Source organism: Allobosea sp. 10N428, from assembly GCF_056394545.1.
On the sequence record NZ_JBFTIC010000004.1, the window covers coordinates 395,814 to 503,281 of the forward strand.

General features: G+C 65.9%; 99 protein-coding genes, 2 pseudogenes and 1 riboswitch (1 of these 102 only partly in view). Of the genes and pseudogenes, 46 read left to right on the forward strand and 55 right to left on the reverse strand.

Annotated elements, in window-relative coordinates; all coding sequences use genetic code 11:
- The 7 genes from AC1DDA_RS15875 to dapA form a co-directional block, all read right to left on the reverse strand.
- Positions 1-147, reverse strand: the start of a protein-coding gene (locus tag AC1DDA_RS15875) for a hypothetical protein (protein WP_476796469.1). 822 nt of this gene lie to the left of the window's left edge; 147 of the gene's 969 nt are visible here — the first part of the coding sequence; the start codon lies at positions 145-147; its stop codon lies off the left edge, out of view.
- Entirely contained in the window at positions 144-1,421 is a 1,278-nt protein-coding gene (locus AC1DDA_RS15880) for an NAD(P)/FAD-dependent oxidoreductase (RefSeq protein ID WP_476796470.1), read from the reverse strand. Before AC1DDA_RS15880 ends, AC1DDA_RS15875 begins: the two co-directional genes overlap by 4 nt.
- 9 nt (positions 1,422-1,430) lie before the next feature.
- Entirely contained in the window at positions 1,431-2,192 is a 762-nt protein-coding gene (locus AC1DDA_RS15885) for an amino acid ABC transporter ATP-binding protein (protein WP_441509784.1), read from the reverse strand.
- A 10-nt stretch (positions 2,193-2,202) separates the two neighbouring features.
- On the reverse strand, positions 2,203-2,868 hold the full coding sequence (locus tag AC1DDA_RS15890; RefSeq protein ID WP_441509785.1) for an amino acid ABC transporter permease: 666 nt from the start codon (positions 2,866-2,868) through the stop codon (positions 2,203-2,205).
- 97 nt (positions 2,869-2,965) lie between these two features.
- Positions 2,966-3,814, reverse strand: coding sequence for a transporter substrate-binding domain-containing protein (locus AC1DDA_RS15895; RefSeq protein ID WP_441509786.1), 849 nt, complete (start codon positions 3,812-3,814; stop codon positions 2,966-2,968).
- A 126-nt stretch (positions 3,815-3,940) separates the two neighbouring features.
- Positions 3,941-5,368, reverse strand: a complete 1,428-nt coding sequence (locus tag AC1DDA_RS15900; protein WP_476796471.1) for an FAD-binding oxidoreductase — start codon at positions 5,366-5,368, stop codon at positions 3,941-3,943.
- Positions 5,369-5,382: 14 nt separating this feature from the next.
- Entirely contained in the window at positions 5,383-6,282 is a 900-nt protein-coding gene (gene dapA, locus AC1DDA_RS15905) for a 4-hydroxy-tetrahydrodipicolinate synthase (protein WP_441509788.1), read from the reverse strand.
- A gap of 245 nt (positions 6,283-6,527) precedes the next feature.
- Between dapA and AC1DDA_RS15910 the strand changes: the two genes are divergently transcribed.
- From AC1DDA_RS15910 to AC1DDA_RS15935, 6 genes are all read left to right on the forward strand, one after another.
- Positions 6,528-7,169, forward strand: a complete 642-nt coding sequence (locus tag AC1DDA_RS15910) for a helix-turn-helix domain-containing protein (protein ID WP_476796472.1) — start codon at positions 6,528-6,530, stop codon at positions 7,167-7,169.
- Between the two features lie 228 nt (positions 7,170-7,397).
- Positions 7,398-8,273, forward strand: a complete 876-nt coding sequence (locus tag AC1DDA_RS15915) for an undecaprenyl-diphosphate phosphatase (protein ID WP_476796473.1) — start codon at positions 7,398-7,400, stop codon at positions 8,271-8,273.
- A 534-nt stretch (positions 8,274-8,807) separates the two neighbouring features.
- Positions 8,808-9,287 carry a TRAP transporter small permease subunit gene (locus AC1DDA_RS15920; RefSeq protein WP_476796474.1) on the forward strand — a complete coding sequence of 160 codons (480 nt, stop codon included), beginning with the start codon at positions 8,808-8,810 and terminating at the stop codon, positions 9,285-9,287.
- Positions 9,284-10,705, forward strand: a complete 1,422-nt coding sequence (locus AC1DDA_RS15925; protein WP_476796475.1) for a TRAP transporter large permease subunit — start codon at positions 9,284-9,286, stop codon at positions 10,703-10,705. The genes AC1DDA_RS15920 and AC1DDA_RS15925 overlap by 4 nt, the downstream gene beginning before the upstream one ends.
- 274 nt (positions 10,706-10,979) lie before the next feature.
- Positions 10,980-11,651 carry a response regulator gene (locus AC1DDA_RS15930; protein ID WP_476796476.1) on the forward strand — a complete coding sequence of 224 codons (672 nt, stop codon included), beginning with the start codon at positions 10,980-10,982 and terminating at the stop codon, positions 11,649-11,651.
- Positions 11,644-13,041 carry a sensor histidine kinase gene (locus AC1DDA_RS15935; RefSeq protein WP_476796477.1) on the forward strand — a complete coding sequence of 466 codons (1,398 nt, stop codon included), beginning with the start codon at positions 11,644-11,646 and terminating at the stop codon, positions 13,039-13,041. Before AC1DDA_RS15930 ends, AC1DDA_RS15935 begins: the two co-directional genes overlap by 8 nt.
- A gap of 3 nt (positions 13,042-13,044) precedes the next feature.
- Here AC1DDA_RS15935 and AC1DDA_RS15940 read toward each other — a convergent pair whose 3' ends face one another.
- From AC1DDA_RS15940 to AC1DDA_RS16005, 14 genes are all read right to left on the reverse strand, one after another.
- Positions 13,045-13,920: an ABC transporter permease gene (locus AC1DDA_RS15940; protein ID WP_441509795.1), complete on the reverse strand. Its 876-nt coding sequence runs from the start codon at positions 13,918-13,920 to the stop codon at positions 13,045-13,047.
- Positions 13,921-13,930: 10 nt separating this feature from the next.
- Positions 13,931-14,755 carry an ABC transporter ATP-binding protein gene (locus AC1DDA_RS15945; protein ID WP_476780842.1) on the reverse strand — a complete coding sequence of 275 codons (825 nt, stop codon included), beginning with the start codon at positions 14,753-14,755 and terminating at the stop codon, positions 13,931-13,933.
- A gap of 101 nt (positions 14,756-14,856) precedes the next feature.
- Positions 14,857-15,852, reverse strand: a complete 996-nt coding sequence (locus tag AC1DDA_RS15950; RefSeq protein WP_441509797.1) for an ABC transporter substrate-binding protein — start codon at positions 15,850-15,852, stop codon at positions 14,857-14,859.
- A gap of 302 nt (positions 15,853-16,154) precedes the next feature.
- Positions 16,155-16,658, reverse strand: a complete 504-nt coding sequence (locus tag AC1DDA_RS15955; RefSeq protein WP_476796478.1) for a DsrE family protein — start codon at positions 16,656-16,658, stop codon at positions 16,155-16,157.
- Positions 16,659-16,686: 28 nt separating this feature from the next.
- Complete coding sequence (locus tag AC1DDA_RS15960; RefSeq protein ID WP_476796479.1) at positions 16,687-17,301, reverse strand: hypothetical protein; 615 nt, start codon at positions 17,299-17,301, stop codon at positions 16,687-16,689.
- Positions 17,302-17,309: 8 nt separating this feature from the next.
- Complete coding sequence (locus AC1DDA_RS15965) at positions 17,310-18,350, reverse strand: TAXI family TRAP transporter solute-binding subunit (RefSeq protein WP_476796480.1); 1,041 nt, start codon at positions 18,348-18,350, stop codon at positions 17,310-17,312.
- A gap of 66 nt (positions 18,351-18,416) precedes the next feature.
- Positions 18,417-20,060 carry a hypothetical protein gene (locus tag AC1DDA_RS15970; protein ID WP_476796481.1) on the reverse strand — a complete coding sequence of 548 codons (1,644 nt, stop codon included), beginning with the start codon at positions 20,058-20,060 and terminating at the stop codon, positions 18,417-18,419.
- Positions 20,061-20,245: 185 nt separating this feature from the next.
- Positions 20,246-21,301 carry an amidohydrolase family protein gene (locus tag AC1DDA_RS15975; protein ID WP_476796482.1) on the reverse strand — a complete coding sequence of 352 codons (1,056 nt, stop codon included), beginning with the start codon at positions 21,299-21,301 and terminating at the stop codon, positions 20,246-20,248.
- 61 nt (positions 21,302-21,362) lie between these two features.
- On the reverse strand, positions 21,363-22,682 hold the full coding sequence (locus tag AC1DDA_RS15980) for an MFS transporter (protein WP_476796483.1): 1,320 nt from the start codon (positions 22,680-22,682) through the stop codon (positions 21,363-21,365).
- 39 nt (positions 22,683-22,721) lie between these two features.
- Complete coding sequence (locus AC1DDA_RS15985; RefSeq protein ID WP_476796484.1) at positions 22,722-24,095, reverse strand: amidohydrolase family protein; 1,374 nt, start codon at positions 24,093-24,095, stop codon at positions 22,722-22,724.
- Positions 24,096-24,138: 43 nt separating this feature from the next.
- The gene (locus tag AC1DDA_RS15990; protein ID WP_476796485.1) at positions 24,139-24,657 is read right to left on the reverse strand and encodes a nuclear transport factor 2 family protein; all 519 of its coding nucleotides are present in this window, start codon (positions 24,655-24,657) and stop codon (positions 24,139-24,141) included.
- Positions 24,658-24,846: 189 nt separating this feature from the next.
- The gene (locus tag AC1DDA_RS15995) at positions 24,847-25,230 is read right to left on the reverse strand and encodes a RidA family protein (protein WP_476796486.1); all 384 of its coding nucleotides are present in this window, start codon (positions 25,228-25,230) and stop codon (positions 24,847-24,849) included.
- 508 nt (positions 25,231-25,738) lie between these two features.
- Positions 25,739-26,644, reverse strand: coding sequence for a LysR family transcriptional regulator (locus tag AC1DDA_RS16000; RefSeq protein ID WP_476796487.1), 906 nt, complete (start codon positions 26,642-26,644; stop codon positions 25,739-25,741).
- A gap of 282 nt (positions 26,645-26,926) precedes the next feature.
- On the reverse strand, positions 26,927-27,817 hold the full coding sequence (locus tag AC1DDA_RS16005) for a tetratricopeptide repeat protein (RefSeq protein WP_476796488.1): 891 nt from the start codon (positions 27,815-27,817) through the stop codon (positions 26,927-26,929).
- Between the two features lie 126 nt (positions 27,818-27,943).
- Here AC1DDA_RS16005 and AC1DDA_RS16010 point away from each other — a divergent pair, with 126 nt between their 5' ends.
- The 3 genes from AC1DDA_RS16010 to AC1DDA_RS16020 all read left to right on the forward strand — a co-directional run bounded on the left by AC1DDA_RS16010 (position 27,944) and on the right by AC1DDA_RS16020 (position 30,759).
- Positions 27,944-29,326, forward strand: coding sequence for a leucyl aminopeptidase family protein (locus tag AC1DDA_RS16010; protein WP_476796489.1), 1,383 nt, complete (start codon positions 27,944-27,946; stop codon positions 29,324-29,326).
- Positions 29,327-29,406: 80 nt separating this feature from the next.
- A complete protein-coding gene (locus AC1DDA_RS16015; RefSeq protein WP_441509810.1) occupies positions 29,407-29,760 on the forward strand; it encodes a MarR family winged helix-turn-helix transcriptional regulator in 354 nt (117 codons plus the stop codon).
- A gap of 144 nt (positions 29,761-29,904) precedes the next feature.
- Entirely contained in the window at positions 29,905-30,759 is an 855-nt protein-coding gene (locus AC1DDA_RS16020) for a C40 family peptidase (RefSeq protein ID WP_476796490.1), read from the forward strand.
- A gap of 9 nt (positions 30,760-30,768) precedes the next feature.
- Here AC1DDA_RS16020 and mutS read toward each other — a convergent pair whose 3' ends face one another.
- Positions 30,769-33,492, reverse strand: a complete 2,724-nt coding sequence (gene mutS / locus AC1DDA_RS16025) for a DNA mismatch repair protein MutS (RefSeq protein ID WP_476796491.1) — start codon at positions 33,490-33,492, stop codon at positions 30,769-30,771.
- Between the two features lie 103 nt (positions 33,493-33,595).
- On the opposite strand from mutS, the gene AC1DDA_RS16030 reads away from it, so the two are divergent.
- Entirely contained in the window at positions 33,596-35,422 is a 1,827-nt protein-coding gene (locus AC1DDA_RS16030; protein WP_476796492.1) for a methyl-accepting chemotaxis protein, read from the forward strand.
- 129 nt (positions 35,423-35,551) lie between these two features.
- A complete protein-coding gene (locus AC1DDA_RS16035; protein WP_476796493.1) occupies positions 35,552-37,837 on the forward strand; it encodes an NADP-dependent malic enzyme in 2,286 nt (761 codons plus the stop codon).
- Between the two features lie 34 nt (positions 37,838-37,871).
- Here AC1DDA_RS16035 and AC1DDA_RS16040 read toward each other — a convergent pair whose 3' ends face one another.
- Positions 37,872-38,174, reverse strand: coding sequence for a plasmid stabilization protein (locus AC1DDA_RS16040; protein WP_476796494.1), 303 nt, complete (start codon positions 38,172-38,174; stop codon positions 37,872-37,874).
- A 324-nt stretch (positions 38,175-38,498) separates the two neighbouring features.
- Here AC1DDA_RS16040 and AC1DDA_RS16045 point away from each other — a divergent pair, with 324 nt between their 5' ends.
- Positions 38,499-39,446, forward strand: a complete 948-nt coding sequence (locus AC1DDA_RS16045) for a lysylphosphatidylglycerol synthase domain-containing protein (RefSeq protein WP_441509816.1) — start codon at positions 38,499-38,501, stop codon at positions 39,444-39,446.
- A 9-nt stretch (positions 39,447-39,455) separates the two neighbouring features.
- Here AC1DDA_RS16045 and AC1DDA_RS16050 read toward each other — a convergent pair whose 3' ends face one another.
- Positions 39,456-40,208: a hypothetical protein gene (locus AC1DDA_RS16050; protein WP_476796495.1), complete on the reverse strand. Its 753-nt coding sequence runs from the start codon at positions 40,206-40,208 to the stop codon at positions 39,456-39,458.
- Between the two features lie 116 nt (positions 40,209-40,324).
- On the opposite strand from AC1DDA_RS16050, the gene AC1DDA_RS16055 reads away from it, so the two are divergent.
- Positions 40,325-40,960 carry a glutathione S-transferase family protein gene (locus AC1DDA_RS16055; protein WP_476796496.1) on the forward strand — a complete coding sequence of 212 codons (636 nt, stop codon included), beginning with the start codon at positions 40,325-40,327 and terminating at the stop codon, positions 40,958-40,960.
- Positions 40,961-41,101: 141 nt separating this feature from the next.
- Positions 41,102-42,340, forward strand: coding sequence for a multidrug effflux MFS transporter (locus AC1DDA_RS16060; RefSeq protein ID WP_441509819.1), 1,239 nt, complete (start codon positions 41,102-41,104; stop codon positions 42,338-42,340).
- A 134-nt stretch (positions 42,341-42,474) separates the two neighbouring features.
- On the opposite strand, the gene AC1DDA_RS16065 is transcribed toward AC1DDA_RS16060, so the two are convergent.
- A complete protein-coding gene (locus AC1DDA_RS16065) occupies positions 42,475-42,684 on the reverse strand; it encodes a cold-shock protein (RefSeq protein ID WP_149131593.1) in 210 nt (69 codons plus the stop codon).
- A gap of 281 nt (positions 42,685-42,965) precedes the next feature.
- On the opposite strand from AC1DDA_RS16065, the gene AC1DDA_RS16070 reads away from it, so the two are divergent.
- Together AC1DDA_RS16070 and AC1DDA_RS16075 are read left to right on the forward strand one after the other, a co-directional pair.
- On the forward strand, positions 42,966-43,652 hold the full coding sequence (locus tag AC1DDA_RS16070; protein ID WP_476796497.1) for a fumarylacetoacetate hydrolase family protein: 687 nt from the start codon (positions 42,966-42,968) through the stop codon (positions 43,650-43,652).
- A gap of 126 nt (positions 43,653-43,778) precedes the next feature.
- A complete protein-coding gene (locus tag AC1DDA_RS16075; protein WP_476796498.1) occupies positions 43,779-44,708 on the forward strand; it encodes a dihydrodipicolinate synthase family protein in 930 nt (309 codons plus the stop codon).
- A 103-nt stretch (positions 44,709-44,811) separates the two neighbouring features.
- Here AC1DDA_RS16075 and AC1DDA_RS16080 read toward each other — a convergent pair whose 3' ends face one another.
- Both AC1DDA_RS16080 and AC1DDA_RS16085 read right to left on the reverse strand, forming a co-directional pair.
- Positions 44,812-45,291 (reverse strand): copper chaperone PCu(A)C, encoded by a 480-nt coding sequence (locus tag AC1DDA_RS16080; RefSeq protein WP_476796499.1) that lies wholly within the window; start codon positions 45,289-45,291, stop codon positions 44,812-44,814.
- Positions 45,292-45,387: 96 nt separating this feature from the next.
- The gene (locus tag AC1DDA_RS16085) at positions 45,388-45,810 is read right to left on the reverse strand and encodes a hypothetical protein (RefSeq protein WP_476796500.1); all 423 of its coding nucleotides are present in this window, start codon (positions 45,808-45,810) and stop codon (positions 45,388-45,390) included.
- Positions 45,811-46,181: 371 nt separating this feature from the next.
- Here AC1DDA_RS16085 and AC1DDA_RS16090 point away from each other — a divergent pair, with 371 nt between their 5' ends.
- From AC1DDA_RS16090 to AC1DDA_RS16110, 5 genes are read left to right on the forward strand one after another with little or no spacing between them, the layout of a single operon-like run.
- Positions 46,182-46,430 (forward strand): hypothetical protein, encoded by a 249-nt coding sequence (locus AC1DDA_RS16090; protein WP_476796501.1) that lies wholly within the window; start codon positions 46,182-46,184, stop codon positions 46,428-46,430.
- A gap of 7 nt (positions 46,431-46,437) precedes the next feature.
- On the forward strand, positions 46,438-46,611 hold the full coding sequence (locus AC1DDA_RS16095; RefSeq protein WP_476796502.1) for a hypothetical protein: 174 nt from the start codon (positions 46,438-46,440) through the stop codon (positions 46,609-46,611).
- A 7-nt stretch (positions 46,612-46,618) separates the two neighbouring features.
- Positions 46,619-47,725, forward strand: coding sequence for a methionine ABC transporter ATP-binding protein (locus AC1DDA_RS16100; RefSeq protein WP_476796503.1), 1,107 nt, complete (start codon positions 46,619-46,621; stop codon positions 47,723-47,725).
- Positions 47,715-48,380, forward strand: a complete 666-nt coding sequence (locus tag AC1DDA_RS16105) for a methionine ABC transporter permease (protein WP_441509826.1) — start codon at positions 47,715-47,717, stop codon at positions 48,378-48,380. Before AC1DDA_RS16100 ends, AC1DDA_RS16105 begins: the two co-directional genes overlap by 11 nt.
- A 38-nt stretch (positions 48,381-48,418) precedes the next feature.
- The gene (locus tag AC1DDA_RS16110; protein ID WP_476796504.1) at positions 48,419-49,219 is read left to right on the forward strand and encodes a MetQ/NlpA family ABC transporter substrate-binding protein; all 801 of its coding nucleotides are present in this window, start codon (positions 48,419-48,421) and stop codon (positions 49,217-49,219) included.
- A gap of 184 nt (positions 49,220-49,403) precedes the next feature.
- Here AC1DDA_RS16110 and AC1DDA_RS16115 read toward each other — a convergent pair whose 3' ends face one another.
- Positions 49,404-51,605, reverse strand: coding sequence for an esterase-like activity of phytase family protein (locus tag AC1DDA_RS16115; protein ID WP_476796505.1), 2,202 nt, complete (start codon positions 51,603-51,605; stop codon positions 49,404-49,406).
- Positions 51,606-51,673: 68 nt separating this feature from the next.
- Positions 51,674-52,099 carry a hypothetical protein gene (locus AC1DDA_RS16120; RefSeq protein ID WP_441509829.1) on the reverse strand — a complete coding sequence of 142 codons (426 nt, stop codon included), beginning with the start codon at positions 52,097-52,099 and terminating at the stop codon, positions 51,674-51,676.
- Positions 52,100-52,228: 129 nt separating this feature from the next.
- Between AC1DDA_RS16120 and AC1DDA_RS16125 the strand changes: the two genes are divergently transcribed.
- Together AC1DDA_RS16125 and AC1DDA_RS16130 are read left to right on the forward strand one after the other, a co-directional pair.
- Positions 52,229-53,050, forward strand: coding sequence for a helix-turn-helix domain-containing protein (locus tag AC1DDA_RS16125; RefSeq protein ID WP_476796506.1), 822 nt, complete (start codon positions 52,229-52,231; stop codon positions 53,048-53,050).
- 81 nt (positions 53,051-53,131) lie between these two features.
- A complete protein-coding gene (locus AC1DDA_RS16130; RefSeq protein ID WP_441509831.1) occupies positions 53,132-53,323 on the forward strand; it encodes a CsbD family protein in 192 nt (63 codons plus the stop codon).
- Positions 53,324-53,388: 65 nt separating this feature from the next.
- Here the strand turns inward: AC1DDA_RS16130 and dnaJ are convergent, their stop codons facing one another.
- Positions 53,389-54,519 (reverse strand): molecular chaperone DnaJ, encoded by a 1,131-nt coding sequence (dnaJ, locus tag AC1DDA_RS16135; protein WP_441509832.1) that lies wholly within the window; start codon positions 54,517-54,519, stop codon positions 53,389-53,391.
- Between the two features lie 155 nt (positions 54,520-54,674).
- A complete protein-coding gene (dnaK, locus tag AC1DDA_RS16140; protein WP_476796507.1) occupies positions 54,675-56,594 on the reverse strand; it encodes a molecular chaperone DnaK in 1,920 nt (639 codons plus the stop codon).
- A 370-nt stretch (positions 56,595-56,964) separates the two neighbouring features.
- Between dnaK and AC1DDA_RS16145 the strand changes: the two genes are divergently transcribed.
- Positions 56,965-57,795 (forward strand): hypothetical protein, encoded by an 831-nt coding sequence (locus AC1DDA_RS16145; protein WP_476796508.1) that lies wholly within the window; start codon positions 56,965-56,967, stop codon positions 57,793-57,795.
- A 176-nt stretch (positions 57,796-57,971) separates the two neighbouring features.
- Positions 57,972-59,063 (forward strand): linear amide C-N hydrolase, encoded by a 1,092-nt coding sequence (locus tag AC1DDA_RS16150; protein ID WP_441509835.1) that lies wholly within the window; start codon positions 57,972-57,974, stop codon positions 59,061-59,063.
- Between the two features lie 105 nt (positions 59,064-59,168).
- Here the strand turns inward: AC1DDA_RS16150 and AC1DDA_RS16155 are convergent, their stop codons facing one another.
- The 10 genes from AC1DDA_RS16155 to AC1DDA_RS16200 form a co-directional block, all read right to left on the reverse strand.
- Positions 59,169-60,173: a SphA family protein gene (locus AC1DDA_RS16155; RefSeq protein ID WP_476796509.1), complete on the reverse strand. Its 1,005-nt coding sequence runs from the start codon at positions 60,171-60,173 to the stop codon at positions 59,169-59,171.
- Between the two features lie 88 nt (positions 60,174-60,261).
- Positions 60,262-61,020, reverse strand: a complete 759-nt coding sequence (locus tag AC1DDA_RS16160) for a hydroxyethylthiazole kinase (protein WP_476796510.1) — start codon at positions 61,018-61,020, stop codon at positions 60,262-60,264.
- A gap of 5 nt (positions 61,021-61,025) precedes the next feature.
- Positions 61,026-62,903 (reverse strand): phosphomethylpyrimidine synthase ThiC, encoded by a 1,878-nt coding sequence (thiC, locus tag AC1DDA_RS16165; RefSeq protein ID WP_476796511.1) that lies wholly within the window; start codon positions 62,901-62,903, stop codon positions 61,026-61,028.
- 78 nt (positions 62,904-62,981) lie between these two features.
- A riboswitch (TPP riboswitch) is annotated at positions 62,982-63,086 on the reverse strand.
- A gap of 71 nt (positions 63,087-63,157) precedes the next feature.
- Positions 63,158-63,355, reverse strand: a complete 198-nt coding sequence (locus AC1DDA_RS16170; protein ID WP_476796512.1) for a hypothetical protein — start codon at positions 63,353-63,355, stop codon at positions 63,158-63,160.
- A 442-nt stretch (positions 63,356-63,797) separates the two neighbouring features.
- Positions 63,798-64,883 carry an OmpA family protein gene (locus AC1DDA_RS16175; RefSeq protein ID WP_476796513.1) on the reverse strand — a complete coding sequence of 362 codons (1,086 nt, stop codon included), beginning with the start codon at positions 64,881-64,883 and terminating at the stop codon, positions 63,798-63,800.
- 1,200 nt (positions 64,884-66,083) lie between these two features.
- Positions 66,084-66,992: a polysaccharide deacetylase family protein gene (locus AC1DDA_RS16180; protein WP_441509841.1), complete on the reverse strand. Its 909-nt coding sequence runs from the start codon at positions 66,990-66,992 to the stop codon at positions 66,084-66,086.
- A gap of 11 nt (positions 66,993-67,003) precedes the next feature.
- Positions 67,004-68,716 (reverse strand): dipeptide ABC transporter ATP-binding protein, encoded by a 1,713-nt coding sequence (locus AC1DDA_RS16185; RefSeq protein WP_476796514.1) that lies wholly within the window; start codon positions 68,714-68,716, stop codon positions 67,004-67,006.
- Positions 68,717-68,846: 130 nt separating this feature from the next.
- Positions 68,847-69,725: an ABC transporter permease gene (locus tag AC1DDA_RS16190; RefSeq protein WP_476796515.1), complete on the reverse strand. Its 879-nt coding sequence runs from the start codon at positions 69,723-69,725 to the stop codon at positions 68,847-68,849.
- Positions 69,722-70,696, reverse strand: coding sequence for an ABC transporter permease (locus AC1DDA_RS16195; RefSeq protein WP_476796516.1), 975 nt, complete (start codon positions 70,694-70,696; stop codon positions 69,722-69,724). Before AC1DDA_RS16195 ends, AC1DDA_RS16190 begins: the two co-directional genes overlap by 4 nt.
- A gap of 22 nt (positions 70,697-70,718) precedes the next feature.
- A complete protein-coding gene (locus tag AC1DDA_RS16200; protein ID WP_476796517.1) occupies positions 70,719-71,420 on the reverse strand; it encodes a creatininase family protein in 702 nt (233 codons plus the stop codon).
- A 128-nt stretch (positions 71,421-71,548) separates the two neighbouring features.
- On the opposite strand from AC1DDA_RS16200, the gene AC1DDA_RS16205 reads away from it, so the two are divergent.
- The 5 genes from AC1DDA_RS16205 to AC1DDA_RS16225 all read left to right on the forward strand — a co-directional run bounded on the left by AC1DDA_RS16205 (position 71,549) and on the right by AC1DDA_RS16225 (position 76,502).
- The gene (locus AC1DDA_RS16205; RefSeq protein WP_441509846.1) at positions 71,549-72,103 is read left to right on the forward strand and encodes a MarR family winged helix-turn-helix transcriptional regulator; all 555 of its coding nucleotides are present in this window, start codon (positions 71,549-71,551) and stop codon (positions 72,101-72,103) included.
- Positions 72,100-73,692: an ABC transporter substrate-binding protein gene (locus AC1DDA_RS16210; RefSeq protein WP_476796518.1), complete on the forward strand. Its 1,593-nt coding sequence runs from the start codon at positions 72,100-72,102 to the stop codon at positions 73,690-73,692. Before AC1DDA_RS16205 ends, AC1DDA_RS16210 begins: the two co-directional genes overlap by 4 nt.
- A gap of 86 nt (positions 73,693-73,778) precedes the next feature.
- Positions 73,779-74,726: an isoaspartyl peptidase/L-asparaginase family protein gene (locus AC1DDA_RS16215; RefSeq protein ID WP_476796519.1), complete on the forward strand. Its 948-nt coding sequence runs from the start codon at positions 73,779-73,781 to the stop codon at positions 74,724-74,726.
- Between the two features lie 10 nt (positions 74,727-74,736).
- The gene (locus tag AC1DDA_RS16220; RefSeq protein ID WP_476796520.1) at positions 74,737-75,774 is read left to right on the forward strand and encodes a ketopantoate reductase family protein; all 1,038 of its coding nucleotides are present in this window, start codon (positions 74,737-74,739) and stop codon (positions 75,772-75,774) included.
- Complete coding sequence (locus AC1DDA_RS16225) at positions 75,747-76,502, forward strand: SDR family NAD(P)-dependent oxidoreductase (RefSeq protein ID WP_476796521.1); 756 nt, start codon at positions 75,747-75,749, stop codon at positions 76,500-76,502. Before AC1DDA_RS16220 ends, AC1DDA_RS16225 begins: the two co-directional genes overlap by 28 nt.
- A 115-nt stretch (positions 76,503-76,617) precedes the next feature.
- Here the strand turns inward: AC1DDA_RS16225 and AC1DDA_RS16230 are convergent, their stop codons facing one another.
- The 4 genes from AC1DDA_RS16230 to AC1DDA_RS16245 are packed head-to-tail and all read right to left on the reverse strand — an operon-like array spanning position 76,618 to position 78,554.
- Positions 76,618-77,052 carry a VOC family protein gene (locus AC1DDA_RS16230; protein WP_476796522.1) on the reverse strand — a complete coding sequence of 145 codons (435 nt, stop codon included), beginning with the start codon at positions 77,050-77,052 and terminating at the stop codon, positions 76,618-76,620.
- A gap of 29 nt (positions 77,053-77,081) precedes the next feature.
- Positions 77,082-77,564, reverse strand: coding sequence for a DUF1579 domain-containing protein (locus AC1DDA_RS16235; RefSeq protein ID WP_476796523.1), 483 nt, complete (start codon positions 77,562-77,564; stop codon positions 77,082-77,084).
- Positions 77,565-77,620: 56 nt separating this feature from the next.
- On the reverse strand, positions 77,621-78,166 hold the full coding sequence (locus AC1DDA_RS16240) for an SRPBCC family protein (protein ID WP_476796524.1): 546 nt from the start codon (positions 78,164-78,166) through the stop codon (positions 77,621-77,623).
- 40 nt (positions 78,167-78,206) lie between these two features.
- Entirely contained in the window at positions 78,207-78,554 is a 348-nt protein-coding gene (locus tag AC1DDA_RS16245; RefSeq protein ID WP_441510114.1) for an ArsR/SmtB family transcription factor, read from the reverse strand.
- Between the two features lie 225 nt (positions 78,555-78,779).
- Here AC1DDA_RS16245 and AC1DDA_RS16250 point away from each other — a divergent pair, with 225 nt between their 5' ends.
- Positions 78,780-80,234: an AMP nucleosidase gene (locus tag AC1DDA_RS16250; protein WP_441509854.1), complete on the forward strand. Its 1,455-nt coding sequence runs from the start codon at positions 78,780-78,782 to the stop codon at positions 80,232-80,234.
- Positions 80,235-80,361: 127 nt separating this feature from the next.
- Here the strand turns inward: AC1DDA_RS16250 and ubiB are convergent, their stop codons facing one another.
- Both ubiB and ubiE read right to left on the reverse strand, forming a co-directional pair.
- Positions 80,362-81,918, reverse strand: a complete 1,557-nt coding sequence (gene ubiB, locus AC1DDA_RS16255; RefSeq protein WP_441509855.1) for a 2-polyprenylphenol 6-hydroxylase — start codon at positions 81,916-81,918, stop codon at positions 80,362-80,364.
- Positions 81,919-82,048: 130 nt separating this feature from the next.
- Positions 82,049-82,810, reverse strand: a complete 762-nt coding sequence (ubiE, locus tag AC1DDA_RS16260; RefSeq protein ID WP_476796525.1) for a bifunctional demethylmenaquinone methyltransferase/2-methoxy-6-polyprenyl-1,4-benzoquinol methylase UbiE — start codon at positions 82,808-82,810, stop codon at positions 82,049-82,051.
- A gap of 114 nt (positions 82,811-82,924) precedes the next feature.
- Here ubiE and mutM point away from each other — a divergent pair, with 114 nt between their 5' ends.
- From mutM to AC1DDA_RS16325, 13 genes and pseudogenes are all read left to right on the forward strand, one after another.
- Positions 82,925-83,815: a bifunctional DNA-formamidopyrimidine glycosylase/DNA-(apurinic or apyrimidinic site) lyase gene (mutM, locus tag AC1DDA_RS16265; protein ID WP_476796526.1), complete on the forward strand. Its 891-nt coding sequence runs from the start codon at positions 82,925-82,927 to the stop codon at positions 83,813-83,815.
- A 206-nt stretch (positions 83,816-84,021) separates the two neighbouring features.
- Positions 84,022-84,795, forward strand: a complete 774-nt coding sequence (locus AC1DDA_RS16270) for an enoyl-CoA hydratase (protein WP_476796527.1) — start codon at positions 84,022-84,024, stop codon at positions 84,793-84,795.
- 135 nt (positions 84,796-84,930) lie between these two features.
- Positions 84,931-85,932 (forward strand): threo-3-hydroxy-L-aspartate ammonia-lyase, encoded by a 1,002-nt coding sequence (locus tag AC1DDA_RS16275; RefSeq protein WP_476780030.1) that lies wholly within the window; start codon positions 84,931-84,933, stop codon positions 85,930-85,932.
- Between the two features lie 179 nt (positions 85,933-86,111).
- Complete coding sequence (gene rpsT, locus AC1DDA_RS16280) at positions 86,112-86,378, forward strand: 30S ribosomal protein S20 (RefSeq protein WP_149131629.1); 267 nt, start codon at positions 86,112-86,114, stop codon at positions 86,376-86,378.
- A gap of 780 nt (positions 86,379-87,158) precedes the next feature.
- Positions 87,159-88,682 carry a chromosomal replication initiator protein DnaA gene (gene dnaA, locus AC1DDA_RS16285; RefSeq protein ID WP_476796528.1) on the forward strand — a complete coding sequence of 508 codons (1,524 nt, stop codon included), beginning with the start codon at positions 87,159-87,161 and terminating at the stop codon, positions 88,680-88,682.
- Positions 88,683-88,937: 255 nt separating this feature from the next.
- A complete protein-coding gene (dnaN, locus tag AC1DDA_RS16290) occupies positions 88,938-90,053 on the forward strand; it encodes a DNA polymerase III subunit beta (RefSeq protein ID WP_441509861.1) in 1,116 nt (371 codons plus the stop codon).
- Between the two features lie 11 nt (positions 90,054-90,064).
- On the forward strand, positions 90,065-91,192 hold the full coding sequence (recF, locus tag AC1DDA_RS16295) for a DNA replication/repair protein RecF (RefSeq protein WP_476796529.1): 1,128 nt from the start codon (positions 90,065-90,067) through the stop codon (positions 91,190-91,192).
- 74 nt (positions 91,193-91,266) lie between these two features.
- Positions 91,267-91,881, forward strand: a complete 615-nt coding sequence (locus AC1DDA_RS16300) for a LysE family translocator (RefSeq protein ID WP_441509863.1) — start codon at positions 91,267-91,269, stop codon at positions 91,879-91,881.
- A gap of 6 nt (positions 91,882-91,887) precedes the next feature.
- On the forward strand, positions 91,888-92,241 hold the full coding sequence (locus tag AC1DDA_RS16305) for a hypothetical protein (protein WP_476796530.1): 354 nt from the start codon (positions 91,888-91,890) through the stop codon (positions 92,239-92,241).
- Positions 92,242-92,291: 50 nt separating this feature from the next.
- Entirely contained in the window at positions 92,292-94,130 is a 1,839-nt protein-coding gene (gene recQ / locus AC1DDA_RS16310; RefSeq protein ID WP_476796531.1) for a DNA helicase RecQ, read from the forward strand.
- Between the two features lie 272 nt (positions 94,131-94,402).
- Positions 94,403-96,841 (forward strand): DNA topoisomerase (ATP-hydrolyzing) subunit B, encoded by a 2,439-nt coding sequence (gene gyrB, locus AC1DDA_RS16315; protein WP_441509866.1) that lies wholly within the window; start codon positions 94,403-94,405, stop codon positions 96,839-96,841.
- 463 nt (positions 96,842-97,304) lie between these two features.
- Positions 97,305-97,610 (forward strand): annotated as a pseudogene (locus AC1DDA_RS16320) (TniQ family protein); the annotation flags it as partial.
- Between the two features lie 447 nt (positions 97,611-98,057).
- Positions 98,058-99,116, forward strand: a complete 1,059-nt coding sequence (locus AC1DDA_RS16325) for a hypothetical protein (protein WP_476796547.1) — start codon at positions 98,058-98,060, stop codon at positions 99,114-99,116.
- A gap of 682 nt (positions 99,117-99,798) precedes the next feature.
- On the opposite strand, the gene AC1DDA_RS16330 is transcribed toward AC1DDA_RS16325, so the two are convergent.
- From AC1DDA_RS16330 to AC1DDA_RS16345, 4 genes are all read right to left on the reverse strand, one after another.
- Positions 99,799-100,569, reverse strand: coding sequence for an SDR family oxidoreductase (locus AC1DDA_RS16330; protein ID WP_061971282.1), 771 nt, complete (start codon positions 100,567-100,569; stop codon positions 99,799-99,801).
- A gap of 179 nt (positions 100,570-100,748) precedes the next feature.
- A complete protein-coding gene (locus AC1DDA_RS16335; protein ID WP_061971550.1) occupies positions 100,749-101,402 on the reverse strand; it encodes an HD domain-containing protein in 654 nt (217 codons plus the stop codon).
- Positions 101,403-101,555: 153 nt separating this feature from the next.
- The gene (locus AC1DDA_RS16340; protein ID WP_476796544.1) at positions 101,556-102,386 is read right to left on the reverse strand and encodes an alpha/beta fold hydrolase; all 831 of its coding nucleotides are present in this window, start codon (positions 102,384-102,386) and stop codon (positions 101,556-101,558) included.
- A 494-nt stretch (positions 102,387-102,880) separates the two neighbouring features.
- Positions 102,881-103,768, reverse strand: coding sequence for a LysR family transcriptional regulator (locus AC1DDA_RS16345; RefSeq protein ID WP_476796532.1), 888 nt, complete (start codon positions 103,766-103,768; stop codon positions 102,881-102,883).
- Between the two features lie 74 nt (positions 103,769-103,842).
- Here AC1DDA_RS16345 and AC1DDA_RS16350 point away from each other — a divergent pair, with 74 nt between their 5' ends.
- Entirely contained in the window at positions 103,843-104,592 is a 750-nt protein-coding gene (locus tag AC1DDA_RS16350) for an SDR family NAD(P)-dependent oxidoreductase (RefSeq protein WP_476796545.1), read from the forward strand.
- A 72-nt stretch (positions 104,593-104,664) separates the two neighbouring features.
- Here the strand turns inward: AC1DDA_RS16350 and AC1DDA_RS16355 are convergent, their stop codons facing one another.
- The 4 genes and pseudogenes from AC1DDA_RS16355 to AC1DDA_RS16370 all read right to left on the reverse strand — a co-directional run.
- Positions 104,665-105,366, reverse strand: coding sequence for a response regulator transcription factor (locus AC1DDA_RS16355; protein ID WP_061971278.1), 702 nt, complete (start codon positions 105,364-105,366; stop codon positions 104,665-104,667).
- On the reverse strand, positions 105,356-105,745 hold the full coding sequence (locus AC1DDA_RS16360; RefSeq protein WP_156407212.1) for a response regulator: 390 nt from the start codon (positions 105,743-105,745) through the stop codon (positions 105,356-105,358). Before AC1DDA_RS16360 ends, AC1DDA_RS16355 begins: the two co-directional genes overlap by 11 nt.
- A 2-nt stretch (positions 105,746-105,747) precedes the next feature.
- Complete coding sequence (locus AC1DDA_RS16365) at positions 105,748-106,389, reverse strand: response regulator transcription factor (protein ID WP_476796533.1); 642 nt, start codon at positions 106,387-106,389, stop codon at positions 105,748-105,750.
- Positions 106,379-107,422: pseudogene (locus AC1DDA_RS16370) on the reverse strand (ATP-binding protein); the annotation flags it as partial. The gene AC1DDA_RS16365 and the pseudogene AC1DDA_RS16370, both read right to left, overlap by 11 nt.
- Between AC1DDA_RS16370 and AC1DDA_RS16375 the strand changes: the two are divergent.
- Positions 107,385-107,468: transposase (locus tag AC1DDA_RS16375; protein ID WP_476796546.1), on the forward strand; the 84-nt coding region annotated here is incomplete at its 3' end. The pseudogene AC1DDA_RS16370 and the gene AC1DDA_RS16375 overlap by 38 nt on opposite strands.

A 107,468-nucleotide genomic window follows, 5' to 3' on the forward strand; every position in this document is an offset into this window, starting at 1 on the left:
GAGCCCCAGCGCGCTCTTGGGCAGGCTGCGGTTGAGGCCGGCTGCATGGTCGCGAAAGGCCCGGAGCACGGCCTCGCGCGCTTCGCCGGGGGCGACGGCGAGGCTCTTCACATCGTTACGCGAAAGATAGAGCAGGCGCGCGCTCATCGGACGAATCTCCGGGCGGAATAGGGAGCGGGATCGAAGGGCGGCTCGCGGCCGTCGATCAGCGCGGCGACGAGCTTGCCGGTCGCCGGCGCCTGGGTGAGCCCGGTATGGGCATGGCCGAATGCGTGCAGGATATCGGGCGAGCGAGACGCGAAGCCGATACAGGGCAGGCCATCGGGCGTGGAGGGGCGATTGCCCATCCAGCGATCGATTGCGGGGGTCCCGAATCGATCGGCCTGTCCGGGAAACATCTTGCGGGCAAAGCCGAGCAGGATCTCGGCGCGGCGCCAGTCCGGTTCGGCGGCAGGATCGGCGAGTTCGACCTGCCCGGCGAGCCGCAGCCCCTGTGGCGTCGAGACGACGCCCATCTGGCCATCCGACGGCATCAGCCCGGCGCCCAGCTCGACGCCCGGCTCGGGGATGACGATGTGATAGCCACGTTCGGAGATCAGCGGCACGCGGTCTCCGGCGAGCTGGGCCAGGCCGGCAGAGCCGATGCCCGCTGCAAGGACGGCGCGCTGGCAGGCGACCGGCCCTTGGTCGGTCATGACGGCGCGCAGCTTGCCGTCGTCGAGAACGAAGCTGGCCGCGCGCGCCCCGATGCGCTGCGCTCCGCGCGCCTCCAGGAGCCGGGCAAGGGCGGCGCAATAAGCGCCGGGATCGGCGATCTGGCCGGCATCGTCGAGCCGCGCGCCGAAACGGTAACGCGGCGACAGCTCGGGCTGCAGGCGGCGCAATTCGGCTTCCTCGACCTCGCTGAAGCGCACGCCCAATTCCTGCCGCATCGTCCAGATCCGGCTCTCGGCAGCGAAGGCCGCCCGATCCGGATAGACATAGACCAGGCCTTGCTGCCGGATCAGGTGCCCCATTCCGGCCTCGGCGGCATAGGTCCGATGATCCGCCACCGTGTCCTTGCAGAGCGGGTAGCGCCGGCGCGCGATCGTCGCGATGCGATCCCAGTCCCGGCCAGCCGCGATGAAGCGGGCGAGCCAGCCCGCATGCCGCGGCAAGTCCCGCCATCGCACGGTGAACGGTCCGGTCGGGTCGAGCAGGAAGCCGGGTACCTTGCGCCACAGTCCGGGCAGGGAAATCGGCGCGATCGCGCCGGGGTTGATCCAGGTCGCATTGCCGTAGGAGGCTGCCTGCCGGCCGCCGGGATCGCCTGGTTCGATGAGGATCACATGATGACCGGCGCGCTGGATTTCCAGCGCCGCGCACAAGCCCACGATTCCGGCGCCGATCACGGCGACGGTCAGGGGCGCATCCTTCGCCATCTGCCCGCCTCAGCCGCGATTGTGGAAATGGCTGAGGAAGATCCGCGTTGCTTCGTGCTGAGGCTGCTCGATGACATCGCGTGCCGGGCCTTCCTCGACGATCACGCCATCGCGCATGAAGACGACCTTGTCGGCGACCTCGCGAGCAAAACCCATTTCATGGGTCACGATGATCATCGTCATGCCCTCGGCGGCGAGATCGCGCATCACGCCGAGGACCTCACCCACGAGCTCGGGGTCGAGCGCCGAGGTCGCCTCGTCGAAGAGCATGACCTCGGGCTCCATGGCGAGGGCGCGAGCGATGGCGACGCGCTGCTTCTGGCCGCCGGAAAGCTTGTTGGGGAAGACGTCGACCTTGTCGCTCAGGCCGACCTTGGCCAGGAGCTTGCGGGCCAGTTCCTCGGCCTGCGGCTTCCGCATCGCCTTCACGGAGACCGGACCTTCCATGACGTTCTGGACGACCGTCATGTGCGGAAACAGGTTGAAGTGCTGGAAGACCATGCCCGTATTCGAGCGGAAGCGGGCCTGCTCGCGGGTGCCGGGCAGCTTCGAGCCGTCGCCGAAGGCGAAGCTGTCGTCGCCGATGCGGATCCGGCCGCCCTCGGGCATGACCAGCAGGTTGAGGCAGCGCAGCAGCGTCGACTTGCCGGAACCGGAGGGGCCGATCAACGCGACGACCTGCGCTTCCTCAACCCTGAGGTTGATGTCGCGCAGCACTGTGAGCGAGCCGAAGCTCTTGCGCAGGCCGGAGACCTCGATCTTATAGCTCATCGCTGCGCCCTCAATTGCTCTGGGCAAGCCGCTTCTCGGCTTGCTTGACGATCGCGGTCAGCGGCAGCAGCACGATCACATAGATCGCAGCGACCACGGTGTAGACCTCGAGCGCGCGGTAGGTGTCCATCGCCGCCACCTGGCCCTGATAGAGCAGGTCCGGGACAGCGAGGACCGAGACGAGCGAGGTGTTCTTGAACTGGATGATCGACTGGTTCATGAGCGGCGGGATCATCCGCTTGATCGCCTGCGGCAACACGATGCGGCGCATCACGCGCGCCGGCGTCATGCCCAAAGCCAGCCCCGCCTCGCTTTGACCGGGATCGATCGAGACGATCCCGCCGCGAATGACCTCCGCGTAGAAGGAGCCGCCATACAGCGTCAGCGTCACAATCGCGGCGGTGATCGCGTCCAGCTTGATCCCGGTCAGGATCGGCAGCGCGTAGTAGAACCACAGCAACAGCACGAGCAGCGGCGTCAGCCGGAACATTTCGATATAGGCCCAGGACAGCCATCGTAGCGCCGGGGAGCGCGAGAGCTGGGCGATGCCGGCGACCAAACCCACGATCAGGCCGAGGATCACGACCGCGATCGTGATCCCGATCGTGACGCCGGTTCCGGTGAGGAAGATCCAGCGGTAACTCCAGACGATGTCGAAGTTCCAAGTATAGGACATGCCAACCCTGCCCGCGCCCAGCGCGGCCTCGCGGACCGAAGCCGTTCACAAGAATGGATGGGCTTCCCGCGGGCGAGCGCGGGAAGCCGAGGAAGCGTTAGAGGGTGATCCCCGCGGGGATGTCCTCGGGCTTGACGCCGACCTGGTCCAGGCTCTCGACGACGGCACTGCGGACGAGGCCGAGGCCGCGCGCATAGCCGACCCAAGTGTTGACGAAGAAGAGCCAGGTCTTGTCCGCCTCGCGGCGCACCGCCGCATTCGATGTCGATCCGAAGAACGGCTGGGGCACGACCACCTTGCCGAGGCTGGGGTCCGCCTTCACGGCACGCACGCCGCCCATCCAGAAGATGCACTGCGCATCGACGCGGCCGCTGCGCAGCGCCAGCATCGCCTCGTTGATGGTCTTGAAGCGCGTGATCTGGGCCTTGGGGCACAGGAGCGTAGCGATCTGGTCATGCGCCGAGCCGACGTCGACCGAAATCTTGACCTCCGGCTTGTTCAGATCGGCCCAGCTCTTCGGCTCGAAGCCCGGCTTGGCGATGACGACCAGCGCGCTGTCATAGACGCCGTTCGAGAAATCGACGACCATGGCGCGCTTCGGCGTCGGATTGAGACCGAACATGATGTCGATCTTGTCGGCCTGCAGATCGAGCACCGCGTTGCCCCAGGTCGTCTCGACCAGCTCGAGCTCGACGTCCATATCCTTGGCCAGCGCCGAGCCGATCGCATAGAAGTGGCCGCTCCATTTGCCCGAGGCGGGGTCCTTGGTGAACCAGGGGGCGCTCGAGGTCACAGCGCCCAGCCGCATCTTCTTGTTGGCGATGATGCGGTCGAATGTGTTCTGCCCGGCAGCCTGTGCGCGTGCTCCGTTGGAAGCCAGCGTCAGCGCGCCGGCAGCAACCGCGCCAGCGCCGATAAGGCCTGCCAGATCCCTGCGTGTCGTCATTTTTCTCTCTCCCGGCGTTGTGAGGCGAACCCCGTTCTGTCTGGTGAGGCAGGCTCCCGCTTCCCCTGCGGGCTTTCCGTGATCTTCCGCCCCTCACCGGAGGCGGCAGCGGATTTTTCCGTCGTTTCAAACCGCTTTCGGCGCCAGCAAAACACCCGGATTCATCAGGTTCTGCGGGTCGAACAGCGTCTTGACCTTGTTCATCAGCTCGTAGCGCAGCGGATCGGCGAGACGTTCCAGCTCCTCCGTCAGCTTGCGGCCGACACCGTGTTCGGCGCTGAAGGTGCCGCCGAAACGCGCCGCGACGTCATGGATCGCCCGCTCGACCTCCAGCGCGAAGGCCTCCGCATCAGGCAGCGCCGCCCAGAATGCGTGCGTGAACATCAGGATGTAGTGCACGTTGCCGTCGCCGAGATGGCAGACCACCTCGCTGTAAGCTTCCGGAAACAGCTTCGCCGCGACCTCGTCGGCCGCCGCGATGAAGGGCGCGACATCCGAGGAGCGCACGGCGACGTCATGCGTGATGCTCATGCCCTCCTTCTTGTTCGCTTCGGAGACGGAGTGGCGGATGTGCCAGAAATCGGCGGCCTGTTGCTCGGACGTCGCAACCACCGCATCGAGCACCTCGCCCATCTCCAGCGCCGCACCGAGGACCTCTTCGAGGATCGTCGACAGTGCCGCCGTCGCGTCTTCGCTGCCGAGCTCGATGAGCACCGACCAAGCCGGAATCTCCGCGAAGGGGAACCGCGCTCGCTCCGCATGCTTACGCACCAGTTCGAATTGCGAGGCCGAGACTAGCTCGAAGGCCTGGATGTACGAGCCGGCGCGATCCTGCAGGGAGGCGAGCAAGGCGACTGCAGCAGCTGGATCTGGAGCAGCGACCCAGGCATGGGCGGTGTTCGGGGTCTGCGGATGCAGCCGCAGCGCCGCGCCGGTGATGATGCCGAGCGAGCCTTCCGCGCCGATGAAGAGATGGCGCAGCATGTAGCCGGTATTGTCCTTGCGCAGCGCCGCGAGGTCCGCGAGCACGCGCCCGTCCGGCAGCACCACTTCCAGCCCCGCGACGAGATCGCGCATCGGGCCGTAGCGGACAACGCCGGTGCCGCCGGCATTGGTCGAGATCAGCCCGCCGATCTGGGCGCTTCCCTCGCTGCCGAGATGCAGCGGGAACTGTCGCCCCGCCTCGGCGGCGGTGGCGTGCAGGTCGCCGAGGACGACACCGGCATCGACCGTGGCGATGCCGGTCGCCCGGTCGATGGCGCGGATGCGATTCAGACGGCGCAGCGAGAGCACGATACCCGGCTTGTCGCTGCGGTCGCTTTCCGGCACGGCCCCGAAGCACAGCCCGGTATTGCCGCCGACCGGGAAGACCGGTTGCCCCTCGGCCGCGCAGAGCGCGACCACGGCGGAGACTTCCTTGGTCGAAGCCGGCTGGACGATGGCGAGCGCGCGGCCGCGACGGCGCTGGCGCCAGTCGGTGAGCCAGGGCTCCATCTCCGCCGGATCGGTGATCAGCCCCTTGTCGCCAACGATGCCACGAAGCGTCTCGATCACGACACCGTCTCCGCTCAGGCGAGGCTGACGGCTTTGGCCCGCTCGGCGGCCAGCTTGAGCTTCGCCAGCGTGTCCGGGCTCGGCCCCAGCAGCGGCAGGCGGACCCCGCCGACCGGCCGGCCGGCGAGCGCCATATATTCCTTCAGGGGCCCCGGGTTCGTTTCGACATAGATGGCGTCGACCACCGGGTCGATCTTGTCCTGAAGCTTGAGCGCTTCCTTCAGCTTGCCCTGACGGGCGAGTTCGAAGATCTCGATCCAGATTCGCGGATAGATCGTCGCCGAAGCGAGCACGCCGCCGCGCGCGCCGAGCGCGACATGGGTGGCGAAAAGCGGCTCCTCCCCCGAGAGGATCGCGATCTTGTCGCCCGCGAGCTTCATCGTGCGGATGAAGTCCGGCATGTCGTAGGACGAATACTTCATGCCGATGATCGAACCATCCTCGGCCATGGCCTGCACGGTCTCGGCGAAGGCGGCGACCGTGGTGCGGCGCGGGATCTGGTAGAGCATCACCGGCAGATCCAGCGCATCGCGATAGCGGGCGAACCAGGCGCGCATGCCCTCCTGGGTGCCGGGCGCGTAATAGGGTGTCACCGTCATCACCGCCGAGGCGCCGACCTTGGCGAAGTCGCGGCCCGCCTCCAGCGCATCCTCATAGCCGGTCGCGAGCACGCCGGGGATCACCGGCTTGCCGTCCGCGGCGTCGACGCAGGCAGCGACGATGTCCCGGCGTTCGGCACGCGAGAAGACCGGATATTCGCCCGTCCCGCCGATCGGCACGATGCCGGCGGCGCCGGCGTCGAGCTGGAAGCGCACCAGCGCCTGGAGCCCCTTGATATCGACCGCCCCATCGGCGGCGAGCGGCGTGACGATCGCGGTGTACAGACCGCCGAGGGAGTCGTGCGTAAGCGTCATCTAAGCATCCCCGCAGTGATGCTGCCGGTTCCCCGCGTGTCGGCCCCTCGCCAACCGCGCTCAGTTTCTTGCCGGCGCATCGTTGGGAATGGAGCCTCTTTCAGGGGCGGGAAAGTGTCAACACAAAAATACATAAATGTCGGATACGACAATTATTGGATCATGCGGGACGCGATTCTCTTTCCCTCCTCGCAACCAGAGATTATGACAGGACGATCCCCATCAGGGGGGCGAGGAGAATCGGGATGCCGGAAATCTCGGCGGCGGAACGCGGGGATATCGAACCGCCTGAGGCTTGGCAGGCCGGCGACGAGTCGCGCGGTGGCGTCGATATCGGTGTCCGGCTGCTCAAGCTGCGCAAAAGCCGGGGGCTGACGCTTCAGGACGTCAGCGCGATGACGGGAGTTTCCGCCTCGGCCTTCTCCAAGATCGAACGCAACGAGCTATCGCCGACGATCTCGACGATGCAACGCATCGCTCACGGGCTCGATGTCGAGCTGGTGACGCTGCTGTCGAGCGGTCAGGACAACGGCACGGTGAGCTTCGCCGGACGCCGCGCCATCAGCCGGGCCGGCAGCGGGAGCAAGCATACGACCGGCACGTGCAACAACGTCCTGCTCTGCGCCGATCTCAAGAACAAGCGCGCCACGCCGATACTGACGACAGTGACGGCGCGTTCTCCGGATGAATATCCTGCCTGGGCGAAGTCCGAAGCGGAGATCTTCGTAATGGTGCTGGAAGGCACGCTCGTCGTGCACAGCCGACTCTACGAGCCGCTTGAGCTGAACAAGGGCGATTCTGTGTATTACGACGCCACGACGGAACACACCTGGACGTCAAAAGGGGCCGCCAACGCCGTGGTGCTGTGGGTTCTCGTCGATCTTTGAGGGTAGCGCCCGAGGCGCGGCTTGCCCCGTAGATTAGGAGAATCTGCAAAATTTGGAGCGAGGACAAGACTCGCCGAGATCGACGTCCGGTCTCTCAGGATTGGGCAAGCGTACCGTCAGAAGCATTAAGGGGCCGATCGCGGGCACATTCGGCATCTCGAGCCAGTCGTCCGTTCGTGGAACGGATCGTGCTTAGCGCATGGCGTTTTTCGCACGAGACCCATCACGATGGCCGCCGCCGCTTGTTCCGCCGGACTCGACACCGGATTCGCTGCCCTCGACTTCGGGCAGGTCGCCGTGCTCGGGCTGGTCCAGGGTGTCAGTGAGTTGTTGCCGATCTCCTCGACGGCCCATATGCGGGTCGTGCCGGCCCTGCTCGGCTGGCCCGATCCCGGCTCCGCCTTCTCGGCGCTCATGCAGCTGGCCGCACTGGCGGCCGTGATCAGCTATTTCAGGCGCGATGTCGGCAGCATCGCCGTCGGGGGGCTCGCGGCGCTCAGGACCCGCAAGTTCGACACGGGCCCGGGCCGGCTGGCGCTCGGCATCGTGGTCGCGACGGTCCCGATCGTCCTGGCTGGTGTCGCGCTCGCGCCCATGCTCAACCGCTGCGGCTCGCCTTTGCGTTCGCTGGAAGTGATCGGCGCGACATCGCTGGTGATGGCATTGCTACTGGCGGCGACGGAATGGTTCGCTAGCCACCGCCGCTCGGTGGAGCAGGCGCGCTGGCCGGATTTCCTGCTGGTCGGTTTGGCCCAGGTCGGAGCCCTGATCCCGGGCGTTTCTCGATCCGGCTCGACCCTCACGGCGGCGCTGGCTCTCGGCTTCAAGCGCAACGAGGCTGCGCGGTTGTCATTCCTGCTCGGCCTGCCCGCCATCGGCCTTGCCGGGCTCAAGGAAGCCTGGGAGATCGCCAAGGTCGGCATAGACGCCCATGCCGTAGCATTGCTGGCGGTCGGCCTGATCGCGGGCTCGCTGGCTTCCTTCGCCGCGATCTGGGGCTTGATGCGGTATCTGGAGCGGATGTCGAGCTGGGTCTTCGTGATCTATCGGGCCGGCATGGGCATCTTCCTGCTGTGGGCCGTCGCGACCGGATTGTTCGCCTAGATCCTGCCGCGTGAGGCAAAACGCAATCCGCAGGAGCGTCCGGATGAAGCACTTGCTTGGGAGAGGCGGGCAGCGGTTCGCGATGCTTGCGCTTTTTCTGATGTATGCGCCGGCTCTGGCCGCGCTAGCTGGCCCGGCGGCTGGCTGGCGCTTCTGCTATGCAGGCTCGGAGCAAGACCGTCATTTCTACGTTTCGCAGCCCTTTCCGACGACCGAACCTTTGGAAACTCTTGAGCGGAAATGGGTCGTCTGGTTGGGTCGGCAGGCGYTGCGATACGATACGACCGGATGTCCGCGCGGAGCCGATCCTTCCGAGGTCGAGGCCTCCGTCAAATCCGCCATTCGCTACAATGCCAGGCAAGGCCGCAGTGCGGTCGAACTCGACTGGAAGCCCGCTCCCTGAGCGCCAGGCCGTCAGCTGGCTCGTCCCGGCCTGCGAAAAGGCCGCTCGACGCGCCAGTTGCGACAGCCCTGCGCCGCAGGCCTACCGACATGACGGAAAATATTTGAAAGATGCCCTTCCGGAGCGAATCCATGCAAGTCATCGTTGACGGGCTCGATCGGGGCCTGGGTGCGATTTGTCTGGCAGCCCGATGGCTCGCCTTGCCGCTCGTCCTTCTGCTGTTCCTGCAATGGCCATTGCGCGATCTTTTCAAAGGTTGGTCGCGTGAAGCCAACGATCTCGGACAATGCGTGTTCGCCCTCTATGTCGCGGTATCGCTGACGGCAGCCACACGCTCCGGTGCCCACCTGGCGAGCGATGCTCTGGCGCATCGGCACGGGGAGAGGCTGCGGCGGGCGCTGGAGATCGGGCTCATCGTGCTTGGGCTTCTGCCCTGGTCCCTGTTCCTGCTGATCGTCGGGTGGCCGGCTTTGCTGGCCAGCCTTCGGGTCCTCGAATCGTTCCCGGATACCGGCAATCCCGGCTATTTCCTCATTCGCGCCTCGGGCTTCATTCTGGCTGCGCTCGTCTTCGCGTCCGGCTTGCTCGGTTTGCTGCGGAGGCGCGCGTGAGCCAGTGGGTCGGCCTTGCCATGCTCGGCGGCGTCGCGCTGGGCGCGATCGCGACCGGGTTGCCTGTCTGGGGTGTTCTGATTTGCCTCGCGGCGGCAGGTGCCGCCGTGTCGGCCGTGCTCGATGCTTCCAGCGTCGCGCTCTTTGCGGCGCTGCCGAGCCGTCTCGTCGGCCTGCTGGAATCCGATCTGCTGCAGGCGTTGCCGCTGTTCGTCTTCATGGGAGCGCTGCTGAACCGCTTGCCGCTCGCTCGAATTCTGTTCCGTGCGGCGCTGCGCCCCTTCGGTGGCGCACGCGGAGCGACGCTGGCGCTCGGCGCCATTCTGGGACCGATGAACGGTTCCGTCAGCGCCAATGCGATTGCCCTGACACGAGCGATCGATCCGGCACTGGCCGAACATCAGGTCCCGCCCGCCGAGAGCGTCGCATTGTTGACGGTTGCCAGCACGCTCGGCGTGCTGGTTCCGCCTTCGCTCGTCCTGATCTTGCTCGGCGATGCGATGATGACAGCTCATACGATCGCGCTCAATGCGACCGGGCGGGTAGATCGCATCGTCAACACTCAGGACGTTTTCCGCGGCGCCATGTTGCCGGCCGGGTTGTTTCTCGCGGCCTGTCTCGCCCTGACGTTTCTGCGCCGGGAACCCGGCCGGCGCCTGCCGGTGCCGACGCTGGGGGAGACTGCTCTCGCGCTCCTCACCGTCGGCTTCATCGGCGGCCTGCTCGTCGGCGTCGCGCTCGGCTATTTCTACGCGGTCGAAGCCGCGGCGATGGGCGCGGTCGGCCTGCTGGTCGCGGGAGTGTTGAGCCGTCAGCTGGATCTTGTGCGGCTCAAGGCGGTCCTCGACGACACGCTGGCGATGACCGGTGCATTGATGGCGCTGCTGGTTGCGGCGACGACTTTCACGCTCGTCTTTCGCGTGCTCGGAAGCGACCGGCTCGTCGCTGGCTGGATGGAGGCGGTGCCAGGCGGCCCTCTGGGAATTCTGGGGGCGGGTCTCGGCCTGATCTTCCTGGCGGCCTTCGTTCTCGATGCCTTCGAGATCATCTTCGTGCTGATTCCGATCCTGCTGCCGCCGATCTTGATGCGGGTCGAGGATGCGCAATGGGTCGCGGTCCTGACCCTGCTCATACTCCAGACGAGCTTCTTGCTTCCGCCTCTCGGCTATGCGCTGACGATGACCCGGGCGGCCTCGACCCGGCGTGCGCCGTTGCGGGCCGCTATGGCGTCGCTCGCTCCCTTCATCCTGGTGCAGCTATGCGTGACGGCGGCGGTCGTTTGCTGGCCGAACCTGGCGCATTTGGGGAGGACGCCTGAGCGGGCCGTTGCGGCTCCTTCCGAAGCCGACGCCACACGCCGCCTGCGCGAGATTGCGCCTCCCGCCGACCTGCTGGAGATCGGGCCGCCAAAATTTTGAAATAGAGATTGCTGTGCTGCTCCGTTTATGGAGGCGCCTGCTCCGCGCGATTGAACTGCTATGCGGCGGCGGGACGGCCGTGATCGATACGGCACTCGCTCGGTCTGAGACGAGGTCCGCTTCAGATCCTGTCTTCAGATCACCTCCCTTGGCGGCGGAAGGACCGCTGCCGTTCGGATCCCTTGCCATCGCGGCGACAATCGCGTTCCTTGAGGCATCTGACCGGCAACGGTAGGCGTCAGTCCGACGCACAGCGAAAGAGTTTGCCGAGCACGTGCGCATCCTGTTGGTCGAGGACAATCGTGAGCTTGCGGACTGGCTCTCGCGCCTGCTCCAGAAAAGCCGCTACGTCGTCGACTGCGTCCATGACGGGCTCGACGCCGATGCGGCTCTCGCGACGCACAGCTACGATCTCATTATCCTCGACATCGGCCTGCCGAACATGACCGGGCTTGAGCTGCTGCGGCGCTTCCGTCAGCGGCGCGGATTGGCGCCGGTGATCATCCTGACGGCCAACGATGCCGTATCGAGCCGGGTCGCAGGGCTCGATGCCGGCGCCGACGATTATCTCGTCAAGCCCTTCGAGCCGGATGAGCTGGAGGCACGGATTCGAGCCCAGCTCCGCAGGCGTCAGAATAGCCGCACCGCACATGTCAGCTTCGGGCCCCTGGTCCTGGAAACGGATGCGCGCCGCTTCATGCTCGGTGGTGCTCCCCTCGACCTGACGGCGCGCGAGTACAGCGTGCTTGAAGCGCTGGTTCTAGCGGGTGGTCGCATCGTCCCCAAGGCGAGCCTGATCGATACCGTTTTCGGCCTCGACGATGATGCGACCGACAATGCGCTCGAAATCTATGTTCACCGCGTTCGCAAGAAGCTCGGCGGCGGAGGGGTCTCGATCGGCACCTTGCGCGGCCTGGGCTACGCCCTGAGGCTGAAAGGTGAGTAGGAGCCTGCGCGCCGAGCTTCTGGCTTGGCTGCTGCTGCCATTGGCCGCCATCGTCGCCTTCAACGGCTGGACCCTGCGCCGGGACGCGACGCGGACGGCAGATCTGATCACCGATCGAACCCTGCTCGCTTCGGCGCGCGTCATCGCGGAGCAGGTCAAGGAGAGCGATGGGCGGGTCGAGTCGCTGATCCCGCCCTCGGCGCTGGAAATGTTCGCCTCGCCCGACCGCGAAAAGGTGATCTACCGGGTGCTATCGCCGTCCGGGGAACTCATTGCGGGTTTTCCTGATGTGGTGGAGCCGCCAGCGCCGCCCCAAGGGTTGGAGCCCGCCTATTACGAGGGCCAATTCCGCACAGAGCCCGTGCGCGCGGTCGCCCTGGCTCAACCCGTGATCTCGAAGGTGGAAGGCGGCAACGCGCTCGTCATCGTCGCGACGACCCTGCATGGCCGTGACCGGCTGGTGAACGAGATCTGGCAGAGCTCGCTGCGAGACCAGCTCGTGCTGGTCGGCATCGCCGCTCTGCTGGCCTTGCTGGGGTTGCGGCGCGGCCTGGCGCCCTTGCTCCGGCTGCGCGACGAACTGCGCAATCGCGACCCGGAATCGTTGACAGCGCTGGACCGCAATCGCGTGCAAGGCGAGCTCAGGCCGGTCATCGATGCGCTCAACCACGCTCTCGAACGCGTGCGCGTCTACATCCTTCTCCAAAGGCGCTTCGTGGCCGATGCTTCACACCAATTGCGCACGCCGCTGGCCGTTCTGAAAACGCAGGTTGCGATGGCGCGCCGCGACGACGATCCGCAGTTGCGGCACGAGGCGCTCTCAGCCATCGAGCGCGGCGTCGACAACATGGGCCGGGTCGTGAACCAGCTCCTGACCCTGGCGCGGGCGGAACCGGGCGGCGCGGCGCTGCGGAAGGAACGGCTCGATTTCGGCGCAATCGCGCGCGACGTGCTCGTAGGCCTTGGAGCCATTGCCTTCGATAAGGACATCGACCTTTCCTTCGAGGCTCCCGATGCCGCCCTGCCCATCAACGGCCACGTCACCTTGCTGCGCGAGCTAGTGACCAACCTCGTCGACAACGCCCTGCGTCACATCCCTGAAGGGGGCAGCGTCGCCGTGAGGCTGGCATCGTCAAACGCCGCGATTCTGCTCGTCGTCGAGGATAACGGCCCGGGTATTCCAGAGGCCGATCGCGAGCGGGTTTTCGAGCGGTTTCACCGCCTTGCACCCTCGACGGTCGAGGGAACCGGGCTTGGGCTCGCGATCGTGAAGGAGATCGTTGCGGCCCATGACGGCACGATCGCGCTCATGGAAACGCAGCCCCCGCCGGGGCTGCGTGTCGAAGTCAGGCTACCGATGGCCGAGGACCAGCCATCACCTTCGGTTTGAGCCTCACTGCTGATCCTGCAGCGGCTTCGGGCGCCAGGTCGCGAGCCGGCCCTCGACCCAGGTCATCAGATACTCGGCTACGAGCGCCACGATCATGATCACCACGATCGCCGCATACATGCCGGCGGAGTCGAAGGTGCCCTTGGCGATGTTGATGAGCAGGCCGATGCCGTGGCGCGAGCCGACGAATTCGCCGACGATCGCGCCGATGATGGCGAAGCCGAAGCTCACATGCAGCGAGGCGAAGATCCAGCTCATCGCCGAGGGAATCACCACCGAGCGGGTAAGCTGCCAGCCGCGGGCGCCGAGGATCTGGGCGTTGGCCATCAGGTTCCGGTCGGCCTCGCGCACGCCCTGGAAGGCGTTGGCGAAGACGACGAAAAAGACCATGACGAAGGCGAGCGCCACTTTCGAGCCGATGCCCAGCCCGAAGATCATGATGAAGATCGGCGCCAGCACCACGCGCGGGATCGAGTTGAACACCTTGATGTAGATCGAGAAGATGTCCGCCAGCATCTGGTTGCGGCCAAGCGCGATGCCGACGACGATGCCCGCGACGGAGCCGAAGACGAAGCCCAACGTCGCCTCTTCCATCGTCACATAGAGGTGCAGCCAGAGGGAGCCTTCCGAAGTGCCCTCGATCGTCCATTCGACGAGCCTGCTCCAGATCGCGCTGGGGCTCGAAAAGAAGAACTCGTCGATGATGCCGGTTCGGGCCCCGAGCTCCCAGCCGCCGAGGATGGCGAGCAGGATGGCCCAGCGCCAGAACAGCACCTTGTGACGGCGATGGCGGGCAGCCTTGGCCGCGGCGGCCTCGATTTCGGCGTCGGACGTTCCGGGGCGAAAGCCGGTAGAAGTGGTGAGAACTGCGTCGGTCATGGCGCCCTCCTCAGGCTGCGCGGGCTTCGTCGCGGGCAGCGCCGCGCTCGACTTCGGCGCGAAGATCGTCCCAGATCCGGCGGGACAGCGCGATGAAATCGTCCTGGTAGCGGATCTCGCTCACAATGCGCGGCCGCGGCAGCTCGACGGGGTAGATCGCCTTCACCGTGCCGGGACCGGAGGTCAGCACATAGACCTTGTCGGCGAGCGCGATGGCCTCCTCGAGGTCGTGGGTGACGAAGATCACCGAGGCCTTGGCCTCCGACCAGAGGTTGAGCAACACCTCGTGCATGACCACGCGCGTCTGCACGTCGAGCGCCGAAAACGGCTCGTCCATCAGCAGCACTTGCGGTTCGTTGATGAAGGTCTGCGCCAACGAGACGCGCTTCCTCATGCCGCCGGAGAGCTGGTGCGGATACTTGGTCTCATGGCCGCTCAGATGCACGCGGGCGAGCCACTCACGCGCCTTGGCGTAGGCTTCGTCGCGCGGCTTGCCGCGGAAAAGCGGGCCGGCGACGACATTGTCGATGACGCTGCGCCAGGGAAACAGCGCGTCCGTCTGGAAGGCGAAGCCGATACGCGGGTCGATATCGGTGACCGGCTGGCCGAACAGCCGGACTTCGCCGCTCGATGGCCGCGCGAGGCCGGTGACCAGGTTGAGCGTCGTGGATTTGCCGCAGCCCGTGGGGCCAACGACGGCGACGAATTCGCCGCGCGCCACGCTCATGTTGAAGTCCCGGATCGCGGTCATCGACTTGCCATCCGGCGTGATGAAGCGGCGCGAGACGTTGATGAGCTCGATGACCGGGCTATTGGCCGTGTCGGTTGCAGGCATGAGGCCTCCTTCGCCGCGAGGCGGCGTCGCTCGATTGCGATCGATCAGAGGGGGCGGCGGAGATGCGGCCGGCCTGTTCCGGCCGCCCTCCGCGCCGAAGCTTACTTGGCAGCCTTCACGAACTCGGTCGTATAGGTCTTCGACAGGTCGATCTGCTTGCCCTTGATGTTCTTCGAGAAGCCGGAAAGCACTGCGAGAACGGTCTCGGGGCCGCCCTGCGGCATCACGCCGTCAGCGGTAAACATCGCCTTGCCGTCGGCGAGCGCCTTCACATAGCCGTCCTTGTCACCGACATAATAGTCCTTCGGCATCTTGTCGGCGATATCCGCGGCGCTGTGGGTGTTGATGTATTTCAGCGTCTTGACGAAGGCGTTCGCCAGCTTCTGGACGATCGGCTTGTTTTTCTCCACCCAGGCGGTCGGCATGTAGAGCGAAGCGGCAGGATAGGTGCCGCCGAGCGCCGCCTTGGTTTGCTCGATCGTGCGCATGTCCACGAGAATGCGCGCCTCACCAGTCTTCAGCAGGCGCGAGATCGTGGGCTCGGTGGTCATGCCAGCCTGGATCTTGTCCTGCTGCATGGCGGCGATGAAGGTGGCGCCCGCGCCGACCGGCAACGAGGTGAAGTCGCTGAGCTGCACGCCGGACTTAACCATCAGATATTGGGTCAGGAAATTGGTCGAGGAGCCGAGGCCGGTGACGCCGAGGGTCTTGCCCTTGAGGTCGGCCATCGACTTGACGTCGGGGTATTTCGACGAAACCAGCTCGACCTCGCCCGGGGCCTGGCTGAACTGGACCACCGACTGAACGAACTTGCCCTTGGCCTGCAGATCGACGCAGTGATCGTAGAAGCCGACGACCCCCTGGACCACGCCGGCGAGCATTTCGTTCTCGGCATCGACACCGGCGGCTTCATTGAGAAGCTCGACATCGAGACCTTCATCCTTGAAGTAGCCCAGGCTCTCGGCAAGCTTCGCGGGCAGGTAGATCTGCTTCTCGTAGCCACCGACCATGATGGTGACCTTGTCGGCGGCGAAAGCCGAGGTGGCGGCGAAGAGCGAGACGATGGCGATAGAACGAATGGCAGCGCGCATGCGCATGGCGAGGCTCCTTGTCTGGTTTCCTACCCGGTTCGCCCCACTTTATGAGGAGGCTTGTCGCCGGGTTATCGGCCAGTAGCCCGCCAACCTTTCGCCAACCTTTCGACCGAGGGTTCAGCGTTCGCTCCAGAGCATGGCTGTCGAATCTCTCCGCTTCCCTCCATTCGGAACACGCCGGCCTAATCCTCCTCGATATCGGCTTCGCCACCGACTCGCTTGGAAATTCGCAGATCTCATCCATCGGATCGACCGCATCGCGACACGAAACAACGCAAATCTACGATCGATTTCAATGACGGATGTCACGGCCTGACATAGGTCCAGCCTCGCTCCTGCAACTCCATCACGCGCACCACGCCAGATTTTACCAGCGACGCCTCGGGCACGAGAGCAATTTCCTTGTTCTCAGCCTTGGCCATATTCTCCTGCGTATTGCCGCAGGCCTTGAAGGAAATTGCCGGGGTGCTCGCCGCGATCGCCTTGATCCGTGCCTTGACCGGGGAGGTGTCATCGCGAAGCATGTGCAAGCCTGGGCCGAAAGTGACAATCTCGATTTCTACCGGCTCTCCAAGATCCTTGTAGTATTGCGCAACATTCGTCGCGTTGTTGAGCGCCAGGTTCATCGTTGCAGGCTCGTTGGAGTTGACCTGCAGGATAAGGCGGTGCGTTTTTGTTTCCGACGCGTTTCGCTTTGATGCCTGCGCAGTGGCCTGCTTCCTTTCCTGCGCCACTGACGGCGGCATGGCGATCAGGAGCGCAGTGACGCCGGCCAGTGCAGCCCGCGCGATTTTCACATAGCCAGTCATCACTGCTTCTCCCTTGTCGGTTCGAGGATTATCGACTGTTTGGCCTGGCAACGACGTTCGGCCACTTGCACGCTGCGGCGACCTTGGCTCGCACGACCTTCAGCCCGGCCAGCGCAAACTGCCCCTCATAGGTGCCGGCTCGGGCCACGAGGCGGATATTGAGGCCGCCTTCGTCGGGCAAGGAATACAACAGATGCACGACATCGGCCCTGAATGCGGTGCCGGAACCGAATGACGAAGCCCCGGCTGCGACCTGCAATGGCTGAGCGCCGTTGATGCGGTAGATGATGATGCCGTCAGCGCTGCCGCCGGCCACGGCCGGCCCTGAAACCGCCAATTCGGTTCGGCCGCCACGGCAATAGATGGACAGCCGCGTCAACGCGCCTTCTGATCCGCCGCTCGCAAGCGTCGTCGCGGTGACGATGGGAGCATAGTCGATCGGCGAGGTGGTCTCGCTGACGATCCAGTTGTCTTCGCCAGGCGCCGGGCGATCGGTCGGCGCGATGCTACGCGACAGCTTGTCGAGGCACTCCAGCCGCGCAGCGGGCTCCAGCACGGCGCAAGCGCGAAGATGCGCCACCGGATCGACCGCATCCTGCGCCAGCGCGGCTCCGCAAGCGATCTCGAAGACGATGGACAGCATGGCCGCCTTCATCGCAGAGCCCGCGGTGCTCGCGTTTGGCGGTCCAACCACTCCTGGGCGGCCGGAAAGCGGTCGAGGCCCGGGACGGTCGCGGCCAGGTTGATCGACTTCCATTTCGCGTCGAAGCCGGGACCCTGAAGCCTGTCGATGCGGGAGAACAGCACATCCACAAAACGGGCTACGCGCTGATAGCGGTTCGTTTGCGCCGCCCAGTTGAACGCGACGAGCGCGGTCGGCACCGCAATCGTCTGTACGCGCTCTCCCGGCTTGATCAGCCCCGGATACTCGCCCGCCTCCAGCACGGCCGGAAGATAGTAATCCTCGAACTTGCTGTCGTATTTGACCGGAAGGAACTTGAAGCCGGGTTCGAAGCGCCCGCGCACGAATGCGTCGACCGGCTTCGAGGTGATGAAAACGACCCCGGCCATCTCACCTTTGCGCATCTGCTCGAGCGCCACCTGATGAGGGATGAACGTCTTGTCGACGTTGATGCCGAGCCGGCTGAAGATCAGCGGCCCCGAATAGGCGGCAGCGGTGCCCTGCGTGTTGAAGTTCACCTTCTTCCCGGCGAGATCCTCCAGGCTCTGGATCTCCGGCCGAACGAAGATATGCAGCTCCGACGGGAAGAGGTTGAGGACATAGGTGATCCGACGCCGGATCTGGGGCAGCTGCGCCTTGTATTCGTCCAGAGCGTCGGAATTGATGATGGCCGTATCGACGCCGCGCAGGTAGAGCAACGAGTTCAGGTTCTCGGTGGCGCCCCGCGTAACGATCGGCAGGAGAAGCAAATTCGGCCCGTCATCGACGACGCGCGCCATCTCCGCCGCGAGACGAAGGGGCGCTCCTTCAATCAAACCGCCGGCAAGACCGACGGTCCAGGCGTTCATCTTGTCCTGTTCCGTCGCCTGCGCCGGGATGCGACGCGACGAGGGAGTGGCCTGGGCCTCGACCTTGGCTGTCTGCGCGAACAAATCAGCCGGCTGAAGCCCCGGCATGAGCGCTATCAAGGCAGTCAGCAGGAGCAGGCTTCGTCTGGCAAACCTCGTCATCCTCGAACTCCCTCGCGAGCGCACTAATCGGACGATGAACCGAAGACGCATGGCCTGGCAGGCGCATCATCGGCTCAAAGTCTCGAACCTCTCCTTCGCCTCCCGAATGCCGCCCGCATGCGCCTTCGCGTAGAGCTCGCGCGCCCTCGCCACCTCGCCCTGCGTTCCAAACGTTTTCCAGGTCGAGAGAACGTTGGGGTCGTATGTCTCGGCCAGCATGAAGACCGCGCGCGGACTGCCCATCTCCGCAGCACGCTCAAGCACGATCCGCGCTGCTCCGATGTCGCCTTGGCCGAGCAGCGCGGCAGCGCGCGCAATCATCCTCGCCGCCTCGCTGCCGCCCGGCACGTCCGGGGCAGCGGGCGACGCGATGGCCGTGCCGGTGGCAGATGCGACCTGCCGGGCAACGGGACTGCCTGTCGTCGTTTCCGGCTGAATGCGCGCGGCAGCCGCGCTTCGCGCGGCATCAAGATCAGCGGCCCCGGCTGCCGCCTTGTCGCGCTCCTGGCTGAGCGCCTGTTGAAGCGCCGCCACGTCTTTCTCATAGGCTCGCCTGCGGAGTTCCGTCTGTTCGCCGATCAGCCGGAACTGCACGGCCAGCTTTTGGTTCACCTGCTGCGCCGTTGCCAGCTCGCTCGCCATGGCGCCATTCTTGGCTCGCTCTTCGTCGAGCGCCTGACGGAGCTGCGCCGTGTTAGCCGTCAGTTCCTGCCGCGCAGCCGCCGCATCCGCGAGGGCAGCAGCCATTTGCTGGCGTTGCTGTTCGAGTGATTGCGCGGCGTTGGCGGTGTCCGCTTGCTTGAGCGGCGCCGTGTCGGGGTCGGCTTGGTGCGATTGCGCCGTCTGCGCCTCGATCTCACGCCGCGCCATCGCCAGCTCGCTCGCCAATGCGGCGCTGTGGGCGCGCTCCTCGTCGAGGGCCCGGAGGTGCTGCGCGGTGCTTGCGAGCAACTCCTGCCGCGCAGCCGCCGCGTGGTCCGCCAGGATCGCGGCCCGCTCGCGCTCCTGCTTCAGCACCTGCTCGGCCGCCGGCCCCGCTTGCAACTGCGCTTCCAAGCGCTCGATGGTACGCCGAGCTCGATCCAGCTCCTGCGCCAGGGCCGCCTCTCGCGCCAGACCTTCCGGCGGGTTCCGGCCCGTTGGTTGCTGCTCATCCGGCCCGGGCGCCGCCGCAGCTCGTTGCTCCCGCATAGTCGGCGTCTCCGACGCGGGCGGGCCGGGCTGCCTGTCGACGGTTCGGAGGACTTCAGGGACGGCGGTCTTCGAGTCCCTGCTCGGCAAGCCCGCATCCTGAGCGACCACGCCATCGCCCGCAGGCGGCTCGGCAGCGACTTGCTTTACACAGCACAGCAGCAGCGTCGCCGCAGCGATGACAGTGACGACGGGCGTAAAGAAGCCTCGCCACATCCGCTTTACGGCAGGATCAGCGGCAACCGATCCTGCGCCGTGTGGCTGGAAATGAGCTCCGCGGGCAACCGGATGCCTATGCGTCCGCGTGAGCCCGATAGGGCCGTCGTCCTTCCCGTCGGCCCAATCGCCCGCTTCCGGCGACCTGCCGCCGACGTCGCAAACAGCACTTGCATCGTCCTCGATGACGACGCACTGCCCGTCTTTCGGTGCGGTCTCGATCCCGTGGCGCATGTAAAGGACGCCTGCATTGACGGCGTTATCGAACCATAACTTCTCCGCTTTGCCTGAGAAAAAGCCCAAATCTCCTCATGGCAAGTATCCGGCACAGTATCGCGAATTGCCACGCCACGCCACACCGACTTCGCGGCCTGTCGACGTCTTGCAAGGGCCTAACCCTATGAAACGGCTCCGGCAGCGACTGATGGGGCGGATGACCGCGTGGATATCTTCCCGCCAGAGGGACTGCCGGTGCCGGATGGCGATCATCATGCCCTTTTGAGCAGCCGAAGCGCATTCTCGCGCTCGATCTGCGTGAGGTCGGCAGGGGACAGTAGGCTGATCTTCTGGAGCCCGTCGGCGACGACCTTGCCGGAGAGATAGGGAAAGTCGCTGCCGAAGAAGAGCTGCTGGCTCGGCACGAGCTGGAGAAGCGCCGCGACCGAAATCGGGTTCGCCATCGACACGACGTCGTAGTTGAGGCGCTTCAGCTCATAGAGCATGCCCTTCGGCAATTTCTCCGGCAGTCCCGGCGTGAAGAACATCGCCGCGTTCAGGCGCCCGGCCAGGAAGGGCAGCGTTCCCCCGCCTTGCGCGAAGATGAAGTTGATGTCCGGGCAGCGTGTCAGCGTTCCGCTGAACAGCAGGCTGGTGATGCAGCGCGTCGTGTCCGTCGGGAACTCGATCAGCGCCGAGGATACGCCTTCCTGCAGATTGCTGCAGCAATCCGGCGCCAGCGGATGGACGAAGACCGTCGCCTTGCGCCGGTTCAACTCGTCGAAGACCGGCGCGAAGGCAGGGTCTCCCGGCCAGCGCGTGCCATAGCTCGTCAGGATGCCGATGCCGTCGAGCTTCAGCACGTCGAGCGCATATGCGATGGCTTTCAGGCTGCCCTCGACATCCGGCAGCGGGATCGGCGCGAACATGCCGAAGCGGCCCGGATATTTCTGGATCATCTCCGCCCCGTAGTCTACGCAGGCCCTGGCGAGCCGCCGGCCCTGCTCGACATCCCCGAAGAAGATGCCCGGCGCCGCCACCGAGACGATCGCCTGGTCGACCCGGCTGCGCTCCATCTCGTCGAGCGAGCGCTGAGGCGTCCAGCCGATCATGGTCTCGGTCGGCAAGCCCTGAGCCTGGGCGATGATCCGCTCGCGCACCTCATCGAGGTATTTTGGCGGGAAGATGTGGTGATGAGTATCGATCCGGAAGCGGCCTTCCGGCTGCACCTGCGCGAGTCCGGTGCCCGCTGTCGCCGTCGCCGCGAATGCTGCGACGCTTCCGAGCAGCATGGCACGGCGGGACATGGTTTCGTCAGAGGTGGTCATTTCGGAATTCCCCTTTTTGGTATTGTTGTCGTTGCCGGTCGAAACCGGCGCCTGCTCATGGTCAGGCAGGAGCGCCGTTGGGCTCGCCCAGCCCCTCATGCTGCCGCGGGGTGTGGGCCTTGCCGGGCAGGCAGCAGACGCCGATGAGCCCGATCAGCCCGACGAGGATGACGTAATAGGCCGCTGCCGCCTTGTCGCCGGACGTGGCGACGGCGTAGCTCACCATCAGCGGCGCGGCCCCGCCGAAGATGCTGTTGGAGACGTTGAAGTTGAAACCCAGGATCGAGGCCCGGATGCGCGGCTCGAACAGCGCGGCGTTCATGACGATTCCCAGCCCGACGATCACGCTGCCGGGAATCGCCAGCGCCACCTGCAGGGCCACAAGTCCCCAGAGCGTCGGCGCCTGGATGATCCAGGCATAAAGCGGGTAGGCGATCAGCAGGATCGCGACCGTGGCGATACCGTAGAGCAGGCGCGGCGAGGCGCCGCGATCGACGCGGCCTGCCCAGAAGATCGCACCGGCGGCCGAGAGGAGGCCCGCCACCAGCGTGCTGACGAAGGGCGCGTTCAGGCCGAGATTGAGCTCGCGGACCGCGAAGGTCGGCATGTAGATGAACATGATGTAGAAATTGCCGCCGCCGAAGGCGAGCAGGGCGAAGGACGCCAGGAAGGCGCGGCGCTGCTTCGTCCAGATCTGGCGGATGTCGTCCGACCAGGACGTCCTGGCAACACTCGCAACGTCGAGCGTCTCATCGACATGGCGCCGGATGTAATAACCGACGGGGGCGATCAGCAGCCCGAAGATGAAGGGCAGCCTCCAGCCCCAATCGCCCATCTGCTGAGGCGTCAGCGTGTTGAACAGCAGGAAGCCGACAAGGCCGGCGAAGACGACGGCGAGCAGCGTGCTCGCCATCTGCCAGGCGACGAAAGTGGCCTTGCGGTTCGGCGGCGCCGATTCCGCCAGGAGCGAGACCGCGCTGCCATATTCGCCGGAGGCGGCGAAGCCCTGCATGAGGCGGGCCGTCAGCACGATCACCGGGGCGAGCAGACCGACGGTGGCATAGGTCGGCGCGAAGCCGATCATGGCGGTGGCCAGCGCCATGATCCAGATGGTGATCGTCAGGGCGCTGCGGCGGCCTTTCCGGTCGGCGTAGTAGCCCATCACAAGAGCGCCGACCGGCCGCATTACGAAGCCGACGGCGAAGGTCGCGAGCGTCAGCATCAGGGCGACGTTCGGATCATCGGCGGGAAAGAACAGCCGCGACAGGATCACGGCCAGATAGCCGTAGATGATGAAATCGAACCACTCCAGGGCGTTTCCCAGCGCGGCTGCGACGACGACGCGAACCGACGACCGTTGCGATTGCGTACGCACCGACATCTCAATCTCTCCCGTGATGAAATCGAGCTTTTGCTCTTGTTATGCGGCCATCGGCACATAGCCGGATTCCCGGATGATCCGGGCGGCGGAGGCTTCCAGCTCCCCGGCCTTGCGGCGCAGCAGGGCCGCATCATAGCCGAGCACGCCGCCGCGCTTGAGGACCTGCCCGTCGACGATGACGGTATCGACATTATGCGCGCAGCCCTGCTGCACGATCGTCCCGACCGGGTCGTGCACCGGAAACAGGTTGAAATCCGTGGCCTTGAGCAGGATCACATCCGCCTTCTTGCCGGGCGTGAGGCTCCCGATCAGATGCTCTAGCCGCATCGCCCTGGCGCCGCCGATCGTCGCCCATTCGAGGGCGGTGCGCGAGGGCACTGGCAATTGCGTCAAAGGCGGCAGCCCCTGTGCATAGTTGGTGCGATGTTCGAGCGCCCGCTGGTAGAGCATGGCGAAGCGCATCTCGTTGAACATGTCGCTGTTCGCTGCCGGAATGCTGTCGACTCCGAGTGAGGGCAGCGCGCCGAGGGCACGAATGCGTCCGGTCACCGGATCGGCAGGGTGGACATGCAATTCGATCATCGACGTCACCGTGAAGGATGCGCCGGAATCGACGATCAATTTGAGCTGCTCGTCGTCGATGTAGTTGCCGTGGACCACGTTGTGGTTCTCGTCGAGCAAGCCCTGCCGTTCCGGGATCCGGTATCCTTCCGGCGAGACCTGATCGGCGCGACGGCGCGCGGCATGCGAGCTCGACAGGAGGCCAAGCTCGCGCACCAGCCTGAAATCCTGCTCGACCACCTCGGGAACCGAGAATTGCGGGCCGAGGATCGCCGCCGCCAGGGTGACGCGGCGGTCGTCGGAGGAGAAGCGCTCGCGCCGCAGCCTTACCAGCCGCTCGCGCGGATGGGGCTCATGGGTGAATGGGATGTCGGACACCGTCTTGAGCGGTTTGGCAGTACCGTGGCCGAAGACGGCCCTGAGTCCGCTCTCTTCCAGCGCGTCGACCGAATGCTCGGCATGCTCGAACGAGGTGATGTTGTGGCACCAGTCGAAGAGCGTGGTGACGCCGGCATTGAGCTGCTCGAGGGCGCCGACCAGTGTGCCGATATAATTGTCCTCGGGCCGGAAGCGGGTGGCCATGTTGCCATGCATGATCCGGTGGTAGTCCGGGCCGGTCCAGTCCGCACCGATCGAGCGCAGACCCGTCTGCCAGGTGTGGAGATGGGCGTTGACGAGGCCGGGCATCACGATCATGCCGCTGGCGTCAATCACCTCGTCGGCATCGGCTGCGAGCCCCGGCGCCACCGCGGCGATGCGATCGTCCTCCAGCAGAACGTCCGCGATGGCGAAATCGCCGATGGCCCGATCCATCGTGACGACCTGTCCGTTCCTGATCAGCTTCCTGCCCATGATGGCGCTCCGTAAATCCTCGAGATCGAAGTGCAGCGCCCGGCTATTCGCCGAAATGGGCGTAGGACGGATCCTGCCGTCCGATCGCGCCGGCATTGGCGTATTCGGTCGTGGCGGCGAGTTCCGCGGCCGTGAGGATCCTGACCTGGCGGTAGTCGCGGATGGTGCGGCGATGCGCCAGCGACCAGCGCCCGCCATCGCAGCGCCAGCGGTCGAGATAACGAGTGTGGACAGTGCGTTCCTCGATGTCGCCATCGTCACGCTTGACGATCAGATGCGCGGTCGCCGAGGTCTCGCTGACAGCCCCCTCGCCCTTCAGCGCGACGAGGATGTTGCTCATGATGTGCCGGTTGTAGAGCATGCTCGTATGCGCCTTCATCAGGAAGGCGACATAGTCGGCCCAGCTTCCGGAGAAGAGCGGCGGGAAATCCACGGTCGCGGTTTCATGCGCCATCGAGAGCAGGAGTTCGCGATCGAGCCGGTCGAGCCCGCGCGGATAGGTGTGGATCAGCCGGTTGATCTCGGCCTTGCACATCAGTTCGTGGACGGCGTCATGCCCCATTTTGGGTCTCCTGCCGGCCGCCTATCGAACGGCCGATGCGTGATGGATCAGAGGACCGTCGTCGCGGCCGGAACGACGGCTTGCCGGGCGGCGTGAATGCAGGCCGGCAGAGGCCGGCAAGGCGCCTGCCGCCAAGAGGAGGCCGGTGGGCGACGACAAGCTGAGCCCTCGCCCACCGGCGTGAGGCGGCTACTTCTCGTCGCCGACCACCGCGACGCACTGGACCTCGATCAGGAAGCCGGGAACAGCCAGGGCCGACACGGTGATCTGCGCGCTAGCCGGAGGATTCTTCGGGAACACTTCCTTGCGAACCGCTTGGAACTGGGCGCCGTTGCGCGCATCGGTGAGGTAGACCGTCATCGTGACGACATCCTCGAGCTTGCCACCCGCTTTTGCGAGCTGGCGCTCGATCTCGCGGAAGATGAAGCGGGTCTGGCCCTCGACATCACCGGCCAGGGCCTTGCCCTGCTCGTCCTGCAGCGTGGTCACGCCCGCCAGCCAGACCTGCTTGCCGCCATGCGTGACGACGCCGGGGGAATAGCTTCTTCCGGCAAATTCCTTGGGGAGCGGCAAATACTCCCGTGCATAGACGCCGCAGCAAGCAGAGATGGCGGCCGCAAATGCCAGGACTACGGATGCAGGCCTGACGTGTTCCCGAAATTTCATCTTCTTCACCCTCGGCGTTGTTTTTAGGACCCAGTAGAAGAGCCGACATCGTTCCAGAACAGCGGATAGAGACCGGCCCATGCCCGGTCTCGGCCGCTCCGAATCTTTATTCTTGGGGGCATTATGCTCAGCGGCCGGCCGCCAGGGGAAATACTGATTTCAGCTCAATGCATCGGCTTCCACGATCAATCGCCGGATGGGATGGAGCTCTGGCGATCGCGGGCATACGGCTCTGCGTTACCGACCCACGCCTGTCGTGCGCCGGCCTGGAGCCGGCTCGGGGCGCCTCATCCCGCGCGGACGTGACGCCATCCCGCCCCCCGCGGCTCAACCCATGCCGGTCCCGGAGTGGCATTCCATGTCGGGTTCCCGGGTGCGAACGCGCCTTGACGGCCTGCGGCATGCCGGCGGCGCCTCAGGACTGGTCGATCAGGGCTTTGCCTTGCTCCCTGACGACATCGATGAAGGCCTCGACCGCCGGCGACGGTGCCCGTTCCTTCGACATCACAATCGAGACCGTATGAAAGGCCTCGGGCCGCACCAGCGGGCGAAGCACGAGATCATAGGCGCTTGCCAACGTCGCCGCCCAGGACGGCCAGGTCGCCACGCCCATCTGGGCCGCTACGAGGCCGAGCGTCGTGGTCATGTTCCTGACCTCGAAGGCCGGGCGAATCTCGACTCCGGCAAGCGCGAGATAGCGATCGATGCGCCGGCGCGCCGCGTTGTCCGGGTTGACAGAGATGAAGTCGTGATCGGCCAATTGCCGCCATTCGACCTCCTGCTCCGCCGCCAGAGGGTGATTGCGGGGGCACATCAGCATCAGGCGCTCGCTGAAGGCGGAGATGGCGGTCAAACCGTCATCCATCGTGTCGAAAACGCCAATGCCGCAGTCGAACAGGCCGCCGGCCACCCGGGACGACAGCAATTCGGGCGAAATCTCCTCGATGGCGACGCTGATCCCCGGATAGAGGTTGCGGAAGCTCGCGATGATCTTCGGAAGCAGCGCAGCCGCCGCCAGCGGAGAGGCAGCGAGGCTCAACCGCCCCTTCTTGCGAGCAGCAAGTTCGCGGGTCGCAGTGAAGCCGTTCTCAAGCTCCATGAGCATCCGTTCCGCGAAGGGAGCGAATTCGCGGCCGGCCTCGGTAATCTCGACCTTGCGGGTGGTGCGATCCAGGAGACGCGTCCCGAGTTCGGCCTCCAATTCGCGGATCAGCACGGAAAGCGACGATTGCGTCGTATTCAGCCGATCGCTGGCGCGCGTGAAGCTGTTTAGCCTGGCAATCTCGAGAAACGCCCTGATCTGCTTCAGCGTGATGTTCATGGGCATTCGGTGGGGGCGTCGTTCAGCCAGCTTCCCACATGGGCATCGGGTCCACAAGCCGCCCCCGCCCCTGCGAACGCTGTTCGTCGGCGTCGCCTGGCGCATCTGCGCGTATCGCCGTCGATAGAGCCAGATGACGGCAGCCTGGCGAACTGGCTTCGGCAGTCGGCCTGAATGCCTGCTTTGCCGGGACGCCAATGCCCGCTTCCGGCCAGCCGGGACAATGCACGACGCTTGCCGATACGGCCGAGGGGAACCGGGGGAAGCTTCTTCAGCTCGGTCTCAGCTACGGCGATCCGTATCGGCCGAGCCATCGGGCGCCCGGGCCAGCGGAGGCTTGGCGGCGGGTTGCTGCTTGCCCTTCGCGCCCTTGAGCAGGTCCCAGCTGTTCTGCTGGCTGACGCTGCGCTTGAGATAGGCGATCGTCGCGGCGGCTTCCGCCGGACTCTGGTCGCGCCGGGCCATGGCTTCGGCTTCGGCAAAGCGGCCCTGAAGCCCGAGCACGAGCACGAGGTTCTGACGCACGCGCGCATCGGCGCCCTGCGAGGCCGCCGCCTCGGCGAGAACGCGCTCCGCTTCCGGCAGATGTCGGGACAAGGCGAGCGACAGGCCGTAATTGGACATGACCGTCGGCTCGCCCGGGGCGAGCTTCAAAGCCGCCTGATAGATCTGCTGGGCCCTCTCATGATCCCCCAACTGGTCGGCGACCGTGCCCTGCGCCGAGAGAATGCGCCAATCCGGCCGCTCCGGCGAATGGGCACGCGAGAGCACGTCGTCCGCTTCCCGAAACCGCCCGTTATCGGCCAGCGAGCGGCCATAGGCGCCCAGCAACTCGCGATCGTCCTGGAAAGTCAGGACGGCGCTCTGGAGCACGGCCAGCGCCTGCGCATTCTGATCGAGAGCCCGGAGCGCCCGGGCATAGGCGAAGGCGGCGTTGCGATCCTTCGGATTGGCTTCATAGCGTTTCGCCCAGTTCTCGCGCTCGACCTGCCATTCGGCCGCGGTGCGTGGCTGCGCCGCCGGGCTGCGGGAGATGGACCCCGTGACATCCCCGAGGCCGCCACGGCTCTGGCAACCCGCCAGGGCCAGCGCCCCGAGGCAGACCGCGATCGTCAATCCAAGTCGGCGAGCACGGAAGGCCGGCAGGTCGGAGGCGAGCTTCGTTCGAATCATGGGCCGGATCGCCTCGCGACAACGTCGTCTGACTGGGTTCCTCTGGTGGTTCGGTGATAAAACGTTAACCCTAATGTATCCTTAATTCCGGCAGCCGCCGCTGTCCCAGAACCGATCGACCGACCCGTGAACAGTCTTCTGATCCCCACCGCCGACACCGCCGTTCCGATTCACGTGGTTTCTGCCGAGAGCTGGCCGGCCTTGCAGACGCGGCTTTCCCCTACCCATCGCAATTTCGCCCTCGCGCAGGGCTTCGCGGCCGGTGCCGGCCAGCATTGCCTCCTTCCGGATTCGCAAGGGACACTCGCGGCCGTTCTCCTTGGTGTCGAAACCGCGCGGCGGCAGAGCGATCCTTTCGGGCCGGCGCGGCTGGCAGCCCTGCTGCCGGCGGGCGACTTTGCTCTGGAAGGCGAGATCGACGATCCCGGGCTCGCCGCGCTCGGCTGGCTGCTGCAGGGCTATCGCTTCGACCGCTACCGCAAGCCGAAGCCGCCGCGGGCGCGCCTGTCTCTGCCGGACGGCGTCCACGGCCAGGAGATCAGCCTGATCGCTGAGTCGGCCGCACTGGCGCGCGATCTCATCAACACGCCGGCCAATGCGCTGGGGCCGGGCGAAATCGAGGCGGCGATCCGCGGGCTCGCCGCCGAATGCGGCGCAACGATCACCAGCATCGTCGGGGACGACCTGATCGCGCGGAATTTCCCGATGATCCATGCGGTCGGCCGTGCCTCGACGCGGGCACCGCGACTCGTCGATCTGGTCTGGGGTGATCCGGCCCATCCCAAAGTCACGCTGGTCGGCAAGGGCGTCGCCTTCGACACGGGTGGGCTCAACCTCAAGCCCGACGCCTCGATGCTGCTGATGAAGAAGGACATGGGCGGCGCGGCAGCGGCGATCGCAGCGGCGCGGATGATCATGCTGGCGAAACTGCCGGTGCGGCTGCGGCTGCTGGTTCCGGCGGTCGAGAACGCCGTTTCGGGCAATGCGTTCCGGCCCGGCGATGTGCTGGCGAGCCGCAAGGGCCTCTCGGTCGAGATCGGCAATACCGACGCGGAAGGCCGGCTGATCCTGGCCGATGCGCTGACGCTCGCCGACGAGGAGATGCCGGAGCTGCTGATCGATTTCGCCACGCTGACCGGCGCGGCACGCACTGCGCTCGGCCCTGAGCTGCCGCCCTTCTACACCCATGATGAAGGGCTCGCCGCGGAAATCGCGCGGATCGGTATGGCGGTAAACGACCCGGTTTGGCGCATGCCGCTCTGGCGGCCCTATGACGGCCTGCTCGATTCCAAGATCGCCGATGTCAATCACGTCTCCAGCGGCGGCATGGCCGGCTCGGTGACGGCAGCGCTCTTCCTCAACCGCTTCGTCGAGAAGACGGAATCCTACGCGCATTTCGACATCTACGGCTGGAACCCGTCGCCCAAGCCGGGACGGCCCGAGGGCGGTGAATGCCAGGGTGCGCGGCTGATCCATGCGCTGGTGAAGCAGCTCTATCCAACCGGTTAAGGCTGATCGCCGAAGGCGATTGCGCCGTCACGACCGTGGGATAATGATACGGCTCCGTAACGATCGGGAACCGTGCCTTCATGCCCCTCGAGATCAAGCCTTCGCAGGCGCTCAGACTGTGGCGGCAAGTCCATCTCGATCTGGTGCGGGACAGCGAGGCCGACCTCTCGGCGCGCCAGACGGCGATCCTGCTGACGGTCTATCTCGAGCTGCCGCCGCATACGGTGCGGGGGCTTGCGAAGCAGCTCGGCGTGACCAAGCCGGTCATCACCCGCGCGCTCGATACGCTCGGCAAGCTCGGGCTCCTGACGCGCAAGCGCGACGAGGCTGACCGCCGCAACGTCGTAATCCAGCGCACTGTTGCCGGTGCGCTCGCGGTCGAAAGACTGGCCGACCTCGTCACCGAACATGCCAAGGAGATCGGCGGAAGCTGACGGCTCTCCCGGCACTGGCCTCGCCGCCGCTACAGCATCAGACCTGCTTCAGGAATCCGGTCCGATACCGTAGCCCTTTGTTGCCGCATCGTTTTCTGCCGAAAACCGGATCCACTTTTCGGCACGATGCTCTAGATTGCACCCATGACGATTCTCGACCGCCGCATCCATGCCTTCCGCCCCGATCTCGCCGCCCGCCATCTCGCGGGGAAGGTCGAGGCCGCTCGCTTCGCCGATGCGCAGTCAATGCGCGTCGTTGTTCCCTCGGCGCCGCTGCGACGTGAGCCGCGCCCTGACGCCGCGCTCGATACCGAGGCGCTCGCGGGCGAGCTGGTTGATGTCTACGAGCGCGAAGAGGGATGGGCCTGGGTCCAGCTCGCCACGGACGGCTATGTCGGCTACCTGCCCGACGACGCGCTGCGCCCCGACCAGCCGGCGCCGACGCATCGTGTCGCGGCGCTCAGGACCTTCGTCTATCCCGGCCCCTCGATCAAACTGCCGCCGCTTGCATCGCTTTCGCTGAATGCAGGCGTCGCCGTGCTGGAGACCAAGGGCGACTTCGCCATCCTCGCCGATGGCGGGCACGTCTTCCTGAAGCACCTCGTCCCGGCCGACCGCTTCGAAGCCGATTTCGTCGCGGTCGCCGAACGTTTCCTCGGCGTACCCTATCTCTGGGGTGGCAAGACGAGCCTGGGCCTCGACTGCTCGGGGCTGACACAGCTTGCGCTCACTGCTGCTGGCATCGCCTCGCCGCGCGATTCAGACATGCTGGAAGCCGCACTTGGCAGCGCCGTTCCCCTCGATGAGAGCCTATCCGGGCTTAGGCGCGGCGACCTGGTCTTCTGGAAGGGCCATGTCGGCATCCTGACCGACCCGGATACGCTGCTGCATGCCAACGGCTACACGATGACGGTCCATCGCGAGCCGCTGCGGGAAGCGCGCGACCGCATCCTGACGAAGAGCTTCGGCGCGATCACCAGCATCAAGCGGCTGGGCTAGAACAGAAACTCAGGCCAAACCTTTCAGCCGGTAGAGCGCTTCGAGCGCCTCGCGCGGAGTCATCTCGTCCGGATCGATCCCGCCCAGGGCATCACGCAAATCGTCGGGCTCGTCCTCGGCGACGACTGGCGCGGGACGACGCTGCGGCGCGGCGAAGAGCGGGAGATCATCGACCAGCGAGGCGACCGGCTTCTCGCGCTCGGTCTTCTCCAATTCGCCGAGGATGGCGCGGGCCCGCTCGACCACGGCCGGCGGCAGGCCGGCGAGTTTGGCGACCTGGATGCCGTAGGAGCGGTCGGCCGCGCCCGGCACGACCTCGTGCAGGAAGACGACCTCGCCCTTCCATTCGGTGACGCGGACGGTCGCGTTGGCGACCCGGTCGAGCCGGTCTCCGAGCGCGGTCAGCTCATGGTAATGGGTGGCGAATAGGCTGCGGCAGCGGTTGATCTCGTGCAGATGTTCGATCGCCGCCCAGGCGATGGAGAGACCGTCGAAGGTCGCGGTGCCCCGCCCGATCTCGTCGAGGATGACGAGCGCGCGCGGGCCGGCTTGATTCAGGATCGCGGCGGTCTCGACCATCTCGACCATGAAGGTCGAGCGGCCGCGGGCGAGATCGTCGGCCGCGCCGACGCGCGAGAATAGCCGGTCGACGATACCGATATGGGCGCGTGCCGCCGGCACGAAGGAGCCCATCTGCGCGAGCACCGCGACCAGCGCGTTCTGGCGCAGGAAAGTCGATTTACCGGCCATGTTCGGGCCGGTGATCAGGCAGATGCGCCCGCCCTTGGCCTCGGTGCCGGGCGGCGACAATTCGGTATCGTTGGCGACGAAGGGCTTGCCGTCCCGCTTGAGCGCGGCTTCGACGACCGGATGGCGGCCGCGCTCGATGGTGAAGGCGACGCCATCATCGATCTGCGGGCGGCTCCAGCCCTCGCGAGCGGCGAGATCGGCGAGGGCCGCGGCGACGTCGAGTTCGGCCAATGCCAGCGCGGCGGCCTTGATCGGCTCGGCCTGGGCCAGCACGGCTTCGCAGAGCCCGGCGAAGATGGCGAGTTCGAGCCTGAGCGCCCGGTCGGCCGCGGAGGCGATCTTGGCCTCGAGCTCGCCGAGCTCGACCGAAGAGAAGCGCATCGCATCGGACATGGTCTGGCGATGCACGAAGGTCGCGCGCCAGGGCTCCTTCAGGAAGTCCTCGCCCATCGCCTGCGGCACCTCGACGAAATAGCCGAGCATCGAATTGTGCTTGATCCGCAGCGTGCGGCAGCCGGTTTCGCTCGCGTAGCGGGCCTGCAGTTGCGCGATGACCTTGCGCGAATCGATCTGGAGGAGGCGCAGCTCGTCGAGCACCGGATCATGCCCCTCGCGCACGAAGCGGCCGTCGCGGCGGTTGAGCGGCAGCTCGTCGGCCAGCGTCGCGAGAAGGCGAACCGCCAGATCGGGATCGCTCTCGCCCAGCGCCTGCATCGCGCCGGACAGCTCCGCCGGTAGCTCGCCGCGCCGGACGAGCAAGGCGGCGATCGCGCGGGCGGCGTCGAGCCCGGCGCCGAGCGCAGCGAGGTCACGCGGGCCGCCGCGATCGAGCGAGAGCCGCGCCAGCCCACGCGCGACGTCCGGCACCTTTTCCAGCGCCTGCTGCAGATCCTCGCGCAGGGCGCCGTCCGCCACCAGGAATTCAACCGCGTCGTGACGCGCCGCGATCGCCGCCGCATCGGTCAACGGGCCGGCGAGGCGCTCGGCCAGCAGGCGCGCGCCGCCCGGCGTCACCGTGCGGTCGATCGTCGCGAGCAGGCTGCCCTGCCTCTCGCCGCCGAGGGTGCGCGTCAATTCGAGATTGGCGCGGGTGGCGGCGTCGATCAGCATCGTCGCCGAACCGGAATCGCGCACCGGGGCTGAAAGGGGTGGGCGCGCTCCGAGCTGGGTGCGCTCGACATAGGCGAGCGCTGCACCGGCCGCCGCGATCTCGGCGCGGCTGAAGACGCCGAAGGCGTCGAGCGTAGCGACGCCGAAGAACTCCTTCAGGCGCCGCTCGGCCGAGGCCGCATCGAGTCCGTCGCGGGCGAGCGGCGTCACCGGCACGGCGATCTCGCGCCAGAACTCCTTGAGTTCGGGATCATCATGGATCGCGTCGGGGCAGACGATCTCGCGCGGCTCCAGCCGCGAGAACTCGATGGCGAGCCGTTCCTGCGGCGTCTCCATCACCGTGAAGCGACCGGTCGAGATGTCGATCGCCGCGAGACCGTAGAGCGAGGCCGCCTCGCCCGTCTTGCGGCGCGCGACCGCGACAAGCAGGCTCGCGCGGCCGGGCTCGAGCAGCCGCTCCTCGGTGATGGTGCCGGGGGTGACGAGGCGCACCACATCGCGCTTCACAACCGATTTGGCGCCGCGCTTCTTGGCCTCGGCCGGGTCCTCGGTCTGCTCGCAGACGGCGACGCGATGGCCGGCGGCGATCAGGCGCTGGAGGTAGTCGTCGGCGCGCTCGACCGGGACGCCGCACATCGGGATGTCGTCGCCCTGATGCTTGCCGCGCTTGGTCAGCACGATGCCGAGGGTGCGCGAGGCGATCTCGGCGTCCTTGAAGAAGAGCTCGTAGAAATCGCCCATGCGATAGAAGAGCAGGCAGTCCGGATTGGCAGCCTTGATCTCGACGTACTGCGCCATCATCGGCGTGACGCGTTCGGCGGCAGCGGCCGGCGCGGCGGAAAGGGTGGCTTCGCTGGGGGAACTGTGACGCATCGGCCGGCACGCTAGCAAAAAGCGGCGCCAAGACCATCCGTTAGGACGGCTTTCAACAATTGAAAGCAAGGTCCATCGGCCGAATCGGCCGAAGGTCTCGACATTGCTGCTGATCAATCTCGTCCAGAGCCTGTTCTTCCTGCTCTTCGCCGGGCTCGTGCTGACGGTGATCGCCCCCTGGTTCAGCGGACGGGGCTGGCTACGGCCCTGCGCCGTGAGCCTGTTGTTCGCAGGCGGCGCGCTTGTCAGCATGGCGAACCCTGTCGAGATCCAGCCCGGCCTGCTGATCGATTCACGCAATACCTTCGCCATCCTGGCCGGGCCGATCGGCGGGCCCTGGGCGGCCCTCCTGACGGCCACTCCGCTGGTCGTCGCGCGCTTCCTGGCAGGCGGCGTCGGCATGGCGACCGGAATCGGCGGCATCGTGCTACGCATGCTGATCGGAATCGCCTTCTCGGCCTGGCTGGCGCGGCGCCGACGCCCGCTGATGCCACGCGACCTGATCCTGCTGAGTTCGCTCGATGCCCTCTGCCTGCTGGCCTCGGCCCCTTTCATTCCGGGGGACGCGGGAGAGCTCTTCCTGCGCGAGGCCGTGCCAGCTATGATCCTAGTGGGCACGATCGGCATCATCCTCACCGGCATCGTCGTCATCCACGACAACGACCGCCGCGAAACGGCTTATCGCTTGCGGACCCTGATCCAGCGGGCGCCCGGCACGCTCTATCAATGTCTTTTGAGGCCGGACGGCAAACTGTCCTACCAGTTCGCGTCATTCTCCATCGACAAGGCGCTGGGCATCGCGCGGAAAGATGCCGAAAAGGATCCGGAAGTCTGGCTCGGCAAGATGTTCGCCGAGGATCGCGCGCGCTTCGAGGATCGGCGCCGCGAGACGCCGGGCGACGACCATGTCTGGCGTTTCGAGGGGCGCTATCATGCTCCAGATGGCGGCACGGTCTGGCTTCGCAGCGAGTCGACGCGGCGCCGGCTTGCAGATGGAACATTCATCTGGGACGGCATCCTGCTCGACATCACCGCCGAGAAGACGCTGGAGGCGCGCCGTGCCGAAATCGAGACGCTGCGCAAGACCGCGCTCGACGAACTGGCCGGCAATCTGGAACGCACCGTCGGCAAGGCGCTCGCCGATGTCGGGGTTTCGATGCGCGACATGCGCGCCGCCGCCGGCCAGATGGTGCAGAGCGCGAGCGCGACGACCCTGCGTGCCGAAGGCGTGACCCGGGAGGCGGAAAGCGCATCGCAGCGGGTCGGCAGCGTCGCAACCGCGGCGGAAGAGATCGAAGCCTCGATCCGGGAACTCACCCGCCAGACCAGCCATGCCGACGAAACGGTACGCGCAGCCGCCAGCTATGTCCGCAGCACGCGAAGCGACGTCACCGGGTTGACGGAGGCGGCCGACAAGGTGCGCGCGGTGCTCGATTTCATCGAGGAGATCGCAGCCCGCACCAATTTGCTGGCGCTGAACGCCACGATCGAGGCTGCGCGCGCAGGTGTCGCCGGGCGTGGCTTCGCCGTCGTGGCGGGCGAGGTCAAGACGCTCGCGGAACAGACGCAGAAGGCAACGCGCGACATCGCCGAAACCCTCTCCGGCATCCGCGGTGCTGCCGCGGCCGCCGTCCAGGCCGTGGCCCATATCGAAGGCACGATGACCATGATCGAGCAGACATCCGGCGCGATCGCCTCCGTCGTCAGCCGGCAGGCAGACATCGTCTCGACCATTGCCGCCGATGCGCAGGCGGTAGCTCTCAGCGCCGACGCCGTCACCGCAAATGTCAGCACGGTCGGCACCGAGGTGCGCGTCACCGGGGATGCCGCCGTCGGCGTGGCGGATGCCGCCCGCAGGGTCGACGAGCAGGCGGAAGCGCTCGACCGCTATGTCGGTGATTTCGTCCGCAGCGTGCGCAACCGCCTGTAGCCTTCCGACGCCGCCGCCATTCCACCGTTGCCCGGCAAGAGTTCTGTGGGCCTATAACGGCTTGTGGTCCCGTGGGGCGCGGCCGTATGGTCGGTTCCCCCGAGGAAACGCTCAAGAAAAGACTCTTCGATGAACGACCGCCCGACGACCAAGAGAACGCGCCCGACCTTCACGGACCAGGAAGCCCTGCTGTTCCACTCGCAGGGCCGTCCCGGCAAGCTGGAGATCGTCCCGACGAAGCCGATGGCGACGCAGCGGGACCTCTCGCTGGCCTATTCGCCGGGCGTGGCCGTGCCGGTTCTGGCGATCGCGGAGGACCCGTCGCGCGCCTATGACTACACGACCCGTTCGAACCTCGTCGCGGTGATCTCGAACGGCACCGCCATCCTCGGCCTCGGCAATCTCGGCGCACTCGCCTCCAAGCCGGTGATGGAGGGCAAATCGGTCCTGTTCAAGCGCTTCGCCGACGTCGACTCGATCGACCTCGAGGTCGACACGGAGGACCCGGACAAGTTCATCGACGCGGTGCGGTATCTCGGCCCGTCCTTCGGCGGCATCAACCTCGAGGACATCAAGGCGCCCGAGTGCTTCATCATCGAGCAGCGCCTGCGCGAATTGATGGACATCCCGGTCTTCCACGACGACCAGCACGGCACCGCGATCATCGCCGCCGCCGGCCTGGTCAACGCACTCGATCTGACCGGACGCGACATCACATCGACCAAGCTCGTCATCAACGGCGCCGGCGCCGCCGCCATCGCCTGCATCGAGCTCCTGAAGGCGATGGGCTTCAAGCCCGACAACGTCATCCTCTGCGACACCAAGGGCGTGATCTACCAGGGCCGCACCGAGGGCATGAACCAGTGGAAGTCGGCCCATGCCGCCATCACCGACAGGCGGACGCTGGCGCAGGCGCTGGACGGGGCCGACGCCTTCTTCGGCCTGTCGCAAAAGGGCGCGGTGACGCCGGAGATGGTCGCCGCGATGGCGCCGAACCCGATCATCTTCGCCATGGCCAATCCCGATCCGGAAATCACGCCGGAGGAGGTCCATGCGATCCGCGACGACGCGATCATGGCGACCGGCCGCTCGGACTATCCCAATCAGGTCAACAACGTCCTCGGCTTCCCCTTCATCTTCCGCGGCGCGCTCGACGTGCGGGCGACCACGATCAACATGGAGATGAAGATCGCTGCAGCGGAGTCGCTGGCGATGCTCGCCCGCGAGGACGTGCCCGACGAGGTTGCCGCAGCCTATCAAGGCGCGCGGCCGCGCTACGGCAAGGACTACATCATCCCCGTGCCGTTCGATCCGCGCCTGATCCAGGTCGTGCCGGCGGCGGTGGCGAAGGCGGCAATGGAATCCGGCGTCGCCGGCAAGCCGATCGTCGACATGACCGCCTATAAGGCGCAGCTCTCCGCCCGCCGCGACCCGGTCGCCGGCACGCTCAACCGCATCTTCGAGCGGGTGAAGCGCTATCCGAAGCGCGTCGTCTTTGCCGAAGGCGAGGAGGAGCAGGTCATCCGCGCCGCAGCGTCCTTCGTCAATCAGGAGCTGGGCCAGGCCATTCTCGTCGGCCGCGAGGAGCGCATTTACGAGACCGCGACCTTCCTCGGCGTCGATCTCGAAGCCAAGGGCATCTCGATCCAGAACGCCCGGCTCTCCCACCGCAACAGCGCCTATGCGCAGTATCTCTACGAGCGGCTGCAGCGGCAGGGCTATCTCTTCCGCGACTGCCAGCGCCTGATCAACCAGGACCGCAACCATTTCGCCGCGGCGATGGTGGCGCTCGGCGATGCCGACGCGATGGTGACGGGCGTGACCCGCAACTATTCGATCGCGCTGGAGGAGGTTCGCCGCGTCATCGACGAGAAGCCCGGCCATCGCGTGATCGGCGTCTCGATCGTGATCTCGCGCGACCGCACCGTCCTCGTCGCCGACACCGCAATCACCGAGATGCCGACAGCTCTGGCGCTTTCCGAGATCGCGATCGAGGCAGCCGGCGTCGGCCGCAGGCTCGGCTATGAGCCGAAGGTGGCGATGCTCGCCTTCTCGACCTTCGGGCATCCAGCCGGCGAGCGCTCCGAAAAGGTGCGCGAGGCGGTGGCGATCCTCGACGGCCAGCGCGTCGATTTCGAGTATGATGGCGAGATGGCGGCAGATGTCGCACTCAACCGCGAGATCATGACCCAGTATCCGTTCTGCCGCCTGTCGGGACCGGCGAACGTGCTGGTGATGCCGGCCTTCCACTCGGCCTCGATCTCGACAAAGCTGCTGCAGGAACTCGGCGGCGCAACCGTGATCGGCCCGCTGATCGTCGGCCTCGACAAGCCCGTGCAGATCGTGCCGCTCGGCGCCAAGGATTCCGACATCGTCAACATGGCGGCGCTGGCCTCCTTCAACATCGGCGGCTGAGGCCGGCAACTCCGGGGCGGCAAGCCGCCCCGGTTCAGGACGCCTTTTTCTTCCGCGTCTCGGCCGCCTTCTTCGCCGAGGCCGAGCGCTCGGACTTCGGGCGCGCGGCCGCGGCCTCGCCGCCGATCCGACCGCCACGCTTGGCGGAGACATTGGTGTCGGGCTCGCCCCGGCCGGAGCCCGACTTGTTGCCGCCGCCGCTTTCCTTGTTCACGGTAGCCCAGGCCCGGCGCTCGGCTTCCTCGTGCGAGACGCCGCGCTCCTGGTAGCCTTCCTCGATATGCTCCGCCTTGCGCTTCTGCTTGTCCGTATAGGCTGATTTGTCGCCGCGCGGCATGATGAGCCTCCCTTGCTGGAGTCGAGCGTTGAACGCCGGCGAGCAGCGGCTGTTCCCCCCATCCCAAACTTGCCGGCCCGAGCCCGGCAGGCTTCGACGCAATCGAAGCATCGCGGATGCTCGGGCATGGTGCGCGGCTCGCGGCGGCTATCGCGACCGGCCTCCTCATGGGGCTCATTCGCCGCAGCGGCTTGTGCATCGCTGCCAACGCGCTATCTCTCGGGCCGGGGCGCGGCCGCGCCCTCCCATCCCCCCGTGCTGCCGCGATCCGGCTGTGGCACGCAACCCAGAGAGCGCATGTCTTTCGGCCCGCATGAGCCAGGAATGCACCTGCGCAAGCGCAGCCGCTGGTGGTGGCTCGGCCCGCTGGCGAGCATGGTCATCTTCGGCGCTTCGCTCGTCGTGCTCTGGCACATCATCAGCCAGATGGAGCCCGGCCAGCTCGCCGGCGCCTTCGCCAATGCCAGCCTGCGCCAGCTCGGACTGGCCTGCGGTTTCACGGCCCTGAGCTATCTCCTGCTCACGGGATACGATGCGCTGGCGCTGCGCCGGCTCGGACTCTCGATCCCCTACCGCACCACCGCGCTCGCCTCCTTCACCAGCTACTCGGTGTCCTTCACACTCGGCTTCCCGATCGTGACCGGCGGCACGGTGCGCTACTGGATCTATTCGCCGAAAGGCGTGCGGGCCTCGGAGGTCGCGAGCCTGACAGTGATCGCGGGCATCACCTTCTGGCTCGGGCTCGGCGCCATCCTCTGCGCCAGCCTGGTCTATTCGGCCGATTCGGTCGCCATGCTCGCGCGGACCTCGCCACTTGTCGTCCAGATCGTCGGCGGCCTCGTCGGGCTCGGTATCATTGGCTACCTGATCTGGATCGCAACGGACGAGCGCAGCTTGCGCGTGCGGGGCTGGAACCTTCATCTGCCGGGGCTGGGCACCACGCTCGGCCAGATGGCGCTCGGCGCCTGCGAAGTCAGCGCCGCCGCAGCCGTGCTCTTCGTGCTGCTGCCGGGCGGCTACAATCTCGACTACCCGACCTTCCTGGCCGCCTACATCTTCGCCTGCCTGATCGGCATCGCCAGTCACGCGCCCGGCGGCCTCGGGGTCTTCGAGGCGACGATGCTGGTCGCGCTCAACCGGCTTCCCTACGAGCAGGTGCTCGGAGCGCTGCTGATGTTCCGGGTGATCTACTACGTCCTGCCCTTCATCCTGGCGCTGGCCATGCTGGCGCTGAACGAGATCATCCGCCGGATCCGCCGCCACGAGCCGTGAGGCGCACGGCTATTTCAGGGCGATGATGATCATCAGGAAGGCAAGGAGAAGCAGGAGCTGCCTGAAGCTCCAGTTAATCTTGCGCAGCTGCTCGGCACTGCTCTCCTGCCAATCCTCATCGGGTTCGTGACCGTGCTCGGCTGCAACCCGGTGCACGGGCACAGCCTCCGCCAACGGCTCGAGACGGACCTTCGGCATCCATTCGATGCTGTCGATGAAGCCACGGGCCGGGATAGCGGCCTTTCCATCGCTCCCAGGCGCGAGATACCAGCCGACCGGGCTCCCGGCGGGCAGCTCGCGATCCTCCTCCCGCACCCAGAGGCTCGTCGTCGCGCTGAGCGAGAGCTCCTGCGCAAGCCCTTCGAGCATGTCGGCCTTGAGCGCCTCGAACACCGAGGGAGCCAGAAACACATCGGCAAAGGGCAGCTCGGCCCCGCCTTCTTCGCGATAGCCGAGCATCAGCAGGAGGCGCGGCTGTTCGCTCGACGCGGCAAGCGGGCGCAGGGTGAGGGCGATCGCCTCGGCCTCGCCGTCGAAGCCGGCGCGCCTGAGCACGCCATCCGCCACATGGGCCTCGGCAAGGATGCGCTGCGCGTCCTCGAGGCGCCCATCGCGACTCTCGAAGCCGCCGACGATGCGAAGCGCCGCGGCCTGCAGCCGAAAGCGCCGGGCCGAGCCCTGGACGTAGCGGGCCAACGAGCCCTCGATCGCCATCCGCCCTTCACTCACGGAGACGCTGCGCAATGCCGATGATTCGTTCATGCTCCCGTCCTGTTTCGCAGCAAGGATAGCAGTTCAAACCGGCGCCGTCAGGCGATGTATCCTGACAGCATCGCGACAGCGCTAGAGCGACACCGCACCGCAAGGAGGCAATATCCATGACAGACGAACTCGTGCTGTACACGAATCCCATGTCGCGCGGCCGGATCGCGCGCTGGATGGTGGAAGAGGTCGGCCAACCCTACCGGGCCGAGATCCTCGGCTTCGGCGCGCCGATGAAGAGCGCGCAATACAAGGCGCTCAACCCGATGGGGAAGGTGCCGACGCTCGTCCATGGCGACACCGTGGTCACCGAATGCGCGGCGATCTGCGCCTATCTCGCCGATGCCTTCCCGCAGGCGGGGCTGGCGCCGGAGCCGACCAGCCGGCTGCGCGGCCCTTACTATCGCTGGCTGTTCTTTACGGCCGGGCCGGTCGAGGCCGCCGTCAGCAACAAGGCCTTCGGCCTCGAAGTGCCGCCCGATCGGGCCCGTGCGATCGGCTACGGCACCTATGCGGATGTGATGGACACGCTCGAACAGGCCGTCAGCCAGGGGCCATACCTGCTCGGCGAGCGCTTCAGCGCCGCCGACGTCTATGTCGGCTCGCAGGTCCAGTGGGGGCTGCAGTTCGGCACGATCGAGAAGCGGCCGGCTTTCGAGGCCTATGGCGCAAGACTGGCTGGCAGGCCAGCCGCCAAGCGGGCCGACGACATCGACAATGCGCTGATGGCCGAGATGCAAAAGGCCGGCTGAAGCGGGAAGCGCGCCCGGCGCATGGCGCATGGCCGGCAGGGCGGGTTGCCGCTCCCCTGTCGGCAGGTTTAATGCTGCCGCCTGATCATTGCCTGCCGCTGCCCTCCGCTCGCAGCCGCCGGGCCAGCTTTCGCGATCGCCATGAACGACATGTCCGCCATCGCCCGGCCGCGCCACGGCATGGGCTTCTATCCCTTCGTAGGCCTCACCGCCGCGCTGATGGCCACCAACGCGCTGGCGATCGACTCCATGCTGCCGGCCTTGCCGCAAATGGCCGAGGCGCTGGGCATCGCCGAGGCCAACCAGCGGCAGTGGATCATCACGGCCTATCTGCTCGGCTTCGGCGTCTCGCAGATCTTCTACGGCACGATTTCCGACCGCTACGGCCGCAGGCCGGTGCTGCTCGCCGGCCTGATCGTCTACGTCTTCGCCAGCATCGCCGCGGCATTCGCCGGCTCGTTCGAGGCGATGATGGCGGCGCGCGTGGTGCAAGGGGTCGGCGCCGCGGCGACGCGCGTGCTCGTCGTCTCGATCGTGCGCGATTGTTATTCCGGGCGCGACATGGCGCGGGTGATGTCGCTCGCCATGATCGTTTTCCTGGCCGTGCCGATCCTCGCCCCGTCGATCGGCCAGGCGATCCTGTGGGTGGCGCCCTGGCGCTGGATCTTCGGCGTGCTGACCGCCTTCGGCGCCACCGTGCTCGTCTGGGTCGCGGTGAAGCTGCCCGAAACCCAGCATCCGGAAGACCGCAAGCCGATCGCCCCCCGGAGCGTCGCCGCCGCCTTTCGCACCACGCTGACGAGCCGCATCGGCGTCGGCTACATGCTGGCGATGGCCTTCGTGCTCGGCGGGCTGTTCGGCTTCATCAATTCGGCGCAGCAGGTCTTCGTCGACGTCTTCCATACACCCGAACTGTTCACCACCGTCTTCGCGCTGATCGCGATGTTCATGGCGGCATCCTCGCTGCTGAACTCCCGCATCGTCGGGCGGCTGGGCATGCGCCGGGTCTCGCATACGGCGCTGCTGGGCTACATCGCGCTGACAAGCCTGCATGCGCTCCTCGCCCTGGCGGGCCATGAGTCGCTGTGGAGCTTCGCGATCCTGCAGGGCGGCGCCATGTTCTGCTTCGGCCTGCTCGGCCCGAATTTTGGAGCCATGGCGATGGAGCCACTCGGCCATGTCGCGGGGACGGCATCCTCGGTGCAGGGCTTCGTCACCACAGTGATCGGCGCGCTTCTGGGCTTCTATATCGGCCAGCACTTCAACGGCACGGTCATCCCGCTGACGCTGGGCTTCGCACTCTGCGGCATCGCCGCGCTCGTCATCGTGCTGATCGTGGAAAAGGGCCGGCTGTTCCATCCGGCGCCGGGCCGCGCCTGAGCGGCTCCCTTCCGAATCCGTCGCCAACGGCGACGGGCATGCCTGGAATCGCCTTCAGTCCGCTCGCGAGCGAAAGAGATTCGCCGTGGCTCGGGAACGGCGCCGCCATCGCCTTCCCGCTGTCGCTGCCTGCCCTAAGCGACCTTCAGATTCACCGCAGCGCTCTTGCCGGTCTTGCGATCAGGCTCGAGGTCGTAGCTGACCTTCTGGCCTTCGTTCAGGCCACGCAGCCCCGCGCGCGTCACTGCGCTGACATGCACGAAGATGTCGCCGCCGCCCTCGTCGGGCGTAATGAAGCCGTAGCCCTTGGTCTCGTTGAACCATTTCACGGTTCCCGTACTCACATGCCGCTCCTTCCTTGAGGCTTGCCGGACCAGCCCGGCACGGCAGTGTAGGAGGCAAATCGCGGTGGTTGCAATGACGCGCCGCACAAACCATTCCGCGCATGCGAAGAGCGCCTGCAATGCCGCCCACGCAGGCCCGGTGAGGGTCCAAGCTGCTTGCGGACGGCGCGCGCCTCCCGCATGAACAGCGCAAGCAGGTGCCAGGGCATTGCGCGCAAAGGTGGATGCCGGTTTTTTGCCGCAGCAATGTTCTGAACTTTAACGACCGAGGGAACCGCCCGATGAGCAACTATGTGATCGATCCGCAGGCCATCACGGCCGTTCCGGTCGCTGGGGGCGGCTCCTTCCCGGTGCGGCGCGTCTTCTGCGTCGGCCGCAACTACGCCGAGCACACCCGCGAGATGGGCGGCGATCCCGCCCGCGAAGAGCCCTTCTTCTTCACCAAGCCGGCCGACGCGCTGCTCGCCAACGGCGCCGACATGCCCTATCCGACGAAGACGAAGGATCTCCATCATGAGATGGAACTGGTCGTCGCCATCGGCACAGGCGGCAAGGACATCCCCGAAGCCGAGGCGCTCGCCCATGTCTATGGCTACGCGGCCGGGCTCGACATGACCCGCCGCGACCTGCAGGCCGCCGCCAAGAAGGCCGGGCGCCCCTGGGACATGTCGAAGGGCTTCGACCTCTCCGGGCCAATCGGCGAGATCGTTCCCGCGAGCCAGGCCGGCCATCCGAGCGCCGGCAAGATCGAACTCACCGTCAACGGCGTCGTGCGCCAGAGCTCCGACCTCGCCAAGCAGATCTGGAACGTCGAGGAGACGATCTCCTATCTCTCGGGCCTGGTCGAGCTCAAGCCCGGGGACCTGATCTTCACCGGTACGCCGGAAGGCGTTGCCGCCGTCGGCAAGGGCGACGTGCTCGAAGGCGAGATCGCCGGCGTCGGCACGGTCCGAACCCGCATAGTCTGAGGCGTCATTCTCGGGCTCGCCCCGAGAATCTCATGACCAGCCCCGCTGGTTTCCGAGATGGTCGGGTCAAGCCCGACCATGACGAGGTTCCAGCCTTCCTCCCCGACAAGACCGAGAGCAGAAACCATGCGCCTGACCTCCGACGCCAGCGGCGTCTTCCCGATCGCGCCGACGCCGTTCAACCCGGACGGCAGCATCGACTGGACCTCGGCCGACCGGCTCTTCGAATTCTACCAGGGCATCGGCTCCGACGGCGTCACCGTGCTCGGCATCATGGGCGAGGCGCCCAAGCTCGAGCCCGAGGAGTCGGTCGAGCTGGTCAAGCGCGCCGTCGCCAAGATGGGCGGCAAGCCGATCATCGTCGGGGTCTCCGCGCCCGGTTTCGCGGCGATGCGCTCGCTCGCGCGGCAGGTGATGGACCTCGGCGCCGGCGGCGTGATGATCGCCCCGCCGCCCGCCCTGCGCACCGACGACCAGATCACCGGCTACTACGCCCAGGCTGTCGAGGCGATCGGCACCGACATCCCCTTCGTCATCCAGGATTATCCGCTGACGCTCTCGGTGGTGATGACGCCGGCGGTGATCCGCAAGATCGTCATGGACAACCCCTCCTGCGTGATGCTGAAGCACGAGGACTGGCCGGGGCTGGAGAAGATCTCGGCGCTGCGCAAGTTCCAGAAAGAGGGCTCGCTGCGCCCAATCTCGATCGTGACCGGCAATGGCGGGCTCTTCCTCGATTTCGAGATGGAACGCGGCGCCGACGGCGCCAATACCGGCTATGCCTTCCCGGAACTCCTGATCGACGTGGTCAAGCTGCAGAAGGCCGGCAAGCGCGACAAGGCCCATGACATCTTCGACGCTCATCTGCCGCTGATGCGCTACGAGCAGCAGCAGGGCGTCGGGCTCGCCGTGCGCAAATACACGATGATGAAGCGCGGCATCCTCAGCCATGACGCCCAGCGCAAGCCGGGCGCCGCCTTGAGCGTAGCTGCCAAGGCCGAGGTCGACTATCTGCTGTCCCGGATCGCGAAGCACGATCCGCGCGCGAAGCTCTGAGCGGGCAGACCGTCATTCCCGGGGCGCCGCAGGGCGGCGCCCCGGGAATCGCCGGCAAAAGATGCCCGGGTCACGCCCGAGCATGATGCGCGGGAAACGGGGCTCAGTGGCCCTTGTGCTCGCCTTCGCCGCCCTTGGCGGCAATCGAATCCACCTTGAACTCGACATCGACCGAGCCTGCCTTCTCGAAGGTCAGCGTGCCCTTCATCATCTCGCCCTGCTTCAGCTGCTGCTTCAGCTCCATGAACATGATGTGGTAGCCGCCGGGCTTGAACTCGACCTTGGCGCCAGCCGGAACCTCCACGCCCTGCTCCAGCGGGCGCATGGTCATGATGCCGTCCTTGGTCGCCATCTCATGGATTTCCGCGCGAGCGGCGAAGGGAACGGAGATCGAGACCAGCCGATCGGGCGTGGTTCCGGTGTTTTCGATGCTGAGATAGCCGCCGCCGACCTTGGCGCCGGCCGGGGTGGCCCGCGACCAGGGATGGCCGATCTTCAGCGCGCCCGCCTTGAAGTCGTGGGCGGAGGCCATGGTGGCCGAAAGCGCGAGCACGGCCGTCGCGAGCGAAAGGGAAAGCTTCATGGCTTGTGTCCTGAGCGGAAAGGACTGCTGAGCAGCCCGAATGGCAAATGCGCCGGCGTCGATGGCCGGCGGGATATCGGCAGGCGGCGGGAAGCGTCAGGCCGCGGGCGGAGCGCGCGAATCCGCAAGGCCGACAGCGAAACCATGCGCCACGCCTTCGGCGACCGGGCGCAGCGAGGCCAGCCTGGCGATGGAACGCGCGGCGAAGAACAGATCGCCCCATGGCGGACCGGCCAGCACGGGATTGAGCGGACAGCCTTTGCAATGGGCGAGATCGCCGGCCGGGGCCGGCGCACCTTCCGCGGGCACCGGAGCGCCGGAACAGAGGACGGCGCCGTCTCTTGCCGTGAAGGGCGCCAGCGCCGAAGCCGGCGCGATTGCCAGAACAAGCGCGCCCCAGCCATAGGCAACCGCAAGCCAGACTCCGAGGCCGGAGCGGCGCAGGCGATCGAGAAAGGTGGCACGAGCCGGCATGGGCCGCAGATGGCGCCCCTTCCAGGGCTCCGTCAAGCAGCTCATTGCCGCATCATCGCCGGCGGGTAACGAGCGCCGGAGAATATTCTTCTCTGGTCTGCGGTTTCTTTAAAAGAACGAAGCGATTGACAAATAGGACGATCGCCGCCAGATTGCACATTGTCTCCGGAGCGATCCGGATACCGCGGAGATTTGAGCAGCAGCTTGCGCCGCGTCACCAAACGCTAAAGCGCCACGACTGGGTCGTGGGCTCCAGATTGAGGAGACTGACATGACCGTTGCGAGAATGAGCCGAAGCCAAACGCGCTTCCACCCGGCCCCCTGCTGTTGTCGACGCTGAGATCGCAAGGCCGATAGGCCGGTTTCACCCGATCGCTTCGACGAACACGCCGCCAGATGCGGCAAAAGGCAGAGCCATGTCCCAGTTTCATTCCGTTTCCAGCCGGCCTAGCCCGGCGCTGCAAGCCTATGTCATCGAGCTTGGCGAGGACCAGATCGGCCTCGTCAGCCGGCGCGCCGATGAGCGCGACTTCACCTTCATCGCCGCCTCCTCGGCCTTCCAAGCCCTGGAGGGGCAGCGCTTCGCCACGCCCGGCGCGGCAGAGAGCGCGGCGCGCCGCCTCGCCCGGCGGCCCCGCCACAGCCCGCTCCGGCTGGCCTCGTGAGGCGGTGATGCAAGTCCTGTCATCGCTCTGGAAGGCCGTCGCCGCCTGGTTCAACCGGGCGGTGCCGGCAGCCTTCGACCCGCTCGACGCCGCGCGCTCGGACGATCGGCGCCGCTCGATCCATGACGTTACCATCGAGCAGCTCGGTATCGCGCACTGGTCCTGCCACACCCACTTCTGAGGACATGATGAACGCCCCCGTCAGCCCTGGCGCGTTGAGCGCCGGCGCCCTGCCAGTCGCCATGGCCGAGCCCGCGATTCGTTTCGAGCAGGTCGGCAAGACCTATGCGGCACGCAGCGGCCAGCAGCCCGTGAGCGCGCTCGCCGGCATCGATCTCGACGTGCCCGCCGGCAGCATCCTCGGCGTGATCGGCCGCTCCGGCGCCGGCAAGTCGACCCTGATCCGCCTCGTCAACGGGCTGGAGCGCGCCACCGCCGGCCGCATCCTGATCGAAGGCCAGGAGGTCACCAAGCTGACCGAGGCCGGCTGGCGGGCGCAGCGCCGCCGCATCGGCATGATCTTCCAGCACTTCAACCTCCTGTCTTCGCGCACCGTCTTCGACAATGTCGCGCTGCCGCTGGAGATCGCCGGCACGCCGCGCGCCGAGATCACCGCCAAGGTCGAGCGGCTGCTCGAGCTCGTCGGTCTTGCCGACAAGAGCGCGCGCTATCCGGCGGAACTCTCGGGCGGGCAGAAGCAGCGCGTCGGCATCGCCCGCGCGCTCGCCACCGATCCGAAGGTGCTGCTCTGCGACGAGGCGACCTCGGCGCTCGACCCGGAGACGACCCGCTCGATCCTGGCGCTGCTGCGCCAAGTCAATCGAGAGCTCGGGATCACGATCCTGCTGATCACCCACGAGATCCCCGTCATCAAGGAGATCTGCGACCGCGTCGCGGTGATCGAGGGCGGGCGCATCGTCGAGCAGGGCGAAACCTTCTCCGTCTTCACCAACCCGCAGCACCCGACCACGGCGCGCTTCGTCGAGGCCGTCACCGGCGTCGAGGTGCCCGAGCATCTCGCCGGCCGCATCCGCACGCAGGCGCGCCCGGGCGACAATCTCGTGCTGCGCATCACCTTCATCGGCGAGAACGCGACGGCACCGGTGATCAGCCGGCTCAGCGCGGTCGTCGGCGTCGACGTCAACATCCTGGCCGGGCGGATCGACGCCATCGCCGGCCAGCCCTTCGGCAGCCTGCTCGTCTCGGTGCCCTCGCGCGCGCCGGAAAGCGACGCGGTGCTCGGCGCCCTGAAGAGCCTCGGGCTCAAGGCGGAGGTTATCGGCCATGTCTCCTGAACTCATCCGCCTGATCTGGCAGTCGACGCTCGACACGCTCGCCATGGTCGCCGTCTCGGCCGGCATCGGCACGCTGCTCGGCCTGCCGCTCGGGGTCTTCCTTGCCACCAGCAAGCGCGGCGAGCTGTTCGCCGCACCCGCCGCCAATGCCTTGCTCGGCGTGCTGGTCAACGCCACCCGCTCGACGCCCTTCATCATCCTCGTCGTCGCGATCATCCCGTTCACGCGGCTGCTCGCCGGGACGTCGATCGGCACCGCCGCGGCGATCGTGCCGCTGACCGTCGCCTCGACCCCCTTCATCGCCCGGTTGATCGAAGGCGCGGTGCGCGAGGTCGATCAGGGTCTGGTCGAGGCCGCGCGCGCCATGGGGGCAACGCCCATCCAGATCGTCCGCAAGGTGCTGGTGCCCGAGGCGCTGCCGGCCATCGTGCTCGGCCTCACCCTCGCCGTGGTCAGCCTGATCGGCTTCTCCGCGATGGTCGGCGCGGTCGGCGGCGGCGGACTCGGCGATCTCGGCATCCGCTACGGCTACCAGCGCTTCATGCCCGACGTGATGGCGACCGTCGTCGCCGTACTCATCGTTCTCGTCCAGCTCGTGCAGAGCTTCGGCGACCGCCTGGCGCGCCGCCTGAACAAGCGCCTGCGCCACGCCTGATCATTTTCATCCGCTTCATACCGAAGGAAACCACGACCATGACGACCTCTTTCAGCCGCCGCGCCGCGCTCGCAGCCGGTCTCGCCCTGGCGCTCGCAGCCGGCCCCGCCTTCGCCCAGCAGAACCAGGTGCTCCGGATCGGCGTCACGCCCGGCCCTCATGCCGAGATCCTCGAGAAGGTGAAGCCGCTCGCTGCGCAAAAGGGCCTCGACCTCAAGATCACCGAGTTCTCCGATTATGTCGTGCCGAACCAGGCGCTCGACGCCGGTGAGCTGGACGCCAACTCCTTCCAGCACGAACCCTATCTCGACAATCAGGTGAAGGATCGCGGCTACAAGATCGTCAAGGTCGGCCTCACCGTGAACTTCCCCATCGGCATCTACTCGTCGAAGTACAAGAGCTGGGCCGAGATCCCGGACGGCGCCACCATCGCCATCCCGAACGACCCGACCAATGGCGGGCGCGTGCTGCTGCTGCTGCAGGACAAGGGCGTGATCAAGTTGAAGGACGGCGTCGGCTTCAAGCCGACCGTGGCCGACATCACCGGCAACCCGAAGAAGTTCAAGATCATCGAGCTCGAGGCCGCCCAGACGCCGCGTTCGCTGGCCGACGTCGCCGCCGCCGCGATCAACACCAACTACGCCGTCGACGCCAAGATCGACCCGGCCTCGGCCATCCTGCGCGAGGATGCCAAGGGTCCCTATGTCAACCTGATCGCAGTCCGCACCGCCGACAAGGACAAGCCCTGGGTCAAGACGCTGGTCGAAGTCTATCAGAGCCCGGAGATCAAGAGCTTCATCGCCGAGCGCTACAAGGGCGCCGTGCTCGCCGGCTGGTGACCGTCTCCTCCCACCTGGCTTCTTCATGGGCCAGGCGCCTTGCCCCGGATGCATCGCATCCGGGGCTTTTTTTATCATGCGTCATGGTCGGGCTTGACCAGACCATCTCGGAAACCAGCGTCCTCCGGTCATGAGGTTCTCGGGTCTGCGCTTCGCTTCGCCCGGGAATGACGCAGGCGGCTCGTCAGTTGCCGATCTTGCCGAAGGCGAAGAACTGGGTCTCGCCGGAGGAATCGTCGACGCCGTCATTGTCGGTGACGACAAAGAGGTGCCCGGCCTTGTCGACGGCCATGCCCTCGACCTTGTCGAGACCGTAGCCGCCGGCCTTCGTCAGATCGGGCGTCAGGTTGCGCAGCAGGGTCTTCGCGACGGTCGGGATGTCCGCCGCGCCAATGGCGGCGGGCTTCAGGCCCTTCACCGAGAAGGTCTGGAGCGTCTTCGCCGCCTTGGCGCCGAAGCCGTTGTCCCGCTCGATCACGGCAAAACGGTCGTCGCCAAGGGCAACCAGCTCGGAGAGGCCCATCCAGAAGCCGGCGGCCGGCTGGGAGAGCGGGTAATGCAGCACGCCCCATTCTTTCGTCGCCGGCTTGTAGGAGAGGATCTTGGTCTTGCCCTTCGGATCGTCCTTCCACTCGCGCTGCACCGCAAGCCAGACGGTCTCCTCGGTGCCCGTGCCGGTCACGGCCACGCCCTCGAAGCCGAAGCGGACCGCATGCTTCGCCAAAGCTTCCGGCAGGACGATCTCCTCCTCGACCTCGCCCTTCGTGGAGACGCGCAGCAGAATGTCGGCGAGCGGCGCATCTTTCTTCTCGGGATTGCCCTCGGAGGCCAGCCAGAAGCCACCGCCCTCGCGGGTCGCAATGCCTTCGAGATCATAGGAAGCGGGCTTGCCGCCCTTGGTCACGGTGATCGCGCCGATGATGCGGGCGGGCTTCTGCGTCGCGTCGATCTCGAGGATGCGCGAGGGCGTGTAGACGCTGTCGGTGACCGAGAAGAGCTTGCCCGGCGCGGTGCGATCCGCTGCAAGGCCGGAGAGCGCACCCCAGCCGATCGGCAGGCCGTTCTCGTTCTGCGACTGGATGGTCGGGTAAGCCGCGGCCTGCTCGGCGCGGCGATAGATCATCACCGCCGAACGCGCGCCGCCCTTCTCGCCGACGTCGGTTTCCGAAGCCGAAACGAAAAGGTCGCGCTGCGGGATGGCGAGAAGCCCCTCCGGACCGATGCCGGTCGGCAGGGCCTGCAGGAAGCGCGGCGCCTTGCCGGGTCCTTCGTCCTTGTAGACCAGCACCAGCGAGGCGCGCTCCAGCCCGACGAAGATCAGCCGGTCGTTGCCGTAGGTCGCGACCTCGATGCCCTCGGGCTCGCTGCCCTTGGCGGCCGAGCGCTTCTCGGGATAGTGGCCGAGCCGCATGGCGAGGTGGTCCACGTCAGAGCCGGAATCGAACTCCACCGTGCCGTCCTTGCGGAAGATCGTGAAGCCGCGCGAGCCGCCCTTCCAATCGCCCTCATTGGCGGTGACGAAGCGGTCGTTGTCGATCCAGCGCACGGCGTCGGGCTCGCGCGCAACGCCCTTCAGCTCCTCGGTCGGGCTGATCTTGCCGTCGCGGGTCTTGTCGATGTTCTTGAGATCGACGCTGCCTGCCGAGAAATGCGTCACCACCTTGCCCGTCTTCGAATCGACGATGATGAGGTGGCTGTTCTCCTGCAGCGTCACCACGATGAGCCCGTCCTGATTGACGTCAACGAATTCCGGCTCCGGATCGGTCGGCTCGACGGTTGCGAGGCCGGTCAGGTCGACGATCTGGCGGGTGGCGCAGTCGATGGCGCCATCCTTGATGCCGATCAAGGTGAGATTGCCGGCGGGGAGCTGCGGCAAGGCGCCCTTGTTGAGCTTCTCGTCGCGCTCGTTCTCGATGGCGATGACGATCTTGCCCTTGTCCTTGGTGAGCGTCACCGAATCCGGCTGGCCGCCGAGATCGCATTTCGCCACGACCTGCCTGGTCTTCAGGTCGACTGTGGCGAGATGGCCGGCCGGCTCCTTGAAATTGTCGCCGGAGGTGACGACGGCGACGAAGGCCTTGTCGCCGAGGATCGTGACCGAGGTGGATTCACCGTCGAGCGGCACGAAGCCGGCCGGCTTCGGATTGGCCGGGTCGGCGATGTCGATGATGCCGAGCGCCTTCTGCTCGCCATCGGTATAGGCCAGCAGCATGCCGTCCTCGCTGGCTGCGATGATCTCGGAGACGGTCTTCTTGGCGGGATCGCGGTCGGCCGGCAGGTTCTGCGGCACGGAGAAGGTGGCGATGCGGTTGAACACCGGCTCCGCACCGGCGGTGCCGGCGAGGAGGAGGGAGGCGAGAGCCGCGAGGACGAAAGGCTGGCGCATGGAACGGACCCGCTGACGGAAAAGGATATCCGCGGCTAGAGAGCCCATGCGACAGCCGCGTGACAGCGTCAGCCAAGACTTGCGCCCAATGCGGCATTATCGTGGGCCGGCGAGCGCCGGAAGCCGATCACCTCCAGCTCGGTGACGATGGCGACTGCCGCGGCCTGGGCGAGCACGAAGGCGATGCCGAGCCCGGTCGGTGCCAGCCAGCCCGTCAGCAGGATCGCGATGCTGTCGACGATCCAGAGCAGGTTGATGCCGATGACCGCATAAACGGCGAGGCGCGGCAGAATCGTGCGGCTGGCGAAGAAGCCCAGCAGCGCCGCGCAAGGCAGCAGCACGATGCCTGCTCCGCGCAGCAACCCCTCCGGCAGGCCGAAGGGCGCGGCGAGCGGGCCGGCGGCCGTAGCGAGCAGCAGGCCCATGCCGGCGCAGGCCGCGGCATCGAGCGCGAGGGCGTTGCGCAGCAGTGGTGAGGGTTGGATGAGCGACATGGCATTCTCCTTCCGTTTCATGGGCAGGCAGCCCGTTTCGATGCGGGGAATGCTGCCGATTTCGGGAGAGCCCGTCGATTAAGCGGGAGGTAATTGGAACGGCCCGCAGGGATCGCTAGCTTGCCTGCCATGAACAAGCATCACGCCCCCTCCTTCGGTACGCTGCTGCGCGACTGGCGCCAGCTGCGCCGCTTCAGCCAGCTCGACCTCGCGCTCGAAGCCGAGATCTCGCAGAAGCATCTGAGCTTCGTCGAAAGCGGACGCTCGCGCCCGAGCCGCGAGATGGTGCTGCTGCTCGCCGAGCATCTCACCGTGCCGCTGCGCGAGCGCAACGCCCTGCTGCTGGCGGCCGGCTATGCGCCGATCTATCCCGAGCGCTCACTGGAAGATCCGTCGCTGAACGCCGCCAGGGGCGCGATCGACTTGATCCTCAAGGGGCACGAACCCTACCCGGCGCTCGCCGTCGACCGGCACTGGACGCTGCTCGCCGCCAATGGCGCGGTGACCCGGCTGCTCGGCCTCGTCGCCGATGCGGCGCTATTGCAGCCACCCGTCAATGTTCTGCGCCTGTCGCTGCACCCCGGCGGGCTCGCCCACTTCATCGTCAATCTCGACGAATGGCGCGGCCATCTGCTCGCCAGGCTGCGCCAGCAGGTCCGCGCCACGTCGGACGGCACGCTGGGCGCCCTGCTGGAAGAACTCTCCACCTATCCGCATCCCGGCAAGGCCGGACAGGAGCGGCACGATCCGGACGCCGAAGCCGGCATCGTCGTGCCGATGCAGTTGCGGCTCAGCGAAACCGTGCTGTCTTTGATCTCGACGACGACGGTCTTCGGCACGCCGGTGGACATCACCCTGTCCGAACTGGCGCTGGAGACGTTCTTCCCGGCGGATACGGCCACGGCTGAGGTGCTGCGCGCGCTCGCCGCGAGCGGAAGCGGGACGGCGTAGTCGCCCGGAACCGATCCGGCGCAGTGCAGTTTCTTGGAGGGACGCGACCGAGGTCGCACCGGAACCAGGAGGAGCCACGCAATGGGTAGCACGACCGACAAGATCAAAGGCATGGCCAACGAGGCCGCCGGCAACGTCAAGCAGGCCGCTGGCAAGGCGCTCGACAAGCCGGAATGGGAGGCCAAGGGCAAGGCTCAGGAACTGAAGGGCGAGGCCCAGCAGGCACTTGGCAAGGGCAAGGACGCGGTCAAGAAGGCCGTCGACAAGGCCTGAAGCACCGCCCCGAAACACAAAGGGCCGCCGAAAGGCGGCCCTTTTTTACTGCTCGACACCGAGGCTCAAGCCGTGCCGCCGAGCCCGCCGAGGAAATCCTTGACCCGGCCGAAGAAGCCGGCCGTCTCCGGATGATTGTTGTGCGAGCTCTCGCGCTCGAACTCCTCCAGCAGCTCGCGCTGGCGCGCCGTCAGCTTCTGCGGCGTCTCGACCACGACCTGGATATAGAGGTCTCCGACATCGCGCGAGCGCAGCACGCTCATGCCCTTGGCCTTCAGGCGGAACTGCTTGCCGGTCTGCGTGCCTTCCGGGATCTTCACCCGTGCCTGCTCGCCCGAGAGCGTGGGAACCTCGATCTCTCCGCCGAGCGCGGCCGAGACCAGCCCGATCGGCACGCGGCAGAACAAATCGGCGCCATCGCGCTGGAAGATCGCATGCGGCTTGATCGAGAGGAAGATGTAGAGATCGCCTGCAGGCCCGCCCCGCAGACCGGCCTCGCCCTCGCCGGCAAGGCGGATGCGCGTGCCGTCCTCGACCCCGGCAGGAATGTTGACCGAAAGCGTACGCTCGCGGGTGACGCGGCCGGCGCCCTGGCAGTTCTTGCAGGGGTCGTCGATGATCTCGCCGCGACCGGAGCAGGTCGGGCAGGTCCGCTCGACCGAGAAAAAGCCCTGATTGGCCCGGACGCGGCCATGGCCGCCGCAGGTCGGGCACTGCCGCGACTTCGAGCCGGGCTTGGCGCCGGTGCCGGAACAGGACTCGCAGGAGACCGAGGTCGGCACGCGGATCGAGGCGTTCTTGCCGGTGAAGGCCTCCTCCAGCCCGATTTCGAGATTGTAGCGCAGATCGGCGCCGCGCTCGCGGCCATTGGCGCTGCGCGGGCCGCCGCGCCTTGCATCGCCGAAGAAGGAATCGAAGATGTCCGACATGAAGTCGGAGAAATCGGCGTTGCCGCCGGGGCCGCCGCCATTCTCGAAAGCCTGATGGCCGAAGCGGTCATAGGCCGCCCGCTTCTGGCCGTCGGAGAGGATCTGATAGGCCTCGTTGATTTCCTTGAACTTGATCTCGGCTTCCTTGTCGCCGGGATTCTTGTCCGGGTGATGCTGCATCGCGAGCTTGCGGAAGGAGCTCTTGAGCTCGACCTCCGTCACGGTCCGGCTGACGCCGAGGATCTCGTAGTAGTCTCGCTTCGACATCGAAACGTCTGCCCCTTGCCTTTGACGCGCCATGGCCGGGCGCGGCGGCCCGGCCATGCGCGACAGGCGTTGTCCATCCTGCCTTCACGCCGCCTCGGAACGAGATGGCCGGGTTCGAGCCCGGCCACCCCATCGCGTTCCGCGACGAACGCGGATTACGCGCTCTTCTTCTTGTCGTCCGAGACGTCCTTGAAGTCGGCGTCGATGACGTCGTCCTTCTTGGCTTCCGCAGCAGCTTCGCCTTCAGCACCGGCGGCAGCGCCCTCGGCCTGGCTGGCGGCATACATCGCCTCGCCGAGCTTCATCGAAGCCTGCATCAGCTCGTTGGTGCGAGCCTGGATGACTTCGACGTCCTCGCCGGAGAGCGCGGTCTTCAGCGCCTCGGCCGCGGTCTCGATCGCCGACTTGTCGGCCTCGGAGACCTTGTCGCCATAGTCCTTCAGCGACTTCTCGGTCGAGTGAACGAGGCTCTCGCCCTGGTTCTTGGCCTCGACCAGCTCGCGGCGCTTCTTGTCCTCAGCGGCGTTGGCCTCGGCATCCTTCACCATCTTCTGGATATCGGCCTCGCTGAGGCCGCCCGAAGCCTGGATCTTGATCTGCTGCTCCTTGTTGGTGGCCTTGTCCTTCGCCGTCACCGAGACGATGCCGTTGGCGTCGATGTCGAAGGTCACCTCAATCTGCGGCATGCCGCGCGGGGCCGGCGGAATGCCCATCAGGTCGAACTGGCCGAGCAGCTTGTTGTCGGCCGCCATTTCGCGCTCGCCCTGGAAGACCCGGATCGTCACCGCGTTCTGGTTGTCCTCGGCGGTGGAGAAGACCTGGCTCTTCTTGGTCGGGATCGTGGTGTTGCGGTCGATAAGACGCGTGAAGACACCGCCCAGCGTCTCGATGCCGAGCGACAGCGGGGTCACGTCGAGCAGCAGCACGTCCTTGACGTCGCCCTGGAGGACGCCGGCCTGGATCGCGGCGCCGATGGCGACGACCTCGTCGGGGTTGACGCCCTTATGCGGCTCCTTGCCGAAGAACTGCTTCACGACCTCCTGGACCTTCGGCATGCGGGTCATGCCGCCGACGAGAACGACCTCGTCGATCTGGCCCGCCGAGAGGCCGGCATCCTTGAGCGCCTTCTTGCAGGGCTCGATGGTGCGCTGGATGAGATCGTCGACCAGGCTCTCGAACTTGGCGCGAGAGAGCTTGATGGCGAGGTGCTTCGGACCGGATGCATCCGCCGTGATGTAGGGCAGGTTGATCTCGGTCTGGGCCGTGGTCGAGAGCTCGATCTTAGCCTTCTCGGCCGCTTCCTTCAGGCGCTGGAGAGCGAGCTTGTCCTTCTTCAGGTCGATGCCCTGCTCGCGCTTGAATTCGTCCGCGAGATATTCGACGAGACGCATGTCGAAGTCCTCGCCGCCGAGGAAGGTGTCGCCGTTGGTCGACTTCACCTCGAAGACGCCGTCGCCGATCTCGAGGATCGAGACGTCGAAGGTGCCGCCGCCGAGGTCATAGACCGCGATGGTGCCGGCGGACTTCTTCTCGAGCCCGTAGGCGAGCGCGGCCGCCGTCGGCTCGTTGATGATTCTGAGTACCTCGAGGCCCGCGATCTTGCCGGCATCCTTGGTAGCCTGGCGCTGGGCGTCGTTGAAATAGGCGGGAACCGTGATGACGGCCTGGGTGACGGGCTGGCCGAGATAGGCCTCCGCCGTCTCCTTCATCTTGGTGAGCGTGAAGGCCGAGATCTGCGACGGCGAATATTCCTTGCCGTCGGCGGACACCCAAGCGTCCCCGTTCGAGGCCTTGGTGATCTTGTAGGGAACGAGCTTCAGGTCCTTCTGCGTCATCGGATCGTCGTAGGTGCGGCCGATGAGGCGCTTGATCGCGAAGAAGGTACGCTCCGGATTGGTGACGGCCTGGCGCTTGGCAGGCTGGCCGACAAGGCGCTCGCCGTCATCCGTGATGGCGACGATCGAGGGCGTGGTGCGCGCGCCCTCGGAATTCTCGATGACCTTTGGCGTGGTGCCTTCCATCACTGCAACGCAGCTGTTGGTCGTGCCGAGGTCGATACCAATGACTTTACCCATGGATGGGATCCCTTTCGATTGAGCAGATCGCCGGCCTGCGACGCATTCACGCCGCCTGCCGGCCCATGGACCGGGTCGCCCCCGCTTCAGCGGCGAACGCTCCGGCATTCCACGTTTGACGGTGGTTAAACCGCCCCTTGGCGGCGTATATAGTGAGGGTGTTCCCGCCCTTGCAAGACAGGCGAGCCGATTAAGAAGCGGGGATTGTGGGGTTTTGGGCTGCACCGGCGCTTTCCGCAGCGACTGTGTCCTTGCGGCCCTTGCGCGGGATTGCGCCTGCCTTCATGCAGGAAGGCCGTTCCGTTTGCGCATGGACACCATGAGCCGATCGACGCGCATCGCCCCTATGCTGGTGGCTATCTCGGCCGCGATGACGGCGCTCGCGCAGGCGCAGCCCCTGCAATTGCCGGGCGCACAGCCATTCAATGCTCCCGGCACGCAGCAGGGTGCTCCCTCTGCGCCCGGCGCGCCGGCAGCACCGCGACCACCGAGCATGCCCGCGATCAAGATCCCGACCGAGGAGGCAATCCTCGGAAAGATCCTTCACCGCAACGGCCATCACGGCGAAGCGACCTTCACGAAAACCGCCAACGGCTTCGGGATGAAGCTCGGCCTCGACGGCTTCCAGCCAGTCAATCTGGTCGAGCCCTGCTCTGTTTCCTTCGGCGACGCGCCCGTCCCGGTCACGGCGCTGGGACGGCCGGCCGGCGTGCCCCGCTACCGGCTGGAGGCGCCGATCTGCCCGATCGTCTTCGACGTCCTCGACGGCGCCGTCCTCGTCGTGGAGCCCACCGAACCTTGCGTCGTCGAGGCGGCCCAGTGCCGGATCGATCCGCGTGGCCTGTGGGGCCCGGACGCCCGAACGATCGCCGCGCAGGCCAGGGAGATCGAGCGGGCGCGCGGCACCGCCGAGCGCGCCGTCCGCGAGGGGTACCGGACCCTGACGGCCAAGTCTGACGCCGTCGAGCAGCGCTCGATCGCCCGCGAGCAGGCGGGTTTCTCCTCCGAGCGCGAAACCATCTGCCGCGATTTCCAGCGCGAGGGTCAGATGGGCTTCTGCGCGGCCCGGATCACGGAAGCCCGGGCCGCCGCGCTGCGCGTCCGGCTCGGCCTCAGCACCGAGCCCAAGCCCGCCCCCAAGCCGAAGCCGCGCCCGGCAACGCCGAAGCCGGCACCGCTGTCGCTCGCCCCGACGCAGTAGAAAGTCGGCCTGGCCCCTTCCGGCGGCGCCGGGTTCGTCGCCTGTTAGGGCTCCATTCACCAATTTTTCCGGCTCTCCTTCCGGCCCCCAGAAGGCAGCGCGCTTCTTTACGATTGCTGCGTGAGTGACCGCGTACCAAGCCCGGGCACACCGCTTTGGGGGATAGAATGCGTCTTATGAATTGGGGTTTCGCGAGAAAAGGCCTGTCGGCCCTGCTCGCCGGCCTGCTCGCCAGCGCCGCGCCGGCTCAGGCCTGCACGAATATTCTGATGATCGCGGCCGACGGCACGCCGGTTTACGGCCGCACGCTCGAATACGCGCTCCAGACACCGTCCGACGTCGTCGTGGTCCCGCGGAACTACGCCTTCGTCGGCACCCGCCCCGCCAACATGCCGGCTCCCAAGTGGAACACGCGCTATGCATTCGTCGGCGTGATGAGCTTCGGCCAGCCTTTCGTCTCCGACGGCATGAACGAGAAAGGACTCGCTGGCGGCGCCCTGTATTTCCCGGATTTCGTGGGCTACACGCCCGTGGCGCAAGCCGACCCGAACACCGCGCTCGCGCCCTGGGAATTCCTGAGCTGGGTCCTGTCGAACTTCGCTACCGTCGCTGAGGTCAAGGAAGCGCTCAACAAGGCCGTGATCGTCGACCTTCCGGCGCCGATCGTGAATTTCACGCTGCCATTCCACTTCCCGATCCACGATGCGACGGGCGCCTCGATCGTGATCGAGCCGGTGGACGGCAAACTGAAGGTCTATGACAACCCGATGGGCGTTCTGACGAACTCCCCGACCTTCGACTGGCACCTCAACAACATCCGCAACTACGTCAAGATTTCGCCCGTCGCGGCCGATCCGCTGAAGATCGGCGGCAAGACCTTCGAGCCCTTCGGGCAAGGCTCCGGCCTGCTCGGGATTCCCGGCGACCCGACGCCGCCCTCGCGCTTCATCCGCGCGCTCGGCTACGTCGCCTCGGCGAAGCAGGCTCCCGACGGCCCCCAGACCGTTCGTCTCGTCGAGCACATCATGAACAATTTCGACATCCCGGTCGGCTTCATCAACTCGGCGGCGAAGGGCGGGGAGCTCGAATATACCCAGTGGACTTCGGTCGCGGATCTCAGGGCCAAGAAGTACTATATCAAAAGCTATCAGGATCAGGTCCTGCGCATGGTCGATCTGACCAGCTTCGACCTCGACGCCAAGGCGCTTCAGGTCGCGCCGTTCAAGCCGAACCCGGTGCCTCCGGCTCTTCAGTTCGCGAAGCCGTAATGCCGAAGCTGCCCGCTCTCCCCTTCGGGAGCGGGCATTTTCTTCTCCGGGCCACCCAAGGGCCGAGAGGACAAGCCCGCATTCACGCGGGCTTCTTTTTTTGCGTCAGGGAGAGGTCGTCAGCGGCAGCGAGACCGTGAGCAGGCCGACGGTTCCGCGCGCGCGGTTCTCGACGGCGAACTCGCGCAGAACCTTGATGCGGGTAGAGATCGGCGTCTTTCCAATGGTGAAATTATAGGCCAGCGTGCCGCCTAGCGCGGTCACGCGGCCCTTATAGGCACCGAGCTGCGCGCCCGCTCCGCTGTCACCGGTGACCTGCTGATAGTGATAGCCGATCACTCCGGCGGAAAGCGCGCTGGTCAACGCTTTCGAGGCGGCCCATTCCAAGTGAAACTCGGTGCCCGTCCGGTAGTCCGTGGCCGGATTGGTGCCGTTGAACGTCACCCCGGCGATGCCCGAAAGATCGATGCCGGTTTCCGGATCGAACCAGGTGAGGGCGCCGGACAGATCCGTGGCCCAGCGGTGAAAGGCAAGATTGGCGAGCTCCCCGTTGCGGTACTCGCCCGCAGGCGCGTTCACCATGACGGTCGCATTCCAATGGAACTTGCCGGCATGCCAGCCGAGAATCGTCGAGAATACGGGATCGCCGACCATCGTGGCCTTGTCGCGTAAATTGGACCCGACAAGGCGGTTCGTTTGCGGCGAATCGTATTCGACACCGGCCGCGACCCGGACGCGGCCGACGGGCAGCGTCGCTCCGAAGGCGAGATTGCCCCCGGCGAGTTCCCAGGGCGTCACCCACGTTCCGCTCAGGAAATCGGCCCGTGCCTGGCTCCGCACGCCGGCAACGAAGCGACCGCCGGAAGGCAGGGACTTCCGGGCATCGAGCTTGGCGTCGTAGCTGTAGGTGTCGCTCTCGAAATAGACCCCGGGAGGCGGCAGATAGCCAGCCATCGCGCCGCGGCCGCCGAGCAGATAGAAGCCCGTGCCGTTCTCGGCCGCCCGGACATCCTCCGGCAGCCCGACGCAGCCGGCGGCCAGACCAAGGGCCATCAGGGCGACAAGCCGAAAGGGCCTGTGCGATTGCCCGCAGGCTTCGTTACGCATCATGTTGTCTGTTGCCCCCGGCGCGGCCGTCGCCAGCCGGGCGAATCAGCCATGCGACCCTAGGATGCCTGCGGGCGGCGGTGAATCCCGGCTACATCATGTCGTTCATGTGTGACATTCGCGCCATACGTGCTTGCAGCATGCCGGCATCGAGGCCAGCGACCGCATCGATCAGTTCGACGGCGAAGCTGCCGGGGCCATGGCAACGCTCGGCTGCGATTTCGCCCGCGATGCCGTAGGCCGTCAGCGCCGCAGCCGCTGCAATCACGGGATCGGGCTCGACCGCGAGGCAGGCAGCCACCAGCGCGCTCGAAGCGCAGCCCAGTCCGGTCACCCGGCTCATCAGCGGATGCCCGAAGGCCACGGAGAGCTTGCCGGAAGGACCGTCGATCGCGTCGACAGCCCCTGTCGTCGCGCGCGTGACGCCGGGGGAGCGCTCCAACAGCCAGGCCAAGGCCGCCATCTCGGCGGCGTTGCCACGCACGACGACGCCCGGCAGCCGCAAAACGTCCTCGGCCAGCCCCAGCCGCAGGGGCGACAGCTCGACGAAGACCGGGTCGAGCACCAGCGGAATGCCGCGTTCGCGCGCCACAGCGACGAGCTTCGGGATCGCGCGCTCGCCCTCAGGGCTGATCGTGCCGAGATTGATCAGGATCGCGCTTGCCCCGGCCGCGACCGCCGCAACCTCCTCGGGATGACCAGCCATCGAGGGCACGGCCCCGAAGGCGAGCAGCATGTTGGCGGTGACGTTCTGCGCCACGGTATTGGTCAGGCAATGGATGCGCGGGCGGCGCTCGGACACCCGCGCGAGGATCGACGCGACCTTGGCCGCGTCGAGGCTGTCGTTCATGCCGCTCATTCGGCCGCAGGTAGATAGATGCTGCCACCCTTGTCGAGGAATTCCTTCGACTTGGCCGCCATGCCTTCAGCAGCCATGGCCTCGAGACTCGCCCTCTCATTGTCGCTCATCGCGAGAACCTCGGCGCGCAGGTCCTGCGTGATCTTCATCGAGCAGAATTTCGGCCCGCACATCGAGCAGAAATGCGCGACCTTGTGGGCATCCTTCGGCAGCGTCTCGTCGTGGAACTCGCGCGCCGTGTCGGGGTCGAGCGCCAGGTTGAACTGGTCCTCCCAGCGGAAGTCGAAGCGGGCGCGGGAGACCGCGTCGTCCCTGATCTTCGCCGCCGGGTGGCCCTTGGCGAGATCGGCGGCATGGGCGGCGATGCGGTAGGTGATGACGCCGGTCTTGACGTCGTCCCGGTTCGGGAGACCCAGATGCTCCTTCGGCGTGACGTAGCAGAGCATGGCGCAGCCATACCAGCCGATCATCGCCGCGCCGATGCCAGAGGTGATGTGGTCATAACCCGGCGCGATGTCGGTGGTCAGCGGTCCGAGCGTGTAGAAGGGCGCCTCGCCGCATTCGCGCAGCTGCTTGTCCATGTTCTCCTTGATCTTGTGCATCGGCACATGGCCGGGGCCCTCGATCATGACCTGGCAGCCCTTCGTCCAGGCGACCTGGGTCAGCTCGCCCAGCGTCTCCAGCTCAGCGAACTGGGCGCGGTCATTGGCGTCGGCGATCGAGCCCGGACGCAGGCCGTCACCGAGCGAGAACGAGACGTCGTATTTGCGCATGATGTCGCAGATCTCGTCGAAGCGCTCGTAGAGGAAGCTTTCCTTGTGATGCGCCAGGCACCAGCGCGCCATGATCGAGCCGCCGCGCGAGACGATGCCGGTCACACGGCTGGCCGTCAGCGGGACATAGGGAAGGCGAACGCCGGCATGGATGGTGAAGTAGTCGACGCCCTGCTCCGCCTGCTCGATGAGGGTGTCCTTGAACACCTCCCAGTCGAGCTTGATCGGATCGCCGCCGACCTTCTCCAGCGCCTGATAGATCGGCACCGTGCCGATCGGCACCGGCGAATTTCTGAGTATCCAGGAGCGGATGTTGTGGATGTTGCGGCCGGTGGAGAGGTCCATCACCGTGTCGGCACCCCAGCGGATCGCCCAGACCAGCTTCTCGACCTCCTCGGCGGCACCCGAAGTCACGGCCGAATTGCCGATATTGGCGTTGATCTTGACCAGGAAGTTGCGGCCGATCGCCATCGGCTCCAGCTCGGGGTGGTTGATATTGGCCGGGATGATGGCCCGGCCGCGCGCGATCTCCTCGCGGACGAATTCGGGCGTGACGAATTCCGGAACGACAGCGCCGAAGCTCTCGCCGTCGGCATGGCGCTCCCTGGCGCCTTCCATCATGGCGGCGCGGCCGAGATTCTCGCGATGGGCGACATAGATCATCTCGGGCGTGATGATGCCGGCCTTGGCGAACTCGTATTGCGTCGCCATCTGGCCGGGCTTCGCCTCGAGGATCGGGCGCTCGGCCGGGCAGGCCGGCACGAGCTGCGCTTCGCTGATATGGCCGTTATCGGCGGCGGTGACGGCGCGGCCGGGCACGGTCTGGAAGCCGCGGGCATCGAGCCAAGCGCGGCGCGGCTGCGTCAGGCCGGCATTCAGGTCGATCCTGGCGTCGGTCTCGGTATAGGGGCCGGAGGGATCGTAGATGCGCACCAGCGGCTCGGCATCGGTCGTCAGCACGACCTCGCGGAACGGCACGCGCATCTCGGGATGCTCGGGCGCGGCGACATAGATTTTGCGCGAGCCGATGATCGGGCCGGTCGTCACGCTTTGCGGCGCGGTCTTGACGCTGTTCTTCTGGGGTTTTGCGTGGGCATTCATGAGGATCTCCTCCTTGCGACAGGTCAGGAGATCCGGGCTTGAAAGCGGTACAGTCGCTGTCTGCGGACAAGGCTCGGCCCTGTGCACGCGTTCCAGTCCCTCCGCCGGTATGACCCGGATCAGGTTCGACGGGTTCGGCTTCGGAAGCCATCTCAGCCCTTGCGGGCACCCCTCGGAACAGAGGCGAGGTTAGGCGCAGAGAAGTCGCTTGGCAACGGCCTCAGCGACAAACGATCGAAGCTGGGGAAAGGAGATCAGGCGGTGCGGTCGACGAGGCCGCCCTGACCGGCCGGGAGCGTCGCCTTGGCTGCATCAGCGCTTTGCTGGAGCATGGTGACGAGGCTTTGCTCGGCCTGCGCGTTCTGCCTGAGCATCTCGACCGATAGCGCCTGCTGCGTCGAGGCGGCCTGCATCGTGACGATGCTGCGGGAAACGGAAGCTGCGTCGCTCATGCCGGCGACGCTAATGCGCCCGCCTTGCGAAATCCTGAACGACCTTCAGGGCCTGATGATCGACGGCACCGAGCGCGGCATCGGCGGGTCGCGACTCGGCTGCGGCGGACCAGCCTGTGCCCTGTCATAGCGCTGCTCACGCCTGTCGGCGCGAGGCCGCATACCGCGTTCCCCTGCCGGCGGCCGCACGGCCTCATCTGCACGCGGCGCCGCCGGCACGCCTGGAGCAGGCTGTTTCTCGGCGGGGGGAGCATTCTGAGCCCATGTCGGAAACGGCGCGAATGAACAGGCAAGCACCAGACCTGCCATCGCCAGAGCGGACATCTTCATGGCTGCATCTCCCATCAGCGACTCCTCCGGAAGAGAAACCGCTGTGGGCGTGCGGGGTTCCCCGCACGCCCACAGCGAACGGGGCTGCCCTTGGAGCAGCCCCGCCCGAGGATCAGCGGTTCTGGCCGGTCAGCAGCGGCGTGATTCGCCGCAGCGTCACGCGCCGGTTTTCGCGGGATGCCCCTTGCGTCTGCACCTTCAGATACTGCTCGCCATAGCCCTGGGTGGTCAGGTTTTCCGGCGGGATCTGGAAGTCGCGCGTCAGGATCTCCCCGACCGACTGGGCCCTGCGATCCGAGAGCGAGAGATTGTCGACATCGGCACCAACCGCGTCGGTGTGGCCCTCGACGAGGAAGACCTCGTTCGGCGAGCCCTGCAGCACGCGCCGGATCGAATCCGCGATCACTGCGAGGCGCTGCGCCTGGTCGGGCGTGACCTGCCAGGAGCCGGTCTCGAAGGTGATCGTGTCGATATCGACACTGCGCATGCGGGCGCGCAGATCCGGCGAATAGCGGACCTCGTCCAGCGTGTAACGGCGCGGGATCGCGGCGATCGGCGGCGCCATGATCGTCTCGTAGATCAACGCCTCGTCGGCCTGGTCGGCATCGACGATATAGCGCTCGCGCGGGATCGGCAGCGGCGGCGGCGGCAACACGACGATATCGTCGGCGAAGCGCCCCGGGCGATCGCGCAGGGTGTTGTCGATGATCACCACCTCGCGGTTGTCGCGATCGATGCGGGTGCGGCGGATCAGCCGGCCCTCCTCGTCGGTGATGGTGACGATGCGCGTGCCGTCGGGCCGCTCGAACACCGTCCGCATCTCGCCGTCGCGGCGCTCGGAACGGCCTTGCCAGCCGAGATCGCGGAAACGCTGGTCCTCATCGCGGCGGATGATGGCCCGGCCGTCATCGTCGCGGATGATGGTGCGGCCGGGCTCGCGGATGACGGTAACGTCACCCTCGCGACGCTCTTCGCGCCGCGCCCTGATGTCGTCGAAGCGCTGCGCTCCCTGAACGGCCATGATGCCGCCGATCGCGCCCACGCCGAGGCCGATTGCACCGGCCACGCCCGGCGAGATGCCGCCACGACGGCCTTCGCGCTGCGGCGGCTGGCTGGGGAAGACCCCGCCGGCCGGCGGCTGCGCGGGAGCCGTGCCGGGCTGCGTCGGTGCGACACCGGGCTGCGCCGGAGCCGGCACCCCAGGAGCGGCTGCCGGAGGCACGCCCGGAGCGGGGCGTGCGGGCTGAGCGGGCGCCAGCCCCGCGGGCGGCGTGCCCGGGGGCGGCGTCGGAGACGCGGCGCCGGGTTGGGTCGGAGCCGGAGCGATCGGAGCCGTGGCCGGAGGTATTGCCGGGCGCAGCGGCTGTGCCGGAACTGCGCCGGCCGGTGGGGTCGGAGCTGTAACGCCCGGCTGCGCGGGAGCGGCGCCCGGCTGCGGCGCTGCGCCCAGCGGGCGCTGGGACGGAGCCGCAGACGGCGGAACAGCCGGCCCCCCGCGCGGAACCGCGGAGGGCGGCGCGCCGGCGCCGGGCTGAGCGGGTGTGCCGGGAGCAGCGGAAGGCGGAGCTCCGGGCGGACGCGGCTGCCCCGCGGGAGCCGAGGGAACCGCACCTGGCTGCGGAGCAGCCGCCGGAGGACGCGCTTGAGGCGGAGCAGCCGAAGGCGGAATGGCCGGGCCGCCGCGCGGCACCGCCGAAGGCCGCGCACCGGGCTGGGCCGGAGCGGGTGGCGGAGCTGCTTGCGGGCGCAGGCCGGGTTGCACGCCGGGCGCGGCAGCCGGCGGTGCAGGCGGCTGAGGCGCTGCGCGCGGCGGTGTCGGCAAAGTGGGTTCAGCGGGCGGACGTGGCGGCGTCGGCCGGGCCGCGGGCGGCTGCTGAGGTACAGGCGCCATGTTCGGGGCGGGGCGCGGAGCGGGAGGCGCCTCACGCTGCGGCATTGGCGGGCGCTCGGGCTGCGGACGCGCAGCAGGCGGCTCGGCACGCGGTTGCGGCGCGGGCATCGTGGGAGGCTGCGGCCGGGGAACAGCCGGGCCGGGCTGCATCTGCGGCGGGCGCGGAGCCTGGGGGGCGCCCGGCGCGGCGGGGCGCTCGGGACCGCGCTGGCCCGGCTGCCCACCCGGCGGACGGTGCTGCTCCTGTGGCCGCTGGCGTGGTCCCCGTCCCGGCTCCTCGTCGCCGGCTGCAGGGGCCTGGGCCAGCCGGTATCCGGCTTCGGCAAAGGCTTGCCCGGTCTGCGAAATGACGAGGGCCGGCAGGACGGTCCCGACCAACAACCAGCGTTTCGTGCGCATTGCAATTCCCGTTGTTCGTTTCAACGCGCGGGTATCAGGCCGGTCAGGGCCTGAACCCGCGATGAAGCGAAAACGGCAGGAATCGGGCAGCGGTTCCGATCGGACGGGTCAGAGCCCGGCTTCGGCCTTCACATAGGCTGCGATCTCGGCATGGGTCGCGAACCAGCAGTCGCCCTTGGCCTTGGCAAGCCGGACCAGCTCTTCGAGGATCCAGAAGCGCGAGCGGTAGGTGATGACATGGGGATGCATGGTCAGCAGGAAGAGGCCGCCTTCGGCATAAGCTCCCTCGAACTCGCGGCGGAAGATGTCGAAGACCGCCTCCGGCGGTGTGTAGGGCCGCAGTGCCTGGAAGCGGTTCATGCTGAGATAGGCCGCGTCGTCGCGAATCCATTCGACCGGCAGCTCGACCATGCCGGTCGCCTCGCCCTTCTCGACGATCTCGTAAGGATCGTCATCGGCGAAGAGCGAGGAATCGTAGAGCAGCCCGAGTTCGCGCTCGACGGCGAGCGTCACCTCGGAGAAATCCCAGGACGGGGTGCGCATGCCGACCGGGCGGATGCCGGTGATCTTCTCCAGCGTATCGGCCGAGCGCAGATGCAGTTCACGCTCATCGGCCGGCGGGACGGCCGTGTTGACCTCATGGATCCAGCCGTGAAGGCCGACCTCGTGCCCCTCGCCGACGATCCGGCGCTGCTCGTCGGGATAGAGCAGTGCTGTCACAGCCGGTACGAAGAAGCTCGCCTTGATGTCTTCCTTCTCGAGGAGATTCAGGATGCGCGGGATGCCCACGCGATTGCCGTACTGGCCCCAGGACAAGCGCCCGACCGATTTGCCGCCGTCTCTCAGCTCATTGGTCTCGTGGTCGACGTCGAAGGAGAGCGCGATCGCGCAGCGGGCACCGTTCTTCCACTTCGCCGGCTTCAGGTTGCGGCCGGCGCGCACCTGCTCGACCTTGCCGCGCCAGATCTCTTCCGGCCATTGCCAGGGCAAGAGTTCCACGAGTTCGGCGTCGCTCATCGGCTGTCTCCTCAGATCGTCGCAGCGCCCGGCAACACCGGCACGGCGGCGAGCAGTCGCTTGGTGTAGTCGTGCTGCGGATGGTCGTAGACCTCGCCGGCCGGGCCGCTCTCGACGATACGGCCGCGATACATGATCGCGACGCGGTCGCAGAGATGGCGGACGACCGAGAGGTCGTGCGAGATGAAGATCAGCGTCAGGTCGAGTTCCTGCCGCAGGCGGATCAGCAGATTGATGATCTGCGCCTGGATGGAGACGTCGAGCGAAGCGACCGGCTCGTCGCAGACCACGACATCGGGCTGCATCGCGAGCGCCCGCGCTATGGCGACGCGCTGGCGCTGGCCGCCCGAGAATTGATGCGGATAGCGGGCAGCAAAAGCGGGATCGAGCCCGACCGCCGCCAGCCATTGCCGAACATAGTCCTTCGCCTCGCCGCTCTTGATGAGCGCATGCGCGAGGGGCCCTTCGGCGATGCTGTCGCCCACCGTCATGCGCGGATTGAGCGACGCGAAGGGATCCTGGAAGATCGTCTGGACGCGGGTCGTGAGCTTGCGGGGCCGTTCGCCGGTGCTCATCACCGGCGCGCCGTCGATGCGGACGAGGCCATGGTCCGGCGCGTAGATGCCGGCCGCCACGCGTCCCAGCGTCGATTTGCCCGAGCCGGATTCGCCGACAAGGCCGAGCGCCTCGCCACGCTTCAGCACCAGAGTGACGTCGTCGACCGCCTGTACGGCGGCCGGCGCCTTCGACAGACCGGCCTTCTGGGCGAGTTTGCGGAACAGACCGGGCGTCCCTGCGAAGCGCTTGGCGACGTGTTCGATGCGGACGTAATGCGCCGCATCGGCCGCTACCGGTTCGGCCTGCCTGACCACGCGCGGCGGCGGAGCAACGTCCGAGCCTACGCCGCCGGCGAGCAGTGTGCCGGGTTCGGCGCGCGAAGGCAGCGCGTCGAGCAGGGACTGCGTGTACGGGTGCTTCGGATGGGTCAGCACCGAGAGCGTCGGCCCGGCCTCGACGATCTTGCCATGGCGCATGACGCAGACATGGTGGGCGAGTTCGGCGACGACGGCGAGGTCGTGGCTGATCCAGATCAGCGCCGTGCCGAGTTCGGCGACCAGTTCCTTCATCTCGGCGAGGATCTCGGCCTGCACGGACACGTCCAGCGCGGTGGTCGGCTCGTCGCAGATGATCAGCTTGGGACGATGCAGCAGAGCGATTGCGATGGCGACGCGCTGGCGCATGCCGCCGGAGAACTGGTGCGGGTAGAAATCGACCTTGCCCTCGGGGTCGGGAATGCGGACCTGCGCCAATGCCGCGACGGCGCGCCGGCGCGCCTCGGCGCCCGAGACCGTCTCATGCGCTTCCAGAGCCAAGCGGATTTGCGTCCCGATGGTCAGCATCGGGTTCAGCGTCATCATCGGGTCCTGGAAGACCATGGAGATCTGCTTGCCGCGGATCTTGCGCAAGTCGGAGGCAGGCAAACCGACGAGTTCGCGGCCCTCGAGCTTCACCGACGAGCCCGGCTCGACGCGGCCGGGCGGGTCGATCAGCCCGATGATCGAGAAGCCGGTGATGCTCTTGCCCGAGCCGGACTCGCCGACGAGGCCCATCACCTCCCCGCGCTTCAGCGCGAAGGAGACGCCGTCGACCGCCTTCACCACGCCGGCACGCGTGTGGAAATGAGTGGCGAGATTCGTGACTTCGAGGAGAGGGGTCTCGGTCATCGGCGTTGAACTCCGCCGTCATGCTCGCCCTCGTGGCGAGCATCCACGTCTTGAACACAGTCCTCAAAGAACAAAGACGTGGATGGTCGGGACAAGCCCGACCATGACGGGTATGGCGTGCCCCGAGCCCTCATCGCTTGAGCCTCGGATTGACCTGATCGCGGACGCGGTCCCCGACAAGATTGATGGCGACGATCAGGATGATCAGGGCGAGGCCGGGATAGATCGAGATCCAGTAGCGGCCCGAGAGCATGTACTGGAAGCCGTTCGCGATCAGCATGCCCAGCGAAGGCTCGGTGACGGGCAGGCCGACACCGAGGAAGGACAGCGTCGCCTCCAGCGCGATGGCGTTCGCCACCTGCACGGTCGCAACGACGATCAGGGGCGGCAGGCAGTTCGGGAAGATGTGGCGCAGCACCACGCGCCAGCCGGGCAGCGGCGTCGACAGCACGGCCTCGACATAGTCCTTGCCGCGCTCGGCCGAGGCCGCGCCATGGGCGGTACGGGCGAAATAGGCGTATTGCGCGGCGGCGAGCGCGGCGATGAGCTGGAGCTTGCCCTGCCCCAGCAAGGCGGAAAGCACGAGCGCGAGCAGAATCGCCGGGAAGGCGAGTTGCAGGTCGATGACGCGCATGATGAAGGCTTCCCAGCGCCCCCCGGCATAGGCGGCACCGATGCCGAGCGAGACGCCGAGCGCGAAGGCCAGCGCGCCCGCCACCAGCCCCATCTGCAGGGAGATCCGCAGGCCGTAGAGGATGGCCGAGAACAGGTCGCGCCCCTGCGCATCCGTGCCGAGCCAATGCGTATAGCCGCCCTCGCTGACATATCCCGGCGGGCGGCGCGCATCGGAGAGCGAGAGATTGGCGAGGTCGTAGGGGTCCTGCGGCGCGACGAGCGGCGCCAGCAGCGCGATGCCGATCATCAGCACGACCACGGCGAGCGCCACGACCGCGGTCTTGCTTTCGCGGAACTCGGCCCAGAAGCGAGCGGCGGGAGAAGCGTCCTTCATCGCGCGCCTCCCTTCCTGAGGCGCGGATCGAGCCCGACATAGGCGAGGTCGACGAGGAAGTTGATGGTGATGAAGACGAAGGCGACGAGCATGAGATAGGCGACCATCACCGGCCGGTCGAGCGACTGGATGGAGTCGATGATCAGCTTGCCGATGCCGGGCCAGGAGAAGATCGTCTCGGTGACGACGGCGAAGGCAAGCGTCGAGCCGAATTCCAGGCCGAAGACGGTGACCAGAGGGATCGAGATCAGCCGCAGCACGTGCCGGCGCAGCACGGTCCATTCCGAGAGGCCGGCAGCGCGGGCGAACTTTACCGTATCCGACAGCATGGCCTCGCGTGTTCCGGCCCGGGCCAGACGCGTCATCAGGGCAAGCTTGAAAAAGGCGAGGTTCAGCGCGGGCAACAGAAGATGCGTGAGCCCGTCCAGAGTCAGGAAGCTCCATTCGACACCGAAGACGGAAACGGTCTCGCCGCGCCCACCGGCCGGCAGCCATTGCAGTTCAACGGCGAAGGCCATGATCAGCACGAGGCCGATCCAGAAGGTCGGGACGGAGAAGCCGAGGATCGAGACCGTCATGATCAGCTTGGAGGCGATGCCATCCGGCCTGTAGCCGGCATAGATGCCGGCGGGGATGCCGATCAGAGCCGCGCCGCAGACGGCAGCCAGCGTTAGCTCAAGGGTCGCGGGCAGCCGCGACAGGATGAGCTGCATCACCGGCATGCCGAAGACGAAGGAGCGGCCGAAATCGCCGTGCAGAACGCGGCCGAGGAAGGTGAGGTACTGCTCCCAGAGCGGCCGGTCGAGCCCGTAATGCGCGATGGTCTGGAGCCGGAGTTCCTGGCTGACATCGGGGCCGATCAGCACGTCGATCGGGTTGCCGATCGCATAGACGCCGACGAAGACCAGCACCGACATGACGAGCATGACGACGAGCGCCTGCAGCAGACGGAGGGCGACATGCCCTAGCATGCGGCCGGCCTCCGAGATGGCGTCACGGCCAGTTCTCCACCATCGCAGCGCGGGTCTCCTCGACACCCACTTGCCAGACCTTCAGCATCTCGTTGTCCGGCCGCTGATAGAGGCCGTGGAAATTGCCATCTCCAATGATCTCGCGCCGCCTCGCGGGGCTCGCCGCCTGGTACTGCGCCGTATTGAACGGCGGCTTCGGCGTATCGGGCATCGTCACACCCGCAAGCCGCGTCCAGGGGAAGTTCTCCATCCAGGAGGCGTGAGAGGCGGCGGGGTCGATGGCCTTTACCGCAGCCTGGAATAACGGCGCCGCCCACCAATTGTGCAGCCTGATGCTCGCATCCGGATGGCGGCCCAGCCATTCGGTCGCGAAATTCAGCGCCGGGGAATTGCCGCCATGACCGTTGACCAGCACGATCCGGCGGAAGCCCGAGCGATAAAAGCCATCGAAGATGTCGCCCAGCAGCGCCGTGTAGGTGTCGAGCTTGAGCGAAATGCTGCCCGGAAAATCGAGGAAGCCCGGCGTCATGCCATAGGCCAGCACCGGGAAGACGGGGATGCCGAGCGGCGCGGCCGCCTCCTTCGCCACCCGCTCGGAGAGGATCACGTCGGTGGCAAGGCTTAGATAGGCGTGCTGCTCGACGCTGCCGAGCGGCAGGACGCAGCGGTCGTCCCGCTTCGCCTGGGCTTCGATCTGCATCCAGTTCATCTCTGCGACCAGCACGGCGCGTTCCTTGCTTTGCTTCCGCAGGCAGTAGACAGTTCGCCCAGCTACCCGCCAAAACCATCCTTGACTCTGGCATTCCGGAGCGTCAAGTTCCATTTGGAACTAAATTGGCAGGGGACCCTCGCATGCGGCGCTCGCCAACCTCTCTTTCGCCCGTCGATCCGGAGCGGGAGGCCGCGCTGGCGACGCTCGATCCGCTCACCGTCACGAAGCTCTGGGACAATCCCTGCTGGCTGTCATTTCGGCTGAACTTCCTCGCCTTCCGCTTCAACGATCCGGTCTATCGCTGGATCGAGACCCGCTACGGCCTGGTGCGGCCCGAATTCGTCGCGCTTTATGCCGTGGGGCTGCGGGAGGGTGTCGCCGCCAAGAACATCGTCGCCTCGTCAGGCCTGCCGAAGAACACGCTGTCGCGGGCCGTGCAGAAGCTGCTGCAGAGACGGCTGCTCAAGCGCGAGACCGATCCCGGTGACCTGCGCAGCTATGTTCTGCATCTGACGACGGCAGGCCGCAAGATCTACGACGAAACCATGCCGCTGATGCTGCGGCACCAAAACACCATGCTCTCCCGCCTCAACGAGGACGAGCAGCATCAGCTCTGCGTGCTGCTCGACAAGCTCGTCATCGCTTCGCCCGTCTGGCCCAACGAACTCGAAAACGAGGGGAACTTATCATCATGAAACCGGCCCGCACCTTCCGCATCGCGGCCTTTGCCAGCCTGCTCGCCGCTGCCGTCTCGACCGGCGCGCTGGCCCAGACCCTGACGATCGGCGTGCGCGCCGGGCCTGAATCGATCGACCCCCATTTCACTGCCACGGGCACGCATGCCGAGGCGCTGAAGCATGTTTTCGACACGCTGACCTGGTCCGGCGACAAACTGCAGATCGAGCCGCGGCTGGCGCTGAGCTGGAAGACGCTCGAGCCGACCGTCTGGGAGTTCAAGCTGCGCCCTGGCGTGAAATTCCATGACGGCTCGGACTTCACCGCCGAAGATGTGAAGTTCTCGATCGAACGCATCCCGGTCGTCGCCGGCCCCAACCCGACGACGATCTATGTCCGGCGCGTCAAGGAGGTGAAGATCATCGACCCGCTGACGGTGCATATCGTTACGGACGGGCCGGCCCCGAACCTGCCGAACGACTTCATTCGCCTGTTCATCGTCTCGCACAAGGCAGCTGCCGGCCTGAACAAGGACAACGCCAACGAGGCCTTCAACTCCGGCAAGGCAGCTGTTGGCACCGGCCCCTACAAGTTCGTTTCCTGGACGCCGAAAGACCAGATGGTGCTGGATCGCTTCGATGGCTATTGGGGCCCGAAGGAGCCCTGGGCCAAGGTCGTGCGCAAGGAATTGCCGAACGATGCCGCCCGCGTCGCGCAGCTTAAAGCCGGCCAGGTCGACATCATCGTACGCGCGCCGGCCTCCGACGTGCCGACGCTGAAGCGCGACGCCAAACTCAACGTCGCCACGGTCGAGAGCGTCTATCTGTTCAACATGGAGCTCGACATGCGGGACAAGACCCCGCAGGTCACCGCCAAGGACGGCTCGGCCCTGCCGAAGAACCCGCTGCAGGACGTCCGCGTGCGCGAGGCGATCGATCTCGCGATCGATCGGCCGGCGCTGGCGGAGATCGCGATGGAGGGCCTCGGCGCCCCGGCCAACCAGCTGGTGACGCCGACCATCGCCGGCTTCAACAAGAGCCTGCCGGCGCTCAAGCCCGACACCGCCAAGGCCAAGAAGCTGATGGAGGAGGCCGGCTATCCCAACGGCTTCAAGATCAGCTTCTCCTTCACCAATGACCGCCTGCCCGGCGATCGGCAGGTCGGCACCTCGATCGCGCAGATGCTGGCGCGCATCGGCATCGACGTGAACGCCAACGCCCAGCCGGGCGCCGTGTTCTTCCCCGCCCGCCTGCGCGGCGACTTCTCGATGTCGATGTCGGGCTGGGGCACGCTGACGGGCGAGGCCAACTACACCCTGTCCTCACTGGTGCATTCGAACGACCCGGCCAAGAAGCTCGGCGCCTTCAACGTCCAGAACTACGCGAATCCCCAGGTCGACAAGCTGATCGAAGATGCTGCGGTGGAGATGGACGAGGCCAAGCGCAACCAGATGCTGGCCGATGTCGCGGCGATCGTCGCCAAGGACCGGCCGCGCCTGCCGATCACCGCCGTGGGCTCGGCCTGGGCGATGCAGAAGGACAAGGTGACGATCAGCCCGCGAGTTGACGAGGACACGCTGGCCATGGACATCAAGCCCGCCAAGAAGTAACGCCGCGGCCCTCAGGCGTCATGATCGGCCCGCCGGCCATGACGCCGCTCGACCAGACCGCTTCAGTTACCTGACAGGAAATCGACATGACCCTCGCGCTTGCCATCCATGGCGGCTGCGGCACGTTGCCCAAGGCCGAGATGACCGAGGCCGAATGGGCGCAGGCCCGCGCCGACCTCGCCGCCGCGCTAAGGGCCGGCTGGACGATCCTGACCAAGGGTGGCAAGGCGGTGGATGCCGTCGAGGCCGCCGTGCGGGTGATGGAGGATTCGCCGCATTTCAACGCCGGCCATGGCGCGGCCTTCAACACCGATGGCGAGCACGAGCTCGATGCCTCGATCATGGATGGATCGACACTGGCGGCCGGCGCGATCTGCGCAGCCCAGCGCATCCGCAACCCGATTACCGCCGCTAAGGCGCTGATGCTGCGCGGCGACCCGCTGCTGCTCGCGGGCCCGGCCGCCGACGCTTTCGCCGAGAATGAGGGGGTCGACACTGTCGACAACGAGCATTTCTCGACTGAGCGTCGGCGCAAAAGCCTAGCCTCGATGAAGATCCGGGAGATCGTCGGCACCGCCGCCGAGGCGAGCGAGGCCGAGAAGCACGGCACGGTCGGCGCCGTCGCCTGCGACGTGCAGGGCCATCTCGCCGCCGCGACCTCGACCGGCGGCTACACCAACAAACCGGCCGGCCGCGTCGGCGACACCCCGATCATCGGCGCCGGCACCTATGCCCGCGACGGGCGCTGCGCCGTCTCCGGCACCGGCAAGGGCGAGTATTTCATCCGCTACTGCGTCGGCCATGAGATCGCATCGCTGATCGCCTATAAGGGCCTTTCGCTGGAGGCCGCGACGCAGGCCGTCATGGCGGAGCTCTCCGAGCACAAGATTGGGGCCGGGCTCGTAGCAGTCGGCGCGGATGGCACGGTCGTCGCTCCCTTCAACACCGACGGTATGTATCGCGGCTGGGTGACGGCCGACGGCCTGCTTCATGTCGCCACCCACGGCAGCGTCGAGATGGCCGGCCAGGCGTGAGACAGCACCGATGAGCGAGCCTATCCTGATCTGGGGTGCGGGAGCCATCGGCGGCACGCTCGGCGCCTATTGGGCGCGGGCGGGGGTGCCTGTGCTGCTCGTCGATATCGTGACCGAGCACGTCGAAGCCTGTCGCACGCGCGGCCTCGCCATCTCGGGACCGGTCGAGGAATTCACGCAGGTGGTGCCCGCCGCGACGCCGGCTGAGCTCGACGGCCGCTACAGCCGCATCGTGCTCGCCGTGAAGGCGGGCGCGACCGAAGCGGCGCTCGCGGCGCTCAAGCCACATCTGGCCGAGGACGGCTTCGTGCTCTCCGCCCAGAACGGGCTCAACGAACTCGCCATCGCCAGGGCCGTCGGCGAACGGCGCACCATGGGCTGCTTCGTCAATTTCGGAGCCGACTGGCTCGGGCCGGGCGAGATTCTCTACGGCAACCGTGGCGCGGTCGTGGTCGGTGAGCTGGACGGGTCGATCGGCGAGCGCGCCACCGAGATGCATCGCCTGCTCGGGCGGTTCGAGCCCGATGCGATCCTGACCGACAATGTCTTCGGCTATCTCTGGGGTAAGCTCGCCTATGGCGCGATGCTGTTCGCGACGGCGCTCACCGACGATTCGATGTCGGCGAATTTCGCCGATCCGGCCCGCTTGCCGGTCTGGCTCGCGCTCGGCCGCGAGGTCGGTGTGGTCGCGGCCAAGCGCGGCGTGATCTCGCTCGGCTTCGGGGAGTTCGACCCGATGGTCTTCGCTCCGGGCCGGCCGGAGGGTCCACAGATCGAGACGATTCGCTGGCTCGCCCACTACACCGCGCAGACAGCCAAGACCCATTCCGGCATCTGGCGTGACCTTGCCGTGCGCAAGCGCAGGACCGAGGTCGATCCGCAGATCGGCATCATCGCGACTGTTGGCCGCGAGGTCGGCGTGGCGACGCCCGCGCTGGAAACACTGGTCGCGCTGATCCACGACATCGAGGAAGGCCGCCGCCCGATGGTCTTCGAAACGCTGAAAGTGCTGATCGACCGATGCAAATCCGCTTCGACGGCCGCGTAGCCCTCGTCACCGGCGCGGCCCAGGGCATCGGGCGTGCTATCGCTGCCGTGCTCGCCCAAGCCGGAGCCTGCGTCCACATCGCCGACATCGACACAGGCGGCGTGCTGGTGGCTGCGCGGGAGATCGGCGCGACCGGGCATGGGGTCGATCTCGGCTCGCCCGAGGCCGCGCAGGCGCTGGTCCGCGACATCGTGGCGACGGAAGGCCGGCTCGAACTTCTTGTCCATGCCGCCGGCGGCGTGCGCGGACAGGTCGGCCGCGCGATCGAGGAGATTTCGGAGGAAGACTGGCGGGTGATCTTCGCCGCCAATGTCGATGCCGCCTTCTTCCTCGCGCAGGCGGCGGCGCCGGCGATGAAGCAGGGAGGCTACGGCCGGATCGTCACCATCTCATCGGGCGCTGGCCTGCGGCCGAGCCTCACCGGCATCCAGGCCTATGCCAGCGCCAAGCACGCGCTGGTGGGGCTGACGAAGCAACTCGCCTGGGAATTCGGCCCGCACGGCATCACGGTGAACTCCGTGGCGCCGGGCTTCGTGCGCTCGAACCCCGCGACCGAGCGGCAATGGCAGGGCTATGGGCCGGAAGGGCAAAAGCGCCTCGTCGAGAGCATCCACACAAGGCGCCTCGGCACGCCGCAGGACATCGCCAACGCCACGCTGTTCTTCCTGAGCGAACAGGCCGGCTGGATCACCGGCCAAATCCTCTCTGTGGATGGCGGGCGGTCCTAGGCCTGCAGCCGTCATTCCCGGGCGACCGAGGGTCGACCCGAGAATCTCGTTCCGAAAAAGTGCATCGGGCAGGAGATGCTCGGCCCCAGCCCGAGCATGACGAGCGCTTGTGGCCTCAGCCGCAGTTCGCTTTGTCGGCGGGCTGCTCGGCGCCGACCATCCAGCTGGTGCCGAAGCGATCGACCAGCATGCCGAAGCGCGGCGACCAGAAGGTCTCGGCCATCGGCATGGTGATCTTGGCGCCGCCTTCGGAGAGACCCGCGAAGATGCGCTCGGCCTCCTCGGGGGTCTTCACGCCGACGCTGACGAAGACCGAACGCATCGGCCCGTCCGAGCGATCCGGCGGCGCATCGGACGCCATCAGCATCTGCCCGTCGACCTCGAGGCAAGCATGCATGATCTTGTCGTGCCACTCGGGTACGATATGCGCCTCGGCCGGCGTGCCCTTGTGGTCCATCATGGCCAGCATCTTGCCGCCCAGTACCTTCTCGTAATGGGTGAAGGCCTCGCGGCAATTGCCCTCGAACATCAGATAGGTCGAGAGTTTCATCGTCTTTCCTCCTCGCTATGTTGAAACGTTCAGGCGATGCGGCGGTAGTGAGCCGCCATGAACTCGGTCCACTGGCCGTCGGCGCCGAGAGCGCGCGAGGTCAGCGTACGGTGATCGGGCGACAGGAAGGTGATGATATCCTGATACTTCGCCGTGGAGCCGTCGCCCGCCATGCTCGGCCCTTCGGTATCGAGGACCAGTGACTTGTCGTCGGACGAGAGCGCACCGTCATAGCGCCAGACCATCGTCATCATAGAGGCGACGAAGCTGCCGACGAAGCGGCCCTTGGCCGGGTCGAAGCCAAGCGTCATCAGGCTGGTGACCGGCGTGCCGTCCGGACAGGTGCCTTCGCCTTCGCCGAGCGTCCAGAGCCCGCCGAGGGAGCGGACGGTCTCCGCTCCCGTCGATGTCGTGGGCGGCTGGCCCGGCCCCATCGAGCATGTCATCTCCGCGGTCCACGCGCCGACGAGCTGATGAAGCCACTCATGTTCCTTCTGCGGTTCACCCATCATGCGCATGATCCTCTCTGATTGCCGTCGGCCAGCTGATCGCGGTTGCCGAGGGCGGCTCAGGCGGGGCGCTCGGCCGCCGTCTTCATCGCCGTCAGGCCGGATTCGAAATCGCCGCCGACCATGCGATCCATGTCCATGAAGACATGCATGATCTTGCCGACGAACGGGGTCGGACCGGTCATGGTCCAGGTCACGAGCGTCGCCGGACCTTGCGGCGTCAGCGTGAAGGCCACGTCGTTATGGGCCTCGAACGGCTTGACGAAATCGAGCTTGAGCGCGACCCGGCTCGGCGTATTGGCTTCCATGATGCGCATGCTGCCTTCGCCGACGTTCTTATCGCCTGCCCAGGCATAGGTCGCGCCGACGCCGGTCTCGGGGCCGCCATAGCTGCGCTTCATCGCCGGGTCCTTCTTCTCCCAGGGCGACCAGGCGCCCCAGGCCTTGAAATCGGCGATCAACGGGTAGACCCGCTCGGGTGGCGCATTGATCGTGGCGGTGCGGGTCACCTGAAAGGTGTCGGGCTTGCGGGCGGCGAGGATCAGCACGACGGCGATCCCGACCACGACGATGCCGAGCAGGCTGAGAAGAACGGTCTTGAGCATGGTAGTCACCTGCAAAAAGGCTGAGGGGAATGGTCGAGCGTCACACGCTCGTTTCATCGGGTGGTTTCGCCCTGATCTCACGCAGAACCTCGTCCAACCGGCCCAGGCTTTGGTCCCAGAAACGGCTGTAGTGTTCCAGCCATTCCGAGACGTCCTGCAAGGGGCCGGGGTCGAGCCGGCAGGGTCGCCACTGGGCTTCCCGCCCCCGCGTGATCAGCCCCGCGCGCTCCAGCACCTTCAGGTGCTTCGAGACCGCGGGGAGGCTCATCGCGAAGGGCTCGGCCAGTTCCTTCACCGAACTCTCGCCTTGCGACAGCCTGGCCAGAATGGCGCGGCGCGTCGGATCGGCGAGGGCGGCAAAAGTCAGGCTGAGCGGGTCCGTCGACATCGTATGAAACCGATCAGTTAATTAACCGATTGGTTTTGTAATGCTGCCCTTCCCACCTGTCAACCGCCTTCGTAAGCAGATTGTCGTGAGCCACCGCCGGTTGTTGTCAGGAGCAAGGACACGCAAACAGGGCTCTTCGCCCTGGCGCATTTTCTTCACGCGCACCGGTGTCCACTTCGCTCGAAAATGCTCTAGAACCGACATACGAGGAGGACGGACCCGCTCATGAGCTTCGAGACCGCAGCGACACCCGAAGCCGCCATCGACCGGCTCGAGCAGCTCTATGACGAAGCCCGCTCGGCGTTGCGCGGCGACCTGCAGCACTTCTTCGATACCGGAAAGGCCCCGACCACGGAGGATCGGGAGCGCTACCGCTACCCCATGCTGCGCGTGACCTACGAACCGTCGAAGCTCCCGGAGGCCACGCGGCGCGGCTATGCCAAGTTCGCTGCACCCGGCATCTATTCGACGACGGTGACGCAGCCCGCCGAATTCCGGGCCTATCTGCTGGATCAGCTCAAGCCGCTCGTCGCCGAATACGGCGCGACGATCGAGACCGGCATCAGCACGCAGGAAATCCCCTACCCCTATGCGCTGGAAGGCGGCGACGAGCTCGGACGCGGGAAGACCACGCCCGCCGAACTCGCACGGCATTTCCCGACTCCGCTGCTGGCGCTGGTCGGCGACGAGATCGCCGACGGGACCTACGAGCTGATCGAAGGCGAGCCGCGTCCGCTCTCCCTGTTCGACGCGGTGAGGGTCGATTATTCACTGCGGCGCCTCGTGCACTACACCGGCACGGACTGGCGGGCGGTGCAGCCCTGGGTTCTGCTGACGAACTATCACCGCTATGTCGACCAGTTCGTGCGGCTTGGGCTGGCCGAGATCGAAGCCGGAACGGCCGAGGCGCTGGTCGCGCCGGGCGGCATCCGCATCGGGCGCGACGGCCTCGACGTCTCGGCGGCGGAGCGGGTGATGTCGGCGCCCTGGCACCGCTTCCAGATGCCGGCCTACCACCTGATCCGGAAGACCGGCGAGGGTGTGACGCTGGTCAATATCGGCGTCGGCCCGTCCAATGCGAAGAACATCACCGACCATCTGGCGGTGCTCAGGCCGAATTGCTGGCTGATGGTCGGCCATTGCGGGGGCCTGCGCCAGACCCAGATCATCGGCGACTACGTCCTCGCCCACGCCTATCTCAGGCAGGACCACATCCTGGACGAGCTGGTGCCTCCTGAAGTTCCGATCCCGGCGCTGGCGGAGGTCCAGGTCGCGTTGCAGCAGGCCGCCGCCGAGATTACCGGCGAGAAGGGCGACCGGCTGAAGCAGCGGCTGCGCACCGGGACCGTGGTGACCCAGGACGATCGCAACTGGGAACTGCAATGGACCAAGGAACGGCGGCGCATCAACCTGTCACGCGCCATCGCGGTCGACATGGAATCCGGCACCATCGCCGCGCAAGGCTATCGGCTCCGCGTGCCCTACGGCACATTGCTCTGTGTCTCCGACAAGCCGCTCCATGGCGAGATCAAGCTGCCGGGCGCCGCCAACGCCTTCTATGAGCGCGCCGTCGGCGAGCATCTGCGGATCGGGCTCGCTGCGCTGGAGAAGCTGAAGGAGGCGGGCTCCGCCATCCATTCGCGCAAGCTCCGGAGCTTCGACGAGCCGCCGTTCCGGTAAGCGAGTGAGAAGTGGCGTCATGCTCGGGCTTGACCCGAGCATCTCGTGACGGAAAAGCGCCCTCTCCTCCGAGAGATTCTCGGGTCGAAGCAAGGCTTCGCCCGAGAATGACGATTCAGCGCCTGCCTCAGCCGAACACGCCATAGGCGACCAGCGCCGCGATCACCCAGAGCGCGGCGGTGCCCCAGCGATTGCGCTGCGCCTCGGCACGCCCGATCGCCTCGACGCTGCGCTCGTCGAGCGCAAAGCCGTTGCGCGAGGCGTCCTCCAACTGGCCGAGCACGCGCTCTGCACGAACGATCGTGTCCGGGAGCGCGGCCAGCGAACCGAGCAGCGAGCGGGCGCCGCGCCCGGCCTCCTCCAGCTTGCCGATCGGCCCGAGATGATGGGTGATCCAGCTGCGGACGACCGGATCGGCCGTGCCCCACATGTCGAGATGCGGATCGAGCGAGCGGGCGACACCCTCGACGACCACCATGGTCTTCTGCAGCATGACGAGCTCGGTGCGGGTCGCCATGTCGAACATGCCGGTGATCTCGAAGAGCAGGGTCAGCACCTTGGCCATCGAAATCTGGTCGGCGCGCTTGTCGTGGATCGGCTCGCCAACGGCGCGGATCGCCTGAGCGAAATCCTCGACATCGTGATGGGCCGGGACATAGCCCGCCTCGAAATGCACCTCCGCCACGCGGCGATAATCGCGGGTGATGAAACCGAGCAGGATCTCGGCAAGGAAGCGCCGCTCCTTCAGGCCCAGCCGGCCCATGATACCGCCATCGACCGCGACGAGCCGCCCTTCCGCATCGACGAAGAGATTTCCGGGATGCATGTCGGCGTGGAAGAAGCCGTCGCGGATCGCATGCTTCAGGAAGGACTGGATGATCGTGCGCGCGAGTTCCGGCAGATCGTGGCCGGCAGCGCGCAGGGCCTCGATGTCGGAGAGCCTGATCGCCTCGATCCATTCGTCGACCAGCATCTCGCGGGCGGTGAGCTGCCAGTCCGGCTCCGGCACGCGAAAATCGGCGTCTTCCTTGGTATTCTCCGCGAATTCGGAGAGGGCGGCCGCTTCCAGCCGCAAATCCATTTCCATCGCGACCGAGCGCGCCAGCGTCTCGACGACCCCGGTAAAGCGCAGGCGCCGCGCCTCGGCCGAGCGGCGCTCGGCCTGCTCGGCGCCGAAGCGCATCGCGGCGAGGTCGCGGTTGAATCGGTCGCGGATGCCGGGGCGCAGGATCTTGACCGCGACCTCTCGCCCGTCCTTCAGCCGGGCGCGATGGACCTGTGCGATTGAGGCGGCGGCGACCGGTTCGCTGAATTCCGGGAACAGCGTCTGCAACGGGACGCCATGCGCGGCCTCGACGATGGCGCGCGCCTCCGCCATCGGGAAGGCTGGCATCCGGTCCTGCAGGGCAGACAAGTCCTCTGCGATCTTCATGCCGACGACATCAGGCCGCGTCGCCAGGAACTGCCCGAACTTGACATAGGACGGGCCGAGCCGTGTCAGGGCCGCAGCGAGCCGCGTCGCCGAGGAACCGGCGCCCCGCCGCTCGATCAGTCGGCCGAGGCGGATGAGACCACGTGCCAGGGGCGGCAGCACGGAAGGATCGACCAGGGAGAGCGCGCCCTCGCGCGCCAGCACGAAACCGACGCGCGCGCCGCGCAACATGTGGAAGAACGAGGAGATCATGCGCGGCTCACCCGCGGAGGGGTCCATGTCGTCATGGTCGGGCTTGTCCCGGCCATCCACGTCTTTCCTTCATTCGCGTGGCAAGACGTGGATGCTCGGCACAAGGCCGAGCATGACGGCAGCAGGATCATCACAGCTTCCAGCCGGAATGCAGCGCCACGACCCCGCCGGTCATGGGCGTGAACTTGGCCCGGCGGAAGCCGGCATCCTCGATCATCCCCGCGAAGGCCTGCGGCTTCGGGAATTTGCGGATCGATTCGACGAGGTACTGATAGGGCTCGGCCTCGCCGGTGACCATGCGGCCCATCGGCGGAATGACCTTGAAGGAATAGGTCTCGTAGATCTTGTCGAGCAGGGGCACGTCGACATGGCTGAATTCGAGGCAAAGGAAACGCCCGCCACGCTTCAGTACGCGATAGGCCTCCGCCAGCGCCTTGTCGATGCGCGGCACGTTGCGGATGCCGAAGGCGATCGTATAGCAGTCGAAATGGTTGTCCGGCAGGCCGAGCGCCTCGGCATTGCCCTGGACGAAGCGGACGCGATCATCCTCCGGAAAGCGCTTGTCGGCCCGCTCGCGCCCGACGCGCAGCATATCGGCGTTGATGTCGAGCACGGTGACGTCGGTCTGCGGCCCGCCGGCCTCGAGCACCGCAAAGGCGACGTCGCCGGTGCCGCCGGCCACGTCGAGATGGTGGAAAGGCCGGTCCTTGGCCGGGTTGATCGCGGTCAGCAGCGCGCTCTTCCAGGCGCGGTGCAAGCCGCCCGACATCAAATCGTTCATCAGGTCGTAGCGATTGGCGACCTTGTGGAAGACGTCGTCGACCTTGGCCTGCTTATCGGCGAGCTTCACCGTCTCGAAGCCGAAATGAGTGGTGTCGGAGGCTGCTGTCACGTTTGGGCGGACCTTTTGCGGGCGGACCTTGTATTCGGCTGAGGCGATGAATAGCCAAAGGCGACGGGCTTGTCGCGGCCCGTCTCGACGCAGGCTTTACGAAGGTCTCAACCCATGCCCGAGCTACCCGAGGTCGAAACCGTCCGGCGCGGGCTGGAGCCGGCCATGCTGGGCGAGCGCTTCGCGCGCGTCGAGCAGCGCCGGCCCGATCTGCGCTTTCCGTTGCCCGACCGCTTCTCCGAGCGGCTGACCGGCCGACGCATCGAAGCGTTGTCGCGGCGGGCGAAATACCTGATCGCCGATCTCGACGATGGCGAGGCGCTGGTCATGCATCTGGGCATGAGCGGGCGCTTCATCGTCGAGGCGCCCGGCACGCCCCCGACCGAGCCGGGCTCCTACTATAGTGAGATCGGCCGGCACCTGATCCACGATCATGTCGTGTTCGAGATGGGGACGGGCGCGCGCATCACTTATAACGACGTGCGTCGCTTCGGCTTCATGGACCTCGTGCCGCGGGCCGCGCTCGCAACGTCGAAGCATTTTTCGGGCATGGGCATCGAGCCGCTCGGCAACGAATTGTCCGGCGAGACGCTGGCGAAGCTGTTCGCCGGCAAGATCGCTCCGCTCAAGGCCGCGCTGCTCGACCAGCGGCTCGTCGCCGGTCTCGGCAATATCTATGTCTGCGAGGCGCTGTTCCGCGCCGGGCTTCATCCCGAGGCGGAAGCCGGGACGATCGCGACGCCGACGGGCCGGCCGCGCGAGAAGGCGCATGAACTCGCCCGCATCATCCGCGAGGTGCTGGAGGAGGCGGTGGCGGCCGGCGGCTCGACGCTCAGAGACTTCGCCCATGCGGACGGCTCGCTCGGCTATTTCCAGCACCGCTTCAAGGTCTATGACCGCGAGGGCAAGGCTTGCGTCACGCCGGGCTGCGCTCATCCGGTGAAGCGGCTGGTGCAGTCGGGCCGCTCGACCTTCTATTGCGAGAGCTGCCAGCCAAGACGGTGAGGACCTCTCGTCATTCTCGGGCTTGACCCGAGAATCTCAGGCCGGAAAGGCACGGGTGCCTCATTCTGCCGGAGATGCTCGGGTCAAGCCCGAGCATGACGAGCCCCTGATCCCGGGTGCGAATGCGCGGATGCGCGCAACGCGCATGGACTTGAGCCTTGCCGGCCCGCTAAAGCTGCGACGACAGCATCATCGGGGAGGCCGCCATGGCTTATGAGACCATTCTCGTCGAGACCAAGGGCAAGGTCGGGCAGATCACCCTGAACAGACCGCAGGCGCTGAACGCGCTGAACGGCCAGATCATCGGCGAGATCAACGCGGCGCTTGACGGCTTCGAAAAGGATGCCGGCATCGGCTGCATCATCATCACCGGCTCCGAGAAGGCCTTCGCCGCCGGCGCCGACATCAAGGAGATGCAGAGCCGGACCTTCCCCGGCACCTATCTCGACGACAAGTTCGCGGATTGGGACCGGATCGGCCAGCGCCGCAAGCCGATCGTCGCGGCGGTCGCCGGCTTCGCGCTCGGCGGCGGCTGCGAGCTCGCCATGATGTGCGACTTCATCATCGCGGCCGACAATGCGAAGTTCGGTCAGCCCGAAATCAATCTCGGGGTCATTCCCGGCGCCGGCGGCACCCAGCGCCTGACCAAGGCGGTCGGCAAGGCCAAGGCGATGGACCTCATCCTCACCGGCCGGATGATGAATGCCGAGGAAGCCGAGCGTTCCGGTCTCGTCGCCCGCATCGTGCCGCTCGCCGATCTGATGGCCGAGACGCTGAAGGCGGCCGAGGCGATCGCGGCGAAGTCCCTGCCCTCCGTGCTGATGGCGAAGGAATCGGTCGAGCGCGCCTTCGAGGTGACACTGCAGGAAGGCCTGCGCTTCGAGCGCCGCGTCTTCTCCTCGCTCTTCGCCACCGCCGACCAGAAGGAAGGCATGTCCGCCTTCGCCGAGAAGCGGAAGCCGGACTTCAAGAACGCCTGACGCCGCGCGGGCCGGCCGMCGCCGCGCCGGCCCGCACGACCGATCACCTCCATGCATAGCCGGGGCGTCGATCTTTGACTTGAACCCGGCCCCGCCCTGCTGACACGATGCACCTTCATCAGCAGGACGAAACCCATGACCACCGCAGCCCGCATCGCCGCCCCAGAGGGCATCACGCTACCGACTTATGCCGATGTCGAGCTCGCCGCCGAGCGCCTGAAGGGCGTCGCGCATCACACCCCGGCGATGAGCTCGGCGACGGCCAATCGGCGCAGCGGGGCGAGCCTCGTCTTCAAGCCCGAGAACCTGCAGCGCATGGGCGCCTTCAAGTTCCGCGGCGGCTACAACGCCATTTCCGCGCTCTCCCCCGAGCGGAAGAAGGCAGGCGTGCTCACCTTCTCTTCAGGCAACCACGCCCAGGCCATCGCCTATGCCGGCAAGCTGCTCGGCGTACCCACCACCATCATCATGCCGGAAGACGCACCGAAGGCGAAGGTCGAGGCGACCCAGGGCTATGGCGGCGAGGTCGTTCGCTACGACCGCTACACCCAGGACCGGCTGGAGATCGGCAACCGCATCGCCACCGAGCGCGGGTTGACGCTGATCCCGCCCTATGACCATGCCGACGTCATCGCCGGCCAGGGCACCGCGACCAAGGAGCTGATCGAGGATGCCGGGCCGTTCGACATCCTGATCGTGCCGCTCGGCGGCGGCGGGCTTCTCGCCGGGGCTGCCCTGGCGGCCAAGGCGCTCAATCCCAATTGCCGCATCTTCGGGGTCGAGCCCGAGGCCGGCAATGACGGCCAGCAGTCGCTGCGCTCCGGCAAGATCGTCAGGATCGGCGTGCCGAAGACCATCGCCGACGGCGCGCAGACCGCATTCCTGGGCGATCGCACTTTCCCGATCATCCAGGCGCTGGTCGAGGACATCGTCACCGTCAGCGACGCCGAGCTCATCGAGGCCATGCGCTTCTTCGCCGAGCGGATGAAGCTCGTGGTCGAGCCGACCGGCTGTCTCGCCGCAGCCGCGGCGCTGACCGGCAAGGTTCCGGTCGAAGGCCAGCGCGTCGGCGTCATCATCAGCGGCGGCAACGTCGATCTAGCGAGCTTCGCCCGCTTCATCGCGCCCTCCGCGTGAGGATAGCGCGGCGAAAGCGATTCCGGCGTTGACGGCGGGGTCGCAAGCGACTATAGCCCCACCACTCGCGGCGGCCCGCGCAAGCTCGGCCGCCGCTCACGTTTTTCCAGCAAGGAAGCGGCCAGGCCCGCCGGCAATAATGCCAGGCGCCCAACCGCGATGAGAACGAGGACGTTTCGATGGCCAATACGACGTCGGCCAAGAAGGCTACGCGCAAGATCGCCCGCCGCACCGAGGTCAACAAGACCCGCCGTTCGCGGATGCGCACCTTCCTGCGCAAGGTCGAGGAGGCGATCGCCTCGGGCGACAAGTCTGCCGCAGCCGAGGCCCTGAAGGCTGCTCAGCCCGAGATCATGCGCGCTGCGCAGAAGGGCGTGGTTCACAAGAACACCGCCTCGCGCAAGGTTTCCCGCCTTGCTCACCGCATCGGCGCGCTGGCTTCCTGAGCGTAAAAATCCGTCTGTTTCGACGGCGAAAAGCCCGGCCTCGCGGCCGGGCTTTTTCGTTGGCTAAAGCCTCTCCTGTTGCGACTCGGCCACATGCGTCGACGGAACAGAAAAACCTCGCCCGCAAGCCATTTCCGCAGGCTTTCCACGGGTTTGCGGACTTGACTCTCAGGCGCGCTTCAGAGCGAAAAATCGACCTCCGCAACAGACTCCGCCGCTCACAAAAAGGCCTGTATTATCATCACCTTAGTGGGCAAAGGATTTTAGCGCGTAGAATCGCGGCGACTCTGCGGCGGGCTTTTCGAGACCAGCGAAAAAAAGATTCGCGGCGTGCAGGGGAGCCGGGCATCAAGAAAATCTTAAGTTCCCCAACCAATTGCAGGGCGCAGCCTCGCTTTGGCGGAGCCACCTCGCGAGGCGAGTCTTCGAAGCCGGCTGAAAGGGATGTTGCAGCCCGTCGAGAGCGCCTTGTAAGGTCCCTTCATCGCCCGGCGGACAGCAATGACCGCCAGGCGTTTTCCAGAGATGATAAGCGTTTTGGCTCGCGACCATGGAGGTTGGAGGATGTAGCTCCTTTGTCTTTTAGTGTTGAGATAAAGGGCGGCATCGTCCCTCGACGAGCCTTCCAAGCGTAATCGACAGAGCATGGATCGGAACCTGCGGGCGATAAAGCGCCCGACAGGACGGGATCCTTTTTTAACCGGACAACAGCGCCAGGAACGCGGCCGCCCTGTGGCCGCCGCTCCGAAGGCGCGTGCATTTCAAAGAATGGGGCCATTGATGTTCGAGCGACAGGAACTCGGTGATACGGTCGATACAGCGTCTGTGGTGGTGATCGCGGCTGACGAGGCCGCCGGGGTTCAGCTGGACGAGGTTTCGGTTCAGGACGCCTGGGAACGCGTCCGGCGGCGTCTGCGCGCCGAGCTTGGCGAAGACGTCTTCTCCAGTTGGTTCGGCCGGCTCGAGCTCGCCGGCATTGTCGAGGGCGTGGCCTATCTCACGGTCCCGACCCGCTTCCTGAAGAGCTGGCTCGAGGCGCATTATGCTGAGCGCCTGCGGGTGAACTGCATGGCGGAGCTGCCGGCGCCGGGCGGCGTGCTGCTCTCGGTTCGCACGGTCTCGCGCGAAACCACGGTCATCGCACCACGCGTCGACGCCGCCCTGCGCGCCCGGCCTGCCACGACGCCCTCCGCCGTCGCGGCCGAAGCCGCCCGGCCGGCTGCCGCTGGCGGCGCTCAACCCTGCGAATCCGATCTCGTCGATGCCTGCGGCACTGCGCTCGACAAGCGCATGAGCTTCCAGAGCTTCGTCGTCGGCAAGTCGAACCAGCTCGCCTTCGCGGCGGCCGAACGCATCGCCGGCGCACCGGCAGGCCAGAGCCCCTATAACCCGCTCTATCTCCATGCCGGCGTCGGCCTCGGCAAGACGCATCTGCTGCAGGCTGTGGCGCAGGAAGCGCGCCGCCAGGGCAAGCGCGTCGCCTACTTCACCGCAGACCGCTTCATGTATGGCTTCGTCGCGGCGCTGAAGTCGCAGACCGCGCTCGCCTTCAAGGAGAAACTGCGCGGCATCGACCTGCTCATCGTCGACGACGTGCAGTTCATCCAGGGCAAGTCGATCCAGCAGGAGTTCGGCCACACGATCAACGCACTGCTCGATGCCGGCAAGCAGATCGTCGTCGCCGGCGACCGCCTCGCCGGTGAACTGGAAGCGCTCGACGAGCGCATCCGCTCGCGGCTTGGCGGCGGCCTCGTCGTCGAGGTCGGCGAGCTCGACGAGGCCCTGCGCGTCAAGATTCTGGCGACCCGCATGGACGCGCTGCAGGGCGCCCATCCGAACTTCCAAGTCAGCCCGGATGTGATCGCCTACGTCGCTCGCGTCGTCACAACCAACGGCCGCGATCTCGACGGCGCCGCCAACCGCCTGCTCGCCCATGCGACGCTGTCGGGCCAGCTCGTAACGCTGGAAACGGCAGAGTCCGCAATCCGCGATCTCGTTCGGACGCGCGAGCCGCGCCGGGTCAAGATCGAGGACATTCAGAAGCTCGTCGCGACGCGCTACAATGTCAGCCGCGCCGACATCCTCTCGGAGCGCCGCACCGCGGCAGTGGTCAAGCCGCGCCAGATCGCGATGTATCTGTCGAAGGCGCTGACGCCGCGCTCGCTGCCCGAGATCGGCCGCCGCTTCGGCGGACGCGATCACACCACGGTGCTGCACGCCGTGCGCAAGATCGAGAAGGCGATCAGCGAGGACCGCTCGCTGCATGACGAGGTCGATCTCCTGAAGCGCATGCTGCAGGAGTGAGCCCGGCGCGGATAGATCGCCCTGCGTCCCTCCGGGCGTGAAGCGGTCTATCCCTTTGTCCAAGCGTCGACTTCGCCCGAAAGGTGGGCTCCGCTTTTCGGGCCGAGACCCGGGCACGCGCCCGTTGCCGCGAAAGGTTGTGGCTGCCGAAGCGCACAGGTCTTGCGCGCCCGCCCCGCGTCCTGCAATGTCGCTGGCCATTCATCGGTCCGGGCAGCCATGCCCGGGCGGCTAGCGCCAGAAGACTAGACAATCATGAAGGTCACGGTCGAACGTTCCACGCTGCTCAAGTCGCTTGGCCACGTGCATCGCGTGGTGGAGCGCCGCAACACGATCCCGATCCTGTCGAACCTGCTGCTCAGCGCCTCCGAGAACGGCCTGCGGCTCAAGGCGACCGATCTCGACATCGAAGTGGTGGAGACGATTCCGGCCGACGCAGCGGAGCCCGGTGCCACGACGGTTCCCGCCCATACCCTCTACGACATCGTCCGCAAGCTGCCCGACGGCGCGCAGGTCTCGCTCGAGACGACCGGCGATAGCGGCCTCGTGCTGCGCTCGGGCCGCTCGCGCTTCCAGCTGCAGACACTGCCGGAGAGCGATTTTCCGGACATCACCGCAGGCGAGATGGCGCACCGCTTCGTGCTGCCGGCCGGCGAGCTGAAGCGGCTGATCGACAAGACACAGTTCGCGATCTCGACCGAGGAGACGCGCTACTACCTCAACGGCATCTATCTCCACACCATCGACGTCGATGGCCGCCCGGTGCTGCGCGCCGTGGCGACGGACGGACACCGGCTCGCCCGCGTCGACACCGCGGCGCCGCAGGGCTCGGTCGGCATGCCCGGCGTGATCGTGCCGCGCAAGGCCGTGGCCGAGATCCAGAAGCTGCTGGAAGATGGCGAAAGCGAAGTCGCGGTCGAGCTTTCCGGCTCGAAGATCCGCGTCGCGACCGCCAGCGTGGTGCTGACCTCGAAACTGATCGACGGCACCTTCCCCGACTATCAGCGCGTCATCCCGAGCGGGAACGACAAGCGGCTGACGGTAGACAGAGGCGATTTCGCCGCTTCCGTCGACCGCGTCTCGACCATCTCGTCGGAGCGTGGCCGTGCCGTGAAGCTCTCCATGGCTGACGGGCGCATGACGCTCTCCGTCACCAATCCGGATTCCGGCTCGGCGACCGAGGAGATCGAGGTCGATTACGAGGCGAGCCCGCTCGATATCGGCTTCAATGCGCGCTACCTCATGGACATCGCCGCCCAGCTCGACGGCGACACCGCCCTGCTCAAGCTCGCCGATCCGGGGTCGCCGACCGTGATCCAGGATCGCGAAGGCGCTTCCGCGCTCTATGTGCTGATGCCGATGCGCGTCTGAACGAGCGGCCCATGGCCGCCGTCGCGCGCCTGATCCTGCAGGACTTCCGTTCCTACGAGGCCCTCGATCTTCCGGTCGGGGGCCAAATCGTTGCGCTGATCGGCGAGAACGGAGCCGGCAAGACCAATATCCTCGAAGCGCTCTCGCTGTTCACACCGGGACGGGGCCTGCGCCGTACCGAGCTTTCAGTGATGGCGCGGCAAGGGGGCGACGGTTCCTTCGCCGCCTCGATCACGCTCGCCGAGGATGCTGGTCGGCTCGGCATCGGCCTCGGCCCCCTCGACGCGGAGGGGCGCCGGCCGCGTCTCGCCCGCATCGACGGTGCCGCCGTCGGCTCGGCGCTCGCCTTCAGCGATTATCTGCGCGTTGTCTGGCTCACGCCCGATCTCGACGGGTTGTTTCGCGGCTCCGCCGGCGACCGCCGCCGCTTCCTCGACCGTTTGGTGCTGGCGATCGACCCGGGCCACGCCACGCGCTCGAACGCGCTGGAACGGGCGCTGCGCTCGCGCAACCGCATCCTCGAGGAAAGCCCTGGACAGGCCCAATGGCTCGACGCGATCGAACGCGAGGTCGCCGAACTCGGCGTCGCCGTCGCGGCTGCGCGCGCCGAGACAGTGGCGCGTTTGTCCGCGATCATCGCCGAGACCCGCGATGAAGCCTCGCCCTTCCCCTATGCGGATATCACGCTTTCGGGCGAGATCGACGAACTCGTGGCCCGCCTGCCGGCCATCGATGCGGAGGACGCCTATCGCGACCTGCTGCGCCAGGGCCGCCATCGCGACCGTGCAGCCGGGCGCACGCTCGCAGGCCCGCAGGCCTCCGATCTCGATGTCCGCCACGGACCGAAGGACATCCCGGCCGGACAGGGCTCGACCGGCGAGCAGAAGGCGCTGCTGATCGGGCTGGTGCTGGCCCATGCCCGGCTCGTCGCGGCGATGAGCGGCATCGCCCCGCTGGTCCTGCTCGACGAAATCGCCGCGCATCTCGACCCGCGCCGGCGCGCGGCGCTTTACGAGGGCCTCACCGGGCTGGGCTGCCAGGTCTGGATGACCGGCGCCGACGCCGCCCTGTTCGGCGACCTGCCGGCCGGCGCGCAGCGTTTCGCGATCACGCCGGGCCGGGCCGACCCGCTGGATTGATCGATCGGACCACGTCTTGCGATGGGACGGGGCGGAGCGTCGCTGTTAGCATCTCGATAAATCGGGAGACGCCCATGGAACTCGCCAGCCTCGCCCTGTTCGCGGGCGTCTATTTCCTCGCCGTCGCCTCGCCCGGGCCGGCGATTGCGGCTCTCGTCGCACGCTCCCTCTCCACCGGCTTTCGGCGATCCCTGCCCTTCCTCGCCGGCATCGTCGCAGGCGACCTCGTCTGGTTCACGCTCTCGGCGCTCGGCCTCAGCGTCCTCATGCAGAGCTTCCACGGCGTCTTCGTCGCGATCAAATATGCCGGCTGTGCCTATCTCATCTATCTCGCCTTCAAAGCCTGGACGGCTCCGGCCGAGCCGCCCAAACCTTCCCCCGCCGCGCGCGGCGAGGGCATCCGCCTGTTCCTCGGCGGCATCGCGCTGACGCTCGGCAATCCCAAGGTCATGATCTTCTTCCTGTCGATCCTGCCATTGGTCATCGATCTCAACGCGCTGACCCCGCTCGCCTATCTGGAAGTCATGGCGCTGATCGCGCCGATCCTCGGCGGGACGATGCTGGCCTATGCCTATGCGGCCGATCGGGCACGGCGCCTCGTCGCCAGCCCGCGCGCCATGCGCTGGATCAACCGGACGACCGGCGGCGTGATGGCTGGCGCCGCAGCGGCCATCGCGACGCGAAGCTGAGCCGTCGTGCTGCTGGCCGCCGGCCTGCTCGATCTCGGCTTCGCCCTGTTCCACGCCGCCTTCTGGCGATTGTTCGGCTGGCCGGAGAAGCTCGAGCGCTCCGGCAGCCTGAACACCGCGATCACCCAGACGCTCAACGTCATGCTGGGTTTCGTCTTCCTCTCCTATGGGGCGGCGCTGCTCTGGCAGTCGGATCAAGCGAGCGCCCAGCCGCTGCTACCCTTGGCCGGTGCCGGCTTCTGGAGCCTGAGGCTCGTCCTGCAATTCATCTGGTTCGATCTACGGCCCTGGCCGTCGAGGCTGATCGCCGCGATCTTCGCATTGACCGCACTCGTTCATCTGTTGGCGGCGCGCGGCTAGGCGGGCGAAAGACTGGCCAAGCGCGTCCGGCTGCGGCACACCCCTTCCCCATGTCGCCATCCCGCGAATCAGAAGCCCGCGCGATCCTGAAATCCGTGTGGGGCTACGATGATTTCCGCCCCGGCCAGTGGGAGGTGATCGAAGCTGCCCTGACCGGCCGCGACGTCTTCGCGGTGATGCCGACCGGCTCCGGCAAATCGATGTGCTACCAGCTCCCGGCGCTGGTCGCGGGCGGCCTCACTCTCGTCGTCTCGCCCCTGATCGCGCTGATGCGCGATCAGGTCGGCCAGCTCGTCCGGGCCGGAGTGCCGGCTGCCTCGCTCAACTCGATGAACAGCGAGAGCGAGGCCACCGAGGCCTGGGACCGTCTCAACGCGGGCGATCTGCGGCTCCTCTTCGTCTCGCCGGAGCGGCTTGCCGGAGAGGGGCTGGTCTCGCGCCTCAAGCGCATCGGGGTGACGCGGCTCGCCATCGACGAGGCGCATTGCGTCTCGCAATGGGGCCACGACTTCCGCCCGGAATATCGGCTGCTCGCCAAGACGCGCGAAGCACTTGGCGGCGTGCCGGTGACGGCGCTGACCGCCACCGCCGACCGGCAGACCCAGGCCGACATCGCCGCCCAGCTCTTTCCGCAGCCGCCGCAGATGGTGGTGCATTCCTTCGACCGGCCGAATCTGAAGCTCGCCTTCGCGCCGAAGGACCAGCCGCGCCGGCAGATCGACGATTTTCTGCGGCGCCACCGCAACGGCTCCGGCATCGTCTACTGCTCGTCGCGCAACAAGACCGAACGGCTCGCCGAAGGCCTGCGCGAGAAGGGCTGGAACGCGCTCGCCTACCATGCCGGGCTGGAGCAGGCGGAGCGCAACCGCAACCAGGACACCTTCCTGCAGGAGGACGGCGTCGTCGTCTGCGCCACCATCGCGTTCGGCATGGGCATCAACAAGCCGGATGTGCGCTTCGTCGTTCATGCCGACATGCCCGGCTCGATCGAGAGCTACTATCAGGAGATCGGCCGCGCCGGCCGCGACGGCCTGCCGGCAGACACGCTCACCCTCTACGGCGTCGACGACATGGCGCTCCGCCGCCGCCAAATCGACGAGAAGCCGGTCGACGACGAGCGCAAGCGCATCGAACACAAGCGCCTCAACGCGATGATCGACCTCTGCGAGAATGCATTGTGCCGGCGCAGTGCGCTGCTCAGCTATTTCGGCGAGGAGACGCCACCCTGCAGGCATGGCCAGGCCCCGTTCCGCTGCGATCTCTGCGGCGCCGAGGCGCCGGCGCTTCAGGACGCGACGCTCGATGCGCGAAAACTGCTCTCGGCCGTGATCCGCTCGGGCGAGCGCTTTGGCGCCGGTCATCTCGCGGACATCCTGACGGGGACGGCAACCGAGACGATCCGCCGCCAGAACCATGACGGGCTCAAGACCTTCGGCGTCGGCTCGGACAAGCCCAAGGCGGCCTGGACCGGGCTGACGCGCAAGCTCTTCGCCGCCGGCGCGCTGGCCGAGGCCAGCACCGAGCATGGCGGCTTCCGCCTGACGCCGAAGGGCGAGGACATCCTGTTCGGCCGGGAGAGCATCGCGCTCAGGGCCGATCCCTTCGCCGAGCGTCGCTCCCGCCGCGGAGAGCGCGATGCCGCCCGCGCCGACGGTCTCGACGAGGGCACGGCCGCCCTCTTCGAGCATCTGCGCAAGCTTCGGCTTCAGCTCGCCCGCGAGGAAGGCGTCGCGGCCTACATCATCTTCACCGACCGGACCCTGATCGCGATGGCGCGCGAGCGGCCGCTCGGTCTCGAAGAGATGCGCGCGATCGAAGGCGTCGGCGAGCGCAAGCTCGCGCAATATGGCGAGGCCTTCATCGAAGCGATAGCGGAATTTCGGGGGTAGGGGCTCCGGCCTGGGCAGCCGTCATTCTCGGGCGGAGCGAAGCGTAGACCCGAGAATCTCTGACATGCGGTAACGCCCGAGCCTCCATCGGCATGAGATGCTCGGGTCAAGCCCGAGCATGACGCTCTGTTCCGACGCCGAAGACACCGGCATCAACGCGCCGACTCGCACACGCGCGCCTATGCGCGTGAAAAAGCCATCGTCTACCCCTATATTGTCCTTTCGAATCAGGATCATCGCGGGCACTCGCTCGCCCGCTCAGGGACCACTTCATGACCGATGCCGCGCTCAGCGCCCAGCCCGACGATTACGGCGCCGATTCCATCAAGGTTCTCAAGGGTCTGGATGCCGTCCGCAAGCGGCCTGGCATGTATATCGGCGACACCGATGACGGCTCCGGCCTGCACCACATGGTCTATGAAGTCGTCGACAATGCGATCGACGAGGCGCTCGCTGGACATGCGGACCTCGTCACGGTGACGCTGAATGCCGACGGGTCGGTCACCGTGACCGACAACGGCCGCGGCATCCCGACCGATATCCACAGCGAGGAAGGCATCTCGGCGGCCGAGGTCATCATGACCCAGCTCCATGCCGGCGGTAAGTTCGACCAGAACTCCTACAAGGTCTCGGGCGGCCTGCACGGCGTCGGCGTCTCCGTCGTCAATGCGCTCTCGGTCTCGCTCAAGCTGCGCATCTGGCGCGGCGGGCATGAGCATTTCATGGAATTCCGCCATGGGGACGCGGTGGCGCCGCTCGCGGTGGTCGGCCCGCAGGGCGACAAGCGCGGCACGGAGGTCACCTTCCTGCCGTCGCAAGAGACCTTCACCATGGTGGAGTTCGACTACAAGACGCTGGAACACCGGCTGCGCGAGCTCGCCTTCCTGAATTCGGGCGTGCGAATCGTGCTGACCGATGCCCGCCATGCCGAGGTGGTCCGTGAAGAGCTGATGTATGATGGCGGCGTCGAAGCCTTCGTGCGCTATCTCGACCGGGCCAAGACGGCGGTGATCGAAAAGCCGATCATGCTGACCTCGGAGAAGGACGGCATCACCGTCGATGTCGCCCTGTGGTGGAACGACAGCTACCACGAGAACGTGCTCTGCTTCACCAACAACATCCCGCAGCGCGACGGCGGCACCCATCTCGCCGGCTTCCGAGCCGCGCTGACGCGCCAGGTCACCGGCTATGCCGAGAGCTCGGGCATCTCGAAGAAGGAAAAGGTCTCGCTGACCGGCGACGACTGCCGCGAAGGCTTGACCGCGATCGTCTCGGTCAAGGTCCCCGATCCGAAGTTCTCGTCGCAGACCAAGGACAAGCTGGTTTCCTCTGAAGTCCGCCCGGTCGTCGAGAACGTCGTCAACCAGGCGCTCTCCGAGTGGCTGGAAGAGCATCCGAGCGAGGCCAAGACCATCGTCGGCAAGGTGGCGGAAGCCGCTGCCGCCCGCGAGGCCGCCCGCAAGGCACGCGACCTCACCCGCCGCAAGGGCGCGCTCGATATCGCCTCGCTTCCGGGCAAATTGGCTGATTGCCAGGAACGCGACCCGGCCAAGTCCGAACTCTTCATCGTCGAGGGTGACTCGGCCGGCGGCTCCGCCAAGCAGGGCCGCGCCCGCGAATACCAGGCTGTGCTGCCGCTGCGCGGCAAGATCCTGAACGTCGAGCGAGCCCGCTTCGACAAAATGCTCTCCTCCGACCAGGTCGGCACGCTGATCACGGCGCTCGGCGCCGGCATCGGCCGGGCCGATGCCGAACAGGGCGGCTTCAACCTGGCGAAGCTGCGCTACCACAAGATCATCATCATGACCGACGCCGACGTCGACGGCGCCCATATTCGTACCCTGCTGCTGACCTTCTTCTACCGGCAGATGCCGGAATTGATCGATGCCGGCCATCTCTTCATCGCCCAGCCTCCGCTCTACAAGGCGGCACGCGGCAAGAGCCATGTCTACCTGAAGGACGAGCGGGCGCTGGAGCAATATCTGGTCGACTCGACGGTCGACGGCGCCACCTTCCGCACCGGCGACGGCATCGAGCGCGGCGGCGCGGATCTGCGCGTCCTGATCGAGGAAGCTCGCAACGTGCGCAATGCGCTGTCGCAGCTGCATTCGCGCTATGACCGGCGCGTCGTCGAGCAGATGGCGATCGCCGGCGTGCTGCATCCGGTGAGCGAGGAGAACGAGGCGCAGGCGAACGAGGCCGCAGCCTATGTCGCGCGCCGGCTCGATGCGATCTCTGACGAGTTGGAGCGCGGCTGGGAAGGCAAGGTCAGCGAAGGCGGCTTCGTCTTCTCGCGCATGGTCCGCGGCGTAAAGCAGGCGGCGACGATTGATGCCGGCCTGCTCGCCAGCGCCGAGGCCCGCAAGCTCGATGCCGCGGCGCTCTCGCTGCAGGAGGCCTATGCCAAGCCCGGCACGCTCGCCCGCAAGGGTGATTCCTTCACGATCAATGGGCCGAGCGATCTGTTCGATGCGGTCTCGACCATCGGTCGCAAGGGCGTCGCGCTGCAGCGCTACAAAGGACTGGGCGAGATGAACCCCGACCAGCTCTGGGAAACGACGCTCGACCGCGACGTGCGCTCGCTGCTGCGGGTCAAGAACGACCAGAACGACGAGGCCGACGATCTCTTCGTCAAGCTGATGGGCGATGTCGTCGAGCCGCGACGCGAGTTCATCCAGACGAACGCGCTCAACGCGACTGTCGACATCTGATTTCGGTTTTGCTTATGGCCCGTAAGGCAAAAAGCGAGAATCCGAAACTAAAAAAAGAGAGTCGTAAACCAAATCTAACTCGCTGAAAGGAGTGGATAACTCGGCCGGAGATTAACTTTGGCGCTGAACGGAAGCCTTGGCATCCCCTCAAATCCGGCTTCGAAACCCACTGATGGTTCGATCGCCGGAGAGTCCCTCGATAGGTTTTTGGCTGGCTGCCGCGCCTCCCAGAACTAATCGCATGTTCCGCCAAGAGAAAATCCCGAGACCGTTAACCGCAATCGGCAAACTGTAGCGAGCCAGCGGCTGTTTGCAGGCCGGAGATCCAAGGGAAACGAACCGTCCTGAGGTCTGATCAGGACGAAAATGCCTTCAGTTGGAGCGAGCGGACTTGCAACACGCGGGAGATGAACGCCTTATCGTTCGCTGCGAACGCAACCACCTCGAGGGAGCGTGGGGTTGGTTGATCAGAGTAGCCGAGGCTAATCATCTATCAAGCCCGCTGAAGATTACCGGGTTAGCTCGCAAACTCAGCCGATCTCAGGACGACGCCGGTCACATTCGCCTGCTCGCTAGCATTACCGGCAATTCCGTCGAAGATACGGCCTCTGTATTTTCCTCTCAGAACTATCGGGCCACTTACCCAGGAGATCGATTTGCGCCACGATTCCTAGAAAAAAGACATTCTAAGATTTGTCCAATTTGCATACAAGAATCGGGGTTCGTATACGCCGCTTGGGACCTTAAGATTTGGACATGTTGCCCAATTCATGGCATACGCATGACCTGCCTTTGCTCGAATTGTGGGTCGAAACTGTCTTATGACAGACCCAAGATCGGTACCTGCAGCAATGCCAAATGCCGCTCCGATCTATTAACGCAACCGACGACTACATCGACCGCGCACGAAATTTCGATCCTTAATTACCTTCTTCCTTTAGTCGGCCGGGAAATTACAGATACTACTCCTTCCGTCCCATTCCTTTGCGAAGCCAAATCCACTGATGATTCTGTTCTATTTTTGTACGGACTTGCTCATTCTCTAGGCATAAACCGGAATCCTATTTTACCTGCTACTTCTGCCTTTCTGATGGATTGGCCGAATTCCGGATATCAATTAATAGAGACGAAACTTTCTACCACCCAAGCGCGGACGTTCGGCACAATACTTCCGCTCGCGCTGAAAAATAAAACGCGCGACACTCCCAAGTATCTAATGGATAGCTTCAAACGCGGATTGAATCAGATTGTCGACAAACGTCAAGCGGCAGATGTGAGACCTAATTTTGACCGAACTAATGAACTAGAGTGGATCTCTGTTGCACAGGCTAGTATTTTGTTGAAGGTCTCTCCCGATTTTTTACGAACACTTCTATCCGTGAGTCCAATCGATACCAAAAGATTTGATACTCCAAATGGGATTAGGACATACATAATGGTTCGAAAATCCTCTTTGGACGAAATAGAAGACCGAATTCCTCATATTGTGCGGTCACCTGCATTCCGTAGAAAGAATGGTTACACAATAACGCGCGGAGACATCGAGCGGGCACTTAATGTTAGCGAGGTTTCTGCAGGATTGATTATTCGAAACCGGTTCTTATTTCCAAATAGAATCGCCTTTTTTGAGGCGCGTCAGAAATTCTCCGTACTGCGATCCGATTTCGACCGGTTCATGGAAAATGTACGTAACCTTTCTGCGGCGAAGAAGCTTTTCTCAAGACGCCTGATACAATTGCGCGATGCTCCAAAATTTCTTGTACACGCATCAATTGATGATGTGTTCCTAGCACTTATTAGCGGAACGGTCCATTTGGCGGAAAAAGACAGTTCATCAGATTGCTCTTTGATGTACCTAGACATCGATGAGACTAGATCTATAGACGCAGATGCTTTTCGAAAATCAAATCCAGGCGCTCTAAGTCAAACAGATAGGCTGATTAGCAGCATCGAAGCCGCCCAACTGATAGGCGTCTCTTCATGGTATATCGCCCAATTGATTGGCTTAGGCTTTATCAAACGCGTCTATAGAACCTCGAATAATACCGGGTCGCTATTAAGCTACGATAGCGTAGTGAATTTCCACCAATATTACATATCTGACCGCGAATTGTCTTTAATATTAAATATAAATCGGGTGGAAGCGAAGAACGTTCTGATTGAAGGCAATGTCGTACCAGATATTCATCCAAGGATGGAGCGGGAAGGTCATTTCTGGAGAGTTGAACGGCTTCCTTTGCATCTAAAGCGGCTTCAACGCCCGCTATTGTCATGAGTCTTAAACGTAAGCGATCACATCGGCGCGACAACCGTCAAAGCCTTCATCTTCCGAGGAACAAAGGGACTAGACTCAAAAATTGGGTCGGCCGGGCCTGCCCTTCAGCTAGCTCGCCGACTAGTACATATCCCGTGATCAGGATAAGCGGAACGCCGCCCCCCTGCTGCAAGCCTCGGAGCACCCACTTACATTTCTCAATGAACGGCGACGTGCGAGCAGTCCGTCGCCCGCACCGACCTTCTGGCGACGTGGCCCAGCCGGACTAGCTGTGGCGAAAATGACGCGCGCAGGGCCAGTTGGAGGGACGCCTGGAAGGGGACCGAATTTCACCGCCTGCGACAGAATACTCAGGGGACCGCGCCTGCGAGGTCTTTGGAGGTGAAAATCGAGGCATAGTGTGACCGCAGCTTGGCGACGCGCCCCCCGTCCGCCAGGAAAAGCTCCTCTCACCAAGCCGGCCCCCTGGCTGAAGATTTGCTCGTCGAGCCAATCGGCTCACCGTCGTAAAGGCGCGCCATCAACCCATTGGATGCCACCACATCTAATGGCGAAGGCGGAAAGTGGCCCTTTGCTGACGTCTGGAACGTCCGCTTCAGGGTGAGTAAATTTAGTGACCAAGCGACCGAAGCTTTTGCGACTCATCGACCTCGACGACTGGCGACCGACGCTGCGGAGCCTCTCAGTTGGCTGGATCAAGAGCCTGCGCCACGTACAGTCGAAGCCAGTCCTCGAAACGCGTAGAGGCGAGCTGGGAATGACTTGCCGGTATGAGGGTGTCATCGCGCAAGACCGCGCCAAAATACGGCGCTTCGGGATCGGCAATTACCGGGCGGGGGTCCTCGTTCGCAGCTAGAATCTGGCGCGCCAGTTCGTCGAGCCGGAAACGATCTGGTCCTGCGACTTCCAACTCTCGATTCCGGGGCCGCTGAAGGATTATGTCGCGTAGCGCTAGCGCGATATCGTCGCCGGCGACCGGCTGAGCGTGCGCCGGGGAGATGCGAAGTGTCTCCTCGGCCCCCCCTGCCTCAACGATCCCGTTGATGTATTCAAAGAACGGTGTCGACCTGAGGATCGTGTACGGAACGCGAGAGCTTCTCGTGATCGTCTCCTGCATCCGCTTTGCCCTGAAGTATCCGCTTTCGGGGAGTTTATCGGTCCCAACGGCAGATAGAACAACGTGGTGTTGGACACCGGCCGCTTCCTCCGATGCCATCAGGTTGCATCCGGAGCTCTCGAAGAATGCCAGGGCTGCTCCCGGATCGAGTGTGGGGGAGTTAGAAACGTCGACCACCACCCGTGCCCCGAACAGCGCCTCAGCAAGCCCTTCTCCGGTTACCGTATTCACACCTCGTGAGGGCGAGGCAGTTACAACTTCAAAATCGCAACCGCCCAGCACTCCAACGAGTTTAGAGCCGATGAAGCCGGTTCCGCCTATGACTACGATCTTCATTTGAATTTCCCGCGGCGCGCTTGTCGCCCGACTTCGTCGATGTCCCCGTGAACTCAGCGTTCCAGGCGCTGCGGTGGATCCTGGAGCGCCTACATTGGACTGCATTGAACTCATTTGCCGCTTGCCCGACCTTCGCCAGGCGATCAGGTTCCCCGGCCTTGCTCCACGGTCCTAAGCCTTCAGTCGTCGAACGGGGCACGTTTGACCAAGTCGACCGAAGACGGCACGCGGTAGCCACTGACAAACCGCTCGCCGAAATCGCGCACGAAGTTGTCGTAGCTGGTTTCTGGTCTGACCCTGGCGATATGGCAAAAGCACTTCGTCATCAGTCGCTTCATGCCGAGCCTTGGATAGGCCGCGACGATGCGCTGGACCTCGTCGGTGGGGATCGCGTCGTATTGAAGTCCAACGACATCAAGGCAGATCCCGGCTGTGCAAAGCGCAACCTCCGCCTGCTTGTAGAGCGCGACGGACGGCGTCGAATTGAGGGCTACACTGTCCCAGATCATCTGAGCACGACGCTCGTCGAGGCCGCTCTCGCGGGCAAAGTCACGGGCGAGATCAGCGCCTTCGACCTCGAATCGGCGCGGCCCGTTGAAGCGCTCGTTCAGTGTGACATCGTGCAGGAGCGTCCCGACGGCGACAACCTCCTCATCATGCTCGGCATTTCGAAGCTGCCCAAGCCTAGCTGCGAAAAGCCACGAACGAACGACGTGATTGAATAGGTACGGCTCGCAGGCACGGCGGGCATAAGCGAGGGCGCTGGCGACGAGCTCGGTGTCCGGCACGGAAACGCCGGCCAGAGTCTGTCGGCCATTTTCGGTCGCAAGCATGGTCCTGCAAGCCTCCGTTGACGGATCGAGATGGGACATTTCCCTGTGGCCGACGGAGAGCCCCTCCGGGCCGGCGCGAATGGCCCCTTGGCGCTTGGCTGTTGGCCAAGGAAAAGAACGAGGCAGTTTCGATCACCGCCTCGTCCCGGAAAATCAGCTTCGGACGAAAGCGAGGATGTCCTTGTTGATGACATCTGCGTGCGTAGTGGCCATGCCGTGGGGCAACTTGTTGTAGATGTTGAGGGTCGCCCTTTTCAGCAGCTTGGCCGAGAGAGGAGCGCTGTCGCCGATCGGGACGATCTGGTCATCGTCGCCATGCATCACGAGCGTCGGCACCGCGATGACCTTGAGGTCCTCGGTGAAATCGGTTTCGGAGAAAGCCTTGATGCCTTCGTAATGGGCCTTGGCTGCGCCCATCATTCCCTGGCGCCACCAGTTCTGAACGATGCTGGGATCCGTCTCGACACCGGGCCGATTAAACCCATAGAATGGTCCGGCCGCGAGATCGGTATAGAACTTGCTGCGATTGGCAGCCAGACTCTTGCGAAGCCCGTCAAAGACGTCGATCGGCAGACCACCGGGATTGCGATCCGTCTTGACCATGATCGGGGGCACCGCACCGATCAGAACAAGTTTCCCGGTTCGGCTCTTGCCATGACGTGCGACATAGCGTGCCGCCTCACCACCGCCGGTGGAGTGGCCGATGTGGACGGCGTTGCGCAGGTCGAGATGTTCAACAACTGCCGCGGCGTCGGCCGCGTAGTGGTCCATGTCGTGGCCCTCGCTCACCTGGCTCGAACGGCCATGCCCGCGCCGGTCGTGGGCGACGACCCGGAAGCCTTGCGCAACGAAGAAGAGCATCTGGGTGTCCCAGTCGTCGGAGCTCAACGGCCAACCATGGTGAAAGACCAGCGGTTGGGCCGATTTCGGACCCCAGTCCTTGTAGAAAATCTCGACGCCGTCCTTGGTGGTCACGTAGTTCATGAGCTTGTTCCTGCTTCTGTTCGAGGAGGTGGTTGAAGTCGGGCCCGACCAGGCCGGCGTGGCACTGACCAGCGTAGCCGCCGCCATGCTTGCTGCCGTGGACAGGATGAGACGTCGGTCGACATAGGTTTCGTTGAGCCAGGGGTCGTGTGGCATCGGATCTCCCGCGCTGTGAGAGTGGGTTCAGACCAGAGAAGCGACGCCGTGGATCAGCGCCTTCGAGATCGTTTCGCTCGGCTTTCAAGCCGGACCTGTTCCCGTCCGCCCTATCGCCCCTGGAGCCCTCCACCGCTGTCACAGCGGCCGGCGCTCTCAGTGTCACGATTGTCGCGACCTCGGCCGGCGGGAACAATCAAACCCGAGCATCTTCGCCCTATCCGGCCGAATAGTGCTTCGTGTCTCCAGGTGTATCGTTCGCCGCATATCGGACTAGTCGCCCGCTGTACCGCTTCGGGCTCGCCTGGACGCGGTATCTTCAGCGGACGACGGGCCGGTCAGCGCCAGCGCGGCATCTCGGCGTCGAGGAACCGAAACAGCGCCGAGACGCGGCCGGGCACCGCTCGGGCAAAGCCATGCAGAACTTGGACGGGTACCGGCGGCAGCGGGTGTTTTTCGAGAACGGACACCAGTTGTCCCGCCGCTAGATCTTCCATCACCGACGCTCGCAGGAGCTGCGCGATGCCGAGGCCGTTGCGGGCAGCGATCCGCATGGCCTCGCCGCTGTCCGTGTCGAATACACCCTGCGGAACGAGCCGCTCTCCGTTCGCGAAGCTAATCGGAAAGGGGCGCCCCCGCAGCAGATAGCGGATGTGATCGTGCCTCGAGAGCGAAGCGATTGTGTCCGGCGCGCCCCGGCTAGCGAGATAGGCAGGCGATGCGACGAGAGCCATTGGAAGCATCCCCAACGGCTTTGCAATCAGATTGGTGTCGTCAACATGCCCCACCCTGATGGCCGCATCGAAGCCCTCCCGGATCAGTTCGACGGGCTGGTCGCTGAGCCCGACGTCGAGCCTTAGCTGCGGATAGCTATGGCTAAAGCGCGTCGTCAGCGCCTCCATCAAAACGCGCCCGAAATCGGCAGGCATGCTGATACGCAATCGACCGGCGGCGACGGCGCTCGGCGTGAGCACCGTAGCGGCCTCATCTATGGCACGGACCAGCGGTGCGACACGCTCGTAATACGCCTCACCCTCAGGTGTCAGGGAGAAGGCGCGGGTCGATCTTGTGAATAGCCGGGCTTCGAGCCTGTGCTCCAGCCTGGCCATGCTCTTCGACACGGCAGAGACCGTGGTGCCTAGCACGCGCGCGCCGGCGGTGAAGGATCCAGCTTCGACGACCGTCACGAAGTTGCTCAGGCCGTTCATGTTGACGGGTTGGAACAAGTGAAAGGCCGCTTGGAGTGCTGGCGATCACTGGTGGCGGTGAGCACCTCATGGACCATCCAACGGAGGTTTTCATGAAAGCACTGTCGAACAAGGTTGCCGTCATCACGGGAGGCAACAGTGGCATCGGCTTCGCCACCGCACGCCGTTTCGTCGCCGAGGGAGCGCGGGTCGTAATCGTCGGCCGACGCCCCGATGCCGTCGCAGAAGCTGCCGAGGCCCTTGGCGAACAGGCTATCGGGATTGCAGGTGACGTCGCAGCACTCGAGACACACGATCGCGTCGCTACCTTCGTCCGGGAGCGGTTCGAGGCCGTCGATATCTACATGGCCAATGCGGGCGGCATCCGGATCCAGCCCGGAGCCGCCGTCTCGCCCGATGACTATGACGCCCAGTTCGATACGAATGCGCGTGGCACGTTCTTTGGGGTGAAGGCGATCGTCCCGGTCATGCGCGATGGAGGCGCCATCCTGCTGACGAGTTCGATCGCGACCCATAAGGTCCTCGGCGGACATGCCGTCTATGCCGGAAGCAAGGCTGCGATAGAAGCCTTCGCGCGAAGCTGGTCGCTGGAGCTGAAGCAGCGGCGAATCCGGGTCAATGTTCTGAGTCCCGGCCCCACCGCGACGCCGATTATCGGCAAGCTCGGCGTCCCACCTGAGGCGCAACGTGACGTTGAGGAGCAGGCAGCGGGCATCATCCCCTTTGGTCGGATGGGGACCGCAGAAGAACTCGCCGAGGCTGCTCTGTTTCTCTGCGGCGAGGCGAGCGGGTTCATCACCGGAGTCAATCTGGCGGTGGATGGTGGCATGACCCTGACCTGAGGCGAGCGCCGGCGCCGCCGAACGACCGGTGGCGACGGCTGCGTGCATGTCACGGTGCACCGGCATAGATCATCACCTGAGCCGGGGTGCTTCGTCTTGCCGGAGGCGTGCAGGCAACGCTTCCCAGGCGCGGATGAGTTCGCCGATCGACGCAGCTTCCATCTTTCGCATCAGGTTGCCCCGGTGCAGCTTCACCGTGACTTCGCTGATGCCGAGATCGAAGGCGATCTGCTTGTTAAGTCGGCCACGGGCGACCTCTTGCATTATTTCGCGTTCTCGCGGTGTCAGCGTCGCCAGCCGCTCGACATAGAACTGTACGCGCGCGGCCTCCGCTCGCCGATCCCGGTCGATCGCGATGGCGGCGTTGACGGCATCGAGTAATGTCTGGTCGCGCACGGGCTTGGTTAGGAAGTCTATGGCCCCGGCCTTCATCGCCTGGACCGTCATCGGGATGTCGCCGTGCCCGGTCAGGAAGATCATCGGCTTGGCGATGCCTCTTCCCGCCAAGAGATGCTGGAGATCGAGGCCGCTCGCTCCGGGCATCCTGATGTCGACGACCAGACAGCCCGGGTTCTCCAGCGCATTTGTTTCCAGCAGGGCTTGTGTCGAAGGGAAAGCGGTCGCTCGAAACCCTGCCGATGCGAGCAGTTCGCAAAGAGCCTCGCGAAGCGAGGCGTCGTCATCGACGACGATGACGAGTGGCTGGATGTCGCCAGCGCTTTGCCGCGAGGCGTTTGGCACGTGGCTATGCGCGTTCGATCGGTCAAGCATCATGTTCAGTTTCCCCGTCCAGAGTGCCTAAGGCCTTCCCGATCGCAGCCAATAGTACGCGGCCGTCGAACGGCTTGCAGAAGAAGCTCTCCACCTCGCGAGCTCGGATTTGCTCGGCTATTTCGTGTCGCCCTGTGATCAGGAAGACGGGAAGGTCCGAGCGTTCGCTCATCGCCCGGTCCCGGAGCTCAAACCCGTCCACCCCGGGCATACCCACATCGGTGATCAGCAGGTCGAGGCCGGAGAAGCCGTGCCTGATCAGCGATGCGGCCGATGAAAAGCCTCGAACGGCGTAGCCGGCGGACTCGAGCAGGTCCTCCAGAGACTCGAGCAGCCGGGGATCGTCATCGACCACCGCCACAACATATGCGCTCCTGCCCACGCTCAGGCTCCTCCCAACCGACGTGAGTGTCGTATCGGGATCGCCAGCCGTTCCGCGATCCGCACGAGATCGGCTAGTGATGATGCCGCCATCTTCTGCATCACGTTTCGTCTGTGGATCTGGAGGGTAACCTCGCTGATGCCGAGTTCGGCGGCGGCCTGCTTGTTGAGGAGTCCGCTGACTACCAGCGGGAGAACGTCCCGCTCCCGTGGCGAGAGCTCGTGGTAGCGCTGCATAAGCAAGGAGAGCTCGGCGCGCTTAACCCTCACTTCCCGATCCTGTTCGATCGCTGCACGGATAGCCGACAGGAGAGCGACATCGCTGAAAGGCTTGGTCAGGAAATCGACGGCGCCGTGTTTGATCGCGCGCACCGAGGAGGGGATGTCGCCATGCCCGGTGATGAATACGATCGGGGGATGTTCGGCCTGCGCGATCTGGCGCTGCAATTCGAGCCCATTGATATCAGGAAGCTCGACGTCGAGGATCAGACAGGCCGGGAGGTCGGGCTTTTCCGACTGGATGTAGTCACCAGCGGAATCGAACGAAATCGCGTCGACGCCGTTGGCGGCCAGCAGCTCGACGAGCGCCTCTCGTAGAGCCGCGTCGTCGTCGACGATGAAAACGATGGTGTCGTCAGCGGTCATGATCCGCCTTCGTTTCAACCGGCAGCGTGAAGATGAACGTCGCTCCAACAATCGGATTATTCTCGGCCCAGAGCCGTCCGCCGTGGGATTCGATGATGGTTCGCGCAATCGCCAGCCCCATGCCCATCCCATCGGGCTTGGTCGTGAAGAAGGGCTCAAACATGCTGTCCTGCATCGTGATGCCCTGGCCTAGGTCGCCGATCTCCGTCTGGATGACGTCGCCGTTATGGAAGACACGCAGGCTGAGGACCTTGGCGGTGGCAACGGCATCCATCGCGTCCATGCCGTTGCGCATCAGGTTGATGAGCACCTGCTGGATCTGAACCCTGTCGAGGGCGACCAGCGGAATATCCCCGTCGATCTCGACATCCATCCGGACACGACGGCGCGCGGCTTCTTCAGCCACGAAATGTTGCGTTTCGGCGACCACAGTCCCGAACGGCATCGTCGTCCGCTTTTCCACTGATTGCTTGAACAGGGCCCGGATTCGCGCCACCACGGCCGCTGCCCCGTTGGCATCGCGAAGGATGCGCTCGACCGTCTTTTGAGCACGCTCGATGTTGGGCTGATCGGCCGCCAGCCAACGCTGGCAAGCGTGCGAATTGGCGACGACCGCCGCGAGCGGCTGATTGACCTCATGGGCGATCGACGCGGACAGCTCCGCGAGGCTCGCGGCCTGGCTCGCCCGCGCCAGCCTTTCCTGTGACAGGCGTAGCTCCTCATGTGCGCGGATCTCGCCGTCGATATCGAGGCAGATCACGTTCCATTGCACAATTGCGCCGTCAGCGCGGCGCATCGGCGCGGCTCGGGTCTCGACCCAGCGATACTCACCGTCAAACCGGCGTAGCCGGTGCCTCCTTGCATAGGGCTCGCCCGTGCAGAGGCTGTGGGCATATTGGGTCTTAACCCCCTCGACATCGTCGGGATGGACTCTGACCTGAGACCCTGATCTTCCTCCAGATTTGAGTAGAGTCCGTCGATCATGGAGACGGACGATGCGCCCCTCACGATTCACGGAAGAGCAGATCATTGGGATGCTGAAGGAGCAGGAGGCTGGAGCGGCGACGGCTGATGTCTGC

Coding starts and splice junctions, on each gene's coding strand:
- AC1DDA_RS15880 (WP_476796470.1), bottom strand. CDS start 1,421: ATGGCGAAGGATGCGCCCCTGACCGTCGCCGTGATCGGCGCCGGAATC.
- AC1DDA_RS15885 (WP_441509784.1), bottom strand. CDS start 2,192: ATGAGCTATAAGATCGAGGTCTCCGGCCTGCGCAAGAGCTTCGGCTCG.
- AC1DDA_RS15890 (WP_441509785.1), bottom strand. CDS start 2,868: ATGTCCTATACTTGGAACTTCGACATCGTCTGGAGTTACCGCTGGATC.
- AC1DDA_RS15895 (WP_441509786.1), bottom strand. CDS start 3,814: ATGACGACACGCAGGGATCTGGCAGGCCTTATCGGCGCTGGCGCGGTT.
- dapA (WP_441509788.1), bottom strand. CDS start 6,282: ATGACGCTTACGCACGACTCCCTCGGCGGTCTGTACACCGCGATCGTC.
- AC1DDA_RS15910 (WP_476796472.1), top strand. CDS start 6,528: ATGCCGGAAATCTCGGCGGCGGAACGCGGGGATATCGAACCGCCTGAG.
- AC1DDA_RS15915 (WP_476796473.1), top strand. CDS start 7,398: ATGGCCGCCGCCGCTTGTTCCGCCGGACTCGACACCGGATTCGCTGCC.
- AC1DDA_RS15920 (WP_476796474.1), top strand. CDS start 8,808: ATGCAAGTCATCGTTGACGGGCTCGATCGGGGCCTGGGTGCGATTTGT.
- AC1DDA_RS15940 (WP_441509795.1), bottom strand. CDS start 13,920: ATGACCGACGCAGTTCTCACCACTTCTACCGGCTTTCGCCCCGGAACG.
- AC1DDA_RS15945 (WP_476780842.1), bottom strand. CDS start 14,755: ATGCCTGCAACCGACACGGCCAATAGCCCGGTCATCGAGCTCATCAAC.
- AC1DDA_RS15950 (WP_441509797.1), bottom strand. CDS start 15,852: ATGCGCATGCGCGCTGCCATTCGTTCTATCGCCATCGTCTCGCTCTTC.
- AC1DDA_RS15955 (WP_476796478.1), bottom strand. CDS start 16,658: ATGACTGGCTATGTGAAAATCGCGCGGGCTGCACTGGCCGGCGTCACT.
- AC1DDA_RS15960 (WP_476796479.1), bottom strand. CDS start 17,301: ATGCTGTCCATCGTCTTCGAGATCGCTTGCGGAGCCGCGCTGGCGCAG.
- AC1DDA_RS15965 (WP_476796480.1), bottom strand. CDS start 18,350: ATGACGAGGTTTGCCAGACGAAGCCTGCTCCTGCTGACTGCCTTGATA.
- AC1DDA_RS15975 (WP_476796482.1), bottom strand. CDS start 21,301: ATGACCACCTCTGACGAAACCATGTCCCGCCGTGCCATGCTGCTCGGA.
- AC1DDA_RS15980 (WP_476796483.1), bottom strand. CDS start 22,682: ATGTCGGTGCGTACGCAATCGCAACGGTCGTCGGTTCGCGTCGTCGTC.
- AC1DDA_RS15985 (WP_476796484.1), bottom strand. CDS start 24,095: ATGGGCAGGAAGCTGATCAGGAACGGACAGGTCGTCACGATGGATCGG.
- AC1DDA_RS15990 (WP_476796485.1), bottom strand. CDS start 24,657: ATGGGGCATGACGCCGTCCACGAACTGATGTGCAAGGCCGAGATCAAC.
- AC1DDA_RS16000 (WP_476796487.1), bottom strand. CDS start 26,644: ATGAACATCACGCTGAAGCAGATCAGGGCGTTTCTCGAGATTGCCAGG.
- AC1DDA_RS16005 (WP_476796488.1), bottom strand. CDS start 27,817: ATGATTCGAACGAAGCTCGCCTCCGACCTGCCGGCCTTCCGTGCTCGC.
- AC1DDA_RS16015 (WP_441509810.1), top strand. CDS start 29,407: ATGCCCCTCGAGATCAAGCCTTCGCAGGCGCTCAGACTGTGGCGGCAA.
- AC1DDA_RS16020 (WP_476796490.1), top strand. CDS start 29,905: ATGACGATTCTCGACCGCCGCATCCATGCCTTCCGCCCCGATCTCGCC.
- mutS (WP_476796491.1), bottom strand. CDS start 33,492: ATGCGTCACAGTTCCCCCAGCGAAGCCACCCTTTCCGCCGCGCCGGCC.
- AC1DDA_RS16035 (WP_476796493.1), top strand. CDS start 35,552: ATGAACGACCGCCCGACGACCAAGAGAACGCGCCCGACCTTCACGGAC.
- AC1DDA_RS16040 (WP_476796494.1), bottom strand. CDS start 38,174: ATGCCGCGCGGCGACAAATCAGCCTATACGGACAAGCAGAAGCGCAAG.
- AC1DDA_RS16045 (WP_441509816.1), top strand. CDS start 38,499: ATGCACCTGCGCAAGCGCAGCCGCTGGTGGTGGCTCGGCCCGCTGGCG.
- AC1DDA_RS16050 (WP_476796495.1), bottom strand. CDS start 40,208: ATGAACGAATCATCGGCATTGCGCAGCGTCTCCGTGAGTGAAGGGCGG.
- AC1DDA_RS16055 (WP_476796496.1), top strand. CDS start 40,325: ATGACAGACGAACTCGTGCTGTACACGAATCCCATGTCGCGCGGCCGG.
- AC1DDA_RS16060 (WP_441509819.1), top strand. CDS start 41,102: ATGAACGACATGTCCGCCATCGCCCGGCCGCGCCACGGCATGGGCTTC.
- AC1DDA_RS16070 (WP_476796497.1), top strand. CDS start 42,966: ATGAGCAACTATGTGATCGATCCGCAGGCCATCACGGCCGTTCCGGTC.
- AC1DDA_RS16075 (WP_476796498.1), top strand. CDS start 43,779: ATGCGCCTGACCTCCGACGCCAGCGGCGTCTTCCCGATCGCGCCGACG.
- AC1DDA_RS16080 (WP_476796499.1), bottom strand. CDS start 45,291: ATGAAGCTTTCCCTTTCGCTCGCGACGGCCGTGCTCGCGCTTTCGGCC.
- AC1DDA_RS16085 (WP_476796500.1), bottom strand. CDS start 45,810: ATGAGCTGCTTGACGGAGCCCTGGAAGGGGCGCCATCTGCGGCCCATG.
- AC1DDA_RS16090 (WP_476796501.1), top strand. CDS start 46,182: ATGTCCCAGTTTCATTCCGTTTCCAGCCGGCCTAGCCCGGCGCTGCAA.
- AC1DDA_RS16095 (WP_476796502.1), top strand. CDS start 46,438: ATGCAAGTCCTGTCATCGCTCTGGAAGGCCGTCGCCGCCTGGTTCAAC.
- AC1DDA_RS16100 (WP_476796503.1), top strand. CDS start 46,619: ATGAACGCCCCCGTCAGCCCTGGCGCGTTGAGCGCCGGCGCCCTGCCA.
- AC1DDA_RS16105 (WP_441509826.1), top strand. CDS start 47,715: ATGTCTCCTGAACTCATCCGCCTGATCTGGCAGTCGACGCTCGACACG.
- AC1DDA_RS16110 (WP_476796504.1), top strand. CDS start 48,419: ATGACGACCTCTTTCAGCCGCCGCGCCGCGCTCGCAGCCGGTCTCGCC.
- AC1DDA_RS16115 (WP_476796505.1), bottom strand. CDS start 51,605: ATGCGCCAGCCTTTCGTCCTCGCGGCTCTCGCCTCCCTCCTCCTCGCC.
- AC1DDA_RS16120 (WP_441509829.1), bottom strand. CDS start 52,099: ATGTCGCTCATCCAACCCTCACCACTGCTGCGCAACGCCCTCGCGCTC.
- AC1DDA_RS16125 (WP_476796506.1), top strand. CDS start 52,229: ATGAACAAGCATCACGCCCCCTCCTTCGGTACGCTGCTGCGCGACTGG.
- AC1DDA_RS16130 (WP_441509831.1), top strand. CDS start 53,132: ATGGGTAGCACGACCGACAAGATCAAAGGCATGGCCAACGAGGCCGCC.
- dnaJ (WP_441509832.1), bottom strand. CDS start 54,519: ATGTCGAAGCGAGACTACTACGAGATCCTCGGCGTCAGCCGGACCGTG.
- dnaK (WP_476796507.1), bottom strand. CDS start 56,594: ATGGGTAAAGTCATTGGTATCGACCTCGGCACGACCAACAGCTGCGTT.
- AC1DDA_RS16145 (WP_476796508.1), top strand. CDS start 56,965: ATGACGGCGCTCGCGCAGGCGCAGCCCCTGCAATTGCCGGGCGCACAG.
- AC1DDA_RS16150 (WP_441509835.1), top strand. CDS start 57,972: ATGAATTGGGGTTTCGCGAGAAAAGGCCTGTCGGCCCTGCTCGCCGGC.
- AC1DDA_RS16155 (WP_476796509.1), bottom strand. CDS start 60,173: ATGATGCGTAACGAAGCCTGCGGGCAATCGCACAGGCCCTTTCGGCTT.
- AC1DDA_RS16160 (WP_476796510.1), bottom strand. CDS start 61,020: ATGAACGACAGCCTCGACGCGGCCAAGGTCGCGTCGATCCTCGCGCGG.
- thiC (WP_476796511.1), bottom strand. CDS start 62,903: ATGAATGCCCACGCAAAACCCCAGAAGAACAGCGTCAAGACCGCGCCG.
- AC1DDA_RS16170 (WP_476796512.1), bottom strand. CDS start 63,355: ATGAGCGACGCAGCTTCCGTTTCCCGCAGCATCGTCACGATGCAGGCC.
- AC1DDA_RS16180 (WP_441509841.1), bottom strand. CDS start 66,992: ATGAGCGACGCCGAACTCGTGGAACTCTTGCCCTGGCAATGGCCGGAA.
- AC1DDA_RS16185 (WP_476796514.1), bottom strand. CDS start 68,716: ATGACCGAGACCCCTCTCCTCGAAGTCACGAATCTCGCCACTCATTTC.
- AC1DDA_RS16190 (WP_476796515.1), bottom strand. CDS start 69,725: ATGAAGGACGCTTCTCCCGCCGCTCGCTTCTGGGCCGAGTTCCGCGAA.
- AC1DDA_RS16195 (WP_476796516.1), bottom strand. CDS start 70,696: ATGCTAGGGCATGTCGCCCTCCGTCTGCTGCAGGCGCTCGTCGTCATG.
- AC1DDA_RS16205 (WP_441509846.1), top strand. CDS start 71,549: ATGCGGCGCTCGCCAACCTCTCTTTCGCCCGTCGATCCGGAGCGGGAG.
- AC1DDA_RS16210 (WP_476796518.1), top strand. CDS start 72,100: ATGAAACCGGCCCGCACCTTCCGCATCGCGGCCTTTGCCAGCCTGCTC.
- AC1DDA_RS16215 (WP_476796519.1), top strand. CDS start 73,779: ATGACCCTCGCGCTTGCCATCCATGGCGGCTGCGGCACGTTGCCCAAG.
- AC1DDA_RS16220 (WP_476796520.1), top strand. CDS start 74,737: ATGAGCGAGCCTATCCTGATCTGGGGTGCGGGAGCCATCGGCGGCACG.
- AC1DDA_RS16225 (WP_476796521.1), top strand. CDS start 75,747: ATGCAAATCCGCTTCGACGGCCGCGTAGCCCTCGTCACCGGCGCGGCC.
- AC1DDA_RS16230 (WP_476796522.1), bottom strand. CDS start 77,052: ATGAAACTCTCGACCTATCTGATGTTCGAGGGCAATTGCCGCGAGGCC.
- AC1DDA_RS16235 (WP_476796523.1), bottom strand. CDS start 77,564: ATGATGGGTGAACCGCAGAAGGAACATGAGTGGCTTCATCAGCTCGTC.
- AC1DDA_RS16240 (WP_476796524.1), bottom strand. CDS start 78,166: ATGCTCAAGACCGTTCTTCTCAGCCTGCTCGGCATCGTCGTGGTCGGG.
- AC1DDA_RS16245 (WP_441510114.1), bottom strand. CDS start 78,554: ATGTCGACGGACCCGCTCAGCCTGACTTTTGCCGCCCTCGCCGATCCG.
- AC1DDA_RS16250 (WP_441509854.1), top strand. CDS start 78,780: ATGAGCTTCGAGACCGCAGCGACACCCGAAGCCGCCATCGACCGGCTC.
- ubiB (WP_441509855.1), bottom strand. CDS start 81,918: ATGATCTCCTCGTTCTTCCACATGTTGCGCGGCGCGCGCGTCGGTTTC.
- mutM (WP_476796526.1), top strand. CDS start 82,925: ATGCCCGAGCTACCCGAGGTCGAAACCGTCCGGCGCGGGCTGGAGCCG.
- AC1DDA_RS16270 (WP_476796527.1), top strand. CDS start 84,022: ATGGCTTATGAGACCATTCTCGTCGAGACCAAGGGCAAGGTCGGGCAG.
- AC1DDA_RS16275 (WP_476780030.1), top strand. CDS start 84,931: ATGACCACCGCAGCCCGCATCGCCGCCCCAGAGGGCATCACGCTACCG.
- rpsT (WP_149131629.1), top strand. CDS start 86,112: ATGGCCAATACGACGTCGGCCAAGAAGGCTACGCGCAAGATCGCCCGC.
- dnaA (WP_476796528.1), top strand. CDS start 87,159: ATGTTCGAGCGACAGGAACTCGGTGATACGGTCGATACAGCGTCTGTG.
- dnaN (WP_441509861.1), top strand. CDS start 88,938: ATGAAGGTCACGGTCGAACGTTCCACGCTGCTCAAGTCGCTTGGCCAC.
- recF (WP_476796529.1), top strand. CDS start 90,065: ATGGCCGCCGTCGCGCGCCTGATCCTGCAGGACTTCCGTTCCTACGAG.
- AC1DDA_RS16300 (WP_441509863.1), top strand. CDS start 91,267: ATGGAACTCGCCAGCCTCGCCCTGTTCGCGGGCGTCTATTTCCTCGCC.
- recQ (WP_476796531.1), top strand. CDS start 92,292: ATGTCGCCATCCCGCGAATCAGAAGCCCGCGCGATCCTGAAATCCGTG.
- gyrB (WP_441509866.1), top strand. CDS start 94,403: ATGACCGATGCCGCGCTCAGCGCCCAGCCCGACGATTACGGCGCCGAT.
- AC1DDA_RS16325 (WP_476796547.1), top strand. CDS start 98,058: ATGGATAGCTTCAAACGCGGATTGAATCAGATTGTCGACAAACGTCAA.
- AC1DDA_RS16330 (WP_061971282.1), bottom strand. CDS start 100,569: ATGAAGATCGTAGTCATAGGCGGAACCGGCTTCATCGGCTCTAAACTC.
- AC1DDA_RS16335 (WP_061971550.1), bottom strand. CDS start 101,402: ATGCTTGCGACCGAAAATGGCCGACAGACTCTGGCCGGCGTTTCCGTG.
- AC1DDA_RS16340 (WP_476796544.1), bottom strand. CDS start 102,386: ATGAACTACGTGACCACCAAGGACGGCGTCGAGATTTTCTACAAGGAC.
- AC1DDA_RS16350 (WP_476796545.1), top strand. CDS start 103,843: ATGAAAGCACTGTCGAACAAGGTTGCCGTCATCACGGGAGGCAACAGT.
- AC1DDA_RS16355 (WP_061971278.1), bottom strand. CDS start 105,366: ATGATGCTTGACCGATCGAACGCGCATAGCCACGTGCCAAACGCCTCG.
- AC1DDA_RS16365 (WP_476796533.1), bottom strand. CDS start 106,389: ATGACCGCTGACGACACCATCGTTTTCATCGTCGACGACGACGCGGCT.